We start from the raw sequence: 115,343 nt of genomic DNA, 5'->3' as shown, positions 1-115,343 counted from the left end.
GGGGCGTTTTTGAATAAAAATTGCGGCCTGATTAGCAGAAACTGCTGTGATTGTGTTTGGAGGAGGGAAGCAAAGAAGTCGCAAGAGGCTGAAGACTCTTCATTCTTTCGCAGATTGGGAAAGCTCACAAGGGAGGAAGAACTCCGTCACTGCACATCAGACCGCCAGGGAAACATTATTGAGACTCTATGTATTATTCGCATGACTTAAACTGCTTTTCACGCGGTGTTGAAAAAGGGGGCGCGAAACCACGCCGATAACAATTCTTGGGGAGGAATAAATTACATGCCCGATCGAATTGGTATGATGTCGATGGCGAACAGTTACCGTTTCGCCACTCTCGATGTCCTTGTTTTTGCAGCAGCAGCGACCGACAAAACCCATCGCACCTCAAACTCGCCGCCTTGTTTTCTATTTGCAAGTAGCCTAAACCATCAGCCTACAGGTTTCTATCGCTAGCCTGGGGGGTTTTTATCCCTAAATAGGGTTAATTTTGCAATCTACCCCCTGCCCCACAGGCGCCCGACCGAAGAACATACAATATCGCGACTTTGTACTTTGATCGAAAATGAAGTTTGTGGGACAATGGCTCCGCAACACAAACACATTCGATCCCAGCCAAACGCTGCACCAGGGATCGACACTTTCCAGCTGTCGAATCGAGCAGGACTTAAACCACCAAGCGCCCCACTGCGCGGGCCCACCAGGACGACATGGCCGACCTTCTGGATCTGATAGACAAAAGCACCCTCGACAAAATCATGGTGGCCTACACCAAGGCAACGCGCATGGGTGGATGTATCTACGACACCAAAGGCAACATCCTGGCCGGTCCCTACAACTTTTCCGATTTCTGCCTCAATTTTTGCCGAGCCACTCACGAAGGCATGCACAAATGCCTGGCCAGCGCCCGCTTCGGCGCCCGCGAAGCGATGCGCAAGGACGGCCCCGCCATCTACTCCTGTCTCAACTCGGGACTGGTCGACTGCGCATCGCCGGTCATGGTCGAAGGGAAGATGATTGCGGTCATCATCTGCGGCCAGGTCAGAACCGACAACTATGTCATCGATCGCGACCTGGCGGTACACCACGCCCGCGCCATAGGCATACGGGATATGGCGGGTTACATGGAATCGTTGTACCGGATCCCCAAAATCAGCTATGAACGCCTGCACGATTTCGCCACCCTGCAGGAAATCATCGCCAGCACCATCGGCAACCTTGCCGCCAACAACAAACGCCTCAAAAGCCTGTCACGCAAACGCATCTTTCAACTGATCAACAGCGTCTCCGATTACATCATCGCCACCGACACCAACGGCTGCATCGAGAACCCCAACCGGGCGTTACTCACAGCCCTGGGCCGCCCCGAGAGCGAACTTACCGGACAACAGGTCGACGCGCTGTTTCTCGACCGCACCCCGGTTCTCCGGGAACTGGAGAAACTGCGCGAAACCAAAACCCCTTCAGAACGGTTGAGCCTGGGACTGATGCTCACGGAAAAAAAACTTGCCCAGGTCGATGCTTCCTTCTCGCGCCTGGAAAACGAAAAAGGCGAACTAGGGGGATTTGTCGCGGTCATGCGCGACATGACCGAAGAGAAAAACATCGAAAAGATGAAAAGCGACCTGTTCGGCATGCTCACACACGACATGATCAACCCGATCCTGGCGATCAAATCGGCTCTCAGCCTGGTTCTCGACGGACAGGTCGGACCTTTGAACCAGGAACAACAGGACATACTGAAAATGGCCGCCGACACCAATCACGACCTGATGGGCATGGTGTCGGATTTCTTGGACGTCTTTCGAGACAATTACGGCATGCTGGTGCTGCGCCGGAACTGGTTCGATATCCACCAGGCCCTGCAGGAAGTGGTCAACCAGGCTTATTATTTTTGTCAGGACCGCAAAATCCACATCGACTACCAATCGGACTTCGATGCCGAGTTGCCTTATTACGGGGATCGCATCCGCCTCATGCGCGTCTTTACCAACCTGCTGGATAACGCCATCAAATTCACCGGCGAAGACGATCTGGTCACCATCGAAACCCGCTTGCAGCCGCCGTCCGGGGCAAACCGCCATGGCCACGCTCCGCGACTGACCCCTGACCGGCGGTATGTTTTCGTATCCTTTCACAACCGTGGCGACCATCTTCCCATAGAAGACCTTGACAGCATGTTCGACAAGTTTTATACCAGCAACCATAAAAACCCCTCCGGGAAAAAGGGCTTGGGCCTGGGGCTGAATTTCTGTAAGCTTGTCGCAGAAGCACATCAGGGCAGCATCTGGGCCGAAACGACCGACAGCGGTTTACGCATCGTGCTGGCCCTGCCTGAGGCGGAGGCTGAGTCCGCCCCCTGAAAGCCCCACATTTAATTTTATTGACTTGCCATTTGCCAGGAGACCGACATGCCCAAATCACCGCCATTCAAAGTATTCCTGGCTGACGACCATCCGCTTTTGCGCACCGGTTTGCGCATGAGTCTCAGCCGGTTTGCAGATATTGATTTCATCGGAGAAGCCAGCGACGGTTTCAAGGCGGTGGAAAAGATCAAACAGAACCCTCCCGACGTGGCCCTGATCGACGTCGACATGCCCGGCCTGTCCGGCATCGCGGCCGTTCGCATGTTGCGCAAGCAGTACCCGGACATGACCTTGCTGATCCTCTCATCCTACAGCGACAAACACTTTATCGAAGAGGCCATGCAGGCTGGCGCTGACGGCTACGTCCTAAAAAGCATCGACATCAATGAACTGGCCGATCTCATCCGCGCCTTTTCCTGCGGCGAACACCCCATGTCCCCCTATCTCATGGATCTGGCCGTGGACTGGCACGCTTCCGAGCAGGAAGAAGAGAGCCCGGCGGACAAAGACGACGAGTCGGACGCGTTTCTCACCCGCAGGGAACAACAAATCCTCTCCTGCCTTGCCCAGGGCCAGGGCAACAAAGAGATCAGCAATGCCCTGTTCATCAGCACTGAAACGGTCAAAACGCACATCAAAAACATCTTCAAAAAACTGGAAGTCAAAAGTCGGCTTGAAGCTGTCATTGCGGCCAAAGAAAAAAAACTTATCGACTGACATACCGGCCGCACGATTTTTGCCCGTGTGCCGGGCCACCTGCCGCCACCGTTGTGCCGTCAGGTTTCGCCCTGACACCCGCAACCTCAGCCCCCAAATACACTCATGATCTGCTTTCTACACAGCTTTGCACTGGACTCTTTCGATCCGCTGGCGGTCTACCAACGGCTCTATCCCACAGGCCCCGGATTTCTGGAAAGTCAGCAACCGACATCCCGCATCGGGCGCTACAGCATCGTACCGCTACGTCATCAGGAATCGTATCGCCTTGACGAAAGGGGCCTGATGCGCATCGACGGCGACATCGAAACCCGCTTGCCCGGCGACCCCTTCGACACCCTCGACGACATCCTGACCCGCCGCCGACTTTCCTCCAACACCTTTCACCTGCCTTTTGCCGGCGGTTTTTTCGGTTACCTCGGTTACGATCTGGCCGGTTACATCGAAAACCTGCCGCGCACCGCCACGCGGGACCACAACATACCGTCCCTGTGGCTGGACTGGATTGACCTGGCGGCGATATACGACCACCAAAAACGGATCGTCACCCTGGCCTCCCTTAATCCGCGAGACAATCTCAACCAATGGGAGAGATCGATCCGTCAGATATCGCACACTCCGTTGACGACCTCGGGCAAGGATAAAATCGACAATCCGCAACCGCTGATGCAACAGCAGGCATTCGAAGAAAAAGTCCGGCGCGTCAAAGCCTATATCGCCAGTGGCGACATATACCAGGCCAACCTGTCGGTGCGTTTCGAAACCCGCTGCAACCTCACCGCCACGGATCTTTATCAACGGTTGCGGCGCATCAACCCCAGTCCGTTCGCCGCCCTGCTGCGCACTCCGGATGTGGAGATCATTTCCGCGTCGCCCGAACGCCTGGTACTGCTCGAGGACGGCCTGGCCGAAACCCGGCCCATCGCCGGCACCCGTCCCCGCGGCACGACATCTCCGGAAGACCAACGACTGCACCGCGAACTACTCGACAACCCCAAGGAGCGGGCCGAACATATCATGCTGCTGGATCTGGAACGCAACGATCTCGGCAAAGTCTGTCAATCCTCCAGCGTGGAAGTCAATGAATTGATGGTGCTGGAACATTACTCCCACGTCACCCACATCGTTTCCAATGTGCGAGGACGACTGCGCGACGAAATCGGCCCCTTTGCGTTGCTGCGCGCGGTGTTTCCCGGCGGCACCATTACCGGCGTCCCCAAAAAACGCTGCATGGAAATCATCGAGGAACTCGAGCCGGTAGGGCGCGGCACCTATACCGGCAGCGTGGGCTACGTGAGCATTACCGGCAACATGGACTTCAACATTCTGATCCGCAGCTTTCAGAAATTCGGGAACAAACTGACCTATCAGGTCGGAGCCGGCATCGTCGCAGACTCCGATCCGGCTTTCGAGTGGCAGGAATGTCTGCACAAAGGCGAGGCCCTGCGTCAGGCCCTCGGTGCGACATCATGATCGTCAATCTCGACGGCCAATTCATTGCACCCGATCAGGCGACACTGCCTCTGAACGACGGCGCTGTGCTGTTCGGCGACACCCTGTTCGAAACGATCAAGGTGCGTCATGGCGCCCTGTTACGGGTCGACGCACATCTCGACCGGCTCGAGATGTCGGCCGCCCTGCTCGATTTCCCCTGCGACCGCAGCGCCATCGCAACCGCCCTGCAGGAAACAGCTAAACGTCTCCCCTGGCCTGTCGCGCGCCTGCGTCTGACCCTGAGCCGCGGTTGCGGCACCGGACTGCAGGCCCCACCGCCGGACAAGGCCCGGGTCATGGTCACCGCCAACGCCTATCATGAACCCGACCAGACCGAATACAGCAAAGGCGTCAGATGCGTTTTCGCCCCCAACAAACGCGTCAACCCCCTGTCGCACCTGCCGCAGATGAAACGCGGCAATTACGCCGATTGCCTGTATGCCGCCCGCTTCGCCCAGGCCAAAGCCGCCCGTGAAGCCCTGTTCCGCAGCGATGACGGATCCGTTCTCGAAGGCGCCACCAGCAACCTGTTCATGCTCAAAGGCAATACTCTCACCACGCCCGTAGCCGGCGAGCTGGTCCTGGCCGGCGTCATGCGACGACAGGTCATGGACACCGCGCCGGAGCTTGGACTTACCGTTCAGGAAGGCCCCATCTCCATGCAGGCTCTGCTACAGGCCGACGAAGCGTTTCTCACCAACGCCCTGATCGAGGTACTGCCCATCGGTCACATCGAAGCCACCCCTGTAAAAACCGGGGTCATCAGCACAGCCTTGCTCCAAGCCGTGCGCGATTGCGGTGCAGGCAAATAAAAAACCGGCCAAAGCGGCCGAAAAATCCTTGACCGTGGACGATGTTGTCTCTATAATTCACTCCACTTTGCCGAAGTGGTGGAATTGGTAGACACGTCGGTCTCAAAAACCGATGGCTTCTAGCCGTGCCGGTTCGATTCCGGCCTTCGGTACCAGTCATATCAAAACCGCCCTGTTTCATTGGAGACAGGGCGGTTTTTTTATCGCCACCGACAAAAAAAACTATTTTTGTGCGAATCAAGCAGCCACAATTGAAACAACGGAAAAACACACAACAAAGAAACAACACTGTTCAACACCCCACCGCCCAAACCTCATAATCCGCCACCCCCTGCACAAAGCAAACAAACATTTTTATTTCAAATACTTACACGATAAAATCCTAAACACAAACCGTCTGAAACGCTATCCAAACGGCAAATAAACGTCCCAAAACAAGACGAAAAAGTGTTGTAAATTATATTACCACTCCTTAAAAACATTCACTTGACAACATAAACGAACATGTTTTACCATGACTCGACGCGTCAAACAGAGGTAGATGTTCGGAACACCACAGACCACAAAATCGCCCGAGAATATCTTACCTTGGGCAAAAAAACCGGAGAAAAGCTGACAGTTGATGTTTACAGGCGTTTTATCGCAATTTCCAGGAGCTTTTTGTACGCCTGAATCATCGAAAGCCCCAATATGCAAGAGCTGGCACATCCGGCCAAAATCGACAAAACTAAAACACGGCATTGTTTATTGTTGTTAGTCTTCAGGTTGCGCAACACATAACAAGCCCTGGAACGAGTCACACTTACACGACCACATGTTATCGGCCGTAATGGCCCACACTGGGTGTGGATAGCATCCGGCCAGACCATCGGGCATTCCGCACCTGCCGAACATTTTGGAATCATTTTAAGCTGGAGAGACGTTATGGCTAATGGAGTCGCAGCAGCAGCGGTTGGTAGCTCTTCCTCGACGAAGGCTATCGCAAGAGATCTTAGTAACAGACGAAAACTGAGCCACGCCAAGGCTGGCCTTTTATGGGGCGCATTCGGCGGCCTGTCATGGGGCTTTGCCGGGGTTGTCATGGGCATCGCCTTTGCGATGGCTCCCTTTACCGGCGGTGCAACTATCTTTACCGGCCCCCTGGTCGGTGCCGCCATGCACGACGGTTTCGCCGGAATCTTCCTGACCTTCACCAACATCTTCTCAGGGCGAGGCAGTGAAATCTTCCGCACCTTGAAGACCTGGCCCGGCATCCTGGTCTGCCTTGCCGCCATTTTCGGCGGTCCCATCGCCATGGGTGGCTATCTGCTGGGTATCGAATTTGCCGGAGCATCCTATGCGTTGTCCATCACCGCCATGTTCCCCGTGGTCGGCACCATCCTGGCGGCTATTTTCCTCAAAGAAAAAATCACCCCACTGGTCTGGGCCGGGATCATTCTGTCGGTTATCGGCGCCTTGATCGTCGGCTGGACCCCGCCCGAAGGTGGCAACATGCCACATTTCTACCTCGGCATCGGCTGCGCACTGCTGGCCTGCTTCGGCTGGGGTATTGAAGGCGTGCTCTCCACTTTCGGCATGGACATGGTGGATCCCGATATCGCCATCAGCATTCGCGAATCGGTATCCTGCATCGTATCCCTGGTCGGCGTTCTGCCCTTCGTTGCCGGCTGGGCCCTGCTCGGTGAAGCACTGACCACCTTCAACAGCCTGTGGATCCTTGCATGCGCCGGCGTCATCGGCGGCATCTCCTACATGGCCTGGTACAAATCCCTGAACATGACCGGTGTCGGCCGCGCCATGGCGCTTAATATCACCTACGTCATCTGGGGCATTGTATTCGGCTTCTTCATGACCGACCTGCAGTTGACCACCAACCTGGTCGTCGGCGGTCTGATCATCACCGTGGGCGGCATTCTGGTTGTGTGTAACCCCAAAGAACTTCTCAACTTGCGTCAGGGAGCTTAAGACTATGGCTATCAAACTTCCTTTACGGTTTCGCCTTCTGCATCTGATGTCCTCCAAAAGCGAGGCCAATGTTCACGATCTGATGAAGGATTTACGCGCCGAATACGGCAACGAAGGTCAGTTTTCGGTAAAAAGCTTCGAAAAACACCTGACCTCCATGCGCGCTTCCGGCCTCATCGAGGAGACCGATGTCGACATCGACGAGCAAGGCAAGCTGCTGGAAACCTTCACCATCACCGACTTCGGTCGTGATCGGCTGAAGTATCTGCCCGGTTCCTGGAAATAACCCCCAGCCCCGGGATAAGCCCATGCGATGCGGCCTGGCAGGTTTCAAGCATATCCTCCCCATGCAAACGATACATGCTGAAACCTCCCTCTCCTCTCCTGGACGATTGGCAGATCGAAAAAAACATTTCCTGCCAGGCCGCAATTTTTACATAGTTTAAACCATACCAAGCGGGGCGACCGAATCCGGTCGCCCCGCCCTGCATTTCCCCATATGAAGATACCCCGCACACCGCAGTGACACTCCACGCCGATTCTCTACGGAGCCCGCTGTCTACAAAGCCGTACCCGGCATAACCATCCATTCATCCAGCGTTTCGGGAGCCGCCAGGTCGCGAAGCTCGTCCCAGGGAGCGTGGCCGGTTTTATGCTTTCTGACCGCATCCACAGCCTCTTCAGGTGCGTTGAAAACCCCGAGCCGATACGTGTCGATCCACAAACTGAAGGTACCGGCAGGCTCGATGGCGATGATGAATGTACCGACAGGACTGAAAAAGTACCACATAACGCGATCTCCCACTCATACAGCCCAACACGGACGCCCCCCAGGGATTTAAATCATCCTGAATAACAACCCTTCATAACTAAGCCTAACACGATCGGGCATGGTGGCAATCCAGCCCGGCCCCGGACAGTGAACCCGCGACAGCGGGCGCCGACATGCCGGCGCCCGCTATGCTGCTATCAGAATTTACCGAATTCATTATCGTCCAGAGCGATCATGGGCGCGGGTGTTGTTTTGCCTTTCGCCGGCGCTGAACTGGCAGGCACCTGTTTTTGAGCAACCTTGGGACCTCCCCCGGAAAGCTCTTTGACAACGGGTTTGGGAGAAATTTGAGATTGTGTCTGGGGCTGGTTTTTCATGGTAAACCGAGCCAGCATCTGCCGCATCTGCTCCGCCTGGCTCGAAAGCTCCACCGCTGCCGCCGCACTCTCTTCGGCATTGGCCGTATTCTGCTGCGTTACCTGATCCACCTGACCAAGCCCCACGTTAATCTGGCCGATACCCTGCGCCTGCTCATTGGCGGCCGCCGCAATCTCGGACACAAGATCCGTCGTCTTGGTCACGCTGTCCACGATTTCCCGGAGAACATCGGCGGTCTTGTCCGCGACATCCACGCCATTGGCAGCTTTACTGACCGAACCTTCGATCATCTCGGCCGTCTCCCTTGCCGCTTCGGCACTGCGCGCCGCCAGATTCCGCACTTCCTCCGCGACCACGGCAAAGCCTTTGCCGTGCTGACCGGCACGGGCCGCCTCGACGGCAGCGTTAAGCGCCAGCAGATTGGTCTGGAAAGCGATTTCATCGATCACTTTGATGATCTTTGAAATGTTTTGCCCGGCCACATTGATCTCGCCCATGGCTGCAATCAACTCCTGCATGTGCTCGTTGCCCGTCATGGCAACCTCATTGGCCTGCTTGGAAAGGGTGTTGGCCTGGGTGGCATTCTCCGCCGTCTGGGATGTCTGGGAAGACATCTCCAGAATCGACGCCGAAATCTCTTCCAGAGAGGCGGCCTGTTCCGTCGCACCCTGAGACAGCGACTGGCTCGCGTCCGATACCTGCGCCGAACCGGTGGCGATCTGCTCACCCGACAACTGCACCTGCCCCAGCACCTCGTTAAGGCTGGCGGTCATCTTCTGCAGCGCACCGCCAAGCTGATCCCGGTTTGAGGCCAGGGAAACCTCGACATCGAGATTGCCATCTGCGATCTCATCGGCGACCCGGGCCGCTTTTTCCAGGGATGCCGCCATGGAATTAAGGGAATCGGCCAACTGCCCCACCTCGTCAACCGCGTCACTGTCGACCCGCTGACCGAAATCCCCCTCGCGGATCGTATCCGCCAGTTCCGCAGCCGCGCGAACCGGGCGCGCGATACCGCCCGCTGCCAGCCACATCACGACAATGGCCAGCACGGCGATGACCAGACTGACCCCGCCTTGCCACATGGCGCTGGATTTACTGCGAGCGTCCAGCGTTTTGCTGAGAGCCATGGCCTCGGCCAGAATGACCTCCTTATCGATACGGATCATCACCGACCAGGGCTTGCCGGTACGCCCCAGGGCGATGGGCACAATCGCCTGCGCCATATTCGTATGCTCGTCGATGCCCACACTCATCTGGCCGCCCTGGACAGCCTTGACCGCATCCTGCCACCCCTCGGCCATAAAAGTGCGAATATGCTGCCCGATCAGCTCGGGCCGTTCACTGTCGGCGACCACCAGACCGGCATTACTGATAATGGTGACCTCGCCCCGGCCATCATAAATATCTTTATCCACCTCATGACTGAGCTTCTGTACAAAGTCCAAATTAAAATCGGCACCCGCCACGCCGTAAAACTTACCTTTTACCAGAATGGGCACCGACAGAGTGGTCAGCCAGACCTTTTTCCCCTGGACGACATAAGGAAAAGGATCGAGCACGCTTTCGGTATGACTCTCGCGCGGGCCGATATACCAGCCACCCTTGAGCACGCCGTTGGGGTGTTTCTCCATGGTGTCGTACTCAACCAGCGGCTGGACAGCGATGTTGCCATGGGCATCCCGCGTCCAATAAGGGGTAAACCGTCCGGTGACGGCGTTGTTACCCTGTTTTCCCGTGCGGAAGTCCGCATCCCGGCCATCCAGCGCATCGGGCTCCCAGCAGGAGTAGGTACCATTAAACTCCGGATTCTGTTTCAAAACATGAAGCAAAATGGCATTGATCTGACCACGGTCAAAAGTCAACAACGCATTGCCCGCGCTATCGGTCTGCTTGCTCACCTCTAACATATGGGCCATGTTGCGGGCAGCATCGAGGGCCACGTCAAAATTGACCCGAACCTTTCCAGCCTCCCCTTCGGCCAGGTTCTCCAGAATGAGCAGAGCACTTTCCTGCTGAAGAGCGGACACCTTATCCTGCGTGTATGCCCTTGTTCTCCCCGAGGAAAAAAAACTTAAAGCAACCATGGACGCAATGGTCAGCAACAGACATAGCCCTGCGATAAAGGCTATTTTCAACTGAATCGATTTGAACTTCATAAGCGAATCTCCTGCTTTGCAATGCCATCAAACGGCATCATGGATAAACGGGTGTGACATTTTCTTTTTACCAATTGAATGAAATCGGACAAATAAGAACCTCCTCTTTTTCTTTTCTTATCCGGGCTATGAAATAAAAAAAATCCACCCCGGGCAAAGGTGGACTGCTTTACAGGCCTTAAATAAGGCCATCAATGACGAACCATCGCGTCTTCAGCAACCCGGCTATCCTCAATGAGGACCCGTGGCTTTGCGTCACCGGATTACTCCGGCTTTGCCGATATATCCTGCTTCTTATAATAAAAAAGGTCCGTTGGCTCTCCCATCCTTGTTTCGATTGAACCGGGCAGTCAGCAAATAAAAAAATCCACCTCCGGGCAAGAGGTGGACTGCTTTACAGGTCTAAAAATACGGCCGTAAATTGAGTAACAATCGCGTCTTCAGCAACCCGGCTATCCTCGGCAAGGACCCGTGGCTTTGCGTCACTGGATTACTCCAGTTTTGCCCTATGTTAAAGAGTGTAACTGATGGTACGACTTTTAAGACCAGAACTCAACAATTCGAAAGGGTATACACATTATTTTGCGCAAATGAAATGGGCAATATTTTTAAGATAGACATAAAGAGACTGGTACCGAGGGTAATCTCCGAAACAGGTTGGGGTACAAGGTGGCACCACCAGAGACGGCTTGGGACAGATAACGCATCCGCAGGCAGGCGCTATCCATGGTGATATCGTCACCAAAGCGCTGCCGTAGGCCAATTCGGTGGCCAGTTGTTCACCGGGCAGCAATCGTTCATCCCCGCACCTGCGGGGACCACATACATGAGGGCAAACGCCTTTTGGCCGGCGGCCGTTCATCCCCGCACCTGCGGGGACCACAGTATCAACGCTAACCTCAACCAGGTCAACCACGGTTCACCCCCGCACCTGCGGGGAACTCCTCTTGACTGCCCGGTGTCCGTCTCCGACCAGCGGTTCATCCCCACATCTGCGGGGAACTCAATGTCGTTGACCGGTACGTTATCGATCCATTCGGTTCATCCCCGCGCCTGCGGGGAACTCCCAAGCCGATCCGTATCAAACTCAATCGCGATCGGTTCATCCCCGCACCTGCGGGGAACTCCTAGCTCCGTGACAAACAAACTCTGCAGGCTCCGGTTCATCCCCGCACCTGCGAGGAACTCTTGGTGTATTTCTGAACAAAGGTGCGCCGTACCGGTTCATCCCCGCACCTGCGGGGAACTCTTGGCCCAGACCGACGGTGCCGCATCAAAGGCCGGTTCATCCCCGCATCTGCGGGGAACTCCGCCTATCAGATTAGCAATCCATTCAAGACAACGGTTCATCCCCGCACCTGCGGGGAACTCTTTCATTGCCGTCGTGTGTAATGCCGTGAACCCGGTTCATCCCCGCATCTGCGGGGAACTCTGTTGATAAGCAATTCGGAAATATCCCCTACACGGTTCATCCCCGCATCTGCGGGGAACTCTGGTTGTTTCGTCGGGCATAGTTTCCTCTCTCCGGTTCATCCCCGCATCTGCGGGGAACTCAGCCTGTGAAAACCTGTGTCTCTCAGATACATCGGTTCATCCCCGCATCTGCGGGGAACTCCAAGGTGTAATCCGTAATGGTGCGGGTTATGCCGGTTCATCCCCGCATCTGCGGGGAACTCAGATAATTGTTCATCATGTGGATGGTAAGCGGCGGTTCATCCCCGCATCTGCGGGGAACTCTGAGCCACCACCCGGAAGATGCTGGCCGTTTCCGGTTCATCCCCGCATCTGCGGGGAACTCTCAGGTGTTCCATGGTTAAAATGTTGACGAAACGGTTCATCCCCGCATCTGCGGGGAACTCCACTCAAACAAAAAGGAGAAAGACAAATGGCCCGGTTCATCCCCGCATCTGCGGGGAACTCACGGTTGAAGAAGCGAAGATCCTTTACCGCGCCGGTTCATCCCCGCATCTGCGGGGAACTCGATACAGATATAGTGTCCACGTGTAATCCCTCCGGTTCATCCCCGCATCTGCGGGGAACTCTTCGCACTGGGTATAAGGCTGAACCCAAAACCCGGTTCATCCCCGCATCTGCGGGGAACTCCTCTCAGGTATGCCCAACTGCTCAGCCTGCCGCGGTTCATCCCCGCATCTGCGGGGAACTCCTTGCCCTTGGCCTCCACGACCCGCCTCACGGCGGTTCATCCCCGCATCTGCGGGGAACTCTACGTCGCCAAGGAAGCTACGGCCATGCGCGACGGTTCATCCCCGCATCTGCGGGGAACTCGCTTGGGAAAAGATACCCCCCTATGTTGGTGACGGTTCATCCCCGCATCTGCGGGGAACTCTTCAGCCAACTCGTCAACATCATCCACTGCCCCGGTTCATCCCCGCATCTGCGGGGAACTCTTCGTGCCTATTCTGTTCCCACCACGGTGCGGCGGTTCATCCCCGCATCTGCGGGGAACTCGGCTCTCTGGCATGTGCAGCTGCAAGAAGCATCGGTTCATCCCCGCATCTGCGGGGAACTCTACCAATCAAAGGGTCACCATGTCTCAATACCCGGTTCATCCCCGCATCTGCGGGGAACTCTCTTTTTTATAGGGTTTGATCAGGTCAAGGGCTGGTTCATCCCCGCATCTGCGGGGAACTCGTCGGAGGATTCGTCCACCCAAGCCGACCCGACGGTTCATCCCCGCATCTGCGGGGAACTCGCGACTTTTCGCAGGGCATCGACATTACCTCCCGGTTCATCCCCGCATCTGCGGGGAACTCCCACCTGGTTGCATCATTCCGTAGCGCGAAGGCGGTTCATCCCCGCATCTGCGGGGAACTCGGGGTTGTGTTCAAACGCGACGGTGCGTCCGCCGGTTCATCCCCGCATCTGCGGGGAACTCGCCGAAGAGAACGATTAACGGTAGGAATGGAGGGGTTCATCCCCGCATCTGCGGGGAACTCGTCAGCTATGCCCTCAACCAGAAAGGCGGCATCGGTTCATCCCCGCATCTGCGGGGAACTCGCGAAGGGAAGATTGCGCAACTCGACCTGAAACGGTTCATCCCCGCATCTGCGGGGAACTCGCCACGCCGTCGTGGGTGGAGATGACGCGGACCGGTTCATCCCCGCATCTGCGGGGAACTCGATGGCGTTGTTGACAAGGATGGAAAGCGAACGGTTCATCCCCGCATCTGCGGGGAACTCATCCGTCCGAGTTTTCCCGCAAGGAAGTCGGTCGGTTCATCCCCGCATCTGCGGGGAACTCTCAATGTGTTGACGGGCAAGTTATTATGTTAACGGTTCATCCCCGCATCTGCGGGGAACTCAATAGGCGCACCCCCTTGGCTGTGGCCTGTTTCGGTTCATCCCCGCATCTGCGGGGAACTCGCCGCCTCTGCCTCCTCGATCGCCTCGCGCATCGGTTCATCCCCGCATCTGCGGGGAACTCGCCGCCTCTGCCTCCTCGATCGCCTCGCGCATCGGTTCATCCCCGCATCTGCGGGGAACTCTCTAGCCGATCCACCGGTGTCTAAAACCAAAACGGTTCATCCCCGCATCTGCGGGGAACTCTTTTGAAGATCATGTCATGTGGGATATATGCACGGTTCATCCCCGCATCTGCGGGGAACTCTCCGACCTCGGAGGCCGCATTGAGCAAGGTGGCGGTTCATCCCCGCATCTGCGGGGAACTCTTCCAGAGCATGGTCGGTAATGGACGTACGGCCGGTTCATCCCCGCATCTGCGGGGAACTCCACTCGATCAGCAATCACGGAAGACGGGGATGCGGTTCATCCCCGCATCTGCGGGGAACTCGGCTCTCTGGCATGTGCAGCTGCAAGAAGCATCGGTTCATCCCCGCATCTGCGGGGAACTCATTTCTTCCATGCGATGCACCGACCCGTACATCGGTTCATCCCCGCATCTGCGGGGAACTCCGTCTCCAGTAAGCCCCATGACTTTATCCTTTCGGTTCATCCCCGCATCTGCGGGGAACTCTTGCACACCTCAAGAATTTTCATGTGTTCGAGCGGTTCATCCCCGCATCTGCGGGGAACTCATCCAGGAAACATCTGGATGAACCATAGCCCACGGTTCATCCCCGCATCTGCGGGGAACTCCTGCATCCGTGCAGGCAGCTGTACAGGCCGAGCGGTTCATCCCCGCATCTGCGGGGAACTCCGATTTTGTAGCATGTCGGGTATCCGTTCCCCCGGTTCATCCCCGCATCTGCGGGGAACTCCTGGCTGACGTATCGCCGACCGTCTTCATGACCGGTTCATCCCCGCATCTGCGGGGAACTCGGCAGAACCGGCGGTGGACATAACAGCCGCGCCGGTTCATCCCCGCATCTGCGGGGAACTCCTGTGAAAATCGTTAAAGAGTTTGGCAACGGCCGGTTCATCCCCGCATCTGCGGGGAACTCTGGAACCACATTTACGTGGCGGTATTGGTCGCCGGTTCATCCCCGCATCTGCGGGGAACTCTTAGGCGTTATAGACCCGGTGGCAAACCGCATCGGTTCATCCCCGCATCTGCGGGGAACTCCCACGTCCACCAAGCCACCGTTGGCTAAACGTCGGTTCATCCCCGCATCTGCGGGGAACTCTTAGCATGTAGTCTAGCGAATAATGATCGAGCCGGTTCATCCCCGCATCTGCGGGGAACTCCAGCCAGGACACCGGCCCACCAGACGTATCAACGGTTCATCCCCGCATCTGCGGGGAACTCTGTTGTAACCACGTAGCGATTTTTTCAAGAGTCGGTTCATCCCCGCATCTGCGGGGAACTCTCGTCTTCCAGTGCTGCATTAAGAGCGGCGATCGGTTCATCCCCGCATCTGCGGGGAACTCTACTGCACCTCCTGTTGAACCTACTACTGTTACGGTTCATCCCCGCATCTGCGGGGAACTCTCCGGCCACTGGCGCTTCACCCACCGCACACTCGGTTCATCCCCGCATCTGCGGGGAACTCGTTGAAAAACTGAAAGGTCAAGGCGAGCCTCCCGGTTCATCCCCGCATCTGCGGGGAACTCGGATATCCGAGCGAAGCAACGCTGCACGAAACCGGTTCATCCCCGCATCTGCGGGGAACTCCCATCACCAGGATCACCGATAAGCGGCTCAAACGGTTCATCCCCGCATCTGCGGGGAACTCATGTATGACTTACAGTATGGTGACTTTAAGGGCGGTTCATCCCCGCATCTGCGGGGAACTCAAAAATTAAGAGAGCGTCCCTGAAACATCACACGGTTCATCCCCGCATCTGCGGGGAACTCTCCTTGAAACATTGCCCTCATGTGTAACCCTCCGGTTCATCCCCGCATCTGCGGGGAACTCGCACAGTCTTGGCATCGGTGGAAGTCAAGCGGCGGTTCATCCCCGCATCTGCGGGGAACTCCTTCCATGATTTGTTTTTTGTTATAACCATATCGGTTCATCCCCGCATCTGCGGGGAACTCTGGTGCTGGGTCAGTGGAAACAACTGCGCCAGCGGTTCATCCCCGCATCTGCGGGGAACTCGCCCGAAACAAAAAATTGATCCCATCTTCAACAGGTTCATCCCCGCATCTGCGGGGAACTCATTGTCACCCTATGATTTTTCGCAGAGATGCCCGGTTCATCCCCGCATCTGCGGGGAACTCAACAGGTCGAGCGTAAAGACTTTTCCATCCGCCGGTTCATCCCCGCATCTGCGGGGAACTCCTCTCAAACAACAACACCTGGTTGTCGTCTATCGGTTCATCCCCGCATCTGCGGGGAACTCCTGAGCTTTCCGCTTTTCGGCCAGCCCCAATCCGGTTCATCCCCGCATCTGCGGGGAACTCGTTTCAACCCCAAGATTGACGACATCAAAAAGCGGTTCATCCCCGCATCTGCGGGGAACTCAATAATGTTGGTAAGGAAAACGGCACGGCTGCCGGTTCATCCCCGCATCTGCGGGGAACTCCCGGGCAACGTCGGAAACGGCGTGTTGTCGTCCGGTTCATCCCCGCATCTGCGGGGAACTCGTGCTGGCGTATCAGTTCATCAAAATCCTCCCCGGTTCATCCCCGCATCTGCGGGGAACTCATCACCATTGTCAACCACGGATTCGGGATATACGGTTCATCCCCGCATCTGCGGGGAACTCACTGAACGATTTACAGGCGCGGCGTGATCGAGCGGTTCATCCCCGCATCTGCGGGGAACTCTTACGCTCACTTCAGCATCGGCATAGCCAAACCGGTTCATCCCCGCATCTGCGGGGAACTCTGGCCTTTTCTTTTTGTTGGAGTGTTCAACTTCGGTTCATCCCCGCATCTGCGGGGAACTCACAGCGAGCGCCAGCAGGTGGAGGATCTGTTCCGGTTCATCCCCGCATCTGCGGGGAACTCTGTTTCAGCGTGGACGGGGAGACGGTAATAACCGGTTCATCCCCGCATCTGCGGGGAACTCGACAACGCTGTTGACATCCTTGGCGAGTTCTCCGGTTCATCCCCGCATCTGCGGGGAACTCCTTGGTCAGGGCATTACAGAAGCACCGTACAACGGTTCATCCCCGCATCTGCGGGGAACTCGTATGGAGGTGGGGAATGAAAGACGATAGCACCGGTTCATCCCCGCATCTGCGGGGAACTCGTCAACGTGCATTTCCACATTTGCCGGGTGCTCGGTTCATCCCCGCATCTGCGGGGAACTCTATTGGGTGTTGCTCTTCTCCAATCATTTCCACGGTTCATCCCCGCATCTGCGGGGAACTCTAAATTTCCTACTTTTGTTGCCATCTATTTTCCGGTTCATCCCCGCATCTGCGGGGAACTCCGGTTAATCCATTCGGCTGTAACAGGCCCAACCGGTTCATCCCCGCATCTGCGGGGAACTCACGTAGAAGTTTGCCGCAACGAAATAAAGGCACGGTTCATCCCCGCATCTGCGGGGAACTCGCGTAAAGCTCGAAGACGAGATGGTCGAAAAACGGTTCATCCCCGCATCTGCGGGGAACTCACCTCGTATGTCAGGTTGTAGTTCTCGTCCATCGGTTCATCCCCGCATCTGCGGGGAACTCAAAAGGCGATTTACATGATGCTCGAAGCGATACGGTTCATCCCCGCATCTGCGGGGAACTCCGTAGTCACCGAGGAAATCAGGGCAAACAGGCCGGTTCATCCCCGCATCTGCGGGGAACTCATTTCATCGAGAAAATAACCACCCTTGGCAGGCGGTTCATCCCCGCATCTGCGGGGAACTCGCGATAAGGGAGGCAGCATGAGCAAAACAGAACGGTTCATCCCCGCATCTGCGGGGAACTCTTACAGCACATCGTTTCCGGTGCCGCTGCCGACGGTTCATCCCCGCATCTGCGGGGAACTCCCCACCTATTGAGCATGCCACGTCCTACCAAACGGTTCATCCCCGCATCTGCGGGGAACTCAACTTGACGCTTTCGGTTCCCCACTCGTAATGCGGTTCATCCCCGCATCTGCGGGGAACTCGCAAGCTTAACAAGCTCAGGGACACGCGGGAAAGGTTCATCCCCGCATCTGCGGGGAACTCTGTTTGTCGCCGGGTGTTCAACGACTGGCGGACTGGTTCATCCCCGCATCTGCGGGGAACTCACTATTTTTAAGCACATGAAAATATTAGGTTTTCAAAGACCGAAAAACTGCACCAAAAAATCTGATCAAAATTTATTCAAAATCCGGAGAGTATCCGGAAGAGATTTCCGGGAGAAACGACACCAATTTAATACCTTCCATTTCTTTGGGAATACGCCGATTCGCACCGAGGGTCACAAAATCGAAGCCGGATTCGGTATTGGTGCTCCAGACCATCACGGCATTGCCGTCATCTATCCCCTTTTCCACATTATCCCAAATCATATCTCGAATGCGCCGGGACACTTTGCCCACATAAACACCGGCCCGAACTTCGAGTAACCATAAAGCCAAGCGCCCTCGCAATCGAGGCGGGGCGTTTTCAACCACGATGACCAGCATCGCCTATCTCCTCCTTGTTTGGAATGGCTATGTCAACCGCCTCTTCATGAGCCTTCGGCACCTGCATCTCGCCCGCCGTCAACACCTGCTCGATGGTTGGAATGATGCGGTTTAATAGCCGCGTCTGACGAAACGCATCCCGACAGGCCAGCCGCACCTGTCGCTCGGGGTTGTGCGGTTTCTTGGCTGCAATCTTGAACGCCACCGGTACCACCGTTTCGAATTTGAAAATATCGGCAATGTCGTAAACAAAAGATTGCGGCTTGCCGGTATGGATAAAACCGACCGCCGGAGCATATCCGGCAGCCAGAATAGCCGCCTCGCAAATGCCATAGAGGCACGCTGTAGCGGAGGATAGACAGCGGTTTGGAACATCGCCGCTTCCCCATTCGGTATGGTCGTAGTTCCGTTTTTTCCAGGGCACCTTGTATTGCCGGGCAAGCAGATCGTACATCTTGCGCACCCGGGCCCCTTCGATGCCGCGAAGCTGCTCGACGCTGCGACGCTCAGGCGGTTTCTCCTTGAAACGCATCTCGTACATCTTGCGCACCACCTTGAGCCGGGCGGTATCATCCAATGCCAGTTTGGCCTGATAGAGCAACCGGTCAGCCCGCGCCCCGCCCGGTTGTCCGGCGGAATACAGTCGCACCCCGGCCTCGCCCACCCACACCAGCAGGCACCCGACCCGCGACGCCAACGTGGCCGCGGCATGGGAAACCCGCGTACCCGGCTCCAGCATCAGACAGGCCACCCCTCCAACCGGAATATGGGTCCGCACCCCGGTTTTATCGACAAGCACAAACGCCCCGTCAAGAACATCGAGCTGACCTTTTTCGACGAACAGCACGGAAAGCCGATCCTTGATCGGAATCGGCTTCAATTGCGGCAAAATAGGTTCCATTCAATCCCCCATTGACCCTCGCACCAACCATTGACAGACTGCGGGGTAAAACATATCGTCATACAAAAGGTAATACCCCAAGCCATGGTGGAAGGCAGAAAATGCCAAAAACAAAGATCGCCGTCACTCTTGTCGAAAAAACCTTGAGCGAGGTCGACCGCCTGGTGGCCGGCCATGTATTCCCCAGCCGCAGCCGCGTTATCGAAAAGGCCCTGCAGGAAAAGCTCTCGCGTATGTCCCACAACCGCTTGGCCCGGGAGTGCGCAAAACTCGACCCCGGGTTCGAAAAAGCCCTGGCCGAAGAACGCGTTGGAGAGGACCTGAGGGAATGGCCCGAATATTGAGAGGCGACATCCGCTGGGCCGACCTCAACCCGGTGCGCGGCAGCGAACAGGGCGGCTTACGACCGGCACTGATTATCAGTCAAAACGTTTTCAACGCCCGCTCCGGAACAGTCATCGTCCTGACCATCACCAGCCAACCCCAAAAGGCCGAATTTCCGCTCACCCTCGAACTCGCCGGTCCCGATGCACCCCAAAAGTCCTGGGTCAAAATCAGCCAAATCCGCACCCTCGCCATGGAACGCATCGGCAAAAACAGCTCGCCGAGGCCAGCCCCGAAGTGCTGGCAATGGTGGTGGAGGCACTGGGCGAGATTGTGGGTTGATGTTTACATCCGCCGTACCATCATCAATCCGCAACCAAAAGCTTTGGCTGGGCCAATGCCATTGAAAAGCATTGCCTGGAATAACTCCGAATTGTTCACTTGCAGCACTCCGTCAAAATCGACGGAACTGAATCCTGCGTCTCGACCCTTTTTCGGCATGGCGTGCCACCGATAACCTTCCGCTTGAAACTGCAATCTTTTACTCCCGTTCATGCCTTCATCATGAACAAGCTCGAAACCGTTTCGCACTCCTTTATCCTTTAGCCAGGATTCGAGGGCAAAATCAGAAGCAGCCCTTAATGCCCAGTCCATCAGTTGAACCGGCTCCATATGCGCATCTGCCAGCGATTCGAATCGTTCATTGGTCCGAATATCTTCCCGTAACCTTTCTGAACAGAAACGCTTTTCACCGTCTTTCCAGGCAGTGAGAATCCGATGGCGTAAAACCGATTTTTTTTGGCGTTGGACATCGAGAATGCCAAGGCAACTTGCGAGCTCCTCAAGCAAGCGCCGTTGGGCATTCATGACAACATCGTGACGTACGGAGTTTTTTTTGCCTGGCTTTTTCTTGGCAACGATGGGATTCGCCCGTAATTTAAAGGCGAATTGCTGGCCCTGGCTTATAACCGGTGCATATACTTTACTCTCTACCCGAAAAATGGGAGTTTCAGTTTGCGGATCATGCCTCGAAACGATGTAGAAAAGGGATTCCCCTTTAGTTCGTCTTTGGTTTTTCAACTGTTCCTTGGCAATTTCTTCCCGAAATAAAAAGCTGCGTTTCTCCTCTGCAGGGAAGAGATCCCATAACAGTTGATGCAACCCATAAGAGTTACTCGTCAACACCTGGCTCAGCTGAGATGATCGTTGAACTTCCGGTTGGAGTTGAACTCGTGAAAAATACATCAGCCCTCTCCCTTCCCGATACACAGGTTTTCCGCACGCTGAGAAAATTGCCAACGTCTCCGAGAGAAAGGCTGGTCATGGCGGGTTAATACCTGCTGCGCTTTCAGAGAGCTGTCTTCACCCTCCCAGTAATAACGGGTCTGGTATTCCACAGGTATCCATCGCTGTTCATCGTCGGGCTCTACCATCAAAGCTTTGAGTTCGGCTTCATCCAGAGCTTGTCCGAAACTGTCCCAATCGCTGACAACCGGATCAAGGGGAGCAGCCAAAGGACAGGATTTCCGCCCAAGGTAAAGAAGGAATGCCGGTTTCAACAATTTCTCTCGAATTGTTTCCAAAGTAAAAGGAGCATTTGCATTAGCCCTGACAGCGACCAAGGCCATAGAATCACACCGATATTCACGGCTGGAAAGGATCGTTCCGAGACGTGCTTTACCGCGTATCAGTTCTTCGCGACGGGTGCGATAAACCACCTTTCCTGCTGAATCCGGAACTTGTGTCGTATGATAGTCCCTTAGCAACGAACCGGTTCGCAATACTTTGACGGCAAATAGATACCCGGCAGCCAATGCAGCCTGTTGCTCCTCTTCATCACGCCGAATGCCAAGCGCCGCAGCCAACAATCCCAACAACGCCGACTTGCTGGGATAAACCGCGGAGTGGCGCGATTCGCCAACGGCAATCTCTCCCCAGGCCGCAAGCGGCCCATAGAGGCGAAAGACCAAATGTTTCATTCATGCCTCCTCAACAGGTGACGAAATCAAGTAACTCGGCCATTGCCCCATCACCTTTCAGGGCATTGATCGCATAGAGTTCATCCGCACAATCGCCATATACTTTGTTCATGTTTTGGCGATGTGCTTCCAGTGCCTCAACGGCAGCGGTGCCAAAATCCTGGTCATCACGATAAAGCGTCCTGTTGTCGATAGGCTTCAGAAAAGCCACCGAAAGGGAACGGGGTTGCTGCTCACCTTTTTCCGCCAGCACATAACTTGCATACGCGCGGCTGGCAAAACTGTTTTGCTTGCCGTTGGGGGGCACTTTGACGGCAGCTTCGGTCAGTGCAGCGATGGCCCGTTGCGCCAGGTCTTCATCACCACCCAGGTTTTCCGCCAGCAGGTCACGGTTGATGCAGATGTATGAGTAAAACAACCCCGCCGCGAAACCTGTTTCGCCAATGTGCGCGGCACCGGCATCCTCACTGCCATCGTTCAAATCATCGACTGCCGTAAAATAATCGTCTTCGATAACAATCGGATGCACGCTGATCGCATGTGCAACCTGACAGGCTGCCTCGACATTAAAAGCGGGACTTGAGGCCAGCATCCTGCCGAAAAGCGCGATGTCCACCGACGTCATTTTCTGACGCAGCAAATTCAGCTCTTCCGGTTGCGGGCCTTCCTTTCTTTCCGCAATGCTATTTGTCAGGTCCAGAACAGCTTGTTCTTCTTCCAGATCGAAAAACGCCAACTGCTCAATTTCAACTTCAACCAACTCTTTTTCGCGACGCTCTTCGGTAGCAAGTTTTTTCAGGGCCGTTTTTTCTTTATCTGTCAACTTCTTTAGCTTCCCAAAAACTCCGGCAATAGCCCCGGCCCAGGACAGAGCATCTTTATGCCCAATCCCCTTTTCCACCAAACGCTCATAAACCTTCCTACCCATCTCTTTGGTTCGCGTACCTAAACCATTTTTCACAGTCTTTCCAAACAAATCCGAAGTCCTCCAGGCACGTTTCAAGCTTTGCGAAGAAACCCGCAAACGATCCACTCCGCCCATTTTTGCGGTTTTTGGCCGGCCCAGATCATCGCGGTTGAGGTTTGCCGGAGGATATGAGGTGAGAAGATGCAGTTGAATAAAACGACTCATGATGATGTCTCCTTGATTTTAAATTTTCACATTATTTAGAAGTGTAATAATCGCTTGCCCAACGTACGGCCAGCCGGTCAAGCGGCTTCAAGCTGATTCCGTAACGATATTCATTCATCCATCGGCGAATACTGTCAGCCAGTGAAATAATGTTCACGTGGCTATCCGCCAGTTTGACTGCACGAATCAAACGCCGAAAAAATTCGTCCGGCGTCCGGCTCTTCTGTAGCTGCTGAAAGCGCATTTCGCTCATGCAGGGTCTATCGGTCCCCGGCTTTGGTGAAGCAAGTTGGGCGGCAAAAGATTTTTTATCCTTATCCTTTTTATCCTTATCCTCGTCCTTTTTTACATGGGCCAGAACCGCCGCAACCATAGCGGCAATCGGCAGATTCCATGGCCTTGCCCAACTTTCCGGCATCTGCCGTAAAAAATTAAAAAACGGCTCGGTCAGCACTACGTCATCCGGTGTTTCGGCTCGCCGCAATCGAGCACGGTCGCCACGATTGTCGTCGAGCCAGCAAAACCAGGCTCGCAACTTTTGTTTTGCCTCTTCCGACCAAAACTCCTGTTCTCTCACTTTATGGCCTCCTCTCTATAGGGAAGATTTATTGAGCAGAGTTTTCATTGCCTTACTTGTGCGCAGTTTCTTTGCCAACTCTTTACGGGCACCGATAATCCGTTTCATATCAGCATCTTCGACTGGAGATTCCAACGCCCAGGAATCAAACAGGTCGAGCGCCAGATTTCGAATGGTTTTTGCCCAGAATGCGTATATTTCCGGGGGAACTTGACGTTGGTCGCCGGGAAGATCGGAAAAACGTTTCAACAAGGCATAGAAATCGTTCTCACTCTGTTGCCAAAATTCCAACACAACAGCATTCATGTCGCCTTTAACGTCTTTGGCTCGTTTAAACCAGGCTTCTTTGAGCTGACTTCGCAAAAATCCTGAAACATCCGTTGCGGCATCGACCAACTCCTTCACCCAATGCAACAGATTGTCCCTTTGCGCGGCATCAAGTTTGAGAAGGGGCATTTCATGGTCATACCAGCAACGTGCCTTCATGTTGTCCATGTCGTAGCCAAAGCACCACAGCCTGGCAAGCGATTCTCCCGTCAAGCTGTGAACCCTTTCTTCCATATAGGCTTTAACAACTTTTGCCGAGCAATCGCCGGACGACTGATCCGTCATGGTCACCCCAAGCCAATGCCGATACCCCAAGCCGCCTTGTTGCCCCTTCAAAGATAAAGGAGGTTTTTCCTTCTTAGGGTCGAAACGGTAAGGTGTCAGCGGGTGTACCCATGCACCTTCATAATTCGTCCCGTAATTTTGTGTCCGATATTTTTCGACAAAGGATGTAGCGTTTTCGCCACATAAATCACAACGGCTCTCTTCGGCATCAAGAAAATCCAGACGGATACGTCGCGGCATCCCCCAGTACACCTGCAGAGAATCAACATCCTCCGGCGTTGTGTTCTTACCGCCTTTGTCAGAGATGCGCGTCGGTCCCATCCAGGGAAAAATGCCCGGGCCCAGTTCGATGTCGGTCGTTTCAAACCAGTCTCTATCCAAAACATTAAGCCAAAGCTTTTTCCAAAGGGATTCCTTAGCACCAGGCATCACCAAGGTGGTCAGCGGCCCGCCACCACGCAGTCCCACCCGATGACCAACCCCGCCTGAAGGCGCATTGATTTGAAGGGTGAACAAGGCCGTGGCTACACAGGAGGGACAAACCCTTCTAATCGCACCACCTTTAACAAAATGGTCGAGATTGTCTTTGATCGTTTTCCCACCGGGAGATTCAATCAACAAACCCGCGATGTTTTTTATCTCACCAGCTTTCAAATCGAAGTCCTGTAAAAAAGACGAGTCGACTGGCTTATCCAGCTCAAATGCAGAGGCCACCTTTTCAAAAGTTTTTTTCAATTCTTCAACCGTCGGCATTTCTTCCCAATATTCCAGCCACTCATCGTGATCTTCCGGCGTGAAACAGGTCTGCAACAGACCGATCAGAAACTGATAGAGCGCACCTTGGAAATCGGGACGTGGAGCGATGATCTCCAAAACGGGATTGTACGGTTCAACCATTTGCCAAGGAGCGATTTTATCCGGACCCTGCTCCCGCAGAACCGGCAACCAAGCGTCTTCAATCAGATTCATCTGTCATCTCCTTTTTTCGAGCTCCAGCCCTTAGCTTTGTCGTAACAAGGCAATAATTCATCGACCAACGGCAGCACTTCGATCCACTTAAGGGCTTTTTCTCTTTCCCTTAGCTCATCGATATGGGGCTGCCACTGGCGTGGAATGCTTTTTTGCACCTGCTCCCATTCCCCTTTCGGTAAACTGAGCGTACTCATATCCCATGGAAACCTTTCGGTATGCGCATAAGGCAGCAGTTCCACACCCTTTTTAACAACCAGGGCGACATCTACCGTCTGTTCGGAAAGCCGGGTGGGGATATTGGTATCCTCATCCCAGCCGCCACTATCCTCGGCACTGCGTCTTGAATACCCTTTCGACAGGTCCAGACGGTTTAAACGAGCGATGCCGCGTTTGCCCCCGGCATCTCCTTCCGCGTCCCAGGATAGATCAAGCAATGCCTCAGGAATGTAATCTTGAGCCTCGTCCCCAAAGACTTCCTCAATCAATATCCTGGAATTTTTTGTGGGCTCTATAACCTGTTCTTTCAGCAAAATCTTTTGCGTCAACCAAAGCTGTCCGACATGCCGATAAACCGCTTGTGTTCCTGGCAGCACATTTTTCAACCATGTTGCTTCCGGTGTGTCACTCGGTTCGGGAGCCAGGATGTAAAACACAGGGGGTTCGCGCCGGTCCGTCGCCCCTTTTTCACGAGTCCTGTTGCCGAATTCATCCCGGATATGACGATGTTCGCGACCGGCACGCTGAATTAACAGATCGATCGGGGCAAGGTCGGAAATCAGCACATCAAAATCCAGATCGAGGGATTGTTCGACAACCTGGGTGGCGACAAGCACTCGGCCACGACGTATTTCCGCATCGGAGTTATCCCCAAAAAACTCCAGGGTTTGAATTTCGATGCGCTGTCTGTCGATCATGGCAAAGCGGCTATGAAACAACGAAAGTCGCCCCGTTTTGATCCAACCACATCCCACCAGCGCGTCGTACGCCTTGCGGGCATCGCCAACCGTGTTGCGTATCCAACAAACACAATGTCCCTGTTCTACTTGCTTGCGAATAAGGTCAAGAACTTCCCCCTCGTTGTGCAACCAATCGATTGCGGTAGAGCGTGCAACATCCTGGCGCGTTGCAATCTTTTCCTCGGAAAAGACATGCGACGCAACATGCGTTACCAGCGGATACTCAGCCTCCAACGACAGAGCGGGGGCCTCACCACCAGAGCCAGAACAAAAAGCCTGGACATACTGTTCCCTCATTTTATGAGGCAAGGTCGCGGAAAGCAGGATGGCACTGCCTCCATTGGCCGCATGGGCTTGCAATAGAGTCTGCAACAATAAATTCATATAGGGGTCGTAAGCATGGACTTCATCAACAAGCAGAATTTTTCGGGAAAGCCCCAAGAGCCGAAGGGATTGATGCCTGGCGGGCAAAATGCCTAGCAACGCCTGGTCGAGCGTACCGACACCAACTTCGGCAAGCAGAGCTTTTTTACGGCTGTCGGCCAACCAGGCATGGCAATATGCCTCGCCGCTTAACTCATTCTTTTCGTACTCCGCATTTCCCCCAGCATTGTCCGGCAGGCCGACGGAATTACGAAAGGCATCCGACAAATGTCGCGCTCCGTGCGCCAATACCAGAGAGGGCTTCTGCTCCGCGGAGAAGAGACGCTGGTAGGCTTTCCCCAGACGAAGATACATGGCATTGGCCGTCGCCATCGTCGGCATGCCCGCATAGATGCCGTCCGCTGCATCGGCATTGAGCAAACGGTGGCAAAGAGTCACAGCCGCTTCGGTTTTTCCGGCACCGGTCACGTCCTCCAATATAAAAAGCTGGGGTCGGTCATTGACGACAATGGAAGTTGCCCAAGCCTGCAAAGGAGTAGGTTGTTCGATGAAAGGAAACAGATGGTTAATGCCTGCAAAAGACGAGCAACATGCGGGGGTAAGATTTATGGTGGCAAGAATTTGTTCTGCTTGAGGCAAAGCCTTTTGAAACCAATATTCAGACAAAGGGATTTCGCTCGAACAATACTGGTCAGCAGGCACGCTGGAGCCAATCCAGTCCGCCAATACCGTTATCCCAGCCAGAAACCATGAACATTGTTGTAATCGATTTTTAAATTTTTTATCCGTCAGGATGGACAAATCAATATCGTGAAGAAATAGTAGCGAAACCGATCGGCAAAAACTCTTTGCGGCCAATTCGTCATTTTCGGTAAAATATTCCTGATGCCGATTCAAAACATCTTTAGGGGGAATTCCGTGATGGCCGGTAACAATCTTTAGCCAAGGTTCAAAGGCTCGAAGTTGGCTGGGTGACACATCCTGTTCGTTTCCCAACCCGGAAGCACTCCAGAGAGGACTGATAACTTTCCTCCAAAGGAGAAATCCCAAACTGTCGTGCCGCTCGTTATAGGACATGCCCTGGACATTAGGGACAAGCTGTTCGGAAAGGTTCGGCTTAATCCCCTGAAATGCTGTCGCGAACTTGCCGATGTCATGCAAAGCCAGCAAAAAAACGAACCACTTCCGAAGCCATTTAGGCAGGACCCCCAATGTCAAACGGAGCCACTTCGTTAACGGTCTGCCTGGTGCGAGAAGCAGCCACCCTACCGCCGCCACATCCAAACAGTGGTACGGCAGCAGATGATATCTACCGTTATCTGCCGTTTTGCCCCAATATCTAAAAAAGGAGTTTTCTTTATCAATCATTTACTACTCCGAATACATCCAATGGTATATTTTCACACCCTACCACCCAACCCCGGACATCTAACGTCATATGTCTGAATAAAACTTCACTCCCCGCCATAAACCTTCACCATCCGTCCGATCTCCCCGAGAATCTCATCCCGCAGCCCCTCGGGAGCGAGCACCTCGACGTCCGCCCCGTACTGCAATATCCGCAACTTGACCTCGCGAAAATCGGTGACGACGAAGCGCAGGATCAGCGAACCGTCGGCCTGTTCTTCCATGATCTGTTTCGGATGCCAGATCTCGTGACGCAGCCAGCGGGCACGATAGGCATTGAACCGGAGCACGACTTCCTGCGGATGGCCGCTCTGGAAAATTCCGAAAGCGCCGGCGAGGTGATCCTGCCAATAACCGGGAGGAGGCGGAGTAAAGGGGATATCGGTCAGACGCACTTGAGACATGCGCCCCAGAAAGAATTTGCGCCAGTCGCACCGTTCTGTACACCGGGCGAGCAGGATCCAGCTACCCATGTAATGCTGCAGGTGAACCGGTTCGACCAGACGCAGGGTGGTTCGGTTTTGGGACGGAGAGAAATAATAAAAGGTGAGCTGACGGCTGTGAATCAGGGCTTCTGCGACCTGACGAAAGATCTCACCTTCGGCCGGGGTGTAGCCATGCCAGATGGCGGAGAAAGCGGTATCGATTTTCTTTTCATCCAGACCGAAGGCGCCGGTGGCGGCAAACAGCTTACGACCGAAAGACTGGATGGAACGGCTGATCACACCGTCGGCACTGTCAGCCAGCAGATTCCTCGCCAACAGAATGGCCAGCAGCTCGTTCTGGGTACACCGGGATGACGGCAGAGTAAAACTCTGATCGGTATAGAAATAGCCTTTACGATGCGCATCGTATTCGAGGGGTGCGGCAAGGCGATCCCGCATAAAATCAATGGTGCGCTGAGCGGTTTTGGTGCAGATCTCGAAATGATGGGCTAAGGTACTGGCATTGGGAAAACGACCGTTTCGTACTTGACAGTCAAACCAGCAGTAACGCTCGAACTTGAGGTGTTCGGCCACAGGTAGTTCTCCTCTGTGGCTCGGAACGCAGGGAGGCGTACCGGGTCACTTCTTAATGAAAAAACCAATGAGTTTCAACATAGAAAACTACCAGACAATGATATCTTTTACAATAAATGGAACATTAAATGTGACAATCTGATGCAGAAGACAGGGGGCAAACTACGCATGGAGTCAATTCCGAAAATTGCCGTTCAACTGGATAAAGGCTTCCTCGGCAACAATGGTACAATCTGAGAAAACACCTTTAATTTCAAACCTTTTTATGTTAATTAACAAGATCTCGACGAAAAAGACCATCCTTACAAAATAAAAATTCCAGAAAGATCCCGGTATGTCTCACTGGAACCAACATGCCCGGCAATGGCGAAAAATCGGTCCTCCGTTGCGACCACAAGCGGAAGATCTTGATTTTTTGACACACAGCATTGTAAATCAGCCGCGTTTCACCCAAAAACCTCCCGACATATTGTTACTTGGCGTTACGCCGGAAATAACCGGCCTGCCATGGCCACCGGGAAGTCGGTTACTGGCCGTAGATCAGAGTGAGGCCATGATCCGTGAAGTCTGGTCCCCCCATCCGACCATATTATCCAACGCTGTCCGGGGTAAGTGGTGTCAACTGCCTACCGACAACCATTCCTTCGATTTAATCGTCGGCGACGGCTGCATGACCCTGATGGATGCCGAGCAGGGAATGCTTCGGTTCATTTCGGAACTCCGGAGGGTGCTGCGCCCGGGGGGACATCTGGCACTGCGACTTTTCGTTCGACCCGACGTGCCGGAATCGCCAGGCCAGGTCTTTACAGAACTGGAACAAAACCGCATCGGCAATTTTCATATCTTTAAATGGCGGCTACTTATGGCCCTGCACGGCACCCTGCAGGAAGGCGTGACCGTATCACAGGCCCCGGACTGTTGGCGACAATTCGTTGCTGATGACGACCGGATCAGCATTTGCACCGGCTGGGAAAAAACAACCATCGTCACCTTGGAGGCCTACCGCAATTCAACAGCACGCTATTACTTCCCGACCCTCGGCGAAGCCCGCGCCATACTGAGCCGATACCTGATCGAAGAACGGATTTGCACACCATCCTATGAACTCGGTGACCGCTGCCCAACGGTCATCTACCGTTGTCCATAAAATTTTCCAGAACAGGGCAGTCAGCGCGCATAGGCGTAAATTATGGCAGAGACAACTTCTCTTGAAATCATTATCGGCACAACCGACCCGTGGCCCCATTCCTACTATCTGGCGCATCTGGCAGAGGTCTGGAGACAACAGGGGATCACCGTCAACATAACCGGCACGCCTTCGGAACAAGGCGCCGACCTGGGATTCATGCACGTCGATCTGTCCCGCCTGCCGGCAAGCTGTCGCAAAATGGCCGCAGCTTACGAATACTGCGTCAACGGTGGCATCTCCGACATCAGCAAAACGGCCTACAGCCAGGGGATAATCGCCCGAACCGACGACTGGGACGGAGCGGTTATCGTAAAAACGGATCTCAACTACGGCGGATTACCGGAGTTGCAGCGCCGCTATCAGCAATTCGGCGGGAAGCTGATAAAAAAGCTGATCAAGCACAACCCCTGGCATTTCACCAAAAGGTTCAAACCACCCAACTACCCGATTTTCCAACATATGGATGAGGTCCCGGAATGGGCCTGGCGCAATCGCAATCTAATCGTGGAACGCTTTGTTCCCGAGAGAGTGGATGACCTCTACGCCATCCGTTATTGGATCTTTTTCGGCAATCGTGAATATGCCGTCCGTTTTTGTTCTGCAACCCCTATCGTCAAGGCCCACAACGCCGTCCGGAGGGAAGCGCTTCCAGAAATACCGGAAGCATTGCGCAAAATCAGAGCCGCTATGGGAATGGACTTCGGTAAATTCGACTATGTGATGCACCGGGGAGAACCGATCCTGCTGGATATCAACAAAACGCCCAGCTATCACCCCCTTCTACCGGCAACGGTGCCGAGCGAAGAAGTCCTACTGCTTGCCGACGGGTTAAAGGATTTCGCTCGGAGATAGTCGGGATAGGGGTTTTCCGGGCAAACATCACCTTTCAACAATAATATTGCAGGATAAAACAAAACGCCGGCATCTCACAGGGAGACAGCCGGCGTTTCAACTTCGTACATACCAATCAGAACACGCCGCACACCCGGAACGGCAGGGGGTATCGGAGGCGCCGTTACCTTCCCTCCTTTTCCGTCCCGGGCGGCAGGATGATAAATTCGGGTGCGTTACTTGGCGAGCAGTTCGAGAACCACATCCTGAAAGGGGTTGGCGAACAGGATGATCATGGCTACGACAAAAACGTAGATGGCCAGGGATTCGATCATGGCCAGACCGATCATCATGGTGGTCAGAATCTTGCCGCTGGCACCGGGGTTGCGCGCCACGCCTTCCAGTGCGCTCTTAACGGCCAGTCCCTGACCGATGCCCGTGCCAAGAGAACCTATGGCCATACCGAACCCGGCGGTAATCATTACCCAGGAAAAAAAATCCATTGTACTTCTCCTTGTCTTTGCTTGATGGAACGGCCCGACGACCGTCTTGAAATAATTATGAACCCATGGCCGGAAGCCCGCGAACCGCTCCCGACCAGGGCCGGCATTGCCTAATGCGCCTCTTCTAATGCACCGGCGATGTAAATCATGGACAGCAACATAAAAACGAAGGTCTGGATGAAAGCCACCAGAATCCCCATAAGCATCATGGGGATGGGCAACAACAACGGCACCAGGCTGAAAAAGATCATCAGCACGATCTCGTGACCGTACATGTTGCCGAACAGACGCAGGGACAAGGACAACGGCCGCGCCAGATGGCCGATAAGTTCAATCGGCAGGATAAGGGGCGTTAACCACCAGACCGGTCCCATAAAATGTTTGAAGTACCTGATGCCGTGTTCCCGTACCCCAACGATGTGGGTGACGAGGAAAACCCCCACGGCCAGGGCGGCGTTGGTATTGAGACTGGCGGTGGGCGGTGCGAATCCCGGAATCAGTCCGATAAGGTTGGACACCAGCAGGAACAGGGCAAGCGTGGCGATCAGCGGGAAATAGACCATACCTTTGGGCCCCATGGTGTCACGCACCATGCCGCGGATCTCCACCAGTACAAGCTCCATAAAATTCTGCATGCCGCCCGGCACCAGCCCGGCCCTGTGCGTGGCCAGCAGGCCGACCCCTATCAGGATGGCCATAACCAGCCAGGTATGGGTGACATGCTGAAAAAAGCCATGTTGCTCCAGCATTTCGGCCGAAAAGCCGAAGTGCAGTTTTGCGATCAGCCATTTTAGAAGTACAAAGGGATGCGTCATCTCTTCCGTCCCCATCGATGCGATGTGTTTAGACAAACAATTTCGGAAAAAAGCATCTATGCGGCCTCATCTTCATGGGCCGCCTGCCGCGGATTCGGTCAGCCGCGCCCACCACGCCCGGCCACCTGGATCCGCACCATGGCGCGCTGCAGAGCCGCCTGCATGTTGTGGTATTCCTTGTCCGCCGGGGTCAGCTCCCGCAACCGCGCCTCGGCCCGTCCCAGGGCCGCTTTGGCCCGTGCCAGGTCGATATGGTCCTGGGTTTCGGCGGTTTCCACCAGCACCAGCACCCGGTCCTCGGCCACTTCCACATACCCCCAGTTCACCGCCAGGTAATAGACATCGCTGCCCTTGCGGTAGCTGAATTCCCCCACCTGCAGGGTAGTCAGCAAAGGCGTATGTCCCGGCAGCACGCCGAACTGCCCCAGGCTGCCCGGGGCGGCGATTTCGTCGACCTCCTCGATGAGCACCTGGGCGGCGGGCGTCACCATCTCCAGTTTCAGTTTCTGCGCCATGGATGGTTATCCTTTTTTTCTGAAATTCTGTTTACCGCAGAGAACGCGGAGCACGCTGAGAGAGGCAAAAAGCCAGGGCAAAAATCTTAAAGAAGAACTCTATGCTCTCTGCGGGCCCTACTTTTATTCTTTTTTAGACAAAAAAAGTCTTTATAGAATTTCTCTGCGATCTCTGCGATCTCCGCGGTTAAACCCAGCCCTGTTACGACGCCATCTTGGCGGCGTTCTCCAGTACTTCGTCGATGCCGCCGGCCATGTAGAAAGCCTGCTCGGGCACGCTGTCGTGCTTGCCTTCGACGATCTCCTTGAAACCGCGGATGGTCTCGCTCAGTTCCACGTATTTGCCCGGCGTGCCGGTAAAGATCTCCGCCACGTGGAACGGTTGGGACAAGAAGCGCTGGATCTTGCGCGCCCTGGAGACGGTCTGCTTATCCTCTTCGGACAGTTCGTCCATCCCCAGAATGGCGATGATGTCCTGCAAATCCTTATAGCGCTGCAGCACGTACTGCACGTCACGCGCAACCTGGTAGTGCTCTTCGCCGAGCACCTGCGGATCGAGGATGCGGCTGCTGGAGTCGAGGGGATCGACGGCCGGGTAGATGCCGAGCTCGGCGATCTGCCGGGACAAAACGGTGGTGGCGTCGAGATGCGCAAAGGTGGTGGCCGGCGCCGGGTCGGTAAGGTCGTCGGCGGGCACGTAGATGGCCTGTACCGAGGTGATGGAACCGTTCTTAGTGGTGGTGATACGCTCCTGCAGCTCGCCCATTTCGGTGGACAGGGTCGGCTGATAACCGACAGCCGAGGGGATGCGGCCGAGCAGCGCCGAAACCTCGGAACCGGCCTGGGTAAAGCGGAAGATGTTGTCGACGAACAGCAGCACGTCCTGGTTTTCCTGATCGCGGAAGTACTCGGCCACGGTCAACGCCGACAGCGCCACGCGGGCACGGGCTCCGGGCGGTTCGTTCATCTGCCCGTAGACCAGAGCGGTCTTGTCCAAGACGTTGGATTCTTTCATTTCGTTCCACAAGTCGTTGCCTTCGCGGGTACGCTCGCCGACCCCGGCGAAAACCGAAAAGCCGCCGTGTTTCTTGGCGATGTTGTGGATCAGTTCCATGATCAGCACGGTCTTGCCGACCCCGGCGCCGCCGAACAGGCCGATCTTGCCGCCGCGCGCGTAGGGCGCGAGCAGATCGACGACCTTGATACCGGTTTCAAACGCTTCGACCTTGGTCGACTGGTCGACGAATTCGGGGGTGGGACGGTGGATCTCCCAGGTGGTGTCGGTCTCCACCGGCCCCTGTTCGTCCACCGGTTCGCCGATAACGTTGAGGATGCGCCCCAGGGTGCCGCGCCCGACCGGCACGCTGATCTGGCGGCCGGTGTTGAGCACTTCCTGGCCGCGCACCAGACCGTCGGTGGAATCCATGGCGATGGCGCGCACGGTGTTTTCCCCCAAATGCTGGGCGACCTCGGCCACCAGGTTCCAGGGCTCGTCGCCGAGGCTGGGATTGCTGACCTTGAGGGCGTAATAGATCTCGGGAAGCTCCCCGGCTTCGAATTCGACATCGATGACCGGGCCGATAACCTGGGTGATTTTGCCGTTGCTCATAATATGCCTTCCTCTTCTTTTCACCGCCCGTTCGCTGCGCTCTCTCGAGCACGCAAAGGACGCTGAGAAAATCTTTTCTTTATGCTGAAATTCGCCGTAAATCGTAGTTAAACTGTCCTATTTGACGTTCTCCGCGTTCTCTGCGAACTCTGCGGTAAAATACTGTGGTTCTAAGTTCTTTTCACCGCCCGTTCGCTGCGCTCTCTCGAGCACGCAAAGAACGCTGAGGGAGAAATCTTTTGTTTATGCATGTCTCTGCGCACTCCGCGAACTCTGCAGTAAAAAAGGAGACTCACCGGTTTATTGGACCGACGCTGCCCCCGAGATAATCTCCACCAGCTCGGTCGTAATGACCGCCTGCCGCACGCGGTTGTACTGCAGGGTCAGGTTGTCGATCATCTCGCCGGCGTTTTTGCTGGAGCTGTCCATGGCGCTCATGCGCGCGCCGTGCTCGGAGGCGGCCGATTCCAGCAGCGCCCGATAGATCTGCACCTCGACATGCTTGGGCAGGATCGACGCCAGCACTTCGCCGCGCGCCGGCTCGTACAGCGGCTGCACTGGCGGGGTCTGGTCGTCGGCCTCAGCCGGCGTGATGGGCAGCAGGCGATCGATGCTGACCTCCTGGCGGATGGCGCTGTAAAAGGCGTTGTAGACCAGATACACGGCGTCGAAGCGGCCCTGTTCGTAGCCTTCCACCACTTCCTGACCGATCAGGGCGGCGGTGGCGTAGGTGGCATCGGCGGTGATATCTTCATAAACCTTGTCGGCGATCAGTCCCCGCATTTTGAGTTGCTCGCGGCCTTTGCGGCCGATCACCAGCAGCTCGTAGCTGTCAAAGCCGTCGCGGTTGTCCGTCACCAGCTGGGCGGTGCTTTTGGCGACGTTAAGGTTGAAGCCGCCGCACAGCCCGCGGTCGGAGCTGACCACCAGCACCAGCGCCCGGCCGCGCCGCTCGTGCTTTTGCAACAGCGGATGGACCGCCGGGTCTTCGCGCAGCGCCAGGGAGGCCAGCACCTGCTGCATCTTGGCGGCATAAGGCCGCGCCGCCATGATGGCGGCCTGCGCTTTGCGAAAACGCGCCGCGGCGACCATCTTCATGGCTTTGGTGATCTGCTGGGTGCTTTTTACCGAGCTGATGCGCTTTTTGATGTCCTTCAGGTTTGCCATGGTTTTCTTTCTGCGAAAGCAAAGCTGTTAAGTTCCCTGATGAGCCCTATGGAACCCATGGTGTTACCAATCACGAATCACCAGTCACTGCTTTTCAGGGTGTAAACTGCTCGCCGAAGGCCGCCAGCACCGCCTTGATGCGTGCTTCGAGATCGGTGTCGATGGCTTTTTTCTCCGCCAAATCCTTGAGCAAGTCGCCGTGGCGATGCTCCAGGAAGCTGTACAGTTCCTCTTCGTAGCGCCGCAGTACGGTCAGCGGATAGTCGTCGACGTAGCCGTTGTTGGCGGCGTAGATGACCAGGATCTGTTTTTCCACCGGCAGCGGCTGGTACTGGGGCTGCTTGAGGATTTCCACCAGCCGCGCACCGCGCGCCAGCTGTTTCTGGGTGGCGGCGTCCAGATCCGAGCCGAACTGGGCAAAGGCGGCCATCTCGCGGTACTGGGCCAACGACAGGCGCAGGGTGCCGGCCACCTGCTTCATGGCCTTGACCTGGGCGCTGCCGCCGACGCGGGACACCGACAGGCCGACGTTGATGGCGGGCCGTACCCCGGAGTAGAACAGGTCGGCCTCGAGGAAAATCTGGCCGTCGGTGATGGAGATGACGTTGGTCGGGATATAGGAGGACAGGTCGCCGGCCTGGGTCTCGATGATGGGCAGCGCGGTGAGGCTGCCGCCGCCCAGCTCGTCGTTGAGTTTGGCGGCCCGCTCCAGCAGGCGGCTGTGCAGGTAAAAGACGTCGCCGGGAAAGGCTTCGCGGCCGGGCGGACGCCGCAGCAACAGGGACAGCTGCCGGTAGGCGACGGCGTGTTTGGACAGATCGTCGTACACGATCAGGGCGTGGCGGCCGTTGTCGCGGAAGTATTCGCCCATGGTGACCCCGGCATAAGGGGCGATGAACTGCAGCGGCGCCGGTTCGCTGGCGCCGGCGCTGACCACAATGGTGTAGTCCATGGCGCCGTGCTGTTTGAGTTTGTCCACCACCTGCGCCACCGTCGACTGTTTCTGGCCGATGGCGACGTAGATGCAGACCATGTCCTGGCCCTTCTGGTTGATGATGGCGTCGATGGCCAGGGCGGTCTTGCCGGTCTGGCGGTCGCCGATGATCAGTTCGCGCTGGCCGCGGCCGATGGGCACCAGGGCGTCGATGGCTTTGAGGCCGGTCTGTACCGGCTGGTGCACCGATTTGCGGGTGACGATGCCGGGGGCCTTGATCTCCACCTGCCGCGCTTCGGCGCCTTCCAGCGCGCCGCCGCCGTCGATGGGCTGGCCGATGCCGTTAACCACCCGTCCGATCAGCGCTTCGCCGACGGGCACTTCGACGATGCGGCCGGTACGCCTTACGCTGTCGCCTTCTTTGATGTGGTGGGTATCGCCGAGGATGGCGGCCCCGACGTTGTCTTCTTCGAGGTTGAGCACCATGCCGATGACGTCGCCGGGAAACTCCAGCAGCTCGCCGGCCATGGCCCGGTTCAAACCGTGGATGCGGGCAATGCCGTCGCCGACGGAGATGATGGTGCCCATTTCGCTGATTTCGATCTCACGGTCGAAGTTTTCGATCTGCTGCTCGATGATGGCGCAGATTTCTTCTGCTTTGATGTCCATAACGTCTTTTCACCCTATGTCTTTTTGCGAAAACATCTTTATTGAATGGCAATCCGTAATCTGTCACCGACTGGTCGTGTTCAGCTGTTGAGATATCCCGCCATCCGCCGCAGACCGGAGCGGATGGTGCCGTCCAGCACCTGCCCGGCGACTTCGATGCGCACGCCGCCCAACAGTTCCGGCTCGACGGCCAGTTCCAGCACCGCCTGTTTGCCATAGCGTTTTTGCAGCTGGGCACTGATGGCCTGCTGCACCGCGGCATCCAGCGGCGCGGCGCTGCACACCCGGGCCCGCACCAGCCCCAGTTGCACATCGGCCAGTTCGCGGTAGTCGGCCACCAGGGCGTCGAAATATTCCAGGCGCTGGCGCTGTTGCAGCAGGCCCAGCAGGTTGCGCAGGGTGGTGCTAAGCTGCAGGTAGTTGCTGATGCCTTCCAGCAGGCCGGCGATTTTGTCGGCGGCCAGGGTCGGACTGGCCAGCAGTTTGTACAGCCGCGGCTCGCAGGCGAACGCCTGCTGGAGCTGCTCCAGCTGCGCATAGGTGCTCTCCAGCTGCCCGTCGGGGGCCGCCAGATTGACCAGAGCTTTGGCGTATCTTCTTGATATCGCTGTACTTTTCACATTCACTCCCCTGTCTTGCGGAGATATTCGTCGACCAGCCGCGCCTGGTCCTGCGGCGCGATCTGCTGTTTAAGGCGTTGTTCGGCCAACTCCATGGCCAGCCGTACGGCTTCCTGATGCAGTTGCTTGCGGGCCGCTTCGATTTCCCGCGCGGCGCTGCGCGTCGCTTCGCTGCGGATGTCGTCGGCCATCTTGCGCGCCTGTTCTTCGATGCGCTGGCATTGCAGAGCACTTTCGGCTTTCAGATCGGCCGTCAACTGGGCGATCTGGGCGTCGGCGTCGGCCAGCTGCTGCCGGCAGGCTGCAAAACGCCGCTCGGCGCTGGCCTGCATCTGGCGGGCCTGTTCGAGGGCCTCGGCGACCCGCTGCCGACGGGCGGAAAGAGCCCGTTTCAAGGGACCGCGCAGCAAAAAGTACAGGGCCCCGAAGGTGATGCCGAAATCGAGCAGCCGGTAAAGAAAATCCTTGAGCTGGCCGTCGGCGTGCCCGCCGGCCTCGCTGGCCAGGGCGCTGCCCGCCATCAGCAGGGTGGTGGCGCACAGGCACAGGATCCGCATACGGCGTGAATGTCGGCTCATAACGGCCTCCCCAACAGACGCGCGGCCACTTCGTCGCCGAGCTGCACGGCCAGGGTCTGCAACCGGCCGGCCTCGGCCTCGACCTGGGCGGCGACATCGCGCCGCACCTGGGCCAGCGTCTGCGCGGCCTGATCATGGGCCTGCCCGAGCAGTTGCGCCTCTTGCTTCTGGGCCTGCTCCAGCGCGGCGCTGCGGGCCTGCTGGGCCTGCTGCCGCGCCTGCGAAAGCTGCTCATCAAAGGCTTGTTGCTGCTGCGCGATCTGCGCCTCCAACTCTTGGCTGCGCTGCTCTGCGTTGTCCTGGCGGGTTTGGCGTTGATCCAGAATGGCCTGCAGCGGCCGATACAGCAACTTCTGCAGGATGACGATCAGCAGCACAAAATTGCCCGCCTGTACCAGGAGCGTCCAATCGATCTTGTCCAACGTACTACCTCATACAAATGATCGAACGAGTTCGAAACCGGAACATTCCGCATCCCGAAACGCATCGAAATAACGAATAAAACCTTTACATACCTGCAACTCCCAAAAACAAATTAAGATGCAGGCATCTTACAGATTTAGATGTCTTCGAATAGTAAAGAAAAAATCAAAAAAACGTCAAAATCATAAAGCACCTTATTCTACATAGCGTCAGCTAAAATCAAAGGGGTGGTTTAACAGCAATCTGCCCGGGCAGTTTTATTTCGGCAGACCATAAAATTCGCAAAAATGCCCAAAAAAAAGGCAACCGTGCTGAAAAAAGACACAAACATTCCAGCGACGATCCACCCCGTTTGTTACTTCCGATTTTATGCACAACACCTCCCCGATCGAACGCCGTAAGATACAGGTATCCCGGGAAGAAGTCGGCACACATCTACAGACAAGGGCTTCAAACGGCATATTCACAAACCGTTGGCCCTCTCTGAACTTATTGAATTTTCAAGGTTCCTGAATTTTGTCGAGCAGGTCTGAGATTCAACGGCAAAGGAGCAGCGGTGAACCAGAGAACAACGTGGAAAGGTGCGATCAGCGACACACGAGCCGCGAGGGACATCCTTTTCTAAGACAAACGTGCCCTGAGAAAGAGCAAGAGACATGCCAGTCAGGCATGTTTGACGATACGCGCGGGCAAATCAAATCCGGACAGCAAGTCTTGGATCTGCGCCAGTTGCGCATCCGTATGGCTCGCCATGTCCGTCAAGGGATAATCCATGTCGAGCTGGCGATACTTGCTGGCACCCAGGCGATGGTAGGGCAACACTTCGACCCCTTTGAGATTGGCCGCATTTTTCGCGGTCGACTTCAGCCAGGTCATGGCGGCTGACAGGGTTTCGGGGGCGTCGTTCACCCCGCAGATCAAGGGGATACGCACCAGAACGCTGGCCCCAAGCTCGATTAACCCTTTCAGATTTTGGAGTATACGCTCATTGCCGACACCTGTAAACTTTTTATGCAGATCGGAATCAGCATGCTTCAGATCGAAGAGAAACAAATCGACATGCTCCGCAAGAAGCTCATAAGTCTCCCATGAAGCCTGACCGCAGGTTTCCATGGCCGTATGCACCCCGTTGAGCCGGCATTGCTTCAATATGGCGGCAGCGAAGTCGTGCTGAAATGTCGGCTCTCCGCCACCGATAGTGACACCGCCGCCGGAAGTCATATAAAAGAACTGATCCTCCATGACCACCTTGACCACGTCGTCCACCGTCATCTCTTTACCGGCAATTCGCAAGGCCTTAGCCGGACAGACCTTGGCACAGGCGCCGCAACCGATGCAGGTGACACTCCGCTCGACCCGGTGTTGCGACGAACCGTTGGCCACGGACTCCATGGCATGGACCCCGTTCGGACAGACGGCAAGGCACTTGCCGCAGGAAACACACTGATCTGCCAGACACATAACCTGAAACTCAGGAGATATGCTCTCGGGATTGGAACACCACTGGCAGCGCAACGGACAGCCTTTGAGAAACACCAGAGTGCGAACACCGGGACCATCGTGCATGGAGTATTTTTGAATATCGAAAACGACACCCTTGGCTTGTACTTGCTCACTCATGGCGGTTCCTCTTGGTGGGTAAAGTTTAGTGATTGGTGATTGGTGATTGGTGATTGGTGATTTGTCACTTGTCACTTGTCACTTGTCACTTGTCACTTGTCACTTGTCACTTGTCACTTGTCACTTGTCACTTGTCACTTGTCACTTGTCACTTGTCACTTGTCACTTGTCACTTGTCACTTGTCACTTGTCACTTGTCACTTGTCACTTGTCACTTGTCACTTGTCACTTGTCACTTGTCACTTGAATCGTTGTCGCCCCGGATTGCGGGGCGACAACGATTCGGCATTTCATGCTTTCCAGGATTCGGGAAGATACTTGAGACGGCCCTGCCCGAACTCGGTTATGGAATAATTCACCACCAGATTACCGGCGGCATCCAGTTCAATATCGTTGGTTTCAATCAGCCCTCCGGCCCGCATGGACATAAGATGCTCATTGATGACACTTTCGTTGAACTGCCCTTCGGTTCCGTACTCGGAACGCAGTCCATCCATCAATTGCCTGGTCGAGGCTTCTTTTACCGTTGAGAAATAATGAAGAAGCCGAAAACGCATAGGAAGTACAGTTGCCATGTTAAGCCTCCGCCCGCAGGTTGATCATTTCTTTAGGATTGCCAACAACCATGATGGCGCCAATGGTGATGACAACAGCACCAATCACCAGGTTGGTGGTAATCGCGACATCCGTCAGGAAGTAAGAGAACACCAGACCCCAGATGGCATAGGTAATATTCAGAGCCATGCAGCGGCTGCATCCGCACATGCTGAAAGCCTTGTACCAGAGCAGGTAGGAGAAACCACCAGCCAACCCTGCGAGGGCGATAATCCACACAACATTAGGCGTAATCAGCGCCTGACCGAAAACAGCAACTCCAGCGACAAACGGAAGAACTGCCAGCAAGGAAACAAGACAGGAAGTAGCCTCGCGGATATTAATGGCGACAGCCGGATCGACCATGTCCATCCCGAAGGTAGCCAAAACACCTTCAGTACCCCAACCAAACGCTGCCAGTAAAGAGCAACCGATACCAAGATAGAAGTGCGGCATGGTGCCGCCCTCGGGCGGAACGTAGCCGAGAATAACCGCGCCGGTTACACAGGTAATAATCCCGAACCAGACACGCGGACTGATCTTTTCCTTGAGAATCAGGCGGGCCATGATAGCGCCCACCACCGGATACCCGGCCGAGATGCCCATAGCGTAGGCCGCACCGGCAAAGTTAATACCGAGCAGATAGGCTCCCATACCGATAGGGCCGCCAAGTAGAGCGCCTACACAGACGATAAAACCGGGAAAGGTTTTCAGAGATCGGCCGATATCTTTCCAGCGACCGGTGAAAAGGTTGTAAAGGGCCAGCCATAGACCGGCGAAACCGTCGTGCAGGGCCGAACCGGCCAGCGGTGCCGCATACATCGTCGCACCAGCGGTAAAGGGAGCCATCGCCAGAGCGATGCCCAGAATGACACCGTCGAGCCCCCACAACATGCCGGAGCCGAGCGCCGTCGCCAGTCCGCGCTTGACAAACCCCAGCTCCTTTTGTTCGAAAACCTGCCGTGCCGAAACACGTGTTCCGGCCATACTTGCTGTTTGCACCCCGTTAGCCATAATGCCGTCTCCAATAAAATGGTTGTTTTGTCCTACCCTTTGCGTGAAAACTGCCACCGGAAAAGGGCAATTCAATCATTTGTACGAACTTGCGGATTTCAAAATACCGCCCAGCCATCGGTCGGCACCATCCGCTCTGGAGGCCTGTCTCCTCCCGAAGCCCTCAACGATAGCCGACGTCAAACAACAAGCCATCGCATGCAGGCCCCATGGCATTCATTAATCCAAAATCCATGACGCGCCCACCCGCAAGTCTTCACACACTCCCATTGCCTTCGGATGAGAACCATTTCAAACCGGTCCAGCGATGGGCGTTCGGACCACGTGGGTATCAAATGGAGCACCGAACACTTCACACCGCTAACCAAAGAGCCGTCGCCCTCAAGTTACTCGAATGTTCATATGAACAATCAAACTGTAGGTTATGTTCGATTATGTTGTCAAGTGTTATTTTGGGACTCACATCAAGCATCATGCAACACCACTCCCCAATGCCTGACGTTACCCCGGGCACCACCGCGAAACGTCCTTCCAAATCGCGGATGCACGCTATTTAAAACCTTTTTCTAAATGTTTTCGAGACATCCGGGATAGGCTGGAACACCCCACAGGGGGACAGGAGCGGCTTACCATCAAAGCACCAACATCATCACACTCAAACACACAACCTCACACGGCATATCTTTTCCTTCATCATCCCGCAATCCGCCCCTCCTGCGCAAACCGCACCACCCACAGCCTTCCCTCAATGACCGAGGATCAAACACTTTCCACAAACGCCCCCCATCAATATTGTTGAATTCTGTTTCATACGGAAAACTTCCATTGCCTGAACCTGCCAGCGGTGTTATAAAAGAACAAAAACAGAAAGGATCGAACATACCAACGATGGTTGAGGACAACGGAAAGACAGCCAAATCCAACGGACAGCACAACAATAGCGACCAGTTACTGCCCGCAGAACGGCACATGCGTATCCGTGACCTGCTTCAGGAACGGTTAACTATCCGGGTAGCCGAACTGAGCGAAATGATGGGCGTGTCGGAGATGACCATTCGGCGCGACCTGGAAACTCTCGAACGGCAGGGCCTGCTTGAGCGCACATACGGCGGTGCAGTCTATCGTCAGGAACGCATGACCCACGAAGAGCCCTACGAAACCCGCCTCAAAGAGCTGCCCGACATCAAGGACCAGATCGGCCGCAAGGCCGCGTCGCTGATCGAACCTCACGACACCCTGTTCCTCCATTCCGGCACCACCGCCCTGTATGTGCTGCGGCACCTCGATCCCGATATGCCGGTGCGCGTCTACACCAACAACGTCGGAGCCATTCAGGAAATCAAGGGCAAACGGGCGGAGTTGATTCTTCTGGGAGGCGAATACCGGCCGGAGACCCACTCCATGGAAGGGTCTCTGACCATGGAAACCCTGCAGGAAATTCATCCCAAAAAAGCTTTCCTGATCCCCGACGGCATCAGTTTTCGTGACGGCATCACCACGCCCTCATTCACCGAAGCCGCTCTTGAACGCGCCATGATCCAGCAAACCAGGGGACAGGTCATCGTGTTGGCCACCCACAGTTCCTTCGGCCGGGTTGCGGATCTCGTGGTGGCCCCCATAGAAAAGGTCGATCTGTTGATCGTCGACCACAAACTGCCCGAGGAATACCTGCACGACCTTAAAGCTCTCGGCATCCGGGTCCTGGTGGCTGATTAATGCCGGGCGGGGGACCTTTGATACAAAGGAAAAAGAGCGATGCTCCGGCATCGTCTCCGAGTACCTTCCCGAGTCAGTTATTCTGCAGGCTCATGATCAAACAGGCGGTCAGAGTCATCGAGGACTGCTACGACATCGGCAAGTTCAAAGAAATTGCGCAACTGTATGGCGGCTACACCAACTTCAGCTTCAAACTCACGACCCAGACCGGCAACCGTTTCCATAAATACCTATTGCGTATTTATCGTCAGGGAACCCCCGTCGAACATATCTGCTTCGAGCACTCGCTGATCGAACATATCGTTGCAAACGGAGGGCACATGGTCGCCGCCCTCGTACGTACGCGAGAAGGCGCCAATTTTGCTCGCCGGCCTGTCCCGAACGCCGGCACCTCGGAAGATCTCCTTTACTCGGTATTCGAATTCATCGGCGGCGAAGACAAATACTCCTGGACATCCAATCGTCTCAGCGACGAGGAATACACCTACTCCGGCCGAATGCTGGCCGATCTGCACAACTGCGCCGCCGATTTCGATCCGGGTCCGCTGGAATCGCTCCACCAGCCTATCCTCAAACGCCTGTCCGCCCTGCCGGCCAACCTCGATCGATGCGCCGAACGGGCCCAAAAAAGCTGCTTCGACCAATACTTCCTCAAAAACCTTCCGGACATCCTGGCCATCAGCCAGAGAACCCATGACCAACTGACACAAGCCACAGATCTGCCGATCATCGGAATTCACGGCGACTTCCACCCCGGCAACCAGAAATACAATCTCAACCGGGTTATCGGCGTGTTCGATTTCGACCGAGCCTGCCTCGACCTGCGATTGTTCGATGTAGCCCTGGCCGTCATTTACTTCTGCAGCTGCTGGGAAGCCAATACGGATGGCAGCCTGTGGCTGCGTAAAACCCCTCTGTTTCTCCGGGCATATCAAAAAGGCGCCTGCCGCTCGGATAATCCCGGCCCCTTGACCACCGAAGAGTGCGATTTTTTCTTCCCCATGGTGACCGCCGCCAACCTCAGCCTCATCAAATGGGCGACCGACGAAACGTACTACCTGGAAAGGGAAAATTGCCCCGACAAGGAATACCTCTACTACCTCAAACACCACGTGCGCCTGATGCGCTGGCTCGAAAAAAATCGCAGCAAAGTCGAACGCGTACTGCAAAAAGCCCTTTTCCCCTGCTGACAGCCCAACAAGGCCACCCGCTCCACCCCCTGGTCTACGCCCTCCTCCCCCGCCGACAGTCCCGGCATCGCGCTTTGCACCGAACACCATCTCTATCACCGTAAAAAAAAAGCCCCCGGCAAACCTTGCGGTCTGACCGGGAGCCTTGGGAGGAAGTTTGCGGCTGCCCCGCAGGGCAGCTCGTCAACTGTGTTTAGAAGTAAAAGGACACGTAGGCTTCCACAATCATCATGGCCTGATCATCGCCCCAGTACTGCTCGGCGGCTTCGCCGGGGAAAGCGCAACCGAACACGCCGCTGATCCACACATTGTCATTGAGAGCATAGTCGGCGTAAAGGTTGATTTCATCGGCATACTCATCGCTGGTGACAGGCGTGCCGAAGATGTTGTTCTGGTCGAGCTTGAAGTTGTAGTAGATCGCACCGACGGACAGCTTGTCGGTCGGGACCAGGTTCAGGTGCACCATCTGGATCTGCTGGTTGCTGTTGAACAGGTGGTATTCGCCAACCACCTCACCCATGAAATGGGTGCCCCAGCCGCGCAGGAAACCGTAGAACATGGGATCGAAGGCTTCGTAATCGTCGGTATCGGTTTCGTCGCCGGAAAAGAAGGCGTAACGATAGCTCAGAGTCGGTGTCCAGGGCAGATTGCTGAAGGTCCAGCCGGCTTCCAGATAGTAGCCGTAGGCATCCACATCGGCCCGGTCGCCGCCGGACTCATCGGCGTATTCACCGGCCAGGAAGAGTTCTTCCAGACCCCACGCCGTCAACGGATTGCCCTGGAAACGCACGCTCCAGATATCCATGCCGTCGCGGTTGGCGTAGAAGTTTTCGGTCACGCCATCCTCATAGAATTCGTTGGCGTCGGTCACGGTCATCCAGGAAGCACCGAGAGTACCGAAGCCTTCCTTGATATATTCCACATTCACGCCGTACATTTCGGTATCGGCGTAATCCTTGTCGGCCTTGAGGTAAAAGAAGTCGGCCCGTACGGGTTCAGTATTGACTTTGAGGATAGCGGTTTCACGGAACGATTTGTGGGGAGCGATCCAGTAACACCCCTTGGCTCCGTCGAACTCCGCATCGGCAACCAGAAACCCGTCGCCAATAGAGAAGGTCTGTTCGCCAAAGGAGATGTCGATGACATTTTCAGGCAGCCCCGGAATCAGGGATCCGGATTTCCAGCCGACATAAAACAGTTCGGATTCCCAATCACCGGGATTTTCGCTACCGCCGAACGTCTGGGAAAAGCCGATGGGATCGATACCGCCAAAGGTCTGACTGCCGACGTAGGCGAACTCTCCGTACAGAGTACCGAACTTGCCGGAATCGTAAGACAGGTTCAAACTCGGCATAATATACGCTTCGAACCAACTGTTGTCCTTGTCGCCGTTCACCACGCCGCCGGCGCCGAAATTGGAGTTACTGGTATGGAAAGTACCCATGGCGGCGGTCAAACCGACACCGGCATGCAACCCCTTATAATCGATACCGTAAATTTCCGCCTGAACCGGCGCCGCACCTAAAGCCAGGCAGGCTGCCAGCAAACCAAGCAACAACTTTTTCCCCAATCTAACCTTCTTCATTGCCTTGCTCCTCCATCGAGTAATGTCCTGCGTTCATTGTCGGCGAGCACACAGAACCGACAACTCCTAGGCTGTTTTCATCATAAATCCGACACTCCTTACGGCATCGGATGACAAGCCTGTTCACATTTCGGATACTGAATTACCAACCAGGCGCATTTCATAAAATATGCAAATTTTCAAAGGTCGAAACCCTACCGTCCGACACAACCCTGCAAACACAAACTGCATGACTGTCAGGGCGGACCGGTTTACCAATCCGCCCTGACAGTTTTTTAGAAACCGGACAGCGTGGTACGGCTGATGATTTCATCCTGCACTTCTTTGCACAACTCGACAAAGAAGGCGCTGTAACCGGCCACACGAATCATGAGGTCGCGGTATTCTTCGGGGCTCTGCTGAGCCTGCTTGAGCACCTCGTTATCGACGTAGCTGAACTGCATCTGACCGTTGCCGAGAATCGAAGCGGTACGCAGCAGGGTAATCAGACCGGCTTCGCCTTCAGGCGTCTCCAGAATACCTTCCATCAACTTGAAGTTGTGCACCATGCCGATGTTCATCGACTCTGAGTTCATCTTGCTGACCGACTTGATGATCGCCGTCGGCCCCATTTTGTCGGCGCCCTGTACCGGGCTGATACCGTCGGACAGCGGCGTAAAAGCCAGGCGGCCATCCGCGGTTGCGCCAGTGATCTCACCGATGGGGGTGTTGTTGGAGATCGACAGGGTGCCGTGGCTCATGGTGGAGTAGAGCATCTTGAACTGCCGGCAGGCCTTTTCGGTAAACTCGACCAGATCGGCGGCAATCTTATCCGCGTAGTCGTCGTCGTTGCCGTACTTGGGTGCGTCCAGGCAATCCTGGCGCATCTGCTCGTAACCTTCCCAGTTGGCGTCAAGCGCTTTCTGGAAATCGGCCAAAGTGTATTTCTTGTCGTCGTAGACGAGCTTCTTGATAGAAGCCATGGAATCGGCATAGGTGGCCAGACCGGAGAAGATCAGCCCCGGACCGTGGTTGAGCACAGCACCGCCGGCGGAAACGTCTTTGCCTGTCTCCATACAGCCTTCGACAAACAGGGACATCATCGGCTTGGGCGCCACATCGCGATGCACGCGCTGACTGATAACGGTGCCGACTGCGGACAGCTTGCAGATGTATTCGATCTGCTCTTTGACCGCGGCATCGAACTGCTCATAGGTCGCAAACTGATCAAGATCGCCGGTGTCGATACCCTGCTTGGTTCCGTGCCACTTCATTACGCCGCGGTTGAGCACGAACTCGATGGCGACCGGCCACTGGGTGTAACCGGTGGAGGTCCACTGATAAATGCGGCCCGACTTTTGAGGTTCGACGCAGCCCATAAGGCAGTAATCGCGGGCATCTTCGAAATCGTAGCCCTTACGAAGCATCATCTTGATATGGGCATCGTCGAAGTGACATGCGGGAAAGCCGAGACCGGCTTTAACGACTTCGACGATTTTCTGCAGATACTTCTGCGGCGACTGGTTGTGAATGCGGCAGGCCAGTGAAGGCTGATAGACGCCGAGTTTGCGAACAACATCCATGACCAGGTAGGTCAGGTCGTTGGTGGCATCGCCACCTTCGCGTTTCTGCCCGCCGACACACAGATTGATGAAAGGCTGGTAACCGGCAAAGTATTTGGCGGCCAACTCGCTGGTGAGCCACATCATTTCGGCGCATTTGATGATGAAACAGCTCATCAGCTCAAAGGCCTGATCTTCGTCGATAACGCCGGCTTTGATGTCGGCTTCGTAGCAGGGATAAACATACTGGTCGAGACGCCCCAGGGACAGACCGGTCTGGTTTTCCTCGATCACGAACAGCGACTCGATGGTCCAGATCGACTGCAAGGCTTCCTGAAAGGAGCTGGGCGGGTTGGCCGGTACGCGGGCATTGACTTCCGCGATTTTTTCCAGCTCGGCCTTGCGCTTGGGATCCTGCTCTTTTTCGGCCAGTTCCTTCGCATAGGCGGATACGCGATTTGCGTAGGTCACAATGCCTTCACAGGTCTGGATAGCCGCTTTATAGAAGTAAATCCGGTCGATATCGTCGGGCACGTCCATGGACAGCTTGGCCAGATGGGCTTCAGCCTCGGCCTTGATGCCGCTGACACCTTTGGTAAACAGGATCACGTCGAAACCGGGGCAGGTATCGCCGCCGCCGTTGACCTGATGGTAGGAAAGATCGCTGACAAACGCTTCGGCGGCAAACTCCCAAAGGCCCGCTTCGCGGTACTGGGTCTCACAGATCTCATCCAGAGACCGCCCTTCCCAGAAAGGGAAGATCTCTTCGCGCATGATTTTTTTGTCTTCCTCGCTAAACACGAAGGGATCCTGGGAACGCGTACCGATGGTATCCAGTTCGTCGCGCACCCATTTCCAGGCGATATCCGGGGAAAAAGCCCCGGCGCGCGGCTTACCGCAAGGATGTCCGACGATCAACTCGTCGGTCTGGATCAGCAAGGGCGCATCTTCACACGCTTTTTTAAAAGCCAGGGCCCGGCGCAGAATTTCCGGCATACCGGGATTCTGGCGGGTCACTTCAGTAAAAGCCAGAGCACGACCGATAGCAATGCTCGGCTTGACTTGCAGATAGGCATCCTTGAGGCGTTGAATACGCTCGGGAAGCTCAAACTTCTTACGGGTGGCACCTTCAGCTATTCCACCACAACAAGATCCTGCCATGATCAACCTCCGTTATCTTGGGTGTAAAAGGTTAACAAGCGTGGCTTAAAACTTTCGATCATCAGGGTCGACAGGGCCAAACGACGGCGACTGTTCAGTTTTGCAGCAACCGGTGTCCGACCATGAGCTCTGTCACGCTCCCGATGAACCATTCTGTTCGACATCAATGTAGTTTATGTTCGTTTTTGTTGTCAAGAGTAAAATTTCTTACACAACAAAACACACCACGGCATCAACCCTTCACCCCCAAGAATCCCTGAAACAAACTCCAACACATTGTTTACAAAGGTATTTACCCAAAATCCGATACACCAGAAGGTTTATAAAAGAGCAACGAATCAGCACACCATTGCTTCTTGTTCGTTCGCGTTTTCCTTACAAAACCTCACAAATCTCCCTGAAAACCATTTTTTTACTACATTCACATCTCAGGGAACGCGACCTGGCCAGGAGCTTTTCTCCACGACAAAACACCACCAGTACGGAGACATACGGAGTCGGGCGAGATAAAAGAGAAGGAAGGGGCTTGTTTTTTGCCCTCAGACAGGGAAAACAAACATGGCTAAGATCAACCGCACGGAACTTGAAAGGACGAAAGGAATAAACAACGGGGGGAAGATAAAAACAAAATCAAACAAACATCGGAAAAAATGAACACAAACCGTTTTTATGCAGCGACCGCCCTGCCCTTACCGGACGGGAGATCAAAACAGCGGCTGCGTTACGGACCGGGACGCGTCAAACATCGGCGCTGACACAATTACGGCCTTTATGCTTACTTTCGAACATCAGATGATCGGCGCGTCGCACGAGACCGGCTGCGGATTCCCCCTCTCGTACCAACGCCGCTCCCACGGAAAGGGTAACATTGAGAGGGCGTCCATCGACCATGATGAAGGACTGCTCCACCAGCATTCTGCTGCGCTCTGCCACCTGCAACAGGGATGCCGTAGTGGCATTACGGACCAGACCGACAAACTCCTCGCCGCCCCAGCGCCCGACAATATCGGAGGCCCGGCAATTGTGGGCCAGAGTCGTAGCCACCAGGCGCAGGATATCATCGCCGCGCTCATGCCCATAGGTGTCGTTAACCGCCTTGAAATGATCGATGTCCATGAAAAACAGGCCGACCGGCCAGCCGTATCGTTTGTATTCGTCGAGGCTTCGCTGCAGTTCTCCCTCGAGGCAGGCTCGATTCGGCAACCCCGTCAACCTATCCGTCAGGGTCTGCCGCTTCAGGTCTTCCACCTGTTGCATAATCCCGGACATCTCACTCATGTCCACAAACAGCTCTGTGGCCCCCACCACCTCGCCGCACCGGTCGCGCAGCGGATTGATACGCACTCTGACGGGCATACGGTGGCCATCTTTATGATGAAGAAACACCTCATTTTCAAGCGCCTGTCCCTCATTCATCGCCTCGACCAGGGGACAGTTCGATATGCACAATTGCCGCCCATGACCGTCGACATGATTCAGCAGATTATCCTCACACCGCCTGCCGATCATCTCCTCGGCGGTAAACCCCGTCAACTGTTCAGCGGCGCGATTCCAGCGCCTGATCACACGATTCCTATCGACGACATAGAGCCCCTCAAAAAGATTTTCGAAAATCTCTGCATAGTCCGACAAAAACAGATCCATAGATTATCCCCGCATAGTTGATGGCGAATTCGACGCATTCGAAACAGGCAAGCCTACGGAATTGCCCACGGCAACAAGGCAGCCCGTCGGTTTCAAGTCTCAATTTATTATAGAAGACTTGCGCAAGGCAACCCATTCCAGCCCATGCCGATATCTGAAGCCCCAGTCCCCGACCCTACCGTTAAGACGCCATTTTCCCAAGTTGTGATAAATCATGTTCGACTTATTCCCTGCGATGTTCGTTTTATATTGAGCTCGCATGGTGTTTACGGCATGATAGGGAAAGATCCTCGATCCCTTGCCATCACACCGCCCGAACCATCTCGGGCGTCCCCTATTCGACACACCGTCCGACAGGAGAGTCCATGACCAGCGATACGACAGCAGACAAGGCAAAGTCTTTGGCCCAAAACGGACTGGAGCACCTGAAAACCGGTTCTTACGCTGCCGCCCTGGAGGCTTTTGCCGAAGCGGCCGGTCTATACGGCGAAAAGGGGGATACCGCCGCCGAAGCCGGTATGCGCATGAACATAGCGGATATTTTCCGTGCCACCGGACAGCAGGACCAGGCGCTGGCCGCGTACCGACAGGTCGAAACCCTGCGTTGTGCCATGGGCGACAATACGGGACTGGCATCCACCAAGAACAATATCGGCTTGCTCCTGACCCGCATGAAACGCCACGACGAAGCCATGACGGTGTTCAGGGAGGCCATGCGGCTGTTCGAAGCCTGTGCATTGCCGGACCGGGCGGCCGAACAGTTGGGCAACATGGGATCGGTCTGCAGGGACAGAGGCGAATCAACGCCAGCGCTGGACTTTTACCACCAGGCATTGCAGCGATTCGAACAGTCCGGCAATCGTGAAAGGGTGGCCGACCAGCATGCCAATATCGCTTATATCCAGGCCATGGACGGAGAAACAACCTCGGCGCTGAGCAACTTCGACAAAGCCAGAACAATTTACGAGCACATCGGGCATACGGAAAAAACCCGCCAGACCGCCAAAAACATCGAACTTCTGCAAAGCAGATAAAGGATTCGGGGATGCAGGGATTGCCACTGGCCAAAGAGTATTTTTTCACCCACGGTTTGCCGATGATCCGGGATTCCTTCAAGAACATCGCGAACCGCGTGGCAGCGGGCCTGGTGGGACCGGGGTCGGAATGTTACGGTTTTGACGACAGTCTGTCCCGCGACCATGACTGGGGACCGGGCTTTTGCCTGTGGCTGCCCCGGGAAGACCTGGAAAAATACGGAGCCGAACTGCACGCTGCCTACCGGAAGCTGCCGGAAAGTTTCGCAGGATATGGACCACGCCGGGTCAGCCCCGGCGAGGAAGGTCGCATGGGCCCCATGAGCATCGCCGGTTTCTACGTACGTTATACGGGGCTCAAGCATACGCCGAGGACAGTGCAAGAATGGCTGCGGGTGCCCGAACAGAATCTCAGCGTCTGCACCAACGGCAGCGTATTTCATGATCCGGCCGGAGATTTCACCGCATGGCGCCAGCATCTGCTCGACTATTATCCGGAAGATATACGCCGTAAAAAAATCGCCTCACGCTGCATGACCATGGCCCAGACCGGTCAGTACAACCTGGGGCGCAGCCTGAAACGCGATGAACCTTTCGCCAGCCGCTACGCGGAGATGCAGTTCTGCCAGGATCTGATGATGATGATTTTCCACATTAACCGCCGCTATGCGCCTTTTTACAAATGGTTGCACCGCGCCACCAGGGCGTTGCCGGTTCTTGGGCAGGTCGTCCACGAACAGATCATCCGTCTTCTGGATACTCCGGACAGGGACGCAAAGGTCGCCATCATCGAAGCGCTGTGCGGGATGGTCATCGAAGAATTGCAGCGCCAGGGGCTAAGCGACTCGGGCAGCGATTTTCTGCTCGATCACGGACCCATAGTCCAGGCCGGAATCCGCGACTCCGAGCTTAGAAACCACTTCTCGGTATTCAACTGAGATAGAAGGAAAGGGATGCCATGGAAACCCGAAACATCATCATCGAGCAGATCCTTGAGCTGGAACTGGCCATGTTCCTCTCCGTTCCGACCGCGCATCGTTACCGCTGCCAGGAAGATCCCGAGAGCTTCAGGCTGCACCGGCAGGCCCAGTTCGCCGCATGGTCGGCACCGACACTCGAAAGCTACCTCATCGACCTGCAACGTGCCAAAGCCGCGGATCGCAACCTGCTGGCCATCAAGTATGCCCGCATGGACAACCTGTTGCCCCGTGAAAACTTCAGTCCCGCTATCGACGCTATCGTGCCCCTGGCGCTGGAGGGACAAAAGGCCTTCATTACCCGACATCCCTACCTGATGCAGGGCGGGCGACCACCTGCCAAAGAACAGGATGCCCCGGGCCAGACCTCTTTTGAAACCTACCTGCGCAGCGAACTCGAAACCTATTCGGATAAAACCCTGGATCTGCTGCATGGCGACATGTTGGCCCTGCAGGAATCCGGCTCCAGTCTGTCGGAGGCAACCTATCGTCACCTCGCCAAGCAATGGGGATTCGACTCCCTGGAAACACTGGAACAAACCCTGCGGGACAAAATAGCCTCGCAAAAAGATTGACCCACTCCCGCAGGAGAAAATCTCGCATAGTCGGAGGCACCCGCAAACGGATGTCTCCTTTTTTTGTGCACGGTAGCGCCCTGCCCTGCATCTGATAAGCTGAAAAGAGCGAAGTTTGAAAAACAGCACTCTGACGAATCGGGAGGCCGACTATGGGAGACCGTCACGAACTGGAAAACAAACTCAAGGGCGAATCCCTGGTACGCAAGGGACTGATGAGATCCCATGCGCACATCAAACCGATGCGCCTGATTCCCGACCTGCATGTGATCAAGATCGGGGGCCACGGCACCATGGATTACGGGCGCGAGGTGGTCATCCCCCTGGTGAAGGAAATCGGCGAAGCGTCCAAAGATCACAAGCTGCTGATCGTCACCGGCGGCGGGGTGCGGGTACGGCACATCCTCGACATCGGTATCGACCTGGGCATGCCCACCGGGGTACTGGCCGAACTGGCCGGCAAAATCAGCGAACAGAACGCGGAGATGATGGCCCTGCTCCTTTCCCCCTGGGGCGGCACCCGTATCAAAGGTGAAGACCTGCTCGATCTGCCCATGATGCTCAAACTCGGGTTTTTACCCGTCACCCACGGTACGCCCCCCTACGGGCTGTTTGAACACCCGCCAGGCACCGGCCTGATCCCTCCTCACCGTACAGATACAGGCGCCTTTTTGATGGCGGAAGTACTGGGGGCCGCCAGCTGCATTCTGGTCAAGAACGTCGATGGCATGTTTACGGAAAACCCTTTCGTCAATCCCGACGCCACACTGATCCCCGAGACCACGGTAGACGAGCTGCTGGCCATGGATATGGAAGACATGGTGCTGGAACGCAAGCTGCTGTATCTGCTTAAAGACGCCTCCAGCCTCAAACAGGTTCGCATCATCAACGGCCATAAGCGCGGCAATATCGCCAAAGCGTTGCGCGGCGAAGCGGTCGGGACCCTGATTCGCGCCTGAGAGTTGCATCACTGCCTGCGCATGGTGATATAATATAAGTGTGAATGTATCTACCGCTATCCAAGAGCGGTACACCGAAAGGAGGACACCATGGGAGGTAAAATTTTTTACCGCGAACGTAAAAAAATGGTAGACGGCTCCAAAACTCCGCGTTACATCGTCGGTGCCGTGTCGGATGTCAACCTTAAGGTCTACAGCAAGCACATGCGCATGAGCGAACTGAAGCAGCTGGCCGAAGAGCTTGGCGCAGAGTTGGTCGCCCTGAAACGTGGACCGAAACATTAACACTACCGCATTCAATGCTTTCAATATGAGGTCGCCACAGCCGTGGCGACCTTTTTTAAGTCGAGCTTGCGTTATTTCCGACAGGATGTATCGTTCTTATATACCCATTTTTCAAGGGCGGATTCGCCGCCCGGAAAGGAGGATACACCATGGCAGGCAAAATTTTTTACAGAGAAAGAGAAAAGTATGTAGACGGCTCCAAAACGCCGCGTTACCAACTCATCGGTCTGCTGGGCGTGGACATGAAAATCCAGGGACACCACCTGCGCATGAGCGAACTGAAATTTATCGCCGAAGCCGCCGGTGCCGAACTGGTGATGCTGCCACGCGGCCCGAAGCATGAAGAAGAAGTCGAAGTCTGACGAAGGACATACCTAAAAGCAAACCCGCTTTTTTTTAGCGGCTTTGTGACTTGAGCGTCCGAAGGGCGCGGTCGCGAGAATGGTTTTATTTATAATTTCCCGGGCAACCGCTACGGGTAATGGTCTTGTGACTAAGAACATGTGTGACTGCGCCCGACAACCTCGAGAAAGCGCCGCGTCACCCCTGCCAGTTTTTCATCAAGACGCTTGAACACCTCCCGGGCGATCTCATCCGGCACCTCCCCATAGAAGGCTTCGGCCACAGCCCCGGCCATGCAGGCGATGGTATCGCTATCGCCACCGATGGACACGGCATTGCGGACGGCATCTTCGAAACCATCGGATTCAAAAAAAGCCTGAAGAGCCTGGGGCACCGAACCCTGGCAGGTTACATCGAAACGATACCAGGGCCGGATATCGTCAAGACTCCAGGAAAAATCGTACCCAAAACGGGTAGCGACAAACTCCCGGATAGCGGCCTTATTCTCCCCGCTGCGGGCCAAAAAGATGGCGGATGCCACCGCCTGGGCCCCCTTGATGCCTTCGGGGTGGTTGTGCGTCACGGCGGCGCTGCGATGCGCCTCGCTGAGAACCGTGGACAGATCGTTGAAATACCAGCCGACCGGGCTGACACGCATGCCGGAACCGTTCCCGAAGGAATAGTACGGTTCTTGACAATCACTGCCGGCCCACTGATGGAAACGCCCGCCGTAACCGGCATGGGGGTAGAGTCGGTAGTATTCTTTGAGTTTCGTACGAAAAGATTCACCCGTCAGCAAAGCATCGGCCTGCGCCACCGTCAGCACCGTATCGTCGGTAAACCGCGCCCCGTTGGTAAACAGCTCAAACGCCTTGGTCTTGATATTGTGCCACTCAAACCGCGAGCCGATCATGTCGCCTGCCAGAGCTCCCAACATGCCTGCACCTCCGATGAAGATATCCCTTTGTCAAACATTATCACCATTGTTAGAGTTTACCTGCCGAACCCGTGTTTGAAAACGGATTTAACCGCTCACCGAAATGTCCCGGAAGGAGCTTTTCAGCACGTATACCGCAAGAGGATATTATGGCCCTTTTCAACCATCCTAAAATCGTTATATACTCTGCAACCCTCCGGGTTGTTACATCAACCGGAGCATCGGTATCGTTTTGATAAAATCACAGAGCGGACATGGTTTGCCCGGAAGCTTCTCTCTGACCGCCGCAAATCCCATGTCACACGGAGTATGCTGTGGACTTTTTGTTCGATTCCCTTAAAACCGCACTGGCGTTGATCTTTTCATTCAACCCGGAAGTCTACATCACGGTCTGGACCTCCCTGTACGTTTCGACCATCGCCATCGTCTTCGCCACCATTGCCGGCGTGCCGGCGGGAGTTGCCATCGGCCTGGGGCGCTTTCCGGGACGCCGCATCGTGATCACATTGCTCAACACCCTCATGGCCCTGCCCACGGTGGTGGTCGGCCTGGTGGTGTACGCATTTTTGAGCCGCATGGGGCCATTGGGGCGATTCGGCCTGCTGTTCACGCCTACCGCCATGATCATCGGCCAGATCATCCTGGCCACACCGATCATCGCCAACTATACCCTCGGCGCCCTGAGCGCCTCGGACAGCCGCATCATGCCGACCGCCCTGACCCTTGGCGCCAGCACCACCCGCGGCACCATGGTCCTGCTGCAGGAGATCCGTTTCGGGGTCGTCGCCGCCATCATTGCCGGTTTCGGACGGATTATCGCCGAAGTCGGCGTCGCCATGATGCTCGGCGGCAACATCCGCGGTGTCACCCGCACCATGACCACCGCCATCGCCCTGGAAACCAGCAAAGGGGAGTTCGCCTTCGGCCTGGCCCTCGGCATCTTCCTGCTGTCGGTTGCGTTGCTGATCAACATGTTTTTGAACTTCTTGCAACAGAGGTAAGCCGTGACGCCCTTTTTATCGTTAAACTCCATCGAAATGCGTTACAACAACCATGTGGCTTTACAGCTCGAAGAACTCGAGTTCGAACCACAGAAGATCTATTCCCTGGTCGGATCCAACGGTTGCGGCAAAAGCACCCTGCTGCAGATCATCGCCCTGCTGCTCAAACCGACCTGCGGCCAGATGATATTCGAGGGCCAGAAGGTTGTCTGGAAAAAACACGATCTTCAGCAGATGCGCCTGAATATCACCCTGGTGCACCAGTCCCCCTACCTGTTCAGCCGTTCGGTGCGCCACAACATCGCCTACGGTCTGAAACTGCGCGGCATACACGCTAAGGAACAACACCAGTTGGTTCATGAAGCGCTTGAAATCGTCGGCCTTGACGGCTTCGGCCGGCGTAACGCCCGGGAGCTGTCCGGCGGCGAACAACAGCGTGTAGCCATCGCCCGCGCACTGGTACTGCGCCCCCGCCTGCTGCTACTGGACGAACCGACCTCCAACATGGACCGGGCCAGCATCGATGCCTTTGATCAACTGCTGCCGACCCTGGTCGACCAGGGCATGACCATCATCCAGGCCACCCACTCCCCGGATCAACCGGAAAGGCTGCGCAGCACCATCATCCGCATGGAAGACGGTCGTTTGCTCTGAAGCGCAGGTGTCGCCGTGCCGTTCCTCTGCAAAAGAGTCGGGTAGATCCCGGGCAGCGACCGGGGATGTCCCCAATCTCGACCCCCCTGCGGCTAACTGCATTGCCGTACAATACCGGTTCGCCGGCACCGCCATCGATTCGATGAACGGTTTAAATAGAAAACATTGTTGCATGTTAGAATATGTGAACTAACATAAAACAATGATCATAGACATAAAATTTCACTTCCGACATTTTCCCATGAGGGTTGCCTTCGCCCTGGCGGCCTTATGCTTGCTTGCGATCCCTTGCGCCGCAAGCAACATCCTGATACTGCATTCCTACCACCGCGGTTATGCCTGGACCGACAGCATCAAGGCGGGGATGGAGGAAATCCTCAAAAAAGAGGTTCCCGAAGCGGAACTTTTTGTGGAAAACCTGGACACCAAACGCCATCCGCCCGAACAGATTTTCGAGCGCCTGAAACAATTCCTTTCCAAAAAATACGCCGGAAAAATTTTCGACATTATTTTGTGTTCGGATGATAATGCCCTCGATTTTCTCATGGCTTACCGGCAGGAGTTGTTTCCCGGCGTGCCGGTGGTTTTCTGCGGTATCAACGATTTTGACACTGCACGCATCGCCGACCACCAGGACATCACCGGAGTGGCGGAAAATGTCGACCTGGAAGGAACCCTGGCCATCGCGCTGCGCCTGCATCCGCAGACCCGCACAGTCGCCGTCATAACGGACATCACCCCCTCCGGCCAGGCCAATCTGGCCAGGTTCCGCAGGATCATGCCCTATTTTCGAGACAGGGTGGATTTCCTGATGCTCGACGGCCTTAACGCCCCGGATCTGGAAAAAGCCCTGGCAAACCTGCCTCCTCACAGCATCGTATTGAATTTGTTGTTTTTTCGCGATGCCGGCGGATGCATTCTTACCACAGCGCAAAGCAACCGCCTGATCACCCGAAACAGCAAATACCCCGTTTATGCGCCCTGGGATTTTCTGGTCAACGGGGGAGTTGTCGGAGGTCATGTGGTCAGCGGCAAACGGCAGGGGCAGGAGGCGGCACGTCTGGCCCTGCGCATTCTGGACGGACAGGAACCGCGCCATATCTTTCCCATCACTCAAAGCCCCAATCTCTACATGTTCGACGACAGGGCTCTGCAACATTTCGGCATCGATCGGCACCAACTGCCCCAGGACAGCATTATCCTCAACGATATGTCTTCCGAACTTTCGGCTCACAAACGGCAGGTCACTATCGCCCTGCTCATCGCCGGCGTTTTTCTGTGCCTCAGCTGCACCCTTACCCTGATGATCATGCGTTATAAAAAAACGCTTCAGGCATTGCGCCAGAGCGAGGGCACCCTTAAAGCCATGCTGGAGAGTATTGCCGATCCTATCCACATGGTAGACAGGGATCTGAACATCCTCTGGGCCAATGATATCGCAAAGCAACTATTCGGAAAGAACCTTGTCGGACAGAAATGTTACGCGGCTTTGCACCGCAGTCCGACCCCTTGCGATCCGATGTGTCATGCGATCAAAGCCTTCAGCGACGGACATGCCCATAGCAGCGAGAACCTGTTTTTCGACATCAACGACGAAGAACGCTGTTTCCTGGTGACAGCCAATGTCGCCTCCACAGACAGCCAGGGCCAGCCCTCGGCAGTTTTGACCATCTCCCGGGATGTGACCGAAATCAAAAAAACCCAGCAGCAATTTCACCAGGCCAAATGGTCCATCGACGCTTCGCTGACGCCTATGCTCATGGCCGATTTACAGGGCCGGCTGACCTATGCCAATCAGGCGGCCCTTGACCTATGGGGCTATGCTGGCGAGGAGGAGGTACTTGGCAAAAACATCGTGGAGTTTCAGGAAGATCCGCAAAGAACCCGGATAATTATGGAGATTCTCAAAGCCCGGGGAGTCTGGCGTGGCGAAGGGAGGGGAAAACAAAAAAACGGCAACGGTTTCGATGTGGAACTGCAGGCGCAGGTGGTTAAAGACCAGAATGGAGGGCCCTTATCCATCCTGGCATCGGCCATCGACATTACCGATAAAAGAAAAACCGAACTGCAGATCAAGAAACTGGCGTACTTCGACAGTCTGACAGGGCTTCCCAACCGAACCTTGCTTAAGGATCATATGGAACTGGCTCTCGGACAGGCCCGGCGACTCAATAAATTCGTCGCGGTGCTGCTGCTGGACCTGGACAACTTCAAGCACATCAACGACACCCTTGGCCATGCGACAGGGGACCTGTTGATTCGATCCGTAGCCGAAAGATTGCGTACCGAATGCCGCACCTGCGACACTCTGGCCCGATGGGGCGGAGATGAATTCGTGCTGTTGCTGACCGACCTGGACGACATACAGAACACCACCAGCGCAACGGAAAAATTTATGGCGTTGTTAACCGAAAGACCTTTCGCGACGAGCGAATGCGATATCAATACCACCGCCAGCATCGGTATCGCCCTTTACCCGCAGGACGGTCAGGATCCCGAAACCCTCCTCAAGCGCGCGGATACCGCCATGTACGAGGCCAAGAAAAACGGTCGCAACGGTTACCACTTTTTCTCCCTGCAACTGGCGGAACAGGCGGAACGACGTCACCGCATGGAAATCAACCTTCGAAGTGCCCTGAAGGAAGGAGAAATGCAGCTCGTCTACCAGCCGCAAATCGATCTGGGAAAAGTCAGAATCACCGGCATGGAAGCCCTGCTGCGATGGCAAAGCCCCGAGGAAGGCACAATTTCACCGGCTCGCTTTATTCCCCTGGCGGAGGAGACCGGACTCATCTATCCCCTGGGCGAGTGGGTCCTGCAGCAGGCCTGCCGTCAGGGAGCCATCTGGCAAAAGACCGAAGCGTCGCCGCTGTGCGTTGCGGTCAACCTCTCCGCCAAACAGTTCCACCAGCCCGACCTGGCCAAAAACATCAAAAAAATACTGCGGGAAACCGGCCTGAGCCCCCATCTGCTGGAACTGGAAATTACCGAAAGCGTCTTTCTGGAAAACATGGAAGCCGCCATCGAGGCCCTTACCGAACTGAAGAAGCTCGGCGTTCAGTTTTCCATCGATGATTTCGGTACCGGCTATTCCTCGTTGAGCTATCTGAAAAAACTCCCCATAGACCGCATTAAAATCGCGCAGGAATTCGTCCGCGATATCGATACGGACGACGGCGACAAGGCCATTATCAAAGCGACCATCGCCATGGCCAAAAGCCTTGGGATGAAACTTATTGCCGAGGGCGTCGAAAACCATCAGCAACTTGCGTTCTTGCTGTTGCACGGCTGTCATGCCATGCAGGGGTACTACTTCGCCAAACCGATGCCCGCCCAAGAAGTACCATCTTTCATCCATTCGGAAACCTGCTTCAAGTTGGCACTGCAGGAATAGTTCTGAACGGACAGACCGGAGTTGTCCTTTCATCGGCGGCGTCGTATCGACGCGAGGATTTTCTTCCCTGTGCCGACAGTCACCCTTTGCCTGAATAAGTTTTCTGTGATAATGAATACTTATGACGCTCATCATGCCAACCCGCCAGCGCAGGGGAATGCCCACATGAACAAAGCGGATATCGGCCTTGTCGGCCTGGCTGTCATGGGGCAGAACCTTGCCCTGAACCTTCAGGACCACGGTTATCGGGTGGCGGTCTATAACCGCACCACCGCCAGAACCGAAGAATTCCTTGCCGGCCCGGAGGCTGACAACACCCTCGTCGGCTGCTATTCCCCGGCAGACCTGGCGGCTTCGCTGTCGCGACCACGCGTGATCCTGTTGATGGTCAAGGCGGGCCAGGCGGTCGACGATACCCTTGAACTGTTACACCCCTATCTGGACGCCGGCGATATCGTTATCGACGGCGGCAATTCCCATCCCGACGACACCCGCCGGCGGGTAGCCGCACTGGCTGAACGGAACCTGCTGTTTGTCGGCTGCGGCATTTCCGGCGGCGAGGAAGGCGCCCGGCGCGGGCCATCCCTGATGCCGGGCGGCAACGCCTTGGCCTGGCCCCACATCCGCCCGATCCTCGAAGCCATCGCCGCCAGAGTCGGGGACCAGCCGTGCTGCCGCTGGATCGGTCCGGACGGTGCCGGCCATTTCGTCAAGATGGTGCACAACGGCATCGAATATGGCGACCTGCAGTTGATCGGCGAGGCCTATCAGCTGCTGCGGTTCGGTCTGGAAATGCCTGCGGATCGACTGGCCGCATTGTTCGATCGCTGGAACCACGGTCCGCTCAACTCCTACCTGATCGAAATCACCGCGCGCATCCTGAGCGTGCGCGATGCCGAGGGCTTGCCGCTCATCGACAGCATTTTGGATACCGCCGGTCAGAAAGGCACCGGCCGATGGACAAGTGTCGAAGCCCTGAAACTGGGCACTCCCCTGACCGCTATCAACGAAGCCGTATGCGCCCGCTACCTGTCGGCCCGCCGCGAGGAACGGGTGATGGCCTCGAATCGGCTGGCGACGGATGCCCGACCGGCGGGCAAGGCGGACGACCACTCCATCCAGGCGGTTCACGATGCCTTGTACGCCGCAAAAATCATCTCTTACGCCCAGGGCTTCATGCTCTTAAAAGACGCCGCCAAGGCCTTTGACTGGGATCTCGATTTTGAAGGTATCGCCCTTATCTGGCGTGGCGGCTGCATCATCCGCAGCGTTTTTCTCAACGATATCGCTGCAGCCTATAGAGACGATGGCGGGCTGGAAAACCTGCTGCTGGCGCCTTTTTTCACCGGTCAGTTGCGTAAAACCGATACCGGCTGGCGGCAGGCGGTGATTCTGGGAGTGAAGCTGGGCATCCCTTTACCCGGATTGTCATCCGCCCTGGCTTTCTTCGACGGTTACCGCTGTTCCCGGTTGCCAGCCAACCTGCTGCAGGCTCAGCGGGATTACTTCGGTGCCCACACCTATGAGCGGACAGACCGGCCGCGCGGCATGTTCTTTCACACCGACTGGAGTTCTCACAACGCCCCTTCCAAGGACCAACATGACTGAAGCCTGTACCTTTGTAATTTTCGGTGCCACCGGCGACCTGGCCCGCAACAAACTGCTGCCGGCTCTCTACCACCTGCACGCTGCCGGCCGCCTCAACCGGGATACGCGCATCCTCGCCAGCGGGCGCCGCCATCAGGACCGGGAGGCCTGGTTGGCCGAGACGCGCTCCGACCTGGCAAGCTCCGTGCGCGGCGGCCTCAGCGAAGAGGTTTTTTCCCGGTTTGCCGACCGCACCGACTATATCCGCGGCGATCTCAACGATGCGCAATTCTATGAACTGCTGCACCAAAAACTGTCGGAAAAGCAGGCTTATCCGACCGATATCGCCTTTTACATGGCGTTGAGCCCAGCCGATTATGCCGGTGTCATCGAAAAACTGGATCAAGTCGGACTGCTGGAGGAGACCAAAGGCTGGCGGCGCGTGGTCATCGAAAAACCCTTCGGCAAGGATCTGCAAAGCGCCGGCCAGCTGCAATCGCAGCTCGCCCGGCACCTGCACGAAGAGCAGATCTTTCGCATCGATCATTACCTCGGCAAGGAAACGGTGCGCAACATCCTGGTCTTCCGTTTCGGCAATGCGTTGATGGAACCGCTCTGGAACCGCAACACCATCGACCATATCCAGATTATTCATGCCGAGCCGCAAGGCATAGGCAAGCGCGGGGCGACTTACGAGAACTCAGGTGCCCTGCGCGATATGGTGCAGAGCCATTTGCTGCAGCTGCTCACCTTTGTCGCCATGGAATCGCCCATTTCCATGGCAGCCGATGCCCTGCACGCCGAAAAGCTCAAGGTCCTCAAATCGATCCGCCCGATTCCCGCCGACCGGGTGAATGAGTGTGCGGTACGCGGCCAGTATGCCGCGGGTACCGTACAGGGACAGAGCGTCGTCGATTACCGCTGCGAACAAAATGTCGCCGCCGACAGTCGCACGGAGACGTTTGCCGCTCTCAAGCTGCATATCGACAACTGGCGCTGGGCCGGTGTGCCCTTTTTGCTGCGTACCGGCAAGCGGATGGCGGAAAAACAAGCCCTGGTGGCCATCTGTTTCAAAAAACCGCCCCAGCAGTTTTTCCGTGCCAGCCATGTCCATTGCGAAGCCTCCAACTGGCTTCTGATCGGCATCCAGCCCCACGAATGCATGCGCCTGGAAATGACCGTCAAGGCCCCGGGCGAAGCCCTGGACACCCGTCAGACCAGTCTCGACGCCAGTTTTCGCCGGGCTGACGAAACCGTCAACGATGCCTACGAAGATCTGTTGCTGGATATTATAAACGGTGACCGCTCGCTGTTTTTGAGTTATGAAGAAGTTCAACAGGCCTGGCGCATCGTCGACCCTGTCCTGCAGGCGTGGGAAAAACCGGAAAACGATCTGCATCTCTACCCTGCCGGCTCCTGGGGACCGGCCGCTGCCGATGCCTTATTTGAAGAGCCCTGCCGGTTCTGGCGCAATACGCTGGAGCCTTGCGGGTGCGGGATGGGAAAATCGTAAAAACGGGTGATTGGTGACCGGTGATTGGTAAAAGCCTTTTTCCTGCCGGGATTGTCCCTTGCGACGCAGCTGAAAAACCTTAATCGCAGACCTGAAATGACAAACAAACACACCACAACCTGGCATCGCCTGGCCGATGCCGCTGCCGTGGCCCGCAACGCGGCGGACCGGATATTGGCGGCGGCTTCCGAAGCCATTGACCGACAGGGCGTTTTTCGCCTGGTGCTGGCCGGAGGGCGCACACCGCAAGCCACCTACCGGTTGCTGCGCAATGCCGATGCGGACTGGTCGCGCTGGCAGATTTATTTCGGCGATGAGCGCTGTCTGCCCCCCGGCCATACCGATCGCAACAGCAGCATGGCCGCCACAGCCTGGCTTGATCATGTGAGAATGAGACGGCAGCAGATTCATGTGATCCCGGCAGAACTGGGGCCGACCGAAGGCGCGCGCCTTTACGATCCCGTGGTTGCCGCCGCCCTGCCCTTCGACCTGGTTCTCCTCGGCTTGGGGGAAGACGGGCATACGGCCAGCCTGTTCCCCGGGCACCCTCAGCAACGCGAAAAACTCGTTATCCCCGTAACCGGGGCACCCAAACCGCCTGCGCAAAGAGTGAGTCTTAGTGCCAAGGCCCTGAACCAGTCTCGGCAGATACTGGTACTGGTGACCGGTAAAGAGAAACGGCCTGCCGTGAAAAACTGGCAGGCGGGAAAGACGCTCCCCGTAAACCGGATAAGTCCTCGGGAAAATCTCACGGTCCTTCTGGACGCCGACGCCGACATCGACACTGAACATTAAAGGAGGAAGCCATGCCTTACAAAAGATATGTTGTTGAACTTGGATATGGAGCGGATCTGCACGGAACCGATCCGACAAAAGCAGCCAAAAGGGCTGTAAAGGATGCCATTTCGCGCAGTTGCCTGTGCGGTCTGTTCGACATTGTCGGCATCAGCGATCCCGAAGAGATGCATGTGGCGGTAAAAATAGGCTGCCCGAAGCCCCAGGATATCGTAGCTGAAAAAGTCCTTGCGGAAATCCCCTTCGGCACCAAAGAGCTTGAAGTCGTCGAAGGGGGGCTTCTTACCCGGGGGGTCGAAGTACCGGCCCTGGGAAACGGAGACAACATCCTCGTTGCGATCGCTTCTCTGACGGTTTCTGTGAATATTGAGTGAAGCCGGGGCCTTTGTATTTTTTATGACCTAAAGGGGGCTACGAAACGAGGAAGGATTCAATTTTTAATCAGAAAACGCAACACGAATACCCAAACCAACCAATACCAGCCCAGTAAAACGTTCAATCAAATGACTAATTTTTTCAAAACGTTTCACAACCAGACTATGCCCAATAATCATTGAAAGTACCACGAAGCAAAGGAACTCCAGAAAAGCAATGGATATGCCGTATGTAACCCGGGCCCAGGCAGGAGTATCCGGCCTTATGATTTGGGTGAAAAGGGCAAGGTAAAACAGTGTGGCTTTGGGATTGAGTAAGTCTGTGAAAAACCCTGATCGCATAGATACCCAATAATTGGCCCTTGATGCTATATCAATTCTTTCAACTATTTCCTGTTTATTCGATTTCAAGGCCCTGATACCGAGATAAACAAGGTAGCCCGCACCTAGCCATTTTATTAAATTAAAGGCAAACATTGACTGACTTATTAGTAATCCAATCCCAGCAAGACAATATGAGATATGGACAATGTTTCCCAGTAGGAGACCGACTGCAGTAAAGACCCCATGAGATCGAGAATGAAAAATGCTGTTTTTAATAACTATCGCCATATTGGGTCCGGGAGTAACCACTACGAACCAACCGACAACCAGAACTGTAATCAATTCACTAAGAAACATTGGCACATCCTATTAATATAGATTGCAAATACTTGGATCATACTAACCAAAGAGAGAGTCGGCCTGGCATATAATCAAGATGCGCTCGCCAAGGGTTGGACCACTTAGGCACAGGGAGAGGATCAGGAAAATTAATGGTAATGAGATACCGCTGACTTCTTAACTACGCACTGGCCTACCCGGCAGTAATAAGGACTTGTCCTGGAAGATCGATATCCCATAAGCAAACCTCCCCCGAAAAAGCCGAGGGAGGTTTGCTGCAACACTGATGAAACGTGACGTTACTTAGAAACTCTAGAAACTCCAGATGAATCGGCCGTAAACAGCATTGCCACGGGCAACATTTCTTCCGGCAATCCCCCTGCTGTACCAGTAGGCGAATACCAGGCGATCCGTGATCTTTGTGGTGTTACCGATACCGAGCTGCAACCGATCGTAAGAAGCGACAGTTGCTCCGGTGTCTTTATCTTTTCCGTGGCCCGCCGCCTCATAATCGACATGCAGGAAAGGTCCGAACCAGGCGTTGTGATTATAGGTAAGAACCGCGTTCCCAAAAAACGAGCTCCCCTGTTCAGCCCTCGCACCGCCTTTACGCTGATCACCGCGAACCTTGTATCCAAGGTCCCAGTCGAGGCAGAATTTTCCCCATTTATGGCCGTTCAGCCATGCAAAAGTATGCGAAACGGCTCCATCCGAAAGTTCGCTGGACCCCAAGGGAACATGCAGCCAGTATTCAAGAGCGGTGGTCCAATTCTCTGTGGGCTTGATCCACGCAACAATACCGGTTTGGGGATCGATCATGCCGTTTATATTGTTTCCGTTTTCAACCCCGATTCCGGCATAACCGAGAACCACTTCCCACAAAAATCCAACATTCTCGAGACCATCGATTTTAAAAAGACGCGCGAACTTATTTGCGGAGACCAGGATACTCATATCCTCACCGTCAGGCCCGAAATTATCCGTGGTATTTTGCCAGACGTTGTAGGACAGAAGAAGATTGATGGGCTTATCGAAATCCATCGGGAACTGGTACTCGTTTGAACCTATCGTACTGTAAGGGATAACAGCTTCAGCTGCAGACGACTGAGTTACTTTGCCAAATCCGCCGACAAGTAAAAATGTCGCAACCAAAACCAGAAAAAAAGCTTTATTTCTTGTTGCCAACATAATGCCTCCTAATAACTGATTCAAAAATACTTACGCCTAATGAAGCTTAATCATGCGGAACAGAGTACACCTATTCTGTCCTAGATTACCTCCCTTCGCCTGGACAGACTCTCTTAAAGAAACATGTTCTTAACTATGAATATTTACAAGAAAGTATCGAGCTACTTAATATTCATAGCACCTGAGTTAAACGTTTCTTTTCATAACAGGCTTCAAGACGATAAGTTTCTCCCCGATATCACTTAGTACAACAACCATCGGCTGACAAGAATGTTCAATTACACTCACATCAAACGTCGGGAATGAATCAAAACAAATTATCCACAAATATAATGCTTGGGATTTATCAAAAACTGAATCATTCTAATCATCATTTCAAAAATAAAAATTGCGGCCTGGCACCTGTAAATGGTTATCGTTTTTCTATTTTTTGGAGAGGAAGGAAAAACTTTTATGTCTATTACCTTTTACAAGGCGCCAATGCTATTTTTTGCCAGGGAGGAAAGACCCCATTCCAACATGCCAGACCGCCAGGGAAAACCTTTGAAACCCAATTTATGTCATGCCCTGTAATCCCCTAGGGCATTGTTTAAAAATTTTGCGAGGGCATACGTATCGTCAAATTTCACACGAAGGACATTTCTGGAAAGCCCTAATATTTTTTCTTGAATTTTTGTTCGTCTTTTAACGTGGAGTCGCCCTTGCAGACCACGCCCTACAAAAACCTATACAAACATCTGTATGGCACAGAGCGAAAATAATGCTTGAATTTCCGACACCTTATCTGCAAGGACCCCCAAGCATGTTTCCTTGCTTGCCATTTCGGCAAGCGTGGCCTCAGAAGGCGGCCCCGATTTTCGAACTATGGGCTACATAAAATTACCGCACACAATTCAAAAACCGGGGAGACCTCTCTTTTTAAGCCGGCAAAACTCGTACGGAATCCCAGTTTTCTCCTGAGAAATGCACGACTTTTTCACTCAAGGCACCGGTAGGACAAACGCTGGTACATGCCATACAAGTGACACAGGCACTCTGATCGAGTTCCTTGTTCAACCCGGCAACAACCATGGTTTTCTCTCCCCGGTTCACAAATCCCAGATTGGAGAGCCCCGCAATTTCTTCACAGGCCCGGACACATCTACCGCACAGGATGCATTTATTGGGATCGTGATAAATTACGGCACTGGAATCATCCTCCGGTTTCCTTACCGTAGTCTGTTCAAACCGACTTTCAGTAATACCGTACTTCCTTGTCAAGGCCTGCAATTCACAGGCAGCGAAAGGCGTGGGAAGTCCTTTTGTACAGGTAAGGCAATTATGAGGGCCGGAAGATATGTGTTGGGTCCCGGATGATTCCATTAGCAGAAAAAGCTTCCCGTTATTCTTAGCTCGGGATATGCTTTTTGATATTCTCTGCGGTGAAATCTAAAGGAGTCTGACATGACGATACGGTTACACGCTAATGCCACAACGACCCCGAAAATCCGACGATATATCCAAGAGTCGGAAAAATCGCACAAGGCTTTAGCTAAAGAACTGGGCATATCCATTGACACGGTACGTCGCTGGCGCAAACGTGACGATGTTCACGATCGGTCTCATACGGCACACCGACTGAATACAACGATGACCGAAGCCCAGGAAGCTGTTGTCATCGAGTTGCGTCGCTCTTTGTTGTTGTCTCTCGATGATCTCCTGGTCGTCACTCGGGAATTTGTCAATGCTGACGTCTCTCGTGCGGGACTTGACCGTTGTTTGCGACGACATGGGGTATCCCGATTGGCGGACCTGATCCCGAAAGAGGAAACGGCCAACAACAAGCCCAAAACATTTAAAAACTACGATCCGGGGTTCGTTCATGTCGATATCAAATATTTGCCACAGATGCCGGACGAAACCTCTCGGCGTTACCTGTTTGTAGGCATCGACCGTGCTACCCGCTGGGTTTACCTGGAAGTGTGCAAGAGCAAATCCGCCCAAGCCGCAAAGGGCTTTTTGAATCGCCTGGTAGCCAAAGCGCCATTTGTGATCAAAAAATTGCTCACCGACAACGACAAGGCATTCACGGATCGATTTTCCACTGCTGGAGAGAGAAAGCCAACAGGGAATCATGTATTCGACAAAACCTGCGTTCAGCATGGTATTGAACATCGGCTTATTCCTCCACGCCACCCTCAGACCAACGGGATGGTTGAGCGATTCAACGGTCGCATCAGCGAGGTTTTGGCAACAACCCGGTTCGATTCCGCCGAAAATTTGGAGCAGACATTGTTACGTTATGGTTATCTATACAACCAGCATATTCCTCAGCGAGCGTTGGGGCATAAAACTCCCATACAAGCTCTGAAGGATTGGCAAAAAAAGAAACCAAAACTTTTCCGTAAACAGGTCAGGAATCATGCGGGACCTGACAGATATGGCTAATTCGAGCATGATTTTTCTACAATGTTCCAGTTCTTCATCACTGGTGACAATATTCATACCGTCCGTAACTTCAACGCAGCAAGAAGCAGGCATATCTCTGAATCCATCAATCTTGACAAGACACAGGCGACAGGAGCCGTACTTATCCAAATCTTCATGACAGCACAGATGGGGTACATCAATGCCATTTTCCTTACAAACAGTCATAAGGTTCTGATTTTTTATAGCTTTAATTGGCTCGCCGTTGATGGTTAAATTGACCCATTCCGGCTCGTTCTTATCTTCATCATCATCAAAAAAACCAGCACAAAGGTTAAGTTTTTCGGCAACTTCGTTTAACCGGTAACCCTCCGACTTGGGTTCGAGTCCGGTATTTTCGAAAGGAGTCGTCAGGACAGTCTCCCCATTTGGAGTAAAATCCCCTATACCGATGGTTTTAGCGATACAAATGACTTTTTTATCTTCAAAAAGCTCATCAATTACCTCAAATCCGTCTTCACAAACCAGAGGGATAATGACTGTAGCCTCGTCATACATACTCGTTTTAGCTACATCTATCTTTCTCTTCTCAACCAGGCTCTCGGTGCAACCGATGCTGATAAGATCTGTTCCGACAACGTTGAAACCATCGGCTTTTAAAGCTGACTCGAGACGGTTCAACATCTCCAACCCGCCGATACCGCATGCTTTTACGCAAGCATTACAACTGTATAATACAATCTTATCTTCAGTAGACAGTTTCTGTTTAAGATCCGAATAACTTAGATTACGAAGGGATATAATCATTTTTCAACCTCCCCATCTTTGTTCACCAACTCTCCGGTAAACATTTTATAGGTATTACCTTTTGTTTCCTTGTAGTTGTCATAGGGCATGGCTACCTTAACAGTTCCTTCATTTTTATTGGCGGTCATGAGACCTACATCAGAGCAGCCACTTACTACTTTATATTCTGCAAAAATTTGTGTTGCATTTGAAGTTCCGGCTGAACAGGACAAAGTAATAACGGTATTAACCTTTGGATCCAACTTGGCTTGGAGAACTTTCGGTGTACAAACCGTATTGATTGAAAAACCTTCTTTCACATTGAAGCCTTCGCCGCGCAATTGCATGGCCAGGTCCTTCATCTGCTTTTCGCCGCCCGTGCCTGACATTCTGGCGCAGGAAGAGCAGCCGATGATGGCAATCACATCATCTTTAGTAAGGTTCTTTTTGATATCGTCGTATGTCAGAGTTTCGGTAAAAATCATTTTTACCCTCCCATTTCAACTTTTGTTTTCACCGCTTCTTGGTATTCTTCGGGGAAATATCTCAAGGTGCTCAAAACCGGATTCACTGCGGTTTTGCATAACGCGCAGAGCGCTGTCTTCCTGATAACCCCGCACAAAACTTTCAGCGTTTCGATGTCATCCGGCGAGCCCTCGCCGCTGTCGATTTTCTCGAGAATCTGAAGCATTTGTTTTGTTCCCTCGCGGCCGGGAAGGCATTTCCCGCACGCTTCATCCTGGCAGAAATCGATGAAAAATTTGGCGATATCGACCCCGGATTTATCATCGCTCATTGCGATCAGGCCGCCAGACCCCATGATAGCGCCGTACTCCTGGAGGGTTTCATAATCAACGGCGACATGCATGTAGTCTTTAGGAATACAACCCCCCGAGGGACCGCCCAATTGCACGGCTTTTAAGTTTTTATCCGGGCTCACAATACCGATCTGATTCACGATCGTATCCACGGTCGTTCCGATGGGGACTTCCACACAACCTACATTTTCGATATCTCCGGTGATGGAGAAGATCTTTGTGCCGGGACTTTTTTCCGTTCCGATCTCTTTGTACCAGTCAGCCCCCTTGACGATTATCTGCGGAATATTGGACAGGGTTTCCACGTTATTCAGAACCGTCGGTTTTTCAAAAAGGCCCGCTTTTGCCGGGAATGGCGGCTTAGGTCTCGGGTTCCCACGTTTTCCTTCAATGGAACGCATCAAAGCCGTTTCTTCGCCACAAACAAAAGCACCAGCCCCTTCATAGACGCTGATGTCAAAAGAAAATCCCGTCCCTAAAATATTCTCGCCCAGGAGATCCAAAGCTCTTGCCTGGTTTATGGCTTTATTCAGAGTCTCGATGGCCAGCGGGTATTCGGCTCGACAATAGATGTAACCCTGATGGGCGCCAATCGCTTTTGCCCCGATGATCAGGCCTTCGATAATGCTATGAGGATCGCTCTCCATAACATTCCGATCCATGAATGCGCCCGGATCGCCTTCATCCGCATTACAGAGAATGTATTTGATGTCATTTTTTTCTGCGGCAGCAAATTTCCATTTGAGGCCGATCGGGAACCCTGCCCCACCTCTGCCGCGAAGTCCGGAGCCTATAGCCTCATTGATTACTTCTTCGGAAGACATTTCCGTAAGAGCTTTGATAGCACCCTGGTATCCGTCTCTTCCGATATAATCTTTGATTTTAGCCGGGTCGATAAGCCCCCTGTTCCGCATGACCCTTAATTCCTGCAGGGCAAAGAATGGGAGTTCTTCGATACCCGGAATTTCGGCGGTCATTACTTTTTCCCCGGGAATGTGCCCCGCGCTCGCTTTCCTCTCTTTAATCTGGTATTCCATGCCTCTTGCAAGGGCATACTCCACTACAGCAGAATCACCTTTTACATGGCTTTCATAAACACGTAGAACCTTTTGTTCATCCATCTGTTTGTAAATAACAGGCTCCGCCCCAGGAATCTTCACTGTGATAAGAGGTTCCTGCGAACAAATACCGGCACAGCCGGTCGTAACGACCTTGACGTCTTTGGCCGCACCATCTTCCTTTATTTTATTTTTTATTGCCCCCAAAACACTCATGGCCCCGGAAGCTATCCCGCATGTACCCATGTGTACATAGATACATGTCTGGTCCGCGTCGTCCTGCTGCGCTTTCTGACGAATGAGATCTATATCTTTAATGGTGTTCATTCTTCTCTCCCACTCTTATGCAAACTGTTCCAAGATTCCATCCAGACTATCAACGGTCACCTTGCCGAAAACCTCCCCATCAATAATCACTACGGGAGCTAAGCCGCATGCGCCGACACATCGTGCTTTTTCAAACGTAAAGCGGCCGTCTTCGGTGCTTTCACCAAAATTGATCTGGTAATCGTTCTCGATTTTTTCCACCATGGCATCAGCGCCTTTGACGTAGCATGCCGTGCCCAGACAGAGTTGAACCCTGTGCCTGGCCCTCGCCTCCATGGTGAAAAACGAGTAAAAGGTTACTACGCCGTAAATCCTGTTGGGAGAAATATGAGTTTTCTCAGAAATGTACTCTTGGATGCTTAACGGCAAATAACCTAACAATTCCTGGACCTTTTCCAGCAACGGAATAAGTCCGCTGGGATGTGCTCCATACCTGTCAATTAATCCATCAACTTCGTCGATCTGTTCCTTGGTAAACTCCAACACTGCCTGCATTTTCCGCCTCCAGGTTAAAAAGGTTCGGGTTCCCTGTGTGGGCTACAACTATTTTCGTTCGACTGTTCAATTGAATGGTCGCATATTGATACAATTGTTCAATTGAATAGTCAAGTAATAAAGTGGTGTATACGGAAAAAGGTTACAGCCCCACCAACCCTGGGCTGGCAGATACCTGAACAAAGGTTAAGGACATCTGTTGCAGGAAGGGGAATACGGAGCCACCTTCCAGAATCGAAAAAGGAGTACGAAATTTCAGCGTTAGTGAGTTGCGGCGGATTCACCCACTCAAGAAAAAAATAAAGATAACGGAGGGATTGAGTCGTTTAATGGATATCTGAAAGATGGGTGTTTAGATCTCCATAGACCTTTGTCAGTTGACGATACCCAGAAGAAGTTGGATGTCCGGAGAAAGGATTACGAGGTTTTTTTGTGCAGATGTCGCTGGAAAATTGTTCGCCCAAATCAGCTATAGCATCGGCCCAGCGAATGCGAGAAAGCCGCAAGATTGACAAGAACTAACTCTAGGCAAGGTCCAAAGCAACCATCAAGATAGATTTTTCATAATGAAAAAGTGGACCAATTTTCCATTAGAAAAGAAAAAGCTGTTATTGATTTACATCAATAACAGCTTCAATTATAAGCACTCACGATGTAGCTTAATATGAGTAATTATTTATCCTTGTTAGAGGGTATGAGATCAACAGATTTCCAAGGCAGGAGTTACCCTGCTTCATTTATTTCACATAAATCCATACATTTCTCATCAAGACGAACAGCGTGGTATCCCTTAGCTTTCAGTATGGATACGGCCTCTACAGACAACAAACAATATCGTCCTCTACAGTAAGCAATGATTTCCTGGTCAGGAGACAAGGAAGCCAAATGCTCTTCCAACTCTTCCAATGGTATGGAACTGGCACCGACTATATGGTCTGTTTCATATTCTTCTTTAGGTCTTACATCGATCAGGGTAACTTTCCCTCTTTGCATACGTTTGACCAGATCTTTGCAATCAACATGTTCTATTTTGCTGTTTTTTCCATAAATATCTTCAACAAGCTCTTTAATATCTTTGATCAGATTCTCACCCAGTTCCTGCATGGAGTGAAACATGCTCATGACCAATGGATCGGATATTTGGTAATAGGAATATAACCCTCTTTTTTCAAACTCAACAAGCCTGGCTTCAAGCAACGTTTGCAGATGCCGAGAGGTATTGGCGAATTTCATACCCGTTTCCTCGGCTAAGTGCTCAACAGTTTTGGGGCCTTCGCATAAAAGGTCAATGATGTGAAGACGCCCCGGGCTGGATAAGGCTTTCCCAACCCGGGCTAAATGCCCGTAGATGCTTTTTTTTAATGTTCGTGAATCCGGAATCAATACTTTAGACCTCCATCGACGGTCTCTGGCCGCATGCCTCAAAGCAAAACAAGCGAGTTCCGGCCAAACAAAAAAGACCGTCATTGCCAATGATATGAGTGCGACCGGCGACAAACTCGATCACAGCCATTATAGACAACTTATCACATCTTTGGCAGCTATAGACTAGTTAACTTTCATATTATACAGAAAACTCTGTGAATTGTACAGCATTGCGGCCGCTAACCCGCGTCAGGGGACGTTTTTCTTTATGCATGCCCTTTGCGTAAGCTCCCTGCGAGAACAGACATGCTAAAGGAGGGAATCCAAACTCTGCCTATATTCTTAACTGGGAAATGCCTCTATTTTATACGCCGGACACAGAAACTTCATCCAAAACCAGTGTCCGGGAAAACCGGAACCGTTTTTACTGGTGCAGTAATTGCAAAGAGATCATGGATAGAGAATGGTCTCCCACGGAGATGTTTTTATCATTGCAGATGTAATTTTTCGCAGGCAGGAGAACAAACCGTATAAACCTCCTGAATGACGGTCTTTTTTCAAAAAAACTGAGTTTAGCAAGATGCCTTTAGCAAACCAAATGGGAATAGTCAGGTTTTTTATAATCCTTGCCGTTCTGTTCGCTCTGCCATGGAACACGGAAGCAGCCCGTAAGGAAAAAATCCTGGTTTTGCACTCCTATCACCAGGGACTGGAGTGGACCGACAGCATAACGGCCGGTATTCAGTCCGTTTTCAAGCCGCTGGACAAGACCTACGAGCTTTATTATGAGTATCTCGATACGAAAAGAAATACAGGGAACGACTATGACAAAAAACTGACAGAACTTTTTGCTGCCAAAATTAAAAACATTCAATTCAAGGCAGTGATTATCGCGGACAATAACGCTTTGGCTTTCATCAAGAAGGTTTACCGGTTACTGAATGGGCATCCCCCGATAGTTTTTTGCGGTATCAATCATTTCCAGCCCGATCTTATGGAAAACCTGCCTTTCGTGACGGGCGTCACCGAAGAAACGGATATTGCCGCTAACCTCGATTTGATGCTGCGACTTCATCCCGAACGCAAACGGATCGTGGTGATTCTTGACAAAACCACGACCGGGAATGCCATGAAAAAGGTCATGACCGAATTCGTTGCGCAGTATCGCCATCGTGTTCAAATCGAATTTTTGCGGGACTTCACCCTGGAAGAAGCAGCCTCTTTGATCGCGGCTCTGGGGCCCGACGACATGGTCTGCCTGCTGACCTTCAATCGCGACCGGAACAATCATTTTATTTCCTATTCGGAGGGCATCGCCTTGCTGGTAGAGGCGTCCAAGGTACCGATTTACGGCCCGTGGGATTTTTATCTGGGAAAGGGCATCGTTGGCGGCGTGATCACTTCGGGTTTCGAACAGGGGGAGATTGCCGCCCAACTGGCACTGCGCACTCTGAATGGGGAAAATCCGCAAAACATACCTGTCGTCACCGGATCGGGCACGTATGCCATGTTCGACGACAACCGGTTGCGGGCTTTCCATCTCGATCCCCGCCGCTTACCGGAGAATGCACGTATCATAAACAGTCCCCCAGGGTTTTACGAAAGACACCACCGCATTTTACAAATATGCGGCTTGCTGGCCATCGTGCTGCTTGCTTATTGCTGCTGGCGGTTATTCAGCCAAAAGCGCGAGCGAGACAGACTGGTGGAGATGAATTTCGCTCTCGACAGGCTAGTGGAAGAAAAAACCGCTTGCCTTAAGGAAACCAACCAGGTTTTGCGGCGGATTGCCATAACCGATGACCTCACCGGTCTTTACAATCGCGGCTATCTGTTGAAACAGCTTGCCGGCAAAATTGAAACCGCTGAATGTCAAAGTGGCAACTTATCGACCCTTCTTCTGGATCTGGATAACTTCAAATGGATCAACGACACCTTCGGCCACGATTTTGGCGACACGGTGCTGGAAAAGGCCAGCGCCATTTTCAGGTCCTGCCTGCGGGGAACGGATCTGGTCGGTCGGTATGGAGGAGAGGAATTCCTGGTCATTCTTCCGGATACCGATCTCGAAAAAGGCCAACTGATCGCTGAGGGCATCCGGAAAAGTATCCAGTCCTGTCGATGGGATCGGGAGAACTTTCGAATCACCATAAGCGGTGGCCTGGTGCAATACGCGGGCGAGTCGGTTGAAATGCTGTTAAAACGCGCGGACAAGCTGCTGTATCAGGCCAAGGATCTGGGGCGAAACCGCATAGAAAATCGCCTTCGGAAGCCGGACGACAAGGTCGAGGAAAGTCGGATCGTTACGCCAACGGCTTGGGATTGACTTTATGTGATTTCGGTTTTATCCACGAGGCGGAATCTGCGCTGAACCAGCCCCCCCCTTCCGTAACGACGATAGTTATTTATCTCCAGCAAAAAGGCTCGACAATCGACGATCAGGGGTTCAAAACGACCACGGGCCGGAAACTATCCCCCAGTTCCCGGCCCGCCATGTTCGTCTGTCTGCCATGTTCAGTCACCATCCGTTACCGGCCAGCGCCGACAAACCATATCCCACAGCTCGATAAGAAAGCGCACATCCCAACCGGCCCGATGCTGACGCGCGATCTTGCTTCGAGCCGCCCGACGCAATTCTTCGAGAGCCTCTATCAATTCCTGCCGACGCACCATCAAGGGCGCGAGGCGTTCGCACAGCAATTCGTCAATATGTCGGATGCGGAATCCCGGCTGCCCCTTGCCGGCGGCATAAAACAGTTTCTCCAGCCATAAATTATCGTAGACGTTGGCATCGGAAAAGACCTGCCGACCCAGCAGGGCGTCGTTCAGCAGGTCGCAGACCCTGTCCATGGGCACTCCTTGTTCGAGAAGCTGACGCCGCGACAGGCCATGCAGCAACTCGGAATCGTCATCCCAATCGATACAATCGTGGCACTGGGAGGGGGAAATCAGGCAACTGCGGATATCCTCCACACTGCTGCCCCAGGCCACTTCGATAGGATAAGAAAACCCGGACAGGCTGGAGGCTTCAAAATCGATAAAAACCGGCTTCTTCTCGGTTGTCATACCCTCTCCTTGCCGGCACGTCGGGCCAACGCCCGCCGAATATCCTCGACACAATCGTAAGGAATGCGCAGATTGCCGCGCCCCCCTCCGATCACGATGTCGGAGCCTTCCACCCCATGATAATCGGAACCACCGGTGACAATAAGTTCGCGCCGTCTGGCTTCGGTTATGTACCAGTCGATATCGGCATTGGTAGAGCGATTGTTGTAGGCCTCGATGCCGTCAAGTCCCATGTCGGTGAACACATCGAACAAATGGCGCAACTGCTGACGGTCGTCGGTAATATAGGGGGGATGAGCCAATGAGGTGATGCCGCCGGCGTCATGAATAAGAGCAATGGCTTCATCCATGGGAAAGTAACGTTTAGCGACATTGCACGGAACCAGATAGCGGGCAAACGCTTCTTCGTGATTACGTGCGTAACCGTGGTCGATGAGGACCCTGGCGATATGCGGACGTCCCAGGGTGCCTTCGGCATGCTTCTGCACTTCGGCAAAACAGATAGGCGCGCGCCCTTCTTCGGCCAGTTTCCCGTTGATTCGCTCGACGATACGTTCATTGCGCCCGGCGCGAAAGTCGCGAAACTCCTTCAGGGCGGCCGTTAACCCGGGATGCCGATGATCTATGCCGTAACCGAGCAGGTGAATATCGCGATAGGATTCCCAGATGACCGACAGTTCTACGGAGGACAGCACTTCGATACCGTAAGTGCGGCCGGTCTGCATGGCCTCCTCGACCCCGTCGACATTGTCGTGATCGGCCAGGGCGGCGGCGGCCAGTCCGGCTTCCGCCGCCCGCCGAATGACCTCGGTCGGTGCATATAGCCCATCCGAACAGTGGCTATGCAAATGCAAATCGACAAATTTCTCCATCCCTTATCTCCTGTCGCCTGTCGTACCTGCGGTTATCCCCGGAACCGATATGTCCACAGGAAGCAGAGCCATTGAAAACCTGCCCTGCTTCCGTAACGAGGGTTTTTACGTCACATGCCGCAAATCACTTGCGCTTCACCCGAAAACCGGCTTTTTCCCAACCTGAAGTATCCGCCAGGGAAGCTTTCTTGCTTTTTTTCCCGGGGCTTTTGCGCGGCCGCTGCGCCGAATCCGGTTCGGGCTGCGCCTCTTTGATGGACAAACCGATGCGTTTACGGGCCGCGTCGACGGATAGCACCTTGACCTTGACGATATCGCCGACCCGCACCACCTCGCCAGGATCCTTGACAAAGCGATGCGCCAGGTGACTGACATGCACCAGCCCGTCCTGATGCACACCGATATCGACGAACGCGCCGAAAGCAGCCACATTGGTCACCGTCCCGGACAGAATCATGCCTTCCTTCAGATCGCTGATTTCACGCACATCGTCGCGAAACGAAACGGTCTCGAACTGACGCCGGGGATCGCGGCCGGGCTTCTTAAGCTCCTCGACGATGTCACGCAAGGTCGGCAAACCGACGGTTTCCGTCACATAGCGTTCAAGCTGCACACCGGCAACCTTATCGGGCGCGGCCACCAGTTCCGCCACCGACAGCCCCATATCGGAGGCCATGGTCTCCACCGTTGGGTAGTTTTCGGGATGAACGGCGGTATTGTCGAGGGGATTTTCCGAACCGCGAATACGTAAAAAGCCGGCCGCCTGCTCATAGGTTTTGGCACCGAAACGGGGGGTGTTCAGCAGGCCCTTGCGCGAGCCGAAAACGCCCTGGCTTTCGCGATACCGCACCATGGCCTTGGCCAGGGACGCGCCGATACCCGACACATAAGACAGCAAGGCCCAGGAGGCGGTATTGAGATCGACGCCAACGAAGTTAACGCAGCTCTCCACCGTATCGTCGAGGGCTTTTTTAAGCGCCGGCTGATTGACGTCATGCTGATATTGGCCGACCCCGATGCTCTTGGGATCGATTTTGACCAGTTCCGCCAGAGGGTCCTGCAGACGGCGGGCGATGGAGATGGCGCCGCGCACCGTCAGATCCAGATCGGGAAACTCCTCCCGGGCGATATCGGATGCGGAATAGACGCTGGCTCCCGCCTCGTTGACCATCACCACCGGCAGCTGCACGCCGGCGTCGCGGAGAGTTTCGCGTACGAACAGGTCCATCTCGCGCCCCGCCGTCCCGTTGCCGATGGCGACCATTTCGATGCCATGGGTCTGAATCAAACGCAAAAGCTGCGCGCGGGCAGGCTCGATCTGGCTTTTGCCGGTATGGGGATAGATGGTGGCGTCCTCGAGATAGCGACCGGTGCCATCAACCGCCGCCAACTTAGAGCCGGTGCGCAGGCCGGGGTCAACGCCCAGTACCCGGCGGCTGCCGGCCGGCGGCAGCAACAGCAGGTTGCGCAGATTGTCGGCAAACACCCCGATAGCAGCCTCGTCGGCCCGCTTTTTGGCCTCCAATCGCAACTCCACTTCAATGGAAGGAGCGATAAGGCGGCGGTAAGCATCGATGGCAACATCTTCCAGCAAGGGCCGGAAAATACTCTCGCCCAGCAGAAGACGGTTTGCAAGACGTTGCAACAACTCCTCTTCCGGGGCGACAATCGACAAGCGCAGCACATCCTCTTTTTCCCCCCGGCGCATGGCCAGCATACGGTGGGAAGGCACCTCGCGCAGCGGTTCCTGATAATCGTAGTACATCTCGAACTTGCTGACCTTGCCAGCAAAATCGGGGGCCACCTGGGAACTGAACACACCCTGCTCCCAGGTCAGTCGCCGTACCACGGCACGCATATCGGCATCCTCGCTGAGTCTTTCCGCCAGGATATCGGTCGCGCCCTGCAACGCCGCAGCGGCATCGGGGACTTCGCCCTGGGCATCGACAAAAGCGGCCGCAGCCTGTTCCAGTGTACCGCTGGTAAGCTGCTGAGCGGCAATGAGATCGGCCAGCGGCTCCAGCCCCCGTTCCCGAGCGATCATGGCCCGGGTGCGACGCTTGGGTTTGTACGGCAGGTACAAATCCTCAAGTTCATTTTTCTGGCGGGTCGCTTCGATGCGGGCAGCCAGTTCCGGCACCAGCTTGCCTTGTTCCTCGATAGAGGCCAGAACCGTGACTTTACGTTCTTCAAGTTCGGTAAAATAAGTCAGGCGCTCTTCCAGGGTGCGAATCTGGACTTCATCCAACTCGCCGGTACGCTCTTTACGATACCGGGCGATAAAAGGCACCGTTGCGCCTTCGCGCAGCAGAGCGATAGTGTTGACGACCTGGCTGGTCTGCAGTCCGGTCTCTTCGATCAGGTAGCCGAGTACCCGGCTATCCTGTTGTGGGTTCAGTGCCATTAAAATCCTCCAGTGTATAGTCTGTACGGGGGCGGATTCTAACATGCCCGCCGCTGCAGGAAAAGCGCGTAGTCCGGGGGAAACACATATCAACGACGCCGGAGTGCGCAGGTCCCTTGACGAGGGGGCGCTTTCCAGATAAATTGGCTGACTGCAACTTGCCGCAAAGGAGCGTACATGCCCCCCCTTCTCGAAGTTCGTAATCTGCGCACCTACTTCTTCACCCAAACCGCTCTGACCAAAGCTGTGCGTGGCATCGACTTCACCCTCCACGCGGGCGAAACCCTGGCATTGGTAGGTGAGTCGGGTTGCGGAAAATCGGTCACGGCCCTGTCCATGCTGCGCCTTGTCCCGCCCCCGGGACGCGTTGTGGAAGGAGAGATCCTGTTCCGGGGCGAGGATCTGCGCCTGTTGCCCGAAACGGAAATGCGCCGCATGCGCGGCAACAAAATCGCCATGGTCTTTCAGGAGCCGATGACGGCACTTAACCCGGTTTTTTGCGTGGGCGAACAAATTGCCGAGGTGTTACGCGTTCATCAGGGACTCAAACGAAAGCAGGCCTTAAAACAGGCCGTCGCCTTGCTCGCCCAGGTCGGCATTTCCTCGCCAGAACGCCGTTGCCGGGAATACCCGCATCAACTGTCCGGCGGCATGCGCCAGAGGGTGGTCATCGCCATGGCCCTGGCCTGTCGCCCCCAGCTGCTGATTGCGGACGAACCGACCACCGCGCTGGATGTAACGATCCAGGCGCAGATCATGCAACTGCTCGATGATTTGAAAACCCGCCACCAGATGGCCATGCTACTGATCACGCATGATCTCGGAGTGGTTGCGGAAACAGCCGACAAGGTCGCTATCATGCACGACGGTCTGATCATGGAATACGCCGGAGTAACCGACATTTTCGACGATCCGCGCCATCCATATACCCGCAGCCTGCTGGCCTGCCTGCCGAAAATCGGCCAGAAGCAACATCGCCTGGCTGTGAATCAGGACGCGACGACACCTCAAACACCGGCTGCGGGAACCTACCTGGATAACTGTCCGGCGCCTTTCGCACCGGAAACGGGCAAGCTTCCCCCCATGACGGAAGTGACTCCCGGTCACTATGTACGCTGCTGGAGGGATGCATGACCCACCTGCTCGAGGTCAAGAACCTGCGCAAAACATTCCGGGTACCGGCCGGCCCCCTGGCTGCAGGACACCTGACTCTCAAGGCTGTCGACGGGATATCCTTTAATCTGCGGGCCGGAGAAACTTTAGGGTTGGTAGGCGAGTCGGGCTGCGGCAAATCGACTACCGGCAAAACCGTACTGCGGTTGCTGGAACCGGACAGCGGCGAGGTCTATTTCGACGGCGAGGACCTGCTGAGCCTCAAGACAGGGCAGATGCGCACCCGAAGACGGGATCTGCAGATGATTTTTCAGGACCCCTACTCTTCCCTCAATCCCCGTATGCAGGTCCTTGATATTATCGGCGAGCCCCTGAAAATCCACGGACTGGCCAAAGGCCGGGCACTGCGCCAGGAGGTTGAGCGTCTACTTGATACCGTAGGGCTCTCGGCAGCGCACCTCGATCGGTACCCCCATGAATTCTCCGGTGGGCAACGTCAGCGTATCGGCATCGCCCGGGCCCTGGCGTTGAAGCCTCGATTGATTGTGGCCGACGAGCCGGTCTCGGCTCTCGACCTGTCCATCCAGGCGCAGGTGGTCAATCTGCTGCAGGACATTCAGCAACAATTCGAGCTGACCTATCTGTTTATCGCCCACGACCTGTCGGTCATCGAACATATCAGCGATCGCGTCGCCGTCATGTATCTTGGCCGCATCGTGGAACTGACCCCCGCCGAGGAACTCTACAAGGCCCCACGGCACCCGTACAGCGAAGCCTTGCTCAATGCGGTGCCTGTCCCCGACCCGCATGTTCGCCGGCAGAAACGCCCCCTGGCCGGAGAAATCCCTTCTCCGCTCCACCCACCGGCCGGTTGCCACTTTCACCCGCGCTGCCCCTACGCCCAGGAAAAATGCCGCCAGCAGGCTCCCGAGCTGACCGACCAGGGCGGCGGCCACCTGGCCGCATGCCATTTCAGCGACCAGGTCGGACGTTATCGTATTGCGCGTTGAGAGCTAATCCGACGGCATCTGGCGCAACGGCTCGAAAAGGTATTCAAGGCCGTTGACCTTGATCTCATGCACCGCCTGCAGCATGCGCCCCAGCTTACCCGGAGGGAACCCCTGACCGGCAAACCACACCACATACGGTTCGGGCAGATCGATAAGGCGACAACCTTTGTACTTGCCGAACGGCATGCGCATTTCGATCAGTTCCAGCAGTTTTGAAGAATCGAAGACTACAGGTTCCATGAGGGCTCTACTCCAGCTCCGCAAGCAAGGCGTTAAACAACGACAACTTGCGGCATTTTTTAAGTTTATCGATAAGCTGTACAAAAGCGGGGTCATCGATCAGCTTGAGAATCTCACGGAGCTTGCCCAGCACCTGGGTGTCACCGCAAAACCGTTCAGCATATCGGTCCGCCACCTCTGTCAAATACCGACGCAACAAAACGGCACGCTGCCGCCGGTTCGGCCTGGCGGGTGCTCTGCGCCGCAACCGCTCAAACAACAAGGGATCGGCAATGGCACCACGCCCCAACATCAATCCGGCAATGTCTGTTTGCTCCAGCAGCCGACATCCGTCGGCCGGTTTACGGATATCGCCGTTGGCGATAAGCGGCAGACAGGTGCGCTTGGCCACCGCCGCCGTAATAGCGTGGTCGGCCTGCCCGTCATAACCCTGCAACACCGTGCGGGGATGCAGGATGAAAAAATCGACGCCGGCATCCTCCAGCATGGGCAATAACGAAAAAATCTGGGTGGGATCCTCGTACCCGGCCCGCAGTTTGACGGAGAAGGAACCGCTGACCACCTTGCGTAAGCCAGCCAGCATCGGTGCGATACGTTCCGGTTGCGCCAGCAGATTCCCCCCTACCGCCGCACTGGTCATACGCCCGTGAGGACAACCGAGGTTCAGATTGATATGCCGGGCGCCGGCCTGTTGAGCGGACTGAGCAGCAATGGCCAGCGACCGGTCATCGTGCCCGATGAGTTGCACAACCAAGGGCAACATTTCACAACAATCTGCACTCCACTGCCGCCCGGGAAAAACCGGCATGCGCCCGGGAGCCACCCGCACGAATTCGGTGAACAACACGTCGGGATGGCCCAAACCGGCCAACACCGCCCGCAACGCCATATTGGTCAAACCCTGCATGGGGGCCAGCATCAGCGGCTTTTGCCCCTCGGGCCAGGGCAACCGCCTTGCAGGTGAGCTTATGTCGGGATCAAGCATAAAAAACTCTCAGTGGAAGAAAACAAAATCGTAAAGGGACGCTAGCTGGTGTGCATCCGGAAACTCAGGATGAAAACTAGCTGACAGCGGCCCGAAAAAGACAGAATAACGGAAAACGGACTGGCACCGCCAGCCCCTTTTCCGTTTCGCTTATCATCGGTTACGCCTTTCACTCCTGCAAAAAAGAGATCCCGAAAAAACCGTCGATGATATTTCCATAAAATCCGTCCGACATTTTCACTTCAAAATCGCCACTCGTTATAGCACCACCCCGCCCCCGAGCATTCCTGGTTCAAAACAAGCCACCCCTCCAATCCGATTGAATCCAAACAGCACGCGCCTGCGTTGGAAGTCCCGCAGAAACAAGGAACGGTTATTGACCTGGGGCATCCGTCCCGGAGTGGGACGGGCCTCCCACACTGGGACAAGGCGAACATGCGACCAGAGCGCACCTATTTAAAAAGACCTTTCTTAAACAATTTTAAATTTTTAAAATTCTATTTTCAGACAAGCGTTTACGCGATTTTTTTGATTGAAATGACTTGCGTCGAAAAAAATTTTTATCAATCGGCACATCGCTTGCTAATGTCAATGACAGAAATCAACAGAACGCTGTTTAAGGACTTCCCACAGGTGAAGAAGTGAAATTATTTGAAAAACTTTCATCTGAAAAATGGAACATCTTGGCTACTCTTATCCGCTCCACCCTCATACTTATGCAGTTGTTTCAGACAAAAAACAGCGCCGCTAAGTAGTACGTTTATTTTACCAACAACAACCAATTGTCATTTATCTAAAGAGACTTACAAAACTTTAAATTTTATCCGCCAGGACATCTCTGAGATATAAACACTTACATTGCTTCGATATTTTACAGGTGACCGACATCGAGTTAGTTGGCGAAAAACACCCGCACGACAGAAGCAAACCGGACGCAGAAACCAACATAACCAAAGTCACCAAAAATAGCCATACTAGAACTACGTTTTATTGTTTTCAAGGATCATTAACTCTTCATAATTTGCGTTATTGATCTTATTACAGGGCGATGGTGCCCATTTTACCAACCAACATCATGGAAAGGATCTACCAAATGGCAGACAAGAAACTGGCAGGAAAAGTTGCAATCGTTACTGGTTCGGGCCGTGGAATCGGCAAAGCCATCGCCACGAGATTGGCATCTGACGGTGCAACTGTTGTAATAAGCGATGTCATGATGGACAACGCGCAAAAAGTTGTAGCCGAGATCGAATCTGCCGGTGGAAAAAGCATGGCAGTCGAGGCCGACGTGACCAACCAGGCGGATGTTGAAGCGCTTGTGGCTAAAACGGTTGAACAATTCGGAAAACTGGACATCATGGTGGCAAACGCCGGCATAGGTGTCGTAAAACTGGGGGTCGATCACACCCCCGAAGATGTCGACAAACAGCTCGCCGTGAACGTCAAGGGCGTGATTCTCACCGACAATGCAGCTGCCAAGCAGATGATCAAGCAAGGTCATAATGGCCACCTGGGTAGCGGCGGCAAGATCATCAATTGCTGCAGTATCGCCGGCCACTCGGGTTTCGCATTCCTGCCCGTTTACAGCTGCTCCAAATTCGCCGTTCGAGGATATACCCAGGCCTTTGCCAGAGAGATGGCCGAACATAAAATCACGGTCAATGGATACTGCCCGGGCATCGTTGGCACCGACATGTGGGACCTCATCGATGAGAAGATCGGCGCGTACACCGGCGCAGGCAAAGGAGAAACCCTCAAGGCGTATGTGGACAGCGCCATTCTCGCGAAAGAAGTCGGAAATCCGGAGCAGGTTGCCGGGTACGTATCCTACCTCGCGTCCCAAGATGCCGACTACATGACCGGCCAGTCGGTTATGATCGACGGCGGAATCGTTCTGAACTAAACCCCTTCTTGCCTCCCCCTTTGCTGCCTTCTGGGGAGGCGAGTCTCGCCCCCTCCGCCTCTAGCTGCCATTAGAGGAGGAGGGGGCTACCCTCTACGCTCCAGCAAAAGCGACATCCCCCATACATGGTTCAAACTACCCCCCATCACTGCGAAACGACAGAAAACATGGTAGAATAACCAACAAGCGGCAAACGGCACCAAGCGACCCCAAAGCCCGCTGACAACACCAGGCAAAATCTCCGCGGGAAAACATCCGATAGAATATGGTTTGACACTAATTATCCCTTAAAACTATACTACTTAGAAAAGACTACACTCAAAACACAGCCCACCCGACAAAACATCGTAACAGGTTATTATTCACACGTATTTTTTGGCAGCCATGGCTCTCTTAAATCAAAAGCAACATATCGAGAAAGTCTACTCAGCGGTCGCCCACACCAACGGCGCCGTGACAGCCTCTGTTGACGCACCGGTACTCTGTTCCTGGCAGCGCAGCATGAATCAGCACGGGATCGATCCCGCCGATGCGGCTCGGGTCAGAATACTTACCGAACGCGAGTTTAAGGAACAAGCGGAGGCGGTCGACGACTTTTTACGTATCGCACGGCCCGCAGTCAGAGAACTCTTCCGCCAGGTCTCGCCTCACGGCTACTGCGCCCTGTTGTGCGACCATAACGTCACGACCCTTGATTGGCTCGGTGACGATCAACAGGCCCGGGAATGGAAAAAAGCCGGCCTCTACCTTTGCTCGATCTGGGCCGAAGAGGAAGAAGGCACCTGTGCCGTCGGTACCTGCCTGGTCGAAAAGCGAGCCATCACCATCCACAAGGGCGAGCACTTCCGGGTTGTCAACGCCGATCTGACATGCTCTGCGGCACCGATACTCGATCCTTTTGGCGAGATGCTGGGCTTGATTGATATTTCGGCCCTGCGTTCGCCCGACTCCAAGGAGAGCCAGTATTTTGCCCTGCAACTGGTCAAACAGACAGCCCAGCTCATCGAGGCGGCGTATTTTTATCATCAATTTGAAGATCAGTGGCTGTTATGTATCTGCAACAATCGGGAAATGGCTGCGGTAAACAAGACCTGCCTATTGGCTCTGGACGGCAACGGAACCGTGCTTGCTGCCGATCAGACGGCACGGCAACAATTTGGCGGCGGCATTTATAAAACTATGATCGGACGCGATATCGGTGATATTTTCGATATCAAATTCGACCAATTTATCGACGTTGCGGGCAAATCGAACATGACATGGCCCATCCGGACCATTACCAATGGTGACTATTACTTCGCCACGTTGCGTTCACCTCAAGCTATCGGCATCAAATCGATCCAGAATCGTCCCGCCCCAAAAGCCAAGGCCACACCACTTAAAGAACTTTCCGTCGCCGAGCCTCTGAGCCTTGACCTCCTGGCCGGTGCCGACCGCCGATTGAGAGAAATCGTTACCCGTGCCAAGCGGGTCCTGGACAAAAACATCCCCATATTGCTTAACGGTGAAACCGGTACGGGCAAGGAGGTGTTCGCGCGCGCGATTCACAATGCCAGCAGCCGGGCCAATAAACCGTTTGTGGCGATCAACTGCGCATCGATTCCCGAATCGCTCATCGAAAGCGAACTGTTCGGTTACACCGCAGGCGCCTTCACCGGAGCGCTCAACAAAGGCATGCAGGGCAAGATCGTGCAATCGAACGGCGGCACCTTGTTTCTCGACGAGATCGGCGATATGCCGACCAGCTTGCAGCCCCGCTTGCTGCGGGTGCTTGCAGAAAAAGAAATCACTCCCCTGGGAGGCGCCAGTCCCATCCCGGTACGCTTGAATGTGATCTGCGCCACCCACCGCAACATCCGGGACATGGTGGCCGAAGGCAGTTTCCGGGAAGACCTCTTCTACCGACTTAAAGGCATATCCTTTGTCTTGCCGCCGCTGCGTCAGCGAACCGACCTCGCTCAGCTTATTCGGCTGGCTCTGGCCATCGAGGCAAATACGGAGATCGGTGCGATCGCCATAGACGAGGAAGCGCTGAATCTGCTGACCCGCTATGACTGGCCGGGAAATATCCGCCAGTTGCGCAACGTTTTACGTTATGCCCTGGCCATGTCCGACGGTGACGGCATCATCTCGACCAGTTTGCCGGAAGAGGTTACGGATCCGGAGCTGACGGCTCTGCTACCGCCTATGGAAACCTCCGCACCTGAAAAAATGCAGTCTGCGGCACAAGAAGAACATTCGTGGAGCCCCATGGAACAGGCGGAAATAGCACTCATTCTGGATGCCTTGAAAAAACACCAATGGCAAGTTATAAAAGCGGCGAAGGAAATCGGCATCGGTCGATCGACCATGTATCGTAAAATGGAAAAGTACGATATTGTCCCGCCCAACAAACGCCCATAACTCGAACCCCCATCACCGTCGTCAACCTCCGAAGCTGTAAACAGTCCCCCCATTAACAGCCCCCGCCCCCCTTCCCTGCATCGATCCCAACGCCGAGGCTTCCATTGTTCATCAACTTGAGCGAAATAAATAATCCGGTGAAATTATTATCGACTTTTTCCTGCCTGACTCAGTTATCAGAGCCCGAGGAAATTTACTTTCCCGGGAATTTGCGCTACATTGGCGGCGTTGTATTTTAATTGGTGATATGAAGTAATTGGGCATGGGGAGAGAATTTCAGAAAAAACCCGTCCGTACGGAAGCAACCTGTGCGGACGGGTTTTGTTTGATATCCGATGTAGCGAAGTGGTGTGATTTTATGACGAACAGCCAAAAAAAACAGCTTGAACAGAAACTCTGGAATATCGCCAACGAACTACGCGGCAAGATGAATGCTGACGAGTTTCGTGACTATTGCCTGGTGTAAACATCACCCCCCTCAATCCCCCCTGCCTTGCAGGGGGGAAGCAAAGGCATCATCCCCCCTATGAAATAGGGGGGAAGTGAGCGTAGCGAGCAGGGGGGTCGAGCAGGGGGGTCGAGCAGGGGGGTCGAGCAGGGGGGTCGAGCAGGGGGGTCGAGCAGGGGGGGGTCCGACACAGGCGCGCAATGAAAACCTACACCCGAAAATTGATCCCACGCGCTCGTGAAATGCGTTCGAACATGACCGAACCGGAAAAACGGATGTGGTATCAGTGTCTGAAGCAGTTGCCGCACCGATTCCGGCGGCAACGCCCGTTCGGCCCTTATATTGTCGACTTTTACTGCGCCTCTCACAAGCTGGTCATCGAAATTGACGGTGAGAGCCATATGCCGGGTGAAGCTCAGGCCTACGATGCCGACCGCACCGTTTATTTACAAGGCCTCGGTCTGCACGTTGTCCGGTTCAGCAACAGAGAAGTGATGGAGAATATTGAAGGGGTTTATGCGCGATTGGTGGAGATATTGGGACCCCCCTCTGTCCCCCCTACTTCGCAGGGGGGATAAAAAACTAAACGGTATCTCCCCTACTGCGCAGGGGGAATAAAAGACAAAAACAGTATCCCCCTTATTTATAGGGGGGAAGCGAGCGTAGCGAGCAGGGGGGTCCGACGCAGGGGGGTCCGACGCAGGGGGGGAAAGACAGGGCAATGCAATCTATTCGCGAAAAATTTAAAGACCTTACCCACGAAGACCTGCGGGACTGGGCCGGCGACAGGATCTACCAGCGCGGCAAAGACTATACCTCTTGCGTATCGCAGCTTTCGCGAACCGAAGACGGCACGCTGGTCGCGTGGGTTTCCGGTAACGACGAGTATGCCACCTGGGTCCGGCACGAGGGGCAGGCTGATTTCGATTACAACTGCACCTGCCCTTACGATTACGGTCCATGCAAACACGCCGTGGCCGTATTGCTGGCGGCGGCCTCCCGGATCAGGCAGCGCAAGGAGATACCGCTGCTTGCTCCGGATGACGAGCTGTATCTGGAGGCCTTCGAAACGGCACAGGATGATTGGGACGATGAAGATGACACCGCACCCTCTTTCGTCCCGCCGGCACCCGGTACGATCAAATCTGCACAAAACCTCGAAAAGCTGCTGGCGGAAAAATCCCGCGACCAGCTGCAGCGCTTGCTCGTAAACCTGGCCGGCGAGTTTCCCGATGTGGCCCGGCGAATTCGCGAGAAGGGGCAACTCGAAAGCGGAAAGGTGGACCAGCTGGTGCGCTCATTGCGCAAGGAAATTCGCAAACTCACGGCCCAGGAGGCCTGGTATAGCCATTGGGAACATCGAGGGAACCTGCCCGACTATTCCCATCTGGAAAAACAGCTGCTGGCGCTGCTCAACAATGGCAACGCCGATGCGGTGATGGAGTTGGGAGAGGAACTCTGGACGCGCGGCATTGAGCAGGTGGAGCAATCCGATGACGAAGGCATGACCGCCGAGGCGATTTCCGCGTGTCTTGCAATCGTCCTTAAGGCGTTGCCGCAAACATCCCTGTCGCCTGCTGAACAATTGCTGTGGCTGGCCAAGCATGAACTTGACGATCAGTACGGCTTGCTCGGGGATATCGATTCGATTGTCAACAATCCGCGTTATACGCCGCAGCACTGGCGCGAGGTGGCTGCGGCCATCGAGGAGATGCTCGGTCGATTGAAGGTGTCGAAAACGAGTGAATTCTCGAAACGGTATTATCGTGAGCGACTGGTTCTCCGGCTGCGCGATGTCTACGTTCGAGCGGAGCAAACCGCTAAGGTTATCCCCCTGCTGGAGCGAGAGGCACCCCATACCCACTGTTATAAAGAACTGGTGAAAGCTTTGCGTAACGCCGGGGATTTTGACCGGGCGCGAGCATGGTGCATCAAAGGTTTTCGGAAGACCATTAAAAAGGCCCCCGGTATCGCCGACGGTTTGCAACGCCAGCTGCGAAAACTCGCCACGGACGAAGGACGTTTTGATCTGGTTGCCGCTTACCGGTCCCAGGATTTTTTCAGACACCCTTCGGATGAGGCTTACCTTGCCTTGAAGGAAGCGGCAGAGAAAATCGATGTCTGGCAAGCGGTTCGTTGTGCTGTGCTCGATTATCTTCGGACGGGAAATCTGCCCGTCAAAGACGGATTTCATCTCTCGTGGCCTTTGCCGGTGCCGGAGATCGAATTCGAACAGGCCCAAACTCCTTCACGACGTTTGAATTTCCCGAATTGGGAGCTTTTGATCGAGATCGCCATTCTGGAAAAACGCCTCGATGATGCGGTAGCAATCTACCAGGAGCGACCTGCCGCCAGACATTGGGGCTACAGTGTCGATGAGGCGTTGGCCAAGGCGGTTGCCGCCAGTCATCCCGATATCGCGTTGCGGATTTGGCACACGATCGCCGAAAGCCTGATCGGGCAGGTTAAACCGAAGGCCTATAAGGAAGCAGCCAAATACCTGCGCAAAATGCACCAAGTTTTTCAACAGACCGCCCGACAAGGCGATTGGACAGCGCTGATCCAGGATCTGCGTATCCGTCATAAAGCCAAGCGCCGCTTGATGCAGGTGTTGGATGAGTTGACGAAAAACCGTAAGCTGGTGTGATTGAACATGCCTGAGGAGCAGAGTTAATGACAGAAGACATCCGCTGGATTCAGCGTCTGCACAACTGGAACCGTGCCCTGGCGCAGCTGACCAGGTTCATGGAGAAGGAAGAGCTGAATGAACTGGAGGAACAGGGTCTGATTCAGTCCTTTGAATACAACCATGAACTTGCCTGGAAAACCCAGAAGGATTTCCTGGAGGATCAGGGCTACACCGAGCTGTATGGTTCGAAGAACGTGGCAAGAAAAGCCTTTGAAGTCGGTCTGGTCGAAGACGGCGAGGTCTGGCTGGAGATGATCGAAAGCCGCAACGCCAGCTCGCACACCTATAACGAAGAGGTGACCAAAAAAATCGTTACGGCCATTGTCGATGCCTATTTCGAAAGTTTTTGCAAACTGAACGCCAAGCTCAATCAACTGTCTGAAAAAGGCCTATGACGAAGCCTGCCTCCGAAGACAGCCTTTACGGCCTGCCGCGCAAAACGGTTGAGGATATCCGGAAAATCTTTGCCCGCTTTCCGGAAATCGACCGGGCCGTGCTCTACGGTTCGCGCGCCAAGGGGACGCCTCGCCCCGGCTCCGATATCGACCTCACCCTCCATCTCACCGACGGAAAAACGCTGAAGTTTCTGCACAAGGTCTCCAGTGCCCTTGAGGACCTGGGGTTGCCCTGGGGGGTTGATCTTTCCCTGATCGACTACATCGAAAACGAGAGCCTTCTCGACCATATCGAGCGGGTCGGCGTCGAGTTCTACAGCGCGGCCGCCTACCGCGCCGAACAGGCGCAACTGCGCAAGCGCAAGACATACGAAACCGAGGGCATTCAATCCGAAGCCCAACTCGAAGAGAACCTGATCAAACGGCTGCAGGGCCTCGGGTGGGAGCGTGTATCCATCAACAACGCCGATGCGTTGCGAACCAATCTCAAAAGGCAGCTCGAGATTCACAACGAGAAGGAACTCAAAGGACAGACGCTGAGCGAGGCGGAATTTACGCGGGTGCTCAGCCATCTCGACAAGGGGAACGTCTTCCAACGTGCCAAGACCCTGCGCGATCGCTTTTTGCTGCACCGCGACGACGGTTCAACCTGTTACCTGCAGTTTCTGAACGTGGAACACTGGTGCCGCAACCAGTACCAGGTCACCCGTCAGGTCAGCCAGAACGGCAGGTATCTGAATCGTTACGACGTGACCCTGCTGATCAACGGCCTGCCGCTAGCGCAGATCGAACTGAAACGGCGCGGCATCGAGCTGAAGGAAGCCTTCAACCAGATCAACCGTTACCAGCGCCATTCCTTCTGGGCGGAAAACGGCCTGTTCAACTATGTGCAGCTGTTCGTCATCTCCAACGGCAAGAACACCAAGTACTACGCCAATAACCGCAAGCAGGAATTCAAGCAGACCTTCTATTGGGCCAGGGAAAACAACCAGCCGGTGACCCAGCTCGACCAATTTGCCGATTTGTTCCTGGAAAAGTGCCATCTCTCCAAGATGATCTGCAAATACATCGTTTTGCACGAATCGCACAAGCTGCTGATGGTGTTGCGGCCCTATCAGTATTACGCGGTCGAGGCGATCGTCGAGCGGGTGAAAAACGGGCGCAAAAACGGCTATATCTGGCACACCACCGGCTCCGGGAAGACGCTGACCAGCTTCAAGGCGGCGCAGATCCTGACGCATCTGCCCAAGGTGTATAAGGTGGTTTTTGTGGTCGACCGCGCCGATCTCGATTACCAGACCACCGAGGAGTTCAATTTTTTCAGTCCGGGCAGTGTCGATGGGACGGACAATACCAGAACCCTGGTGAAACAGATGGCGGGCGATAACTCGCTGATCGTCACCACCATTCAGAAGCTGAACACCGCCATCAAGAAGCCGAGGCATGAAAAGGCCATGGAGGCGCTCAGGGATAAGCGCGTGGTGTTCATCTTCGACGAGTGCCACCGTTCGCAGTTTGGCGATACGCACAAGAATATCGTCAACTATTTCACCAAGGCGCAACTCTTCGGATTTACCGGCACGCCGATTTTTGCCGAGAATGCCACCTTCAACAAACATGGCAAGCGCACCACCAAGAGCCTGTTTGAAAAATGTCTGCACAAGTATGTCATCACCGATGCCATCAGGGACGAAAACGTCCTCAAGTTTTCGGTGGAATACTGGGGCAAGCTCAAACGCAGGGACGGCACCCTGATAGACGAGCAGGTCGCGTCCATCGACAAAAAAGCGTTTTTCGAAAACGAAGCACGACTGACCGGGGTTGTCGACTGGATCATCGCCCATCACAATCGTAAAACCCACAACCGCCGCTTCTCGGCCATCATGTGCGCAGGCAATGTCGCGACGCTGACCAGGTATTACGATATCTTCAAACGCAAGAAACAGGCCGGCGAGCACGACCTGCGGGTGGTCAGTGTGTTCACTTTTGACCCCAACGAGGAAGATCAGGACGCCAACGGCCTGATCGGCGAGCCCGATTTCGATATCCGCGTCGATGCCCCGGAGAGCAGACACAGCCGCGAAAAGCTGGAAGAGTATGTGGCCGATTACAATGCCCTGTACCGCACGCAGCATTCGGTCAGGGACAGCAAGGCGTTCTATACCTATTACAAGGATATCGCCAAGCGTTTCAAGGAGCGGGAGAAAGAAAGCTTCAAGGACAAGGACCGGGCCGACATTCTGCTGGTGGTCAACATGTTTCTCACCGGCTTCGACGCCAAGAAGATCAACACCCTCTACGTGGACAAGAACCTGAAATATCACGGTCTGATCCAGGCGTATTCCCGCACCAACCGTATCCTCGGCGAGCTTAAATCGCAGGGAAACATCGTCTGCTTCCGCAATCTCAAAGAGAACACCGACGAGGCGATCCGACTTTTCTGCGATACCGAGGCCAGCGAAGATGTCCTGATGGAGCCTTACGAAGTGTATATGGAGCGCTTCAATCAGGGCGTTCGGCACCTGTTGGAGATCGCCGCAACGCCCGATGCGGTCAATGGGCTGTTTACCGAGGAGGAACAGCTGGCCTATGTCAAAGCGTTCCGTCAGTTGATCGTGACCCTGAACAAGCTCAAACCCTTTAACGATTTCAGCTGGAGCGACCTGGAGCTGACCGAACAGAGATTCGAGGACTACAAGAGCAAGTATCTCGATATTTACGATCGGACCCATGCCTGGCAGGAGGGCGCGTCCATCATCGAGGAGATCGACTTTCAGCTCGAACTGATCCGGCGCGACGAAGTGAACGTCGGCTATATCGTCAAGCTGCTGAGCGACATTCAATACCGCAAGCAGCAGACCGGTTCGGCACAACCCGGCGCCGACTCCGTGCGGACGGTGTTGGAAATGCTGGGTCGAGAGGCGCAACTGCGGAGCAAGCGGGAGTTGATCGAGCGCTTCATTGCCGAATACATGCCGCAACTCACGGCCGACCAGGACCTGGAGGAAATGTTCACCGGCTATTGGAATCGGGAAAAGCGCGTGGCGGTTAATGATCTTTGCCGACGGGAAAGATTGGATAAAGAAGCGGTTTATCGCATGATGGATGAATATCATTTTTCCGGCAAAGACCCTTTGCGCGAAACCGTGTTCTCGGCCCTGGAGTACAAGCCCAAACTGATGGAAAGGAAAAAGGTCTACTCGCGGGTGTTGGGAGAGATGCAAGGCATTATTCAACGCTTTGACGAAGGGACCGGTTCGCTCGAAGTGCATGAGGAGAGTGCGGCTTACAATTCGCGGCCGATCCACGAGGTGGCGCACCGGATAGGCGACAAGGAACTTTTCTTCAGCGATGAGATAAACAGCAACCGCAATGTCACGGAACTCGTTCGCTTCGGATTGACGGTGGATCGTCCCTATCGCGAACGGCTGGAGAGTTTGTCCGCATATCCCCTTGCCGGAGAACTTCTGGCGCGTGGCATCGTCAGCGACACCATTCTGACGGAATACTTCGGTTTAACCGCGGAATTTGAGACGGTTTTAAAAGCATACGATTTTCACTTTAGCGAAGCGGAAAATTTCAGGGACGGCAGTGTTTTCTGGTCGCTTACCGAGGCGAGAGAGGGGAGCACCGTTCTTGAGTTTGCCCTGAATGCGTATGGATATACTCTCGTCATCGGCGGTCCCGTTCTTGCGTTTCTTGCACTATATGGTTCCGCATCCGCGGGGCTCGAGACGTTGCAGGAGCATATTCGACAGCGCTTTGGAAAGAGTGGCGAACAAAATGAACCTTCGGTGATTATCAACAAGGATCTGGAGGCGGAGTTTAGAAAAATCAAAGAGGAACGAAATCGTTCTGTTCAGAAGACCAATAAGCACTGAACGGAAAAGATTTCAGGAATCGCTCCTTTACATTTCAAATACTGACTTTTGTCAACGTCCCTGTTGCCCTTGCTCTGTTGGCCGAGTAAAAAATTCGTCTTTTGCTTGTTTTTCTTAAAGGTATTGCCCCAAAAAGAGCCCTCTCTTTTTCGTATAAAGATACGAATAATTCCAGTTCGGTTGACAGCTTGGCGCGTCTTTTCAGCTATACTGAAAAAACCATGAACGATTCTCTCTACCCCACTCACCAAAGTGCCGCCGAAGTTGCCAAGCGGCAGAATACCGACCTGCGGAAAGGCCTGACCGCGCAGCAGGCTCGCCGCCGCCTGGCCCGTTACGGGCGCAACCTTATCGCCCGCGGCAAACCCATCTCGGCCTGGGAAATCATCCTGCGCCAGGTACGCAATATCATCGTAGTGCTGCTGCTGACTGCCGCAGGGATATCTTTCTTCCTCGGGGAGATTCTGGAAGGCCTGGCGGTTTTGGCCGTCGTAGTGCTTAACACCCTGTTCGGCTTCATCACCGAATATCGCGCGGAGAAATCGGTGGAGAGCCTGCAGCAGATGGTCAAAACCACCGCCAAGGTGCTACGCGGCGGGCGACTGCGCCAGATTGCCGCGGAAGAAGTGGTCGCCGGCGACATCCTGGTGCTTGAAGAAGGCGATCTCGTCACCGCCGACGGTCGGTTGTTCGAAGCCGACAACCTGGCCGTCGACGAGTCTCTGCTTACCGGGGAATCGACCCCCTCCGGCAAAACCGTCGAGCCCATCCGTGGCGAGGTGCCGCTGGCCGAATGCCGGAATATGGTCTTTATGGGCACCGCTGTCACGCGCGGCAACGGCGCGGCCGTGGTGGTCGCGACGGGTACCGCCACCGAGGTCGGCAAGATCTCGGACATGCTAGCAACGACCAAAGAGGAACCGAGTCCACTTGAGGAACGCCTGGAACGCACCGGAAGATTTCTGGTGGTGCTGACGCTGGCGATTACCGCCGTTGTGTCCGGCACCGGCATTCTCGGCGGACGGCCCTGGGCCGAAATGCTCAAAACCGGCATCGCCCTGGCCATTGCCGCGGTTCCCGAAGGACTGCCGGCGGTGGCCACTGTGACCCTGGCCATCGGTATGTGGCGCATGGCCAGGCACCGGGCCCTGGTCAAAAGCCTGCCCGCCGTGGAAACCCTCGGCTCCACCACGGTGATCTGCACCGATAAAACCGGCACCCTGACCGAAAACCAGATGACCCTGCAGGACATCGCCCTACCGGACCGGCATATCCGGGTCGAGGGCACGGGCTATGCTCCCACCGGCAGATTTTGGGAAGGGGAAAAGCCTCTCGACAGCGCCGCCGATGAAACGCTGCGAGACTTTTTACGGGCCGGAGCGCTGTGCAGCAATGCCAGTCTTTCCGAAACTCAGGGGCAGTGGTCCTTGATCGGGGATCCTACCGAAGGCGCCCTGGTCACAGCCGCCTGCAAAGCCGGTCTGGAGCGGGAAGCCTTAACAGCTGCCGGCTGGCAGCGCCGGGATGAACTGCCTTTCGATTCCGATCTGCGATACATGGCGGTACGCTGCGCCACTCCGGAAAAAGGCGAGGTCATCTACCTCAAGGGAGCACCGGACGTGGTACTTGGCATGTGCCGCAGCATCCGGCAAAATAGTGGCGAGGCCCCCCTGGATGAATCCCTCAAGGCTTCCATATGCCGGGAAAACTCCCGCCTGGCCGCCGAGGGTTTGCGCGTGCTGGGATTAGCCCGAAAAACATCGCCACCGACCGGCCCTCTGTCCGAGACGATCCTTTCCGGCATGACTTTTCTGGGCCTGGCCGGCATCCTCGATCCTCCCCGCCCCGATGTAGCCGACGCCATCGGCATGGCACGCGCGGCTGGTATCCGCACCATCATGCTTACCGGCGACCAGGCCGATACCGCCCTGGCCATCGCGCGACGGGTCGGCATCGGCAGCCCTGACGAAAGCGTCACCAGCGGCCTGGAACTGGCGCACATGACCGTTCCCGAACTGACGGCGAGATTGCGCATCTGCAGTGTCTATGCACGCATCTCCCCGCGTAACAAACTCGATATTATCGCCGCCCTCAATGCCGATAATCAGATCACCGCCATGACCGGTGACGGCGTCAACGACGCCCCGGCGCTCAAACGTGCCGATATCGGGGTCGCCATGGGGCAACGTGGCACCAGTGTCGCCAGACAGGCTGCGGACATGGTACTTTTGGACGACCGTTTCGCCACCATCCTTGAAGCGGTGCGGCAAGGACGGGTCATTTTCGACAATATCCACAAGTTTATCCACTACCTTTTTTCCTGCAATCTGAGCGAGATCCTGGTTATCTTCCTGTGTATCCTCATGGGATTACCTACCCCGCTGGTGGCGCTGCAGATTTTGTGGCTCAATCTTGTCACCGATGTCTTTCCCGCCCTGGCCATGGGATTCGAAGCCCCCGAAACCGATGTCATGACCCGACCGCCCCGCAATCCTGCACAAGGCCTGATAACAACACGTTTCAAGTTACGCATTGGCGCAGAAGGACTGTTTATCACCCTCGGCCCCCTTGTCGCTTTCGCAGTTACCGTGCAGCAGGGGCTGAGCCTGCCCCAATGCCGCACCGTAGCTTTCATGACACTGGCCGTCGGCCAGTTGCTGCATGTTTTCAACGTGCGCCGCAAAAACGGTCTCGGTTTTGACGCCAGCCTTTCCAAAGCGCCCTACCTGTGGGGCGCCTTTTCCCTGACACTGGTTCTGCAACTGCTGGCCGTCTACACGCCGGCACTACAGAGAATCCTGCACACCACCGGCTTGAACAGGGATATGTGGATCATAACTCTCATGGGCGCGGCAGCTCCCGTGTTGCTAATGCAGCTATGGGCCGTGATGCGCCGCCTGCGGTTCAGCCCTGCGAAATAATCCGAAACAATGCCGGATGGGAAAGTACATCCGTCTGCTAAAAAAAATGGGCCGGAGAGGATCCGGCCCTTTATTACATGGAGGAGGGAGGGGAGGAGAGATCCAGGGGAAAGCAGACCGGTTTCCCCAGCTTGGTAGAAATGCCGACGCTCTGTCCGGCAGACCATTCGCATGTCCCGGGAAAGAGGGCCTGCAGCTGTTGTCCACTTGGGGTTTCCAAAAGACAAAACATGTTCGCCCCACGAAACTGGCTTTGAATGATCCGGGCCTTTATTTCCGATGACTCGTCGTGGTAAATGTCTTCCGGTCGCAGCAATACCTGCACCGGGCCACCGTCTGTTTGCGCCTGGCCGTCAAAAAATAGCCCCAGTTCGGTATGAATAGCACCGTCTGCGGTAGCCCGCCCGGGCACCAGCGTCCCTTCGCCGATAAAACATGCGACCTGGGGATCTGCCGGTTTCCGGTATAGATCGACGACACTGTCCCACTGCCGCAGCTCACCGGCATCCATCACGCCGATGCGATCTGCGATGGCGAACGCCTCCTGCTGGTTATGCGTGACGAACAAGGCGGTAGCGCCGTAGGACTTGATGATCTGCCGCACCTCCAGGGCCAGCCGATCTCGCAGGGTGACATCGAGATTGGAAAATGGCTCGTCCATGAGCAACAGCGCAGGTCGTGGCGCCAGAGCACGGGCCAGAGCGACCCGCTGCTGCTGGCCCCCGGAAAGTTCATGGGGGAAGCACTGCCGACTTTCCGAAAGGCCCACCAACTCCAGCACTTCGCCTATACGGGATCGCCTTCCCCGACGCGACAGATGCAGCAAACCGAAGCCGATGTTGTCCTGGACCGAGAGGTGCGGAAACAGGGCATAGTCCTGAAACACCATGCCGATGGCTCGTTTTTCCGGAGGCAGAAGCCAATCGGGACGGCTGACAACCGTGCCATTGACGCTCACCCGCCCTGCCAGCAGGGGCTCGAAACCGGCAACAATGCGCAGCGTGGTGGTCTTGCCACAACCGCTGGGACCAAGCAAACAGCCGATTTGGTCTTTGTCCAAGGCCAGGGTCAGGTCTTTCACCACACGGCGCTCGCCGTAGGCCTGGGTGACATGCTCCAATGCAAGCACAGGCTTATCCATGCATTTCTCCTTGATATTCTTTGTCGTTACCGCGCCCTGAGGCTATGGTCCTGACCCGCGCGCATAAAGAGAACGATGGGCAGCACGCCTGCAGCCAGCAAGGTCAGAGCGGGTAATGCGGCCCTTTCCCATTCTCCCTCGGAGGTCAGTTCGAAAATCTTCACCGCCAGAGTATCGACACCAAAAGGGCGCGTCATAAGAGTCATCGGCATCTCTTTCATGACATCGACGAACACCAGGGTGGCGGCAGTCAGCAGGCCGTTCTTAAGCAGCGGCAGATGCAGCCGCATCAATCGCGAGAAACTTCCATGGCCCATGAGTCGGGCTGCATCGTCGAGTTGGGGCGGAATCCGGTGCATGGCCCCGTCCACCGTCTTGAATCCCACAGCCAGAAAACGCACCAGATACGCCATCAGCATAGCCAAGCCGGTTCCGGTGAGCCAGGCACCGGGAGCCAGGCCGAAAGCTTCCTCCAAGAACGTCGAAACATACCGATCGAGGCCAATCATGGGGATAAACAACCCAACCGCCAGAACCGGCCCCGGCAGGGCATACCCCAGATTCGCCAAACGCACCATGGCCCGATGACCCGGACCGGGCCGTCTGCGCAGCCCATAGGCCACCCCCAGCGCCACCAGCACCACAACCAATGCGCCGATCATTCCCAATCGTAGGGAATGGTACAAAAGCCCGAAATAGCGGACATTGAACTCCTCCCCCCAGGAACCGACAGCCCAATATAAAAGCTGCCCTACAGGCAACACCAACGCCAGCATAAGCACACTCGTTGCGTAGGCACATGCCAGCCAACGCCGACAGCCCCGCAACTGAATTCGGTTGCCTGCGGCAACTGGGCGGGATTCTGCATATCGACGCCGGCTACGCAGACGTTGCTCAAGCAACACCACAACAAAAATCAGGGTCACAAGGCAGGAGGACAATTGGGCTGCGGCCGGCAGGGAGAAGAATCCATACCAGGCCTTGTAAATGGCGGTGGTGAAAGTATCGAAATTGAACGCCGAAACCGTGCCGAAATCGGCCAGGGTTTCCATCAATACCAGCATCACGCCACCGGCTATCCACGGACGTGCCATGGGCAGCACGACTTTGAAAAACGCTCGGCAAGGGCTGCAACCAAGGGAGCAGGCTGCTTCCAGCATCCTCTGCCCCTGGGTCCGAAATGCGTTACGGGCAAGAAGATACACATAGGGATAAAGGGTCAAGGTGAGAACCCCGATAATCACCGGAGTCGACCGCGCCGGTGGCAGCCATGTTGCCGACCCGAACAAGCTGCGCAGCACGCTTGCTACCGGACCGGAATAGTCCAGTAAACCGAGCACCGCCACGGCCAGCACGTAAGCCGGCATGGCCAGAGGTAGCAACAGCACCCAGGAAAACAATCGCCTGCCTGGAAACTCGCATAGGGCCGTCAACAAGGCCAGGCTGACACCGAGCACAGCCGAACCGGCGCAAACGCCCACCGCCAGTACCAGCGAATTGACCAACAGGTCGAACAGAACCGTCGCGTACAAATGATGCCAGATATCGTGAGCCGGCTGCCGCCAGGCCATGAAAATCACCAGCAATGGCGCCAGTACCAAGGCACAAGCGGTCCCGATTAAAACCGTCCAGCCCGTATCCCGATCAGGACGGAAGCGCGTGAAGACACGACACAACCGTGTCTTCACGCTCCTATCCTGCACGATGGTTTCGGAATCTTGCATAAAAGAACGACCGTTCTTACCGGTAACCGGCACGATCCATCAATCTGATAGCGGATTCCTGCAGTTCACCGGCCTGAATCAAAGGCAGATCGCTGGCACGAAAAGCCCCCCAGGCAGCGACATCCGCATGGGGTTTGACCTTCGGATTGACCGGATATTCCAGATTTCCGTCGGCAAACAGATTCTGTGCCTTTTCGCTCGACAACCACTCCAGAAAACGTATGGCTTCGGCCCGATGCTTGGCATGACGTGTAACGCCGGCCCCTGAAACGTTGACGTGGACTCCGCCGCTTGCCTCGCCCTGATTAGGCCAGTACAGAGCCAGTTTTATGTTCGGGTCCTTTCTCAGCAGACGACCGAAGTAATAGGTGTTCACGATCCCGACATCTCCCTGCCCAGCCAGGATCGCCTCCATCACCTGGGTATCGTTGGCCAGGGGAGCAGCGGCAAGGTTATCCACCCAGGAACGGACGATGGACTCGGCGCCAGCCTCGCCATGGGCGGCGATCAGCATGGCGACCAGCGACTGGTTGTACACCTTCTTGGAGGTACGCAGAAGCAAGCGCCCTTTCCAGACTTCCCCACCGAGGGCTGCATAGGTGCTGAGCTGCTCCGGACGCACCCTCTCCGTACTGTAAACCAGAGTTCGAGCTCTTAAAGACAACCCGAACCAGCGATTTTCGGTATCGCGCAGATGTTCCGGGATATTGCGTTGCAATGTTTCCGAAACCACCGGCTGCAGGATTCCCTCTTGCGCCGCATGCCATAAATTTCCGGCGTCAACAGTGATGAGAAGATCCGCCGGAGTTCCGGAACCTTCCGCCTTGAGACGAGCCAGCAAGGGACCGGCCTTATCGGTAATGAAACGAATTTCAGTGCCGGTCTGTTCAGTATAAGCATCGAATAACGGCTGAATCAGATGTTCGTTGCGCGCCGAATAAACAACCAGTTCTCCAGCCTCGGCAAGACTTTGCGATACGCCGCAAATCGCAGCCATAACCAGAAACACCATCATTAAAAACAATCTTTTCATGGGACCTCCGCTTGTGTGGAAATTGAAAACTGTTTTCAGTTTCTACATAAAACAACCTTTCCAGTCAACAAAAAATTTATCGCACAAATCACTGCAACCATTTTTATAGATTTCTACCAGGACTATACTTTATCGATTGACTAGGCAAATAGCTTTCTATAGGGTATGGCCCTATACTCTAAAGAAGGAGGAGGAAGTGCTTATGAGTCTTTGCGGATCGGACCAGGACAAGGAACGCCTTCTGAAACGCCTGCACCGTATTGAAGGTCAGGTCAGGGGCCTAGGCGGTATGATCGAGAATAATCGCGACTGCATCGAGGTCTTGCGCCAGATCGCCTCAGCCACCATGGCTCTTAAAGGGGTATGGGTACAGGTTGTCGGCGATCACATGCGCGGTTGTATCAAACAGGCCGTACTGGATGGCGACAACAGCGACCAACTCATCGACGAATTGACCGATCTTTTGCAAAAAATACGCTGATCCGGTGAATCCCGTCGATAATCCTATTCCGGAAGGAAAACTATTCTATGCATGACATCAATGACCCAACCACCTGCAACCATGCGCATAATCATGAGATTCACGAGCATGCCAATGAATCCAAAACCCTGCGTGTGGTCATCCTGACTCTCGCCACCATGCTGATCGAAGTGGCGGCAGGCTATCTGACCGGATCCATGGCTTTACTGGCGGACGGCTGGCACATGGGAACCCACGCCTTTGCCCTGGGCATCACCTGGCTGGCTTACATCCTTGCCCGAAGACACGCGCATTCTCCGGTCTTCAGCTTTGGTACAGGTAAATTCGGAATCCTGGCCGGCTATACGAGCGCCCTGTTTCTCGGTGTGGCCGCCCTATCGATGCTGTATCAATCGGCACAGCGTCTGCTTTTTCCCGTCACCATTGCGTTTAACGAAGCCATTGTGGTAGCCATACTCGGTCTGGTAGTTAATGCTGCCAGCATCGCCATCATGCACGGTCACGGTCACGGTCACGGCCACAACCACCAACACGATCATAGTTTCAGAGCAGCCTACCTGCATGTCATCGCCGATGCTCTGACTTCGATTCTTGCCATTGCCGCCTTGTTGACGGGTAAATATCTGGGTTGGGCCTTTCTCGATCCCGTCATGGGCATGCTCGGCGGGGTGTTGATACTGCGCTGGGCCTGGTCCCTGCTCAAACAAACGGGCCACATTCTTCTGGACGGCAAAGCCCCGGAAGCTATATATGGGGAAATTCGTACGGCTCTCGAGTCCGACAACGACAGTCGGGTAACCGATTTGCGGGTCTGGTATCTTGGATCGCACGACCTTGCGGCATTGGCCTCCGTGGATACCGGCCAGGCGCTCTCGCCCGGCGATTACCGACAACGGCTTGAAAAAATCCACGGACTGCACCATATTACCGTGGAGGTACATCACCGTGATCTTCACACAAACTGTTGCAAGGCTTGACACACGATTCCATACCGGGGACATGCCATGGATCTTTTGACTTTAATTATGCTCGTAGCTGGCTTTATCATCCTCATCAGCGGCGCCGAACTGCTGGTACGCGGGGCGGCGCAACTGGCCTCGGATATGGGTATTTCACCGCTGGTGGTCGGCCTGACCGTGGTTTCCTTCGGCACCAGCGCGCCGGAACTTGCCGTCAGCGTGTCTTCGGCCTGGAACGGCCAGGCGGGCCTGGCCCTGGGCAACGTGGTCGGCAGCAATATCTGCAATATCCTGCTGATTCTCGGTGTTTCGGCACTGGTCGCCCCCCTGATGGTATCTCGCCAGGTAGTGCGCCTGGAAGTGCCGATCATGATCGCAGCAGCGGTTCTGTTGCTGCTGTTCAGCCTTAACGGCGGCCTGGAGCGCTGGGAAGGGTTGTTGATGTTCACCTGCGCCATGATCTACGTGGTCTGGACGGTTGTGCGCAGCCTCAGGGAGAACCGCGAGAAACCGCCCCAGTGCGAATTGCCGGCCGGCCCCCGCCCGCGGCGGTTGTGGCAGATCGTGCAGATTGTGGCAGGGTTGGCCATGCTCGGCCTGGGCTCGCGCTGGCTGGTGCAGGGGGCTGTCACCATCGCCACCTGCTTGGGGGTCAGCGACCTGGTGATCGGTCTGACGGTGGTAGCCATCGGCACCTCGCTGCCGGAACTCGCCACTTCGGCCCTGGCCGCCTTACGCGGCCAGCGGGACATCGCCGTCGGCAATGTGGTCGGCAGCAACATCTTCAACATTCTCGTGGTGATGGGACTCACAGCCAGCGTGGCGCCTTCGACTATCGCAGTGCCACACCAGGCCCTGATGCTCGATTTACCGATCATGCTCGCGGCCTGTCTGGCCTGCTTGCCCATTTTTCTCACGGGACATCGCATCGCCCGCTGGGAAGGGGGATTGTTTTTCGCCTATTTTATCGCTTATACCGTTTTTACCGTCCTGAACAGCCTGCACCATCCCCGAATGGGCCTGTTTGTTCAGGCTATGGTCTTTTTCTTTATTCCCCTCTCCCTGGTCACGCTGATTTTGTCCCTCTGGCGGAGCCTGCGTCAACGACACAAAATCACCTGAAGATCCCGGCAGTACTCCACCGTCAGCATTCGAAGGGCGATCTTTTTGATCGCCCTTTTTTTATTTTCAACCTCATGCAACGACCCATCCGGCCAGCCTGATGACGCATAAAATTGATGCGGATCAAAAAACCTGTTGACAGTGTCGCCAAAATATATTACCTCTTTGGTCATCATTACTGATTTGGTCATATTTTACGGGAGAAGCTCATGATCACCAGGGAAGCCGATTATTGCATTCGCACCATCTTGCACCTCTCCAGACCGGAACAACGAAAACATCCCGTTCCGGTGGATGAGCTATCCCGCCAGATGACTATCCCCGCCCCCTTCTTACGCAAAATCCTCGCAAAGCTCATCAACGCGGATCTGGTCCATAGCCATCGTGGACGTAACGGAGGACTGACCATCAAGGGGGAGCCAGAGCAGATCAGTTTGCTGGAGATCCTGCAGGTAGCGGACGGCAAAGGACTGCTGTTGAACCAGTGTCTGGAAAGCGAAGGCGTCTGCACCCATCAGGGAACCTGCACGGTGCACGACGCCATGAAAAAGCTGCAAAACGTGATGGAAAACCATCTGAAAGCCATCACTTTCGATCAACTTATCTGAGGAATAATCACCAACCACTTTACCTTATTCTTACTTTATGGAGGGAACCCATGACCCGCTGTGCCTCGGCAGATTCCTGCCTGTCTGATTACCTGGAAAGCAAAACCGACATCAACACCGCTTTTGACCGTTTTGCCGAACAAAAAGTGAAATGCGGTTTCGGCAAACTCGGCGTCTGTTGCCGACTCTGTTCCAACGGACCCTGCCGGATCACTCCCGACTCCCCCAAAGGTGTCTGCGGTGCGACCGCCGACAGCATCGTAGCCCGCAACTTTCTGCGCATGGTCGCCGCCGGCTCCGCCTGTTACCTGCATGTCTGCGAAGCGACCGCCAAACGTCTCAAGGCTATCGGCGACGGTGTCTCCCCCCTGCCGATCCGCTCCCAGCAGGCCCTGGACGAACTGTCCGCCCTGTTCGGCATCGAAGCGGAAACCACCGCAGAAAAAGCCCGCCTGGTGGCCGAAAAAGTTCTGGCCGACCTGTACAAACCCCGCGATGAAAAAATGGAACTGGTTGAATTCCTGGCCCCCCAGGAACGCATCGACACCTGGAACAAACTCGGCATCTTCCCCGGCGGCGCTAAGGCGGAAGTGTTCGATGCTCTGGTTAAAACCAGCACCAATCTCAATACCGATCCCGTCGACCAGATGCTCCATGTTCTTAACCTCGGCATCAGCACCGGCCTGTACGGTCTGGCTCTGACCAATCTGATGAACGATGTCATCATGGGCGAACCGGTCATTCGCACCGCCGCCACCGGCTTCTCCGTCGCCGACCCCGACTACGTCAACATCGCCGTCAGCGGTCACAGCCACTCGGTTTTTGCCGGACTCATTGCCTTATTGGAAACAGACGCCGGCCAGGCCATCGGTCGCGAGGCCGGGGCCAAGGGCATCAAGCTGGTCGGCATGACCTGCGTCGGTCAGGACATGCAGTTGCGCGCCGGCTCCAGCGGCACCGATATATTCAGCGGCCAGGCCGGTAACAACTTTACCCAGGAAGCGCTGCTTTCCACCGGTGCCATCGACATGGTGATCAGCGAATTCAACTGTACCCTGTCCGGCATCGAGCCCATCGCCGAAAAACAGAACGTCAAACTGATCTGCCTTGACGATGTGGCCAAATTGTCATCTGCTGAACTGCAGCCGGATATACTTGGCAAAGAGATGGAACTGGCGGAAAAACTGGCCCGCATGGCCGCAACCCAGCATAAACAACGCCGCGCCATCGATACCGGCGTGATCCTCGACATTCCGCAGCACGGTTTCGGCGACGTGGTTACCGGGATCAGCGAAAAGTCGCTGGTCGACTTCCTCGGCGGGTCGGTGCAACCGTTGATCGACCTGATCGTCAGCGGCCAGATCAAAGGCGTGGTCGGCGTGCTCGGCTGCTCCAACCTGGCCGAAGGCGGTCACGATGTGATGACTGTCAACCTCACCCGGGAACTGATCAAGCGCGACATCCTGGTTCTGTCGGCCGGCTGCACCACCGGCGGGCTGGCCAATGTCGGCCTGTGCTCCCCCGGCGCCAGGGATCTTGCCGGCCCCGGCCTCAAGGCTGTATGCGAAGCCCTCGGTATCCCGCCGGTACTCAACTTCGGCCCCTGCCTGAGCATCGGCCGCATCGAAATGGTGGCCAAGGCTCTGGCGCAAGCCATGCACATCACCATGCCGGAATTGCCGGTGGTGATCAGCGCTCCCCAGTGGCTGGAAGAACAGGCCCTGGCCGACGGCGCCTTCGGACTGGCCATGGGATTGACCCTGCACCTGGCCCAGGTACCTCCGGTAGCCGGTTCCCCCATCATCACCAAACTCCTCACCGAAGACCTTCCGGGCATCACCGGCGGGCGGCTCTTCATCGAATCGGATCCGGTCAAAACCGCTGAACAGATGGCTGCGATTATTGCCGGTAAACTCGGAGCGCTGGGGGTCGCCGCATGAAACAAAAAATCATCGACAGCAGTAAATGTACCGGCTGCAAAAACTGCGAACTGGCCTGCATCGTGGTTCACAGCCCTAACGAAGATCTGAAACAGGCTTACAAGGATGGCAGCATTGCTGCCATCCGCGCCCGCTGCAAAATCGAAGAGACAACTGATGGCAGTCTGTTCCCGGAACACTGTCGTCATTGCCAGGAACCCCAATGCGCCCAGGCTTGTATGAGCGGTGCGTTGAGCAGAAACGAAGCGGGTTATGTGGTCTGTGACACGGATACCTGCGTCGGCTGTTTCATGTGTGTCATGAGTTGCCCTTCCGGCTTTGCCCGTCCTTTTATCGGCGACAAACGGGTGATGATCAAGTGTGACGGCTGTACCGAGCGGGACTGCGCCGCGTGCGTCGAAAACTGTCCCACCGGCTGCCTGACCCTCGGCGACTGCGACGGACAGGAAGATACGGTCGTTTATATCGATCCCCCAAAAGCGCGGGAGGCCAGCTGATGAAACATCTGATTATAGGGAACAGTGCCGCGGGCACCGCGGCGGCGGAAGCGATTCGTGAAAACGACCCGACCGCGGAAATCGTCATGCTGAGTAAAGATGCGACATTCTTCTCCCGCTGCCAATTGCATCTGGTCGCCTCCGGCAAGCGACCCAGCGCAAAAACGCGCTTCGTACCGCAGAACTGGGCTGAGCATTACGGGATCGAAGTTCGCTTCGGACAACATGCGACGGCTGTGAACGCACTGCAAAAAAAGGTTCTGTGCAGTCATGGCGAAAACATCGACTACGATCGCCTGTTGCTGGCCACCGGTGCCAGCAGTCTGACACCTCCCATCGAGGGCATCGAAGGACCCGGCGTTTTCGGGTTGCGCAATCTGGAAGATGCCGAAGGGATTTACAAACAGATCATGGGACGCCGACACGTGGCGATCATCGGTGCCGGTCTGGTCGGCTGCGAACTGGCCGAAGCGTTGGTGGAAGCCGGCCATACATCCGTAACAATCATCGAAATAGCCCCCCATCCCCTGCCCCTGCAGCTCGAAGAACGTACCGGCGAGCGTATGCTCCGCCTCATGGTTGACCACGGCATCGACATGATCTGCCGGGATTCGGTAACCGCCATCCTGCGCGACAGCCAGGGCGAACCGACCGCGGTGCGGCTGAAAACGGGCCGTGAAATTCCCGCCGACCTGGTGGTGTGCGCCGCGGGCGTGCGTCCTAACATCGACCTGTTCGCCCCCCTGGGCGCCATCGGGCACCGCGGCATCGTCATCGATAGCGGTGGCCGCACCAGCGTGCCGGATATTTTCGCCGCCGGCGACGTCACCGAAAGTTGCGACTCTACCGTGGGTCGCGTTATGCCAAGCGCCATCTGGCCCGCCGCGCGACGGCAAGGCCGTGTCGCCGGCATCAACATGAGCGGCGGGGACGAAAGCCTCACGGAACATACCGGCCTGAAAACCTCGGCGGTGCTGTGCGGAACGCCGCTGGTCTCGCTGGGCCCGGTCTTCGATCCGCATCCAAGCTGGCAAAAGCAGATTTACGAGCATACCGACAGTCGCGGCCGTCTGTGCACCAAAGTCTGCTATTCCGATCAGAACGGCAGCCTTGCCGCCGCCGTCTTGTGGGGCGACATCAGCCTCTCCGGCCTCTATGCCGAGGCCATTATCCATAAACATCCCCTTGGCGACCTGGCTCCCAGCGCCATCCCCGATTATCGTCTGCAAGCTGTCGTCTAGATCGTCAAGTCACCACCCTCCTCCATTCCTTGTCATTTGGGCCGTCGACCTCCCCGCTCGACGGCCACTATCAGGGTCGAAAGCCCCGCGCCCAACAGACGCCGCAGGTAATCCTCGTCTTCAAGAAAATGGGCGTTGGTGCTGGTCATGGTGCGAATGTCACGAGCCGCCGCATAGGCCACCATCTCAGGCAGTTGCGGGTGCATGAACGGTTCGCCCCAGTCCCACAGCAAAAGAAACTGCAGATGATCGGCCATATCATCGACGATCCCCTGAAAGGTTGCCAGCGACATATGCTCGGTCGAACGTCCCAGTTCGTTGCGACCGACGGGGCATAAAGGGCAGCCCAGATTACAGGCATTGGTCGGCTCGATCTGCAGCATAAAAGGATAGGCCAGGGCCCTCCGATCGCCTGGGAGGAGGAATTTCTTGCGGTTGAGATGTATCCAGAAATTGCGGTGTTTGTCATCGGACAGATCACCCCACAAATGCGGCACCGTATCGTGAACGTAAACGAACGGGCCGCTCTGCCCCTTGTACTTTTTGCGGATGTAGCGCATGGCCGGAGCCAGCTTTTCCCGGGCGGTTATGGTGTTGCCCGCGACGCAATCGTAATACTCGACCAGGGGTTGCGGCACATATACCGGGCGTACCAGGGCGACAAGGCGTATAATCAGATCCCAGTCGTTGAGCCGCCGCAAGGTTTCGTCAAAACCACCGGTACTGTCGAGGAGCGCGCGGGCATGCACAAAGGCATTGAGATCGATATAGTTCTGCCGCAACAGCTGCTTGAAACCGAAAGGCTGTCCGATCAGACAACGCAGCTGCAGATCGCCCGAGTTCTTGTTCCGGCGAAATAAGCTGGCCTGACAATAAGCCGTGGGATGGGCCTCCGGGCTGTCTTGCAGCGCTTTTCGCATGATCGCGAGGAAATCCGGAGACCAGCGGTTATCCGAATCCAGGTACGCGATATAGGGATAGCAGGCCTTGCTCAGGGCGAAATTGCGGGCCTTGCACACCCCCTCATGGGGACGCCGGTAAAACCGGATTCGTTCGTCCTCGTACGCCTCTACGACAGCGGCGAGATCGTCTGTCGAACCATCGTCCACAATAACCAGTTCAAAATCCCGGAAGGTTTGGGCAAGTACGCTGTCGACGGCTGCGGCAACCTCTTCCGCCCGGTTCCAGACGGGCATGATAATACTGAACATGAACCTTTCCTCCTGGTGATCGAACAAAAAATGCCCCGTTTGCCATGGGCGCTCCGAACAGACCGGTACCCGGGAGCCGACCTTCTGACAAATCCCGGCTACGGGTATTTTCAACAAGCGCTCGTCAGACGGGATACAGCGAAAAGGGTGTTGCCGATAACCGTCGGCGCCGCACGTCTATTTGCAACGAAGACAATACCTCACCCATAGCATCTTCATGATTTTCAATCAAGAGCCCGGGGGACATCGACAGCAAATGGATGCGACCGCGATAAGGCCGAAGCGGTCCATGCTGTCACAGCTTTTCGCCCCGGGAATACGCGAGTCACCTGCAGATGTGCACCGATCTGGCCTCGGTGGCCGTTCCACATTGCTCCCCCCTCGCCGGTCTCCCTGTCCACTCTCCGCCCCCTTGCCAGGAAAAACATTGACAGCCCATGCTGCCGGCGCTATGGTGGCGCAGTAAAGTTCTCAGGGCGGGGTGAAAGTCCCCACCGGCGGTGATGTTGCCATCGAGCAAACAAGCCCGCGAGCGCCTGCCGTATAGCAGGGCCAGCAGACCCGGTTGGAATCCGGGGCCGACGGTTAGAGTCCGGACGAGAGAGAATGCTTCACCTACAGGCCTTATCCGCTTGTGCTCTCCATCATCAGCTTTATTTCGTCACGCCTTGAGATGCCTGCAACCACCATTTCAAGGAGTCTTGTGATGTCCCAATCTCTGCTCGACCGCTTCGGAACCCCTCTTGAACGTGTTCACCTCGCCATCGATCGCCTGCGTCAGGGACGCGGAGTGCTCTTGGTCGACGATGAAAACCGTGAAAACGAAGGCGATCTGATCTTCCCCGCCGAAACCATCACCCCCGCCCAGATGGCCATGATGATCCGGGAATGCAGCGGTATCGTCTGTTTGTGCCTGACCGAAGACAAACTCAAACAACTTGAGTTGCCCCAAATGGTAAGCGACAATACCAGCGCCAATCAGACAGCCTTCACCCTCTCCATCGAAGCTCGGCAGGGCGTCACCACCGGGGTTTCGGCAGCCGACCGCGTCACCACCATCCGCACCGCCGTAGCCGACGATTGCCGGCCCGACGATCTGGCCCGTCCGGGCCATGTTTTCCCCCTGCGAGCCCGTCCCGGCGGCGTGCTGACACGACGCGGACACACCGAAGGTACCGTCGACCTGATGCGAATGGCCGGATACAAACCGGCAGGAGTCCTGTGCGAACTGACCAACGAAGATGGTACCATGGCCCGCCTGCCCGAAATCATCACCTTCGCCGAGCGCCATTACCTCAGCGTGGTCAGCATTGAAGACCTGGCCCTGGCCCTTGAATCCCACATGGAAAAATCGGCATGATACGCTCCGCTCCGACCGGGTGGGATATTCGACATCCCGGTCGGAGCAACAAACTTCCAACGATCCGCTCATACAATACTCATCCTACCCCGGCATGCTGACCGTGCCTTGCCCGACAGCGTGCATGCCGCATGCTGTCGGCAAAGGTACCGATATCGGCGCACCTGTGACGATGTGCGGATATCCAAAGCGGACTTTGTCCGGCACCTCCATCTGATGGCGCGCTGTCTACACCTCCTGTGCAGCGCGTCCTTTTTTATCTGCAAGCGAGTGTGCATATGCACACTCCAAAAACGTTTCTTCGTTTCATTAAATATACGGCAATCCCTGTAGCCAGTCAGGCCGCCATAACGTAGACTCGGCTTCAGTAAACACGAACCGTTGGCGTTACACAAACCAACACCTCCATTATTGACGCGTTGCCTCACCTCCTGAGCAACGCGTATTTTTTTTACCTGCATTCCCGCCCTGTAACGACCTGCTCAAACGCACACTTCGTATACGGGCCTTTTTCCCACAGATTATACGAACTCCCACGTGGTGAAATCCGCGCCGCTGCGATAGAGTTCTCCCATCAACATCACAGTTGATACGAACGGTTGGCTCATCACAAACCAACACCTCCATCTTTGGCGCGTTGCCTCACCTCCTGAGCAGCGCGTCTTTTTTTATCTGCAAACACGCCTCGATGCGACCTGCGCAAACGCACACTTCGTATACCAGAGTTTTTCCCACAGATTATACGAACTCCCACGTGGTGAAATCCGCGCCGCTGCGATAGAGTTCTCCCATCAACAACACAGTTGATACGAACGGTTGGCTCATCACAAACCAACACCTCCATCTTTTGGCGCGTTGCCTCACCTCCTGAGCAACGCGTCCTTTTTTTTGCCCACCCGTCCAAACAACGCGAGCCGGAAAGCTGTCGGATCATGGATGGTCCGACAGCCTCCCGCGCTTATCGGCGACATTGCAGAAACCTGAAACTTGAATTTCCTGACAACCCCATCAACTTGAAAACGATAGTCAATTTTAACTTGACAAAAAAACCCAACACCTCTATTTTCCATGAAATTCGTTTTCAATTTCACGGCATGACTGTGCAACCATCGAGCCGTCGAACAGGCATCCAAGGAGGCAATAAAATGCTCAAACTCAGCATGCGGAAAATGAAGGTCAACCAAAGGGGTATCATCGACGCTGTGCGAGCAGGGGGTGAACTGGGAAAAAGAATCCGCGACATGGGACTGGTGCCCGGCACCGATATAAAGATTCAAGGCCGAGCACCGCTCTACGATCCGGTCGCTATCAGGGTCATGGGCTTCACCCTCACCCTGCGCAACAATGAAGCCGACTACATTGACGTGACAGTGGAGGACTGACCATGAGCACAGGCACCACGATCGCCCTGGCGGGGAACCCGAATTCCGGTAAAACCACCCTTTTCAATGCCCTGACCGGCGCCCGCCAACATGTTGGGAATTACCCCGGGGTTACCGTTGAAAGAAAAGAGGGCTCTTTTATCGGCGAGGGTCAGACTTTCCGACTTATCGACCTCCCGGGAATGTATTCCCTGACCGCTTATTCGCTGGAGGAGTTGGTTGCCCGCGATTTTTTGGTTCAGGAAAAACCTGCCGCCATCGTCAACATTATCGATGCCTCCAACCTGGAGCGTAATCTCTATCTGACCGTGCAGTTCATGGAGCTGGGGTTACCTGTCTGTATCGCCCTTAACATGGTCGATGCGGCCCAAAACCGCGGTATCGAAATCGATGCTCCAAAGCTTTCCGAATTGATGGGCATACCGGTCATACCGACCATAGCCCGCAGCGGCCAGGGCAAGGCAGAACTCATGCAGGCCACCGGAGAGATGATAGACACAGTGGAATTATCCCCGCCCCTTATCATTTCCTACGGTGAGGATATCGATCAGGCTCTGGCGGAAATGGAATGCGAAATCGCCGACGCCCTGCCCGAGGCAAGTTACCCGTCCCGCTGGCTGGCCCTGAAATTTCTTGAAAACGACGACCAGATCCTCGAATACTGTCAAAGAGAAAATGCCGATCTTTGCGCCCGTCTGAAAAGCATCCGGGAGCGGGTTTCCCAGCATATTTCCACCACCCTGGCCACCTGTCCCGAAGCGGTCATCGCCGATCACCGCTACGGCTATATCAAGGCCATCATCAAACAGGGCATCATCACCCATCACCATGACCGGAACCGGCTATTCCTGTCCGACCATATCGACCGGGTGCTCACCAACCGTTTTGCCGGCCCGCTGATCATGATCGCCGTCATCATGGCCCTTTATCAGTTCACCTTTACCTACAGCGAAACCCCCGTTGCCTGGCTGGAGAGCCTTTTCGGCTGGCTGGGAGGCATGGTCGATGCGAATATGCCCGACGGCCTGCTGAAATCGCTGATTATATCCGGTGTTATCGACGGGGCAGGCGGCGTGCTCGGTTTTGCGCCGATCATCATGTTCATGTTTTTCGGTATTGCCCTGCTGGAAGATTCCGGATATCTGGCGCGGGTGGCGTTTATGCTCGACCGGGTATTCCGCAGTTTCGGACTGCACGGAGCCTCGGTCATGCCCTTTATCGTTTCCGGAGGTATCGCCGGCGGCTGCGCAGTTCCCGGCGTTATGGCCACCCGCACTCTCAAGTCTCCAAGGGAACGTCTGGCAACCTTGCTCACCGCTCCCTTCATGAACTGCGGCGCCAAGTTGCCGGTTTTCGCCTTGCTGGTAGGGGCCTTCTTTGCCAAATACCAGGCCCAGGTCATGCTCATCATCACCATGATCGCCTGGGCTGGCGCCCTGCTGGCCGCCAAGCTGTTGCGCTCTACGGTCATCAAAGGGGAATCGACACCTTTTGTCATGGAATTGCCGCCCTATCGAATGCCGACCTTCCGAGGTCTGTTGATCCATACCTGGGAAAGAACCTGGCAATATGTTAAAAAAGCCGGCACCATCATTTTAGGCATATCCATCCTGCTATGGGCCATGATGACCTTTCCCGGCCTGCCGGAGGCGCAACAACAATCTTTCGATCTGCAGCGTGCCGGCGTAACGGCACTCGCACCGGCGGATCTTGAGGAGCAACTGAACGTTATCGATGCAAAACAGGCGGAAACCGCTCTCAGATACTCCATCGCCGGCAAAATTGGTACAAGCATGGAAAACGTCACCAAATTTGCGGGCTTCAACTGGCGCACCAATATCGCCCTGGTCGGCGGCTTCGCCGCCAAGGAAGTGGTGGTATCGACCCTCGGCACCGCCTATTCTTTAGGAGAGGTCGATCCGGAAGACACCAATTCTCTCGGCGCCACCCTGGCCAAATC

Annotated in this window: 88 protein-coding genes, 1 tRNA gene, 5 pseudogenes, 1 CRISPR repeat array and 3 riboswitches (1 of these 98 cut by a window edge); of the genes and pseudogenes, 49 read left to right on the top strand and 45 right to left on the bottom strand. The window is 55.1% G+C overall.

The window, feature by feature from the left end; all coding sequences use genetic code 11:
* Nucleotides 1-713 precede the first annotated feature (713 nt).
* The 7 genes from PCAR_RS05695 to PCAR_RS05660 all read left to right on the top strand — a co-directional run bounded on the left by PCAR_RS05695 (nt 714) and on the right by PCAR_RS05660 (nt 7,643).
* Nucleotides 714-2,366, top strand: a complete 1,653-nt coding sequence (locus tag PCAR_RS05695) for a PocR ligand-binding domain-containing protein (RefSeq protein WP_011340698.1) — start codon at nt 714-716, stop codon at nt 2,364-2,366.
* A gap of 48 nt (nt 2,367-2,414) precedes the next feature.
* On the top strand, nt 2,415-3,086 hold the full coding sequence (locus tag PCAR_RS05690) for a response regulator (RefSeq protein ID WP_011340697.1): 672 nt from the start codon (nt 2,415-2,417) through the stop codon (nt 3,084-3,086).
* A 105-nt stretch (nt 3,087-3,191) separates the two neighbouring features.
* On the top strand, nt 3,192-4,559 hold the full coding sequence (locus tag PCAR_RS05685) for an anthranilate synthase component I family protein (RefSeq protein ID WP_011340696.1): 1,368 nt from the start codon (nt 3,192-3,194) through the stop codon (nt 4,557-4,559).
* A complete protein-coding gene (locus PCAR_RS05680) occupies nt 4,556-5,392 on the top strand; it encodes an aminotransferase class IV (RefSeq protein WP_011340695.1) in 837 nt (278 codons plus the stop codon). The genes PCAR_RS05685 and PCAR_RS05680 overlap by 4 nt, the downstream gene beginning before the upstream one ends.
* Before the next feature lie 69 nt (nt 5,393-5,461).
* Nucleotides 5,462-5,547: transfer RNA gene (locus tag PCAR_RS05675), tRNA-Leu, on the top strand.
* A 769-nt stretch (nt 5,548-6,316) separates the two neighbouring features.
* Nucleotides 6,317-7,357: a DMT family transporter gene (locus tag PCAR_RS05665; RefSeq protein WP_011340693.1), complete on the top strand. Its 1,041-nt coding sequence runs from the start codon at nt 6,317-6,319 to the stop codon at nt 7,355-7,357.
* A 4-nt stretch (nt 7,358-7,361) separates the two neighbouring features.
* A complete protein-coding gene (locus PCAR_RS05660; protein WP_011340692.1) occupies nt 7,362-7,643 on the top strand; it encodes a helix-turn-helix transcriptional regulator in 282 nt (93 codons plus the stop codon).
* Between the two features lie 273 nt (nt 7,644-7,916).
* Here the strand turns inward: PCAR_RS05660 and PCAR_RS05655 are convergent, their stop codons facing one another.
* The 4 genes from PCAR_RS05655 to cas1e form a co-directional block, all read right to left on the bottom strand.
* The gene (locus PCAR_RS05655; protein WP_011340691.1) at nt 7,917-8,147 is read right to left on the bottom strand and encodes a hypothetical protein; all 231 of its coding nucleotides are present in this window, start codon (nt 8,145-8,147) and stop codon (nt 7,917-7,919) included.
* 179 nt (nt 8,148-8,326) lie between these two features.
* The gene (locus PCAR_RS05650; RefSeq protein ID WP_011340690.1) at nt 8,327-10,666 is read right to left on the bottom strand and encodes a methyl-accepting chemotaxis protein; all 2,340 of its coding nucleotides are present in this window, start codon (nt 10,664-10,666) and stop codon (nt 8,327-8,329) included.
* Between the two features lie 212 nt (nt 10,667-10,878).
* Nucleotides 10,879-10,955, bottom strand: a riboswitch (cyclic di-GMP riboswitch).
* A 150-nt stretch (nt 10,956-11,105) separates the two neighbouring features.
* Nucleotides 11,106-11,182, bottom strand: a riboswitch (cyclic di-GMP riboswitch).
* Between the two features lie 277 nt (nt 11,183-11,459).
* Nucleotides 11,460-18,259: direct repeats of the CRISPR family, unit length 29 nt; unit sequence CGGTTCATCCCCGCATCTGCGGGGAACTC.
* 72 nt (nt 18,260-18,331) lie between these two features.
* Nucleotides 18,332-18,640, bottom strand: coding sequence for a type I-E CRISPR-associated endoribonuclease Cas2e (gene cas2e / locus PCAR_RS05645; protein ID WP_011340689.1), 309 nt, complete (start codon nt 18,638-18,640; stop codon nt 18,332-18,334).
* Complete coding sequence (cas1e, locus tag PCAR_RS05640) at nt 18,621-19,541, bottom strand: type I-E CRISPR-associated endonuclease Cas1e (RefSeq protein WP_011340688.1); 921 nt, start codon at nt 19,539-19,541, stop codon at nt 18,621-18,623. The genes cas2e and cas1e overlap by 20 nt, the downstream gene beginning before the upstream one ends.
* 101 nt (nt 19,542-19,642) lie before the next feature.
* On the opposite strand from cas1e, the gene PCAR_RS05635 reads away from it, so the two are divergent.
* Both PCAR_RS05635 and PCAR_RS19220 read left to right on the top strand, forming a co-directional pair.
* Nucleotides 19,643-19,885 carry a ribbon-helix-helix domain-containing protein gene (locus tag PCAR_RS05635; RefSeq protein ID WP_011340687.1) on the top strand — a complete coding sequence of 81 codons (243 nt, stop codon included), beginning with the start codon at nt 19,643-19,645 and terminating at the stop codon, nt 19,883-19,885.
* Nucleotides 19,870-20,207: pseudogene (locus PCAR_RS19220) on the top strand (type II toxin-antitoxin system PemK/MazF family toxin). The gene PCAR_RS05635 and the pseudogene PCAR_RS19220 overlap by 16 nt, the downstream one beginning before the upstream one ends.
* 3 nt (nt 20,208-20,210) lie before the next feature.
* Here PCAR_RS19220 and cas6e read toward each other — a convergent pair.
* The 7 genes from cas6e to PCAR_RS05600 form a co-directional block, all read right to left on the bottom strand.
* Complete coding sequence (gene cas6e, locus PCAR_RS05630) at nt 20,211-21,110, bottom strand: type I-E CRISPR-associated protein Cas6/Cse3/CasE (protein WP_011340685.1); 900 nt, start codon at nt 21,108-21,110, stop codon at nt 20,211-20,213.
* Nucleotides 21,110-21,844 (bottom strand): type I-E CRISPR-associated protein Cas5/CasD, encoded by a 735-nt coding sequence (gene cas5e, locus PCAR_RS05625; protein WP_011340684.1) that lies wholly within the window; start codon nt 21,842-21,844, stop codon nt 21,110-21,112. The genes cas6e and cas5e overlap by 1 nt, the downstream gene beginning before the upstream one ends.
* A gap of 10 nt (nt 21,845-21,854) precedes the next feature.
* Nucleotides 21,855-22,976 carry a type I-E CRISPR-associated protein Cas7/Cse4/CasC gene (gene cas7e / locus PCAR_RS05620; RefSeq protein ID WP_011340683.1) on the bottom strand — a complete coding sequence of 374 codons (1,122 nt, stop codon included), beginning with the start codon at nt 22,974-22,976 and terminating at the stop codon, nt 21,855-21,857.
* A 31-nt stretch (nt 22,977-23,007) separates the two neighbouring features.
* The gene (casB, locus tag PCAR_RS05615; RefSeq protein WP_011340682.1) at nt 23,008-23,553 is read right to left on the bottom strand and encodes a type I-E CRISPR-associated protein Cse2/CasB; all 546 of its coding nucleotides are present in this window, start codon (nt 23,551-23,553) and stop codon (nt 23,008-23,010) included.
* A 15-nt stretch (nt 23,554-23,568) separates the two neighbouring features.
* Entirely contained in the window at nt 23,569-25,134 is a 1,566-nt protein-coding gene (casA, locus tag PCAR_RS05610; protein ID WP_011340681.1) for a type I-E CRISPR-associated protein Cse1/CasA, read from the bottom strand.
* The gene (locus PCAR_RS05605; protein ID WP_011340680.1) at nt 25,131-27,845 is read right to left on the bottom strand and encodes a CRISPR-associated helicase/endonuclease Cas3; all 2,715 of its coding nucleotides are present in this window, start codon (nt 27,843-27,845) and stop codon (nt 25,131-25,133) included. Before PCAR_RS05605 ends, casA begins: the two co-directional genes overlap by 4 nt.
* Nucleotides 27,846-27,931: 86 nt before the next feature.
* Nucleotides 27,932-28,903 carry a helix-turn-helix transcriptional regulator gene (locus PCAR_RS05600; RefSeq protein ID WP_011340679.1) on the bottom strand — a complete coding sequence of 324 codons (972 nt, stop codon included), beginning with the start codon at nt 28,901-28,903 and terminating at the stop codon, nt 27,932-27,934.
* Nucleotides 28,904-29,237: 334 nt separating this feature from the next.
* Here PCAR_RS05600 and PCAR_RS05590 point away from each other — a divergent pair, with 334 nt between their 5' ends.
* Nucleotides 29,238-30,050, top strand: coding sequence for a class I SAM-dependent methyltransferase (locus tag PCAR_RS05590; RefSeq protein WP_011340678.1), 813 nt, complete (start codon nt 29,238-29,240; stop codon nt 30,048-30,050).
* A 42-nt stretch (nt 30,051-30,092) separates the two neighbouring features.
* Nucleotides 30,093-30,944: a hypothetical protein gene (locus PCAR_RS05585; protein WP_011340677.1), complete on the top strand. Its 852-nt coding sequence runs from the start codon at nt 30,093-30,095 to the stop codon at nt 30,942-30,944.
* Between the two features lie 215 nt (nt 30,945-31,159).
* Here the strand turns inward: PCAR_RS05585 and atpE are convergent, their stop codons facing one another.
* From atpE to PCAR_RS05525, 12 genes are all read right to left on the bottom strand, one after another.
* Complete coding sequence (gene atpE / locus PCAR_RS05580; RefSeq protein ID WP_011340676.1) at nt 31,160-31,426, bottom strand: ATP synthase F0 subunit C; 267 nt, start codon at nt 31,424-31,426, stop codon at nt 31,160-31,162.
* A 110-nt stretch (nt 31,427-31,536) separates the two neighbouring features.
* The gene (atpB, locus tag PCAR_RS05575; RefSeq protein ID WP_011340675.1) at nt 31,537-32,241 is read right to left on the bottom strand and encodes a F0F1 ATP synthase subunit A; all 705 of its coding nucleotides are present in this window, start codon (nt 32,239-32,241) and stop codon (nt 31,537-31,539) included.
* Nucleotides 32,242-32,339: 98 nt separating this feature from the next.
* Entirely contained in the window at nt 32,340-32,756 is a 417-nt protein-coding gene (locus PCAR_RS05570; RefSeq protein ID WP_011340674.1) for a F0F1 ATP synthase subunit epsilon, read from the bottom strand.
* A 202-nt stretch (nt 32,757-32,958) separates the two neighbouring features.
* Nucleotides 32,959-34,365, bottom strand: a complete 1,407-nt coding sequence (gene atpD / locus PCAR_RS05565) for a F0F1 ATP synthase subunit beta (RefSeq protein WP_011340673.1) — start codon at nt 34,363-34,365, stop codon at nt 32,959-32,961.
* A gap of 300 nt (nt 34,366-34,665) precedes the next feature.
* Nucleotides 34,666-35,532, bottom strand: a complete 867-nt coding sequence (gene atpG, locus PCAR_RS05560) for an ATP synthase F1 subunit gamma (protein ID WP_011340672.1) — start codon at nt 35,530-35,532, stop codon at nt 34,666-34,668.
* 94 nt (nt 35,533-35,626) lie between these two features.
* Nucleotides 35,627-37,135, bottom strand: coding sequence for a F0F1 ATP synthase subunit alpha (gene atpA / locus PCAR_RS05555; protein WP_011340671.1), 1,509 nt, complete (start codon nt 37,133-37,135; stop codon nt 35,627-35,629).
* Nucleotides 37,136-37,215: 80 nt separating this feature from the next.
* Nucleotides 37,216-37,755, bottom strand: a complete 540-nt coding sequence (atpH, locus tag PCAR_RS05550) for an ATP synthase F1 subunit delta (protein WP_011340670.1) — start codon at nt 37,753-37,755, stop codon at nt 37,216-37,218.
* Nucleotides 37,756-37,757: 2 nt separating this feature from the next.
* On the bottom strand, nt 37,758-38,333 hold the full coding sequence (locus PCAR_RS05545) for an ATP synthase F0 subunit B (protein ID WP_011340669.1): 576 nt from the start codon (nt 38,331-38,333) through the stop codon (nt 37,758-37,760).
* Nucleotides 38,330-38,755 (bottom strand): ATP synthase F0 subunit B', encoded by a 426-nt coding sequence (locus PCAR_RS05540; protein WP_011340668.1) that lies wholly within the window; start codon nt 38,753-38,755, stop codon nt 38,330-38,332. Before PCAR_RS05540 ends, PCAR_RS05545 begins: the two co-directional genes overlap by 4 nt.
* Nucleotides 38,756-39,419: 664 nt before the next feature.
* A complete protein-coding gene (gene cutD / locus PCAR_RS05535) occupies nt 39,420-40,376 on the bottom strand; it encodes a choline TMA-lyase-activating enzyme (protein ID WP_011340666.1) in 957 nt (318 codons plus the stop codon).
* A gap of 290 nt (nt 40,377-40,666) precedes the next feature.
* Nucleotides 40,667-40,951 (bottom strand): hypothetical protein, encoded by a 285-nt coding sequence (locus PCAR_RS05530; protein WP_011340665.1) that lies wholly within the window; start codon nt 40,949-40,951, stop codon nt 40,667-40,669.
* 1 nt (nt 40,952) lies between these two features.
* Entirely contained in the window at nt 40,953-41,984 is a 1,032-nt protein-coding gene (locus PCAR_RS05525) for a DMT family transporter (RefSeq protein WP_011340664.1), read from the bottom strand.
* A gap of 888 nt (nt 41,985-42,872) precedes the next feature.
* On the opposite strand from PCAR_RS05525, the gene PCAR_RS05520 reads away from it, so the two are divergent.
* Together PCAR_RS05520 and PCAR_RS05515 are read left to right on the top strand one after the other, a co-directional pair.
* Nucleotides 42,873-43,700, top strand: a complete 828-nt coding sequence (locus PCAR_RS05520) for a DeoR/GlpR family DNA-binding transcription regulator (RefSeq protein WP_011340662.1) — start codon at nt 42,873-42,875, stop codon at nt 43,698-43,700.
* Nucleotides 43,701-43,792: 92 nt separating this feature from the next.
* A complete protein-coding gene (locus PCAR_RS05515) occupies nt 43,793-44,890 on the top strand; it encodes a phosphotransferase (RefSeq protein ID WP_041531268.1) in 1,098 nt (365 codons plus the stop codon).
* A 193-nt stretch (nt 44,891-45,083) separates the two neighbouring features.
* On the opposite strand, the gene PCAR_RS05510 is transcribed toward PCAR_RS05515, so the two are convergent.
* From PCAR_RS05510 to PCAR_RS05500, 3 genes and pseudogenes are all read right to left on the bottom strand, one after another.
* A complete protein-coding gene (locus PCAR_RS05510) occupies nt 45,084-46,475 on the bottom strand; it encodes an alginate export family protein (RefSeq protein ID WP_011340660.1) in 1,392 nt (463 codons plus the stop codon).
* A 275-nt stretch (nt 46,476-46,750) separates the two neighbouring features.
* Nucleotides 46,751-49,120: pseudogene (gene cutC / locus PCAR_RS05505) on the bottom strand (choline trimethylamine-lyase); the annotation flags it as partial.
* Nucleotides 49,121-49,915: 795 nt separating this feature from the next.
* Nucleotides 49,916-50,821 carry a GGDEF domain-containing protein gene (locus tag PCAR_RS05500; protein WP_011340657.1) on the bottom strand — a complete coding sequence of 302 codons (906 nt, stop codon included), beginning with the start codon at nt 50,819-50,821 and terminating at the stop codon, nt 49,916-49,918.
* A 365-nt stretch (nt 50,822-51,186) separates the two neighbouring features.
* Between PCAR_RS05500 and PCAR_RS05495 the strand changes: the two genes are divergently transcribed.
* The 6 genes from PCAR_RS05495 to PCAR_RS05470 all read left to right on the top strand — a co-directional run bounded on the left by PCAR_RS05495 (nt 51,187) and on the right by PCAR_RS05470 (nt 55,013).
* Entirely contained in the window at nt 51,187-51,855 is a 669-nt protein-coding gene (locus tag PCAR_RS05495) for a tetratricopeptide repeat protein (RefSeq protein ID WP_011340656.1), read from the top strand.
* Nucleotides 51,856-51,866: 11 nt separating this feature from the next.
* Nucleotides 51,867-52,793, top strand: a complete 927-nt coding sequence (locus tag PCAR_RS05490; protein ID WP_011340655.1) for a DUF4037 domain-containing protein — start codon at nt 51,867-51,869, stop codon at nt 52,791-52,793.
* Nucleotides 52,794-52,813: 20 nt separating this feature from the next.
* Nucleotides 52,814-53,407, top strand: coding sequence for a DUF4125 family protein (locus PCAR_RS05485; protein WP_011340654.1), 594 nt, complete (start codon nt 52,814-52,816; stop codon nt 53,405-53,407).
* 152 nt (nt 53,408-53,559) lie between these two features.
* Nucleotides 53,560-54,366 carry a uridylate kinase gene (locus PCAR_RS05480; RefSeq protein WP_011340653.1) on the top strand — a complete coding sequence of 269 codons (807 nt, stop codon included), beginning with the start codon at nt 53,560-53,562 and terminating at the stop codon, nt 54,364-54,366.
* Between the two features lie 90 nt (nt 54,367-54,456).
* Nucleotides 54,457-54,651, top strand: a complete 195-nt coding sequence (locus PCAR_RS05475; protein WP_011340652.1) for a hypothetical protein — start codon at nt 54,457-54,459, stop codon at nt 54,649-54,651.
* A gap of 149 nt (nt 54,652-54,800) precedes the next feature.
* The gene (locus PCAR_RS05470; protein WP_011340651.1) at nt 54,801-55,013 is read left to right on the top strand and encodes a hypothetical protein; all 213 of its coding nucleotides are present in this window, start codon (nt 54,801-54,803) and stop codon (nt 55,011-55,013) included.
* 131 nt (nt 55,014-55,144) lie between these two features.
* On the opposite strand, the gene PCAR_RS05465 is transcribed toward PCAR_RS05470, so the two are convergent.
* Complete coding sequence (locus PCAR_RS05465; RefSeq protein WP_011340650.1) at nt 55,145-55,930, bottom strand: ADP-ribosylglycohydrolase family protein; 786 nt, start codon at nt 55,928-55,930, stop codon at nt 55,145-55,147.
* A 314-nt stretch (nt 55,931-56,244) separates the two neighbouring features.
* Between PCAR_RS05465 and PCAR_RS05460 the strand changes: the two genes are divergently transcribed.
* From PCAR_RS05460 to PCAR_RS05430, 7 genes are all read left to right on the top strand, one after another.
* On the top strand, nt 56,245-56,931 hold the full coding sequence (locus PCAR_RS05460; RefSeq protein ID WP_011340649.1) for an ABC transporter permease: 687 nt from the start codon (nt 56,245-56,247) through the stop codon (nt 56,929-56,931).
* A 3-nt stretch (nt 56,932-56,934) separates the two neighbouring features.
* Complete coding sequence (locus PCAR_RS05455; RefSeq protein WP_011340648.1) at nt 56,935-57,585, top strand: energy-coupling factor ABC transporter ATP-binding protein; 651 nt, start codon at nt 56,935-56,937, stop codon at nt 57,583-57,585.
* Between the two features lie 241 nt (nt 57,586-57,826).
* On the top strand, nt 57,827-60,979 hold the full coding sequence (locus tag PCAR_RS17710; protein WP_052643324.1) for an EAL domain-containing protein: 3,153 nt from the start codon (nt 57,827-57,829) through the stop codon (nt 60,977-60,979).
* A 165-nt stretch (nt 60,980-61,144) separates the two neighbouring features.
* Nucleotides 61,145-62,587, top strand: coding sequence for a decarboxylating NADP(+)-dependent phosphogluconate dehydrogenase (gene gnd / locus PCAR_RS05445; protein WP_011340646.1), 1,443 nt, complete (start codon nt 61,145-61,147; stop codon nt 62,585-62,587).
* Nucleotides 62,580-64,079 carry a glucose-6-phosphate dehydrogenase gene (zwf, locus tag PCAR_RS05440; protein WP_011340645.1) on the top strand — a complete coding sequence of 500 codons (1,500 nt, stop codon included), beginning with the start codon at nt 62,580-62,582 and terminating at the stop codon, nt 64,077-64,079. The genes gnd and zwf overlap by 8 nt, the downstream gene beginning before the upstream one ends.
* Before the next feature lie 96 nt (nt 64,080-64,175).
* The gene (gene pgl, locus PCAR_RS05435) at nt 64,176-64,874 is read left to right on the top strand and encodes a 6-phosphogluconolactonase (protein WP_011340644.1); all 699 of its coding nucleotides are present in this window, start codon (nt 64,176-64,178) and stop codon (nt 64,872-64,874) included.
* A gap of 11 nt (nt 64,875-64,885) precedes the next feature.
* Nucleotides 64,886-65,248, top strand: coding sequence for a Lin0512 family protein (locus tag PCAR_RS05430; protein WP_011340643.1), 363 nt, complete (start codon nt 64,886-64,888; stop codon nt 65,246-65,248).
* A 63-nt stretch (nt 65,249-65,311) separates the two neighbouring features.
* On the opposite strand, the gene PCAR_RS05425 is transcribed toward PCAR_RS05430, so the two are convergent.
* The 3 genes from PCAR_RS05425 to PCAR_RS19215 form a co-directional block, all read right to left on the bottom strand.
* Nucleotides 65,312-65,929, bottom strand: a complete 618-nt coding sequence (locus tag PCAR_RS05425) for a LysE family transporter (RefSeq protein WP_011340642.1) — start codon at nt 65,927-65,929, stop codon at nt 65,312-65,314.
* A gap of 294 nt (nt 65,930-66,223) precedes the next feature.
* Complete coding sequence (locus tag PCAR_RS05420; protein ID WP_011340641.1) at nt 66,224-67,099, bottom strand: transporter; 876 nt, start codon at nt 67,097-67,099, stop codon at nt 66,224-66,226.
* 918 nt (nt 67,100-68,017) lie between these two features.
* Nucleotides 68,018-68,461, bottom strand: coding sequence for a 4Fe-4S binding protein (locus PCAR_RS19215; protein WP_081425009.1), 444 nt, complete (start codon nt 68,459-68,461; stop codon nt 68,018-68,020).
* Nucleotides 68,462-68,542: 81 nt separating this feature from the next.
* Here PCAR_RS19215 and PCAR_RS18310 point away from each other — a divergent pair, with 81 nt between their 5' ends.
* Nucleotides 68,543-69,526, top strand: coding sequence for an IS481-like element ISPca3 family transposase (locus PCAR_RS18310; RefSeq protein WP_011340639.1), 984 nt, complete (start codon nt 68,543-68,545; stop codon nt 69,524-69,526).
* 51 nt (nt 69,527-69,577) lie between these two features.
* Here PCAR_RS18310 and PCAR_RS19125 read toward each other — a convergent pair.
* The 4 genes and pseudogenes from PCAR_RS19125 to PCAR_RS05390 form a co-directional block, all read right to left on the bottom strand.
* A pseudogene (locus PCAR_RS19125) lies at nt 69,578-70,063 on the bottom strand (2Fe-2S iron-sulfur cluster-binding protein); the annotation flags it as partial.
* Between the two features lie 245 nt (nt 70,064-70,308).
* Nucleotides 70,309-70,776: a hypothetical protein gene (locus PCAR_RS05400; RefSeq protein WP_011340638.1), complete on the bottom strand. Its 468-nt coding sequence runs from the start codon at nt 70,774-70,776 to the stop codon at nt 70,309-70,311.
* 2 nt (nt 70,777-70,778) lie between these two features.
* Nucleotides 70,779-72,494 (bottom strand): (2Fe-2S) ferredoxin domain-containing protein, encoded by a 1,716-nt coding sequence (locus PCAR_RS05395; RefSeq protein WP_011340637.1) that lies wholly within the window; start codon nt 72,492-72,494, stop codon nt 70,779-70,781.
* Between the two features lie 15 nt (nt 72,495-72,509).
* Entirely contained in the window at nt 72,510-72,989 is a 480-nt protein-coding gene (locus tag PCAR_RS05390) for a complex I 24 kDa subunit family protein (protein ID WP_011340636.1), read from the bottom strand.
* 307 nt (nt 72,990-73,296) lie between these two features.
* Here PCAR_RS05390 and PCAR_RS19210 point away from each other — a divergent pair.
* A pseudogene (locus PCAR_RS19210) lies at nt 73,297-73,464 on the top strand (hypothetical protein); the annotation flags it as partial.
* A 248-nt stretch (nt 73,465-73,712) separates the two neighbouring features.
* On the opposite strand, the gene PCAR_RS05385 reads toward PCAR_RS19210, so the two are convergent.
* Nucleotides 73,713-74,372, bottom strand: a complete 660-nt coding sequence (locus PCAR_RS05385; RefSeq protein ID WP_011340635.1) for an ArsR/SmtB family transcription factor — start codon at nt 74,370-74,372, stop codon at nt 73,713-73,715.
* Nucleotides 74,373-74,952: 580 nt separating this feature from the next.
* Between PCAR_RS05385 and PCAR_RS17705 the strand changes: the two genes are divergently transcribed.
* Complete coding sequence (locus tag PCAR_RS17705) at nt 74,953-76,680, top strand: ABC transporter substrate binding protein (protein WP_052643322.1); 1,728 nt, start codon at nt 74,953-74,955, stop codon at nt 76,678-76,680.
* A gap of 188 nt (nt 76,681-76,868) precedes the next feature.
* On the opposite strand, the gene PCAR_RS05375 is transcribed toward PCAR_RS17705, so the two are convergent.
* From PCAR_RS05375 to PCAR_RS05365, 3 genes are all read right to left on the bottom strand, one after another.
* A complete protein-coding gene (locus PCAR_RS05375; RefSeq protein WP_011340632.1) occupies nt 76,869-77,420 on the bottom strand; it encodes a hypothetical protein in 552 nt (183 codons plus the stop codon).
* Nucleotides 77,417-78,292 (bottom strand): PHP domain-containing protein, encoded by an 876-nt coding sequence (locus PCAR_RS05370; protein WP_011340631.1) that lies wholly within the window; start codon nt 78,290-78,292, stop codon nt 77,417-77,419. The genes PCAR_RS05375 and PCAR_RS05370 overlap by 4 nt, the downstream gene beginning before the upstream one ends.
* Before the next feature lie 124 nt (nt 78,293-78,416).
* Nucleotides 78,417-80,696, bottom strand: coding sequence for a Tex family protein (locus tag PCAR_RS05365; protein WP_011340630.1), 2,280 nt, complete (start codon nt 80,694-80,696; stop codon nt 78,417-78,419).
* 177 nt (nt 80,697-80,873) lie between these two features.
* Between PCAR_RS05365 and PCAR_RS05360 the strand changes: the two genes are divergently transcribed.
* Nucleotides 80,874-81,830 carry an ABC transporter ATP-binding protein gene (locus PCAR_RS05360; protein ID WP_011340629.1) on the top strand — a complete coding sequence of 319 codons (957 nt, stop codon included), beginning with the start codon at nt 80,874-80,876 and terminating at the stop codon, nt 81,828-81,830.
* Nucleotides 81,827-82,819, top strand: a complete 993-nt coding sequence (locus PCAR_RS05355; RefSeq protein WP_011340628.1) for an ABC transporter ATP-binding protein — start codon at nt 81,827-81,829, stop codon at nt 82,817-82,819. The genes PCAR_RS05360 and PCAR_RS05355 overlap by 4 nt, the downstream gene beginning before the upstream one ends.
* Before the next feature lie 3 nt (nt 82,820-82,822).
* On the opposite strand, the gene PCAR_RS05350 is transcribed toward PCAR_RS05355, so the two are convergent.
* Both PCAR_RS05350 and PCAR_RS05345 read right to left on the bottom strand, forming a co-directional pair.
* Entirely contained in the window at nt 82,823-83,059 is a 237-nt protein-coding gene (locus PCAR_RS05350) for a DUF3820 family protein (RefSeq protein WP_011340627.1), read from the bottom strand.
* A gap of 7 nt (nt 83,060-83,066) precedes the next feature.
* Entirely contained in the window at nt 83,067-84,044 is a 978-nt protein-coding gene (locus tag PCAR_RS05345) for a tRNA-dihydrouridine synthase family protein (protein WP_011340626.1), read from the bottom strand.
* Between the two features lie 1,093 nt (nt 84,045-85,137).
* Here PCAR_RS05345 and PCAR_RS05335 point away from each other — a divergent pair.
* From PCAR_RS05335 to PCAR_RS05300, 8 genes and pseudogenes are all read left to right on the top strand, one after another.
* Complete coding sequence (locus PCAR_RS05335; protein WP_011340623.1) at nt 85,138-85,947, top strand: SDR family NAD(P)-dependent oxidoreductase; 810 nt, start codon at nt 85,138-85,140, stop codon at nt 85,945-85,947.
* Between the two features lie 384 nt (nt 85,948-86,331).
* Entirely contained in the window at nt 86,332-88,350 is a 2,019-nt protein-coding gene (locus tag PCAR_RS05330; protein WP_011340622.1) for a sigma-54-dependent Fis family transcriptional regulator, read from the top strand.
* Between the two features lie 358 nt (nt 88,351-88,708).
* Nucleotides 88,709-88,810: pseudogene (locus tag PCAR_RS18875) on the top strand (type I restriction-modification system subunit M N-terminal domain-containing protein); the annotation flags it as partial.
* A 188-nt stretch (nt 88,811-88,998) separates the two neighbouring features.
* Entirely contained in the window at nt 88,999-89,376 is a 378-nt protein-coding gene (locus PCAR_RS05320; protein WP_011340621.1) for an endonuclease domain-containing protein, read from the top strand.
* A 143-nt stretch (nt 89,377-89,519) separates the two neighbouring features.
* On the top strand, nt 89,520-91,445 hold the full coding sequence (locus PCAR_RS05315) for an SWIM zinc finger family protein (RefSeq protein WP_011340620.1): 1,926 nt from the start codon (nt 89,520-89,522) through the stop codon (nt 91,443-91,445).
* Between the two features lie 26 nt (nt 91,446-91,471).
* Nucleotides 91,472-91,882 carry a nucleotidyltransferase substrate binding protein gene (locus tag PCAR_RS05310; RefSeq protein ID WP_011340619.1) on the top strand — a complete coding sequence of 137 codons (411 nt, stop codon included), beginning with the start codon at nt 91,472-91,474 and terminating at the stop codon, nt 91,880-91,882.
* On the top strand, nt 91,879-95,763 hold the full coding sequence (locus PCAR_RS05305; RefSeq protein ID WP_011340618.1) for a type I restriction endonuclease subunit R, EcoR124 family: 3,885 nt from the start codon (nt 91,879-91,881) through the stop codon (nt 95,761-95,763). The genes PCAR_RS05310 and PCAR_RS05305 overlap by 4 nt, the downstream gene beginning before the upstream one ends.
* Nucleotides 95,764-95,984: 221 nt before the next feature.
* Nucleotides 95,985-98,684 (top strand): cation-translocating P-type ATPase, encoded by a 2,700-nt coding sequence (locus PCAR_RS05300; protein WP_011340617.1) that lies wholly within the window; start codon nt 95,985-95,987, stop codon nt 98,682-98,684.
* A gap of 73 nt (nt 98,685-98,757) precedes the next feature.
* On the opposite strand, the gene PCAR_RS05295 is transcribed toward PCAR_RS05300, so the two are convergent.
* Genes PCAR_RS05295 through PCAR_RS05285 form a run of 3 tightly spaced genes read right to left on the bottom strand, consistent with a single transcriptional unit; the run spans nt 98,758 to nt 102,582 of the window.
* Nucleotides 98,758-99,825, bottom strand: coding sequence for an ABC transporter ATP-binding protein (locus PCAR_RS05295; protein WP_011340616.1), 1,068 nt, complete (start codon nt 99,823-99,825; stop codon nt 98,758-98,760).
* Nucleotides 99,826-99,851: 26 nt separating this feature from the next.
* On the bottom strand, nt 99,852-101,513 hold the full coding sequence (locus tag PCAR_RS05290) for an ABC transporter permease (RefSeq protein ID WP_011340615.1): 1,662 nt from the start codon (nt 101,511-101,513) through the stop codon (nt 99,852-99,854).
* 52 nt (nt 101,514-101,565) lie between these two features.
* On the bottom strand, nt 101,566-102,582 hold the full coding sequence (locus PCAR_RS05285; protein WP_041531263.1) for an extracellular solute-binding protein: 1,017 nt from the start codon (nt 102,580-102,582) through the stop codon (nt 101,566-101,568).
* Nucleotides 102,583-102,784: 202 nt separating this feature from the next.
* Between PCAR_RS05285 and PCAR_RS05280 the strand changes: the two genes are divergently transcribed.
* The 3 genes from PCAR_RS05280 to PCAR_RS05270 are packed head-to-tail and all read left to right on the top strand — an operon-like array spanning nt 102,785 to nt 105,144.
* On the top strand, nt 102,785-103,063 hold the full coding sequence (locus PCAR_RS05280) for a metal-sensitive transcriptional regulator (RefSeq protein WP_011340613.1): 279 nt from the start codon (nt 102,785-102,787) through the stop codon (nt 103,061-103,063).
* 47 nt (nt 103,064-103,110) lie between these two features.
* Nucleotides 103,111-104,040, top strand: a complete 930-nt coding sequence (dmeF, locus tag PCAR_RS05275) for a CDF family Co(II)/Ni(II) efflux transporter DmeF (RefSeq protein WP_011340612.1) — start codon at nt 103,111-103,113, stop codon at nt 104,038-104,040.
* A gap of 27 nt (nt 104,041-104,067) precedes the next feature.
* Nucleotides 104,068-105,144, top strand: a complete 1,077-nt coding sequence (locus tag PCAR_RS05270; protein WP_011340611.1) for a calcium/sodium antiporter — start codon at nt 104,068-104,070, stop codon at nt 105,142-105,144.
* Here PCAR_RS05270 and PCAR_RS05265 read toward each other — a convergent pair.
* Nucleotides 105,123-105,335: a hypothetical protein gene (locus PCAR_RS05265; protein ID WP_148204305.1), complete on the bottom strand. Its 213-nt coding sequence runs from the start codon at nt 105,333-105,335 to the stop codon at nt 105,123-105,125. The genes PCAR_RS05270 and PCAR_RS05265 overlap by 22 nt on opposite strands.
* Before the next feature lie 18 nt (nt 105,336-105,353).
* Here PCAR_RS05265 and PCAR_RS05260 point away from each other — a divergent pair, with 18 nt between their 5' ends.
* From PCAR_RS05260 to PCAR_RS05245, 4 genes are read left to right on the top strand one after another with little or no spacing between them, the layout of a single operon-like run.
* Nucleotides 105,354-105,752 carry an RrF2 family transcriptional regulator gene (locus PCAR_RS05260; protein ID WP_011340610.1) on the top strand — a complete coding sequence of 133 codons (399 nt, stop codon included), beginning with the start codon at nt 105,354-105,356 and terminating at the stop codon, nt 105,750-105,752.
* Between the two features lie 50 nt (nt 105,753-105,802).
* A complete protein-coding gene (gene cooS, locus PCAR_RS05255) occupies nt 105,803-107,692 on the top strand; it encodes an anaerobic carbon-monoxide dehydrogenase catalytic subunit (protein ID WP_011340609.1) in 1,890 nt (629 codons plus the stop codon).
* Nucleotides 107,689-108,189: a 4Fe-4S dicluster domain-containing protein gene (locus PCAR_RS05250; RefSeq protein ID WP_011340608.1), complete on the top strand. Its 501-nt coding sequence runs from the start codon at nt 107,689-107,691 to the stop codon at nt 108,187-108,189. Before cooS ends, PCAR_RS05250 begins: the two co-directional genes overlap by 4 nt.
* Nucleotides 108,189-109,430 (top strand): NAD(P)/FAD-dependent oxidoreductase, encoded by a 1,242-nt coding sequence (locus PCAR_RS05245; protein WP_011340607.1) that lies wholly within the window; start codon nt 108,189-108,191, stop codon nt 109,428-109,430. Before PCAR_RS05250 ends, PCAR_RS05245 begins: the two co-directional genes overlap by 1 nt.
* Before the next feature lie 32 nt (nt 109,431-109,462).
* Here PCAR_RS05245 and PCAR_RS05240 read toward each other — a convergent pair whose 3' ends face one another.
* Nucleotides 109,463-110,641, bottom strand: a complete 1,179-nt coding sequence (locus PCAR_RS05240; protein WP_011340606.1) for a glycosyltransferase — start codon at nt 110,639-110,641, stop codon at nt 109,463-109,465.
* Nucleotides 110,642-111,104: 463 nt separating this feature from the next.
* Nucleotides 111,105-111,253, top strand: a riboswitch (FMN riboswitch).
* A gap of 94 nt (nt 111,254-111,347) precedes the next feature.
* Here PCAR_RS05240 and ribB point away from each other — a divergent pair.
* The 3 genes from ribB to feoB all read left to right on the top strand — a co-directional run.
* Nucleotides 111,348-112,001, top strand: coding sequence for a 3,4-dihydroxy-2-butanone-4-phosphate synthase (gene ribB, locus PCAR_RS05235; protein WP_011340605.1), 654 nt, complete (start codon nt 111,348-111,350; stop codon nt 111,999-112,001).
* Between the two features lie 1,145 nt (nt 112,002-113,146).
* On the top strand, nt 113,147-113,383 hold the full coding sequence (locus PCAR_RS19205) for a FeoA family protein (protein WP_011340601.1): 237 nt from the start codon (nt 113,147-113,149) through the stop codon (nt 113,381-113,383).
* 2 nt (nt 113,384-113,385) lie between these two features.
* Nucleotides 113,386-115,343, top strand: partial view of a ferrous iron transport protein B gene (gene feoB / locus PCAR_RS05220; protein WP_011340600.1) — the 5' portion only. It continues 205 nt past the right edge of the window; 1,958 of the gene's 2,163 nt are visible here — the first part of the coding sequence; it begins with the start codon at nt 113,386-113,388; the stop codon falls past the right edge of the window.

The organism is Syntrophotalea carbinolica DSM 2380, from assembly GCF_000012885.1.
Taxonomy (GTDB): domain Bacteria; phylum Desulfobacterota; class Desulfuromonadia; order Desulfuromonadales; family Syntrophotaleaceae; genus Syntrophotalea; species Syntrophotalea carbinolica.
This window is presented reverse-complemented; position numbering and strand designations above follow the sequence as displayed.

Excerpts from the sequence above, each read along its gene's own strand:
- PCAR_RS05695 (WP_011340698.1), top strand. The coding sequence starts at position 714 with ATGGCCGACCTTCTGGATCTGATAGACAAAAGCACCCTCGACAAAATC.
- PCAR_RS05690 (WP_011340697.1), top strand. The coding sequence starts at position 2,415 with ATGCCCAAATCACCGCCATTCAAAGTATTCCTGGCTGACGACCATCCG.
- PCAR_RS05685 (WP_011340696.1), top strand. The coding sequence starts at position 3,192 with ATGATCTGCTTTCTACACAGCTTTGCACTGGACTCTTTCGATCCGCTG.
- PCAR_RS05680 (WP_011340695.1), top strand. The coding sequence starts at position 4,556 with ATGATCGTCAATCTCGACGGCCAATTCATTGCACCCGATCAGGCGACA.
- PCAR_RS05665 (WP_011340693.1), top strand. The coding sequence starts at position 6,317 with ATGGCTAATGGAGTCGCAGCAGCAGCGGTTGGTAGCTCTTCCTCGACG.
- PCAR_RS05660 (WP_011340692.1), top strand. The coding sequence starts at position 7,362 with ATGGCTATCAAACTTCCTTTACGGTTTCGCCTTCTGCATCTGATGTCC.
- PCAR_RS05655 (WP_011340691.1), bottom strand. The coding sequence starts at position 8,147 with ATGTGGTACTTTTTCAGTCCTGTCGGTACATTCATCATCGCCATCGAG.
- PCAR_RS05650 (WP_011340690.1), bottom strand. The coding sequence starts at position 10,666 with ATGAAGTTCAAATCGATTCAGTTGAAAATAGCCTTTATCGCAGGGCTA.
- cas2e (WP_011340689.1), bottom strand. The coding sequence starts at position 18,640 with ATGCTGGTCATCGTGGTTGAAAACGCCCCGCCTCGATTGCGAGGGCGC.
- cas1e (WP_011340688.1), bottom strand. The coding sequence starts at position 19,541 with ATGGAACCTATTTTGCCGCAATTGAAGCCGATTCCGATCAAGGATCGG.
- PCAR_RS05635 (WP_011340687.1), top strand. The coding sequence starts at position 19,643 with ATGCCAAAAACAAAGATCGCCGTCACTCTTGTCGAAAAAACCTTGAGC.
- cas6e (WP_011340685.1), bottom strand. The coding sequence starts at position 21,110 with ATGTATTTTTCACGAGTTCAACTCCAACCGGAAGTTCAACGATCATCT.
- cas5e (WP_011340684.1), bottom strand. The coding sequence starts at position 21,844 with ATGAAACATTTGGTCTTTCGCCTCTATGGGCCGCTTGCGGCCTGGGGA.
- cas7e (WP_011340683.1), bottom strand. The coding sequence starts at position 22,976 with ATGAGTCGTTTTATTCAACTGCATCTTCTCACCTCATATCCTCCGGCA.
- casA (WP_011340681.1), bottom strand. The coding sequence starts at position 25,134 with ATGAATCTGATTGAAGACGCTTGGTTGCCGGTTCTGCGGGAGCAGGGT.
- PCAR_RS05605 (WP_011340680.1), bottom strand. The coding sequence starts at position 27,845 with ATGATTGATAAAGAAAACTCCTTTTTTAGATATTGGGGCAAAACGGCA.
- PCAR_RS05590 (WP_011340678.1), top strand. The coding sequence starts at position 29,238 with ATGTCTCACTGGAACCAACATGCCCGGCAATGGCGAAAAATCGGTCCT.
- PCAR_RS05585 (WP_011340677.1), top strand. The coding sequence starts at position 30,093 with ATGGCAGAGACAACTTCTCTTGAAATCATTATCGGCACAACCGACCCG.
- atpE (WP_011340676.1), bottom strand. The coding sequence starts at position 31,426 with ATGGATTTTTTTTCCTGGGTAATGATTACCGCCGGGTTCGGTATGGCC.
- atpB (WP_011340675.1), bottom strand. The coding sequence starts at position 32,241 with ATGACGCATCCCTTTGTACTTCTAAAATGGCTGATCGCAAAACTGCAC.
- PCAR_RS05570 (WP_011340674.1), bottom strand. The coding sequence starts at position 32,756 with ATGGCGCAGAAACTGAAACTGGAGATGGTGACGCCCGCCGCCCAGGTG.
- atpD (WP_011340673.1), bottom strand. The coding sequence starts at position 34,365 with ATGAGCAACGGCAAAATCACCCAGGTTATCGGCCCGGTCATCGATGTC.
- atpG (WP_011340672.1), bottom strand. The coding sequence starts at position 35,532 with ATGGCAAACCTGAAGGACATCAAAAAGCGCATCAGCTCGGTAAAAAGC.
- atpA (WP_011340671.1), bottom strand. The coding sequence starts at position 37,135 with ATGGACATCAAAGCAGAAGAAATCTGCGCCATCATCGAGCAGCAGATC.
- PCAR_RS05545 (WP_011340669.1), bottom strand. The coding sequence starts at position 38,333 with ATGAGCCGACATTCACGCCGTATGCGGATCCTGTGCCTGTGCGCCACC.
- cutD (WP_011340666.1), bottom strand. The coding sequence starts at position 40,376 with ATGAGTGAGCAAGTACAAGCCAAGGGTGTCGTTTTCGATATTCAAAAA.
- PCAR_RS05530 (WP_011340665.1), bottom strand. The coding sequence starts at position 40,951 with ATGGCAACTGTACTTCCTATGCGTTTTCGGCTTCTTCATTATTTCTCA.
- PCAR_RS05525 (WP_011340664.1), bottom strand. The coding sequence starts at position 41,984 with ATGGCTAACGGGGTGCAAACAGCAAGTATGGCCGGAACACGTGTTTCG.
- PCAR_RS05520 (WP_011340662.1), top strand. The coding sequence starts at position 42,873 with ATGGTTGAGGACAACGGAAAGACAGCCAAATCCAACGGACAGCACAAC.
- PCAR_RS05515 (WP_041531268.1), top strand. The coding sequence starts at position 43,793 with ATGATCAAACAGGCGGTCAGAGTCATCGAGGACTGCTACGACATCGGC.
- PCAR_RS05510 (WP_011340660.1), bottom strand. The coding sequence starts at position 46,475 with ATGAAGAAGGTTAGATTGGGGAAAAAGTTGTTGCTTGGTTTGCTGGCA.
- PCAR_RS05500 (WP_011340657.1), bottom strand. The coding sequence starts at position 50,821 with ATGGATCTGTTTTTGTCGGACTATGCAGAGATTTTCGAAAATCTTTTT.
- PCAR_RS05495 (WP_011340656.1), top strand. The coding sequence starts at position 51,187 with ATGACCAGCGATACGACAGCAGACAAGGCAAAGTCTTTGGCCCAAAAC.
- PCAR_RS05490 (WP_011340655.1), top strand. The coding sequence starts at position 51,867 with ATGCAGGGATTGCCACTGGCCAAAGAGTATTTTTTCACCCACGGTTTG.
- PCAR_RS05485 (WP_011340654.1), top strand. The coding sequence starts at position 52,814 with ATGGAAACCCGAAACATCATCATCGAGCAGATCCTTGAGCTGGAACTG.
- PCAR_RS05480 (WP_011340653.1), top strand. The coding sequence starts at position 53,560 with ATGGGAGACCGTCACGAACTGGAAAACAAACTCAAGGGCGAATCCCTG.
- PCAR_RS05475 (WP_011340652.1), top strand. The coding sequence starts at position 54,457 with ATGGGAGGTAAAATTTTTTACCGCGAACGTAAAAAAATGGTAGACGGC.
- PCAR_RS05470 (WP_011340651.1), top strand. The coding sequence starts at position 54,801 with ATGGCAGGCAAAATTTTTTACAGAGAAAGAGAAAAGTATGTAGACGGC.
- PCAR_RS05465 (WP_011340650.1), bottom strand. The coding sequence starts at position 55,930 with ATGTTGGGAGCTCTGGCAGGCGACATGATCGGCTCGCGGTTTGAGTGG.
- PCAR_RS17710 (WP_052643324.1), top strand. The coding sequence starts at position 57,827 with ATGAGGGTTGCCTTCGCCCTGGCGGCCTTATGCTTGCTTGCGATCCCT.
- gnd (WP_011340646.1), top strand. The coding sequence starts at position 61,145 with ATGAACAAAGCGGATATCGGCCTTGTCGGCCTGGCTGTCATGGGGCAG.
- zwf (WP_011340645.1), top strand. The coding sequence starts at position 62,580 with ATGACTGAAGCCTGTACCTTTGTAATTTTCGGTGCCACCGGCGACCTG.
- pgl (WP_011340644.1), top strand. The coding sequence starts at position 64,176 with ATGACAAACAAACACACCACAACCTGGCATCGCCTGGCCGATGCCGCT.
- PCAR_RS05430 (WP_011340643.1), top strand. The coding sequence starts at position 64,886 with ATGCCTTACAAAAGATATGTTGTTGAACTTGGATATGGAGCGGATCTG.
- PCAR_RS05425 (WP_011340642.1), bottom strand. The coding sequence starts at position 65,929 with ATGTTTCTTAGTGAATTGATTACAGTTCTGGTTGTCGGTTGGTTCGTA.
- PCAR_RS05420 (WP_011340641.1), bottom strand. The coding sequence starts at position 67,099 with ATGTTGGCAACAAGAAATAAAGCTTTTTTTCTGGTTTTGGTTGCGACA.
- PCAR_RS19215 (WP_081425009.1), bottom strand. The coding sequence starts at position 68,461 with ATGGAATCATCCGGGACCCAACACATATCTTCCGGCCCTCATAATTGC.
- PCAR_RS18310 (WP_011340639.1), top strand. The coding sequence starts at position 68,543 with ATGACGATACGGTTACACGCTAATGCCACAACGACCCCGAAAATCCGA.
- PCAR_RS05400 (WP_011340638.1), bottom strand. The coding sequence starts at position 70,776 with ATGATTTTTACCGAAACTCTGACATACGACGATATCAAAAAGAACCTT.
- PCAR_RS05395 (WP_011340637.1), bottom strand. The coding sequence starts at position 72,494 with ATGAACACCATTAAAGATATAGATCTCATTCGTCAGAAAGCGCAGCAG.
- PCAR_RS05390 (WP_011340636.1), bottom strand. The coding sequence starts at position 72,989 with ATGCAGGCAGTGTTGGAGTTTACCAAGGAACAGATCGACGAAGTTGAT.
- PCAR_RS17705 (WP_052643322.1), top strand. The coding sequence starts at position 74,953 with ATGGGAATAGTCAGGTTTTTTATAATCCTTGCCGTTCTGTTCGCTCTG.
- PCAR_RS05375 (WP_011340632.1), bottom strand. The coding sequence starts at position 77,420 with ATGACAACCGAGAAGAAGCCGGTTTTTATCGATTTTGAAGCCTCCAGC.
- PCAR_RS05370 (WP_011340631.1), bottom strand. The coding sequence starts at position 78,292 with ATGGAGAAATTTGTCGATTTGCATTTGCATAGCCACTGTTCGGATGGG.
- PCAR_RS05365 (WP_011340630.1), bottom strand. The coding sequence starts at position 80,696 with ATGGCACTGAACCCACAACAGGATAGCCGGGTACTCGGCTACCTGATC.
- PCAR_RS05360 (WP_011340629.1), top strand. The coding sequence starts at position 80,874 with ATGCCCCCCCTTCTCGAAGTTCGTAATCTGCGCACCTACTTCTTCACC.
- PCAR_RS05355 (WP_011340628.1), top strand. The coding sequence starts at position 81,827 with ATGACCCACCTGCTCGAGGTCAAGAACCTGCGCAAAACATTCCGGGTA.
- PCAR_RS05350 (WP_011340627.1), bottom strand. The coding sequence starts at position 83,059 with ATGGAACCTGTAGTCTTCGATTCTTCAAAACTGCTGGAACTGATCGAA.
- PCAR_RS05345 (WP_011340626.1), bottom strand. The coding sequence starts at position 84,044 with ATGCTTGATCCCGACATAAGCTCACCTGCAAGGCGGTTGCCCTGGCCC.
- PCAR_RS05335 (WP_011340623.1), top strand. The coding sequence starts at position 85,138 with ATGGCAGACAAGAAACTGGCAGGAAAAGTTGCAATCGTTACTGGTTCG.
- PCAR_RS05330 (WP_011340622.1), top strand. The coding sequence starts at position 86,332 with ATGGCTCTCTTAAATCAAAAGCAACATATCGAGAAAGTCTACTCAGCG.
- PCAR_RS05320 (WP_011340621.1), top strand. The coding sequence starts at position 88,999 with ATGAAAACCTACACCCGAAAATTGATCCCACGCGCTCGTGAAATGCGT.
- PCAR_RS05315 (WP_011340620.1), top strand. The coding sequence starts at position 89,520 with ATGCAATCTATTCGCGAAAAATTTAAAGACCTTACCCACGAAGACCTG.
- PCAR_RS05310 (WP_011340619.1), top strand. The coding sequence starts at position 91,472 with ATGACAGAAGACATCCGCTGGATTCAGCGTCTGCACAACTGGAACCGT.
- PCAR_RS05305 (WP_011340618.1), top strand. The coding sequence starts at position 91,879 with ATGACGAAGCCTGCCTCCGAAGACAGCCTTTACGGCCTGCCGCGCAAA.
- PCAR_RS05300 (WP_011340617.1), top strand. The coding sequence starts at position 95,985 with ATGAACGATTCTCTCTACCCCACTCACCAAAGTGCCGCCGAAGTTGCC.
- PCAR_RS05295 (WP_011340616.1), bottom strand. The coding sequence starts at position 99,825 with ATGGATAAGCCTGTGCTTGCATTGGAGCATGTCACCCAGGCCTACGGC.
- PCAR_RS05285 (WP_041531263.1), bottom strand. The coding sequence starts at position 102,582 with ATGAAAAGATTGTTTTTAATGATGGTGTTTCTGGTTATGGCTGCGATT.
- PCAR_RS05280 (WP_011340613.1), top strand. The coding sequence starts at position 102,785 with ATGAGTCTTTGCGGATCGGACCAGGACAAGGAACGCCTTCTGAAACGC.
- dmeF (WP_011340612.1), top strand. The coding sequence starts at position 103,111 with ATGCATGACATCAATGACCCAACCACCTGCAACCATGCGCATAATCAT.
- PCAR_RS05270 (WP_011340611.1), top strand. The coding sequence starts at position 104,068 with ATGGATCTTTTGACTTTAATTATGCTCGTAGCTGGCTTTATCATCCTC.
- PCAR_RS05265 (WP_148204305.1), bottom strand. The coding sequence starts at position 105,335 with ATGACCAAATCAGTAATGATGACCAAAGAGGTAATATATTTTGGCGAC.
- PCAR_RS05260 (WP_011340610.1), top strand. The coding sequence starts at position 105,354 with ATGATCACCAGGGAAGCCGATTATTGCATTCGCACCATCTTGCACCTC.
- cooS (WP_011340609.1), top strand. The coding sequence starts at position 105,803 with ATGACCCGCTGTGCCTCGGCAGATTCCTGCCTGTCTGATTACCTGGAA.
- PCAR_RS05250 (WP_011340608.1), top strand. The coding sequence starts at position 107,689 with ATGAAACAAAAAATCATCGACAGCAGTAAATGTACCGGCTGCAAAAAC.
- PCAR_RS05245 (WP_011340607.1), top strand. The coding sequence starts at position 108,189 with ATGAAACATCTGATTATAGGGAACAGTGCCGCGGGCACCGCGGCGGCG.
- PCAR_RS05240 (WP_011340606.1), bottom strand. The coding sequence starts at position 110,641 with ATGTTCAGTATTATCATGCCCGTCTGGAACCGGGCGGAAGAGGTTGCC.
- ribB (WP_011340605.1), top strand. The coding sequence starts at position 111,348 with ATGTCCCAATCTCTGCTCGACCGCTTCGGAACCCCTCTTGAACGTGTT.
- PCAR_RS19205 (WP_011340601.1), top strand. The coding sequence starts at position 113,147 with ATGCTCAAACTCAGCATGCGGAAAATGAAGGTCAACCAAAGGGGTATC.